General features: G+C 67.2%; 73 protein-coding genes, 1 tRNA gene and 2 pseudogenes. 39 read left to right on the forward strand and 37 right to left on the reverse strand.

All coding sequences use genetic code 11. The annotated features are described in order from the left end of the window. Window positions 1-124: 124 nt before the first annotated feature. A complete protein-coding gene (locus ABWO17_RS11025) occupies window positions 125-2,800 on the reverse strand; it encodes a bifunctional acetate--CoA ligase family protein/GNAT family N-acetyltransferase (RefSeq protein WP_353118620.1) in 2,676 nt (891 codons plus the stop codon). Between the two features lie 440 nt (window positions 2,801-3,240). Here ABWO17_RS11025 and acs point away from each other — a divergent pair, with 440 nt between their 5' ends. After that, window positions 3,241-5,244, forward strand: a complete 2,004-nt coding sequence (acs, locus tag ABWO17_RS11030; protein ID WP_353118486.1) for an acetate--CoA ligase — start codon at window positions 3,241-3,243, stop codon at window positions 5,242-5,244. 390 nt (window positions 5,245-5,634) lie between these two features. Here the strand turns inward: acs and ABWO17_RS11035 are convergent, their stop codons facing one another. The 11 genes from ABWO17_RS11035 to ABWO17_RS11085 form a co-directional block, all read right to left on the reverse strand. After that, entirely contained in the window at window positions 5,635-7,317 is a 1,683-nt protein-coding gene (locus ABWO17_RS11035) for a patatin-like phospholipase family protein (protein ID WP_353118488.1), read from the reverse strand. Between the two features lie 382 nt (window positions 7,318-7,699). Further along, window positions 7,700-8,935: a sensor histidine kinase gene (locus ABWO17_RS11040; RefSeq protein ID WP_353118490.1), complete on the reverse strand. Its 1,236-nt coding sequence runs from the start codon at window positions 8,933-8,935 to the stop codon at window positions 7,700-7,702. 79 nt (window positions 8,936-9,014) lie between these two features. After that, window positions 9,015-9,470, reverse strand: coding sequence for a response regulator (locus ABWO17_RS11045; RefSeq protein ID WP_309540157.1), 456 nt, complete (start codon window positions 9,468-9,470; stop codon window positions 9,015-9,017). An 89-nt stretch (window positions 9,471-9,559) separates the two neighbouring features. After that, window positions 9,560-9,850 (reverse strand): hypothetical protein, encoded by a 291-nt coding sequence (locus tag ABWO17_RS11050; protein ID WP_353118492.1) that lies wholly within the window; start codon window positions 9,848-9,850, stop codon window positions 9,560-9,562. A 124-nt stretch (window positions 9,851-9,974) separates the two neighbouring features. After that, window positions 9,975-10,709, reverse strand: coding sequence for a sensor histidine kinase (locus tag ABWO17_RS11055; RefSeq protein ID WP_353118494.1), 735 nt, complete (start codon window positions 10,707-10,709; stop codon window positions 9,975-9,977). A gap of 48 nt (window positions 10,710-10,757) precedes the next feature. Beyond that, the gene (locus ABWO17_RS11060) at window positions 10,758-11,156 is read right to left on the reverse strand and encodes a response regulator (protein WP_353118496.1); all 399 of its coding nucleotides are present in this window, start codon (window positions 11,154-11,156) and stop codon (window positions 10,758-10,760) included. 2 nt (window positions 11,157-11,158) lie between these two features. Next, window positions 11,159-12,889 carry a sensor histidine kinase gene (locus ABWO17_RS11065; RefSeq protein ID WP_353118497.1) on the reverse strand — a complete coding sequence of 577 codons (1,731 nt, stop codon included), beginning with the start codon at window positions 12,887-12,889 and terminating at the stop codon, window positions 11,159-11,161. Then, window positions 12,886-13,233 carry a NifB/NifX family molybdenum-iron cluster-binding protein gene (locus ABWO17_RS11070; RefSeq protein WP_353118499.1) on the reverse strand — a complete coding sequence of 116 codons (348 nt, stop codon included), beginning with the start codon at window positions 13,231-13,233 and terminating at the stop codon, window positions 12,886-12,888. Before ABWO17_RS11070 ends, ABWO17_RS11065 begins: the two co-directional genes overlap by 4 nt. Before the next feature lies 1 nt (window position 13,234). Next, complete coding sequence (locus tag ABWO17_RS11075; protein ID WP_353118501.1) at window positions 13,235-14,845, reverse strand: sigma-54 interaction domain-containing protein; 1,611 nt, start codon at window positions 14,843-14,845, stop codon at window positions 13,235-13,237. Window positions 14,846-15,031: 186 nt separating this feature from the next. Further along, the gene (locus ABWO17_RS11080; protein WP_353118503.1) at window positions 15,032-15,451 is read right to left on the reverse strand and encodes a DUF1634 domain-containing protein; all 420 of its coding nucleotides are present in this window, start codon (window positions 15,449-15,451) and stop codon (window positions 15,032-15,034) included. 27 nt (window positions 15,452-15,478) lie between these two features. Further along, on the reverse strand, window positions 15,479-16,456 hold the full coding sequence (locus ABWO17_RS11085; protein WP_353118505.1) for a sulfite exporter TauE/SafE family protein: 978 nt from the start codon (window positions 16,454-16,456) through the stop codon (window positions 15,479-15,481). Between the two features lie 248 nt (window positions 16,457-16,704). On the opposite strand from ABWO17_RS11085, the gene ABWO17_RS11090 reads away from it, so the two are divergent. Beyond that, window positions 16,705-17,835 (forward strand): sigma-54 interaction domain-containing protein, encoded by a 1,131-nt coding sequence (locus ABWO17_RS11090; protein ID WP_353118507.1) that lies wholly within the window; start codon window positions 16,705-16,707, stop codon window positions 17,833-17,835. A 141-nt stretch (window positions 17,836-17,976) separates the two neighbouring features. Continuing rightward, complete coding sequence (locus ABWO17_RS11095) at window positions 17,977-18,561, forward strand: HNH endonuclease (RefSeq protein WP_353118509.1); 585 nt, start codon at window positions 17,977-17,979, stop codon at window positions 18,559-18,561. Between the two features lie 141 nt (window positions 18,562-18,702). Here the strand turns inward: ABWO17_RS11095 and ABWO17_RS11100 are convergent. Then, window positions 18,703-18,789: transfer RNA gene (locus tag ABWO17_RS11100), tRNA-Leu, on the reverse strand. Between the two features lie 551 nt (window positions 18,790-19,340). Between ABWO17_RS11100 and ABWO17_RS11105 the strand changes: the two genes are divergently transcribed. After that, window positions 19,341-20,285, forward strand: coding sequence for a bifunctional riboflavin kinase/FAD synthetase (locus tag ABWO17_RS11105; protein ID WP_353118511.1), 945 nt, complete (start codon window positions 19,341-19,343; stop codon window positions 20,283-20,285). Window positions 20,286-20,611: 326 nt separating this feature from the next. Continuing rightward, window positions 20,612-22,429, forward strand: a complete 1,818-nt coding sequence (locus ABWO17_RS11110) for a chloride channel protein (protein WP_353118512.1) — start codon at window positions 20,612-20,614, stop codon at window positions 22,427-22,429. Between the two features lie 34 nt (window positions 22,430-22,463). On the opposite strand, the gene ABWO17_RS11115 is transcribed toward ABWO17_RS11110, so the two are convergent. Further along, the gene (locus ABWO17_RS11115) at window positions 22,464-23,600 is read right to left on the reverse strand and encodes a tRNA1(Val) (adenine(37)-N6)-methyltransferase (protein ID WP_353118513.1); all 1,137 of its coding nucleotides are present in this window, start codon (window positions 23,598-23,600) and stop codon (window positions 22,464-22,466) included. A gap of 250 nt (window positions 23,601-23,850) precedes the next feature. Between ABWO17_RS11115 and ABWO17_RS11120 the strand changes: the two genes are divergently transcribed. Then, entirely contained in the window at window positions 23,851-27,501 is a 3,651-nt protein-coding gene (locus ABWO17_RS11120) for a UvrD-helicase domain-containing protein (RefSeq protein ID WP_353118515.1), read from the forward strand. A gap of 284 nt (window positions 27,502-27,785) precedes the next feature. On the opposite strand, the gene ABWO17_RS11125 is transcribed toward ABWO17_RS11120, so the two are convergent. After that, window positions 27,786-28,001 (reverse strand): hypothetical protein, encoded by a 216-nt coding sequence (locus tag ABWO17_RS11125; protein ID WP_353118624.1) that lies wholly within the window; start codon window positions 27,999-28,001, stop codon window positions 27,786-27,788. A 158-nt stretch (window positions 28,002-28,159) separates the two neighbouring features. On the opposite strand from ABWO17_RS11125, the gene cbiR reads away from it, so the two are divergent. Then, on the forward strand, window positions 28,160-28,975 hold the full coding sequence (gene cbiR, locus ABWO17_RS11130) for a cobamide remodeling phosphodiesterase CbiR (protein ID WP_353118517.1): 816 nt from the start codon (window positions 28,160-28,162) through the stop codon (window positions 28,973-28,975). A gap of 174 nt (window positions 28,976-29,149) precedes the next feature. Next, window positions 29,150-30,154, forward strand: a pseudogene (locus ABWO17_RS11135) (DHH family phosphoesterase); the annotation flags it as partial. 526 nt (window positions 30,155-30,680) lie between these two features. On the opposite strand, the gene ABWO17_RS11140 reads toward ABWO17_RS11135, so the two are convergent. Both ABWO17_RS11140 and ABWO17_RS11145 read right to left on the reverse strand, forming a co-directional pair. After that, window positions 30,681-32,090 (reverse strand): EAL domain-containing protein, encoded by a 1,410-nt coding sequence (locus ABWO17_RS11140; protein ID WP_353118519.1) that lies wholly within the window; start codon window positions 32,088-32,090, stop codon window positions 30,681-30,683. Between the two features lie 139 nt (window positions 32,091-32,229). Then, window positions 32,230-32,853 carry a hypothetical protein gene (locus ABWO17_RS11145; protein WP_353118521.1) on the reverse strand — a complete coding sequence of 208 codons (624 nt, stop codon included), beginning with the start codon at window positions 32,851-32,853 and terminating at the stop codon, window positions 32,230-32,232. A 793-nt stretch (window positions 32,854-33,646) separates the two neighbouring features. On the opposite strand from ABWO17_RS11145, the gene ABWO17_RS11150 reads away from it, so the two are divergent. The 20 genes and pseudogenes from ABWO17_RS11150 to rfaD all read left to right on the forward strand — a co-directional run bounded on the left by ABWO17_RS11150 (window position 33,647) and on the right by rfaD (window position 56,014). Next, complete coding sequence (locus tag ABWO17_RS11150) at window positions 33,647-34,444, forward strand: 2-amino-3,7-dideoxy-D-threo-hept-6-ulosonate synthase (protein ID WP_353118523.1); 798 nt, start codon at window positions 33,647-33,649, stop codon at window positions 34,442-34,444. 326 nt (window positions 34,445-34,770) lie between these two features. Next, on the forward strand, window positions 34,771-35,742 hold the full coding sequence (locus ABWO17_RS11155; RefSeq protein WP_353118524.1) for a 3-dehydroquinate synthase II family protein: 972 nt from the start codon (window positions 34,771-34,773) through the stop codon (window positions 35,740-35,742). A 34-nt stretch (window positions 35,743-35,776) separates the two neighbouring features. After that, window positions 35,777-36,997: a prephenate dehydratase gene (pheA, locus tag ABWO17_RS11160; RefSeq protein WP_353118526.1), complete on the forward strand. Its 1,221-nt coding sequence runs from the start codon at window positions 35,777-35,779 to the stop codon at window positions 36,995-36,997. Window positions 36,998-37,272: 275 nt separating this feature from the next. Further along, window positions 37,273-38,625: a 3-phosphoshikimate 1-carboxyvinyltransferase gene (locus ABWO17_RS11165; RefSeq protein WP_353118528.1), complete on the forward strand. Its 1,353-nt coding sequence runs from the start codon at window positions 37,273-37,275 to the stop codon at window positions 38,623-38,625. Continuing rightward, on the forward strand, window positions 38,622-39,413 hold the full coding sequence (locus ABWO17_RS11170) for a prephenate dehydrogenase/arogenate dehydrogenase family protein (RefSeq protein WP_353118530.1): 792 nt from the start codon (window positions 38,622-38,624) through the stop codon (window positions 39,411-39,413). The genes ABWO17_RS11165 and ABWO17_RS11170 overlap by 4 nt, the downstream gene beginning before the upstream one ends. A 120-nt stretch (window positions 39,414-39,533) precedes the next feature. Then, the gene (locus tag ABWO17_RS11175; protein ID WP_353118531.1) at window positions 39,534-41,102 is read left to right on the forward strand and encodes an anthranilate synthase component I family protein; all 1,569 of its coding nucleotides are present in this window, start codon (window positions 39,534-39,536) and stop codon (window positions 41,100-41,102) included. Further along, window positions 41,083-41,661: an anthranilate synthase component II gene (locus tag ABWO17_RS11180; RefSeq protein ID WP_353118533.1), complete on the forward strand. Its 579-nt coding sequence runs from the start codon at window positions 41,083-41,085 to the stop codon at window positions 41,659-41,661. The genes ABWO17_RS11175 and ABWO17_RS11180 overlap by 20 nt, the downstream gene beginning before the upstream one ends. A 113-nt stretch (window positions 41,662-41,774) precedes the next feature. Continuing rightward, complete coding sequence (trpD, locus tag ABWO17_RS11185; RefSeq protein ID WP_353118535.1) at window positions 41,775-42,791, forward strand: anthranilate phosphoribosyltransferase; 1,017 nt, start codon at window positions 41,775-41,777, stop codon at window positions 42,789-42,791. Continuing rightward, window positions 42,784-43,578, forward strand: a pseudogene (locus tag ABWO17_RS11190) (indole-3-glycerol-phosphate synthase); the annotation flags it as partial. The gene trpD and the pseudogene ABWO17_RS11190, both read left to right, overlap by 8 nt. Window positions 43,579-43,733: 155 nt before the next feature. Further along, complete coding sequence (locus ABWO17_RS11195) at window positions 43,734-44,438, forward strand: phosphoribosylanthranilate isomerase (RefSeq protein ID WP_353118539.1); 705 nt, start codon at window positions 43,734-43,736, stop codon at window positions 44,436-44,438. Window positions 44,439-44,477: 39 nt separating this feature from the next. After that, window positions 44,478-45,662 carry a tryptophan synthase subunit beta gene (trpB, locus tag ABWO17_RS11200; RefSeq protein ID WP_353118541.1) on the forward strand — a complete coding sequence of 395 codons (1,185 nt, stop codon included), beginning with the start codon at window positions 44,478-44,480 and terminating at the stop codon, window positions 45,660-45,662. Window positions 45,663-45,691: 29 nt separating this feature from the next. Continuing rightward, entirely contained in the window at window positions 45,692-46,471 is a 780-nt protein-coding gene (trpA, locus tag ABWO17_RS11205; protein ID WP_353118622.1) for a tryptophan synthase subunit alpha, read from the forward strand. A 369-nt stretch (window positions 46,472-46,840) separates the two neighbouring features. Then, window positions 46,841-47,989, forward strand: a complete 1,149-nt coding sequence (gene icd / locus ABWO17_RS11210) for an NADP-dependent isocitrate dehydrogenase (RefSeq protein ID WP_353118543.1) — start codon at window positions 46,841-46,843, stop codon at window positions 47,987-47,989. A 353-nt stretch (window positions 47,990-48,342) separates the two neighbouring features. Next, entirely contained in the window at window positions 48,343-49,104 is a 762-nt protein-coding gene (locus ABWO17_RS11215) for a dCTP deaminase domain-containing protein (RefSeq protein ID WP_353118545.1), read from the forward strand. Beyond that, on the forward strand, window positions 49,088-49,960 hold the full coding sequence (locus ABWO17_RS11220) for a thymidylate synthase (RefSeq protein ID WP_353118547.1): 873 nt from the start codon (window positions 49,088-49,090) through the stop codon (window positions 49,958-49,960). The genes ABWO17_RS11215 and ABWO17_RS11220 overlap by 17 nt, the downstream gene beginning before the upstream one ends. A 129-nt stretch (window positions 49,961-50,089) precedes the next feature. After that, entirely contained in the window at window positions 50,090-50,689 is a 600-nt protein-coding gene (locus ABWO17_RS11225; protein WP_353118549.1) for a tetratricopeptide repeat protein, read from the forward strand. Between the two features lie 115 nt (window positions 50,690-50,804). Further along, window positions 50,805-51,533: a metallophosphoesterase family protein gene (locus ABWO17_RS11230; RefSeq protein WP_353118551.1), complete on the forward strand. Its 729-nt coding sequence runs from the start codon at window positions 50,805-50,807 to the stop codon at window positions 51,531-51,533. A 224-nt stretch (window positions 51,534-51,757) separates the two neighbouring features. After that, window positions 51,758-53,527, forward strand: coding sequence for a protein kinase domain-containing protein (locus tag ABWO17_RS11235; protein WP_353118553.1), 1,770 nt, complete (start codon window positions 51,758-51,760; stop codon window positions 53,525-53,527). A 213-nt stretch (window positions 53,528-53,740) separates the two neighbouring features. Next, entirely contained in the window at window positions 53,741-54,688 is a 948-nt protein-coding gene (locus ABWO17_RS11240; protein WP_353118554.1) for a YkgJ family cysteine cluster protein, read from the forward strand. A gap of 342 nt (window positions 54,689-55,030) precedes the next feature. Further along, window positions 55,031-56,014: an ADP-glyceromanno-heptose 6-epimerase gene (gene rfaD / locus ABWO17_RS11245; RefSeq protein ID WP_353118556.1), complete on the forward strand. Its 984-nt coding sequence runs from the start codon at window positions 55,031-55,033 to the stop codon at window positions 56,012-56,014. A gap of 212 nt (window positions 56,015-56,226) precedes the next feature. Here rfaD and ABWO17_RS11250 read toward each other — a convergent pair whose 3' ends face one another. The 5 genes from ABWO17_RS11250 to mutL form a co-directional block, all read right to left on the reverse strand. After that, window positions 56,227-57,876 carry a nickel-dependent hydrogenase large subunit gene (locus ABWO17_RS11250; RefSeq protein WP_353118557.1) on the reverse strand — a complete coding sequence of 550 codons (1,650 nt, stop codon included), beginning with the start codon at window positions 57,874-57,876 and terminating at the stop codon, window positions 56,227-56,229. 11 nt (window positions 57,877-57,887) lie between these two features. Continuing rightward, window positions 57,888-58,856, reverse strand: a complete 969-nt coding sequence (locus tag ABWO17_RS11255) for a hydrogenase small subunit (protein WP_353118559.1) — start codon at window positions 58,854-58,856, stop codon at window positions 57,888-57,890. After that, window positions 58,853-59,257 carry a cytochrome c3 family protein gene (locus ABWO17_RS11260; protein ID WP_190244735.1) on the reverse strand — a complete coding sequence of 135 codons (405 nt, stop codon included), beginning with the start codon at window positions 59,255-59,257 and terminating at the stop codon, window positions 58,853-58,855. Before ABWO17_RS11260 ends, ABWO17_RS11255 begins: the two co-directional genes overlap by 4 nt. 342 nt (window positions 59,258-59,599) lie before the next feature. Beyond that, window positions 59,600-61,159: a response regulator gene (locus tag ABWO17_RS11265; RefSeq protein WP_353118561.1), complete on the reverse strand. Its 1,560-nt coding sequence runs from the start codon at window positions 61,157-61,159 to the stop codon at window positions 59,600-59,602. Window positions 61,160-61,403: 244 nt separating this feature from the next. Next, window positions 61,404-63,695, reverse strand: a complete 2,292-nt coding sequence (mutL, locus tag ABWO17_RS11270; protein ID WP_353118563.1) for a DNA mismatch repair endonuclease MutL — start codon at window positions 63,693-63,695, stop codon at window positions 61,404-61,406. Between the two features lie 160 nt (window positions 63,696-63,855). Here mutL and ABWO17_RS11275 point away from each other — a divergent pair, with 160 nt between their 5' ends. The 3 genes from ABWO17_RS11275 to ABWO17_RS11285 all read left to right on the forward strand — a co-directional run bounded on the left by ABWO17_RS11275 (window position 63,856) and on the right by ABWO17_RS11285 (window position 65,989). Further along, entirely contained in the window at window positions 63,856-64,719 is an 864-nt protein-coding gene (locus tag ABWO17_RS11275) for an ABC transporter ATP-binding protein (RefSeq protein WP_353118565.1), read from the forward strand. After that, complete coding sequence (locus ABWO17_RS11280) at window positions 64,716-65,513, forward strand: ABC transporter permease (protein WP_353118567.1); 798 nt, start codon at window positions 64,716-64,718, stop codon at window positions 65,511-65,513. The genes ABWO17_RS11275 and ABWO17_RS11280 overlap by 4 nt, the downstream gene beginning before the upstream one ends. A gap of 152 nt (window positions 65,514-65,665) precedes the next feature. Then, window positions 65,666-65,989, forward strand: coding sequence for a hypothetical protein (locus tag ABWO17_RS11285; RefSeq protein ID WP_353118569.1), 324 nt, complete (start codon window positions 65,666-65,668; stop codon window positions 65,987-65,989). A 403-nt stretch (window positions 65,990-66,392) separates the two neighbouring features. On the opposite strand, the gene ABWO17_RS11290 is transcribed toward ABWO17_RS11285, so the two are convergent. From ABWO17_RS11290 to purD, 4 genes are all read right to left on the reverse strand, one after another. Next, a complete protein-coding gene (locus tag ABWO17_RS11290) occupies window positions 66,393-66,800 on the reverse strand; it encodes a type II toxin-antitoxin system HicB family antitoxin (RefSeq protein WP_353118571.1) in 408 nt (135 codons plus the stop codon). 5 nt (window positions 66,801-66,805) lie between these two features. After that, a complete protein-coding gene (locus ABWO17_RS11295) occupies window positions 66,806-67,012 on the reverse strand; it encodes a type II toxin-antitoxin system HicA family toxin (protein ID WP_353118573.1) in 207 nt (68 codons plus the stop codon). 110 nt (window positions 67,013-67,122) lie between these two features. Further along, window positions 67,123-67,641 (reverse strand): 5-(carboxyamino)imidazole ribonucleotide mutase, encoded by a 519-nt coding sequence (gene purE, locus ABWO17_RS11300; protein ID WP_353118575.1) that lies wholly within the window; start codon window positions 67,639-67,641, stop codon window positions 67,123-67,125. Window positions 67,642-67,939: 298 nt separating this feature from the next. Next, window positions 67,940-69,217, reverse strand: a complete 1,278-nt coding sequence (gene purD, locus ABWO17_RS11305; RefSeq protein ID WP_353118577.1) for a phosphoribosylamine--glycine ligase — start codon at window positions 69,215-69,217, stop codon at window positions 67,940-67,942. Window positions 69,218-69,782: 565 nt separating this feature from the next. Between purD and ABWO17_RS11310 the strand changes: the two genes are divergently transcribed. Continuing rightward, the gene (locus ABWO17_RS11310) at window positions 69,783-71,078 is read left to right on the forward strand and encodes a phenylacetate--CoA ligase (protein WP_353118579.1); all 1,296 of its coding nucleotides are present in this window, start codon (window positions 69,783-69,785) and stop codon (window positions 71,076-71,078) included. 162 nt (window positions 71,079-71,240) lie between these two features. On the opposite strand, the gene ABWO17_RS11315 is transcribed toward ABWO17_RS11310, so the two are convergent. Beyond that, window positions 71,241-72,479: an EAL and HDOD domain-containing protein gene (locus ABWO17_RS11315; RefSeq protein WP_353118580.1), complete on the reverse strand. Its 1,239-nt coding sequence runs from the start codon at window positions 72,477-72,479 to the stop codon at window positions 71,241-71,243. A 470-nt stretch (window positions 72,480-72,949) separates the two neighbouring features. Between ABWO17_RS11315 and ABWO17_RS11320 the strand changes: the two genes are divergently transcribed. Further along, window positions 72,950-74,158 (forward strand): HD-GYP domain-containing protein, encoded by a 1,209-nt coding sequence (locus ABWO17_RS11320; protein WP_353118582.1) that lies wholly within the window; start codon window positions 72,950-72,952, stop codon window positions 74,156-74,158. 237 nt (window positions 74,159-74,395) lie between these two features. Here ABWO17_RS11320 and ABWO17_RS11325 read toward each other — a convergent pair whose 3' ends face one another. The 7 genes from ABWO17_RS11325 to ABWO17_RS11355 form a co-directional block, all read right to left on the reverse strand. Beyond that, window positions 74,396-76,387, reverse strand: a complete 1,992-nt coding sequence (locus ABWO17_RS11325; protein ID WP_353118584.1) for a methyl-accepting chemotaxis protein — start codon at window positions 76,385-76,387, stop codon at window positions 74,396-74,398. A gap of 284 nt (window positions 76,388-76,671) precedes the next feature. Further along, the gene (argC, locus tag ABWO17_RS11330; protein ID WP_353118586.1) at window positions 76,672-77,724 is read right to left on the reverse strand and encodes an N-acetyl-gamma-glutamyl-phosphate reductase; all 1,053 of its coding nucleotides are present in this window, start codon (window positions 77,722-77,724) and stop codon (window positions 76,672-76,674) included. Between the two features lie 85 nt (window positions 77,725-77,809). Continuing rightward, a complete protein-coding gene (locus ABWO17_RS11335) occupies window positions 77,810-78,145 on the reverse strand; it encodes a DUF1844 domain-containing protein (RefSeq protein ID WP_309540110.1) in 336 nt (111 codons plus the stop codon). Window positions 78,146-78,318: 173 nt separating this feature from the next. Continuing rightward, a complete protein-coding gene (locus ABWO17_RS11340; protein ID WP_353118588.1) occupies window positions 78,319-79,488 on the reverse strand; it encodes a pyridoxal-phosphate-dependent aminotransferase family protein in 1,170 nt (389 codons plus the stop codon). A gap of 17 nt (window positions 79,489-79,505) precedes the next feature. Then, window positions 79,506-80,711: a class I SAM-dependent rRNA methyltransferase gene (locus tag ABWO17_RS11345; protein ID WP_353118590.1), complete on the reverse strand. Its 1,206-nt coding sequence runs from the start codon at window positions 80,709-80,711 to the stop codon at window positions 79,506-79,508. A 232-nt stretch (window positions 80,712-80,943) separates the two neighbouring features. Further along, window positions 80,944-83,562 (reverse strand): DNA polymerase I, encoded by a 2,619-nt coding sequence (gene polA, locus ABWO17_RS11350; RefSeq protein WP_353118592.1) that lies wholly within the window; start codon window positions 83,560-83,562, stop codon window positions 80,944-80,946. 267 nt (window positions 83,563-83,829) lie between these two features. Continuing rightward, window positions 83,830-84,087 (reverse strand): hypothetical protein, encoded by a 258-nt coding sequence (locus ABWO17_RS11355; RefSeq protein WP_353118594.1) that lies wholly within the window; start codon window positions 84,085-84,087, stop codon window positions 83,830-83,832. 422 nt (window positions 84,088-84,509) lie between these two features. Between ABWO17_RS11355 and ABWO17_RS11360 the strand changes: the two genes are divergently transcribed. From ABWO17_RS11360 to ABWO17_RS11380, 5 genes are all read left to right on the forward strand, one after another. Further along, window positions 84,510-85,574: a sulfite exporter TauE/SafE family protein gene (locus ABWO17_RS11360; RefSeq protein WP_353118596.1), complete on the forward strand. Its 1,065-nt coding sequence runs from the start codon at window positions 84,510-84,512 to the stop codon at window positions 85,572-85,574. A 452-nt stretch (window positions 85,575-86,026) separates the two neighbouring features. Continuing rightward, on the forward strand, window positions 86,027-87,811 hold the full coding sequence (locus ABWO17_RS11365; RefSeq protein WP_353118598.1) for an FAD-binding protein: 1,785 nt from the start codon (window positions 86,027-86,029) through the stop codon (window positions 87,809-87,811). A gap of 27 nt (window positions 87,812-87,838) precedes the next feature. Beyond that, window positions 87,839-88,195 (forward strand): 4Fe-4S dicluster domain-containing protein, encoded by a 357-nt coding sequence (locus ABWO17_RS11370; RefSeq protein ID WP_353118600.1) that lies wholly within the window; start codon window positions 87,839-87,841, stop codon window positions 88,193-88,195. Between the two features lie 104 nt (window positions 88,196-88,299). Then, entirely contained in the window at window positions 88,300-88,989 is a 690-nt protein-coding gene (locus ABWO17_RS11375; RefSeq protein ID WP_353118602.1) for a Crp/Fnr family transcriptional regulator, read from the forward strand. 471 nt (window positions 88,990-89,460) lie between these two features. Then, window positions 89,461-90,663, forward strand: a complete 1,203-nt coding sequence (locus ABWO17_RS11380; protein ID WP_353118604.1) for an AI-2E family transporter — start codon at window positions 89,461-89,463, stop codon at window positions 90,661-90,663. A gap of 130 nt (window positions 90,664-90,793) precedes the next feature. Here ABWO17_RS11380 and ABWO17_RS11385 read toward each other — a convergent pair whose 3' ends face one another. Beyond that, a complete protein-coding gene (locus ABWO17_RS11385) occupies window positions 90,794-91,537 on the reverse strand; it encodes an LrgB family protein (protein WP_353118606.1) in 744 nt (247 codons plus the stop codon). 8 nt (window positions 91,538-91,545) lie between these two features. Continuing rightward, the gene (locus ABWO17_RS11390) at window positions 91,546-92,013 is read right to left on the reverse strand and encodes a CidA/LrgA family protein (protein WP_353118608.1); all 468 of its coding nucleotides are present in this window, start codon (window positions 92,011-92,013) and stop codon (window positions 91,546-91,548) included. Window positions 92,014-92,118: 105 nt separating this feature from the next. Here ABWO17_RS11390 and ABWO17_RS11395 point away from each other — a divergent pair, with 105 nt between their 5' ends. Then, the gene (locus ABWO17_RS11395; protein ID WP_353118610.1) at window positions 92,119-93,024 is read left to right on the forward strand and encodes a LysR family transcriptional regulator; all 906 of its coding nucleotides are present in this window, start codon (window positions 92,119-92,121) and stop codon (window positions 93,022-93,024) included. A gap of 98 nt (window positions 93,025-93,122) precedes the next feature. On the opposite strand, the gene ABWO17_RS11400 is transcribed toward ABWO17_RS11395, so the two are convergent. Further along, window positions 93,123-93,534: methyl-accepting chemotaxis protein (locus ABWO17_RS11400; RefSeq protein ID WP_353118612.1), on the reverse strand; the 412-nt coding region annotated here is incomplete at its 5' end.

Consider the following 93,534-nt stretch of genomic DNA (forward strand, 5'->3'; position numbering starts at 1 on the left):
CATTTTTTAGTGCTTTAAATTTATAGTGGCGGGAGTCGATGGATTGGGCTGTGATTCGATGGAGTTGCTAAGAAATGGTAATTTTGTTTGTTGTCCTGTGGGTTGAACTCGTGCGTCTTCATGCTTAACTCCCTTCCCCCTTCCCATCCTCCAACGGCAAGTCCAGCTGCCAGATATCCTCGTCGTAGTCCTTGCTGACGATGAAGCCGACCGACCGTGCCAGTTCGGCCATGGACTTGTTGTCGCCAAGGGCCGCGCCCACAATGCGCTTGGTGCCGCGCGCCTTGCAGTAGCGGATGATCTTCTGCATCAGCAGCTTGCCCAGGCCCTGCCGCTTCAGGTCGGACCGCACGGCCACGGCGAATTCCGCCTCGCTGTTGTCGGTGGTCACCATGGCCCGCACCACGCCCAGCGTGCGCACCACCCCTTCGTTGTCCGGCCCCTTGGCGATAAAGGCCATTTCGCGGTCGTAGTCGATCTGGGTCAGCTTCACCATTTCGGCGCGGGGCAGCTTGGCCACGTTGCCAAAAAAGCGGAACCGCTTGTCCTCCGCCGACAGACTTTCCACAAATTCCCAGTGCTCCGGCTCGTCTTCCGGGCGGATGGGCAAAAGGTCCACGTGCCGCCCGTCGCGCAGGGTCACGCATTCCTCCAGCTCGCGCGGGTAGGGGCGGATGGCCAACTGGTCCGTGCCGGTGGTGGTGGACCAGGCAATGCGCATGTGCGCATCCAGCGCCACCACGCCGTCGCCGTCCACGAACAGCGGGTCTATCTCCAGCTCGAATATTTCGGGTATGTCGATGATCAGCTGCGACACCTTGCACAGCAGCAGGCGCACCGCGTCCAGATTCACGCGGTCCTTGTGGCCGCTGCCGCGCAGCAGGCGGTACACCCGCGTGCGCGATACCAGTTCCTGCGCAAGGCCCATGTTCAGCGGCGGCAGGCCGGTCTGGCGGTCGGCCAGCACCTCTGCCATGGACCCGCCCTGCCCAAAACGGATGATGGGGCCGAACACCGGGTCGGTGGCGGTTTCCACGGCCAGTTCGTGCGCCCCGGCCAGGCGGCACATGCGCTGCACGGCATAGCCTTCCATGCGCGCGCCGGGCACCTGGTCGCACACGTTGTTGGCGGTGGACAGGGCGGCGTCCATCACTTCTTCGTCGCTGGAAAGATTCAGCGCAACGCCGCCCGCCAGCGACGTGCGCGGCACGTCGGGCGATTCCACCTTCAGCGCCACCGGGTAGCCGATCTGTGCGGCTGCGGCCACGGCCTCGCGCGGGGTCTTTACGTGGCGCGTCTCGGCCACGGGTATGCCATAGGCGGTAAGCACGGCGTGGGCCTCTGCCGGGGTCAGCAGCATGCGCTTGGCCTCCAGCGCGTCGTTCACCACCATGCGTGCCGCCGTCACGTCGGGGTCAAAGGCCTCCGGCAGCGAGGGCGGCGTTTCCATCAGGGTGTCCTGGTTGCGCCGGTACTCCACCATGTTCAGGAAGGCCCGCACCGCGTTGTCGGGCGTGAAGTGGCTGGGCACCCCGGCGGCGGCAAACTTGCGGCGCGCCCCGGCGGCGTCGTCTATGCCCAGCCAGCTTGTCAGCACCGGCTTGCGGCTGCGCCGGGCCACCTCTATGACCGCGCCCGCCACGTCGTCGCTGGGTATGGAAAAGGTGGGCACGTGCATCACCAGCACGGCGTCCACGCCCCGGTCGTCCAGCAGTATTTGCAACGCCTTGGCGTACATGGCCCCATCGGCAGAACTGCGCACGATCAGCGGGTTCCAGTACGACCAGTCGCGCCCAAGCTGGTTGTCCAGCGCCTGGCAGGTTTCGTCGGAAAGTTCGGCCAGCTTGCTGCGCCCCTGCAACAGGGCGTCGGTGGCCAGAAAGCCGGGGCTGCCGCCGTTGGTCAGGATGGCCAGCCGGTCGCCCTTCAGCGGCCTGGCAAGGGCCAGCGTTTCCACCGTGTCGAACATGGCGTCGATGTCGGCCACCCGCAGCATGCCCGCCCGGCGAAAGGCGGCGTCGTACACCTCGTCCGCGCCCAGCAGCATGCCGGAATGCGCGGCAGCCGCCGTGGCCGCCGCTTCCGACCGGCCCGCCTTGATGACCAGTACCGGCTTGTTGCGGGCCAGCGCGCGCGCGGCAGACATGAACCGCCGGGCGCTGTCGATGGTCTCTATGTACAGCAGCACGGCGCGGGTGTTCACGTCGCTGTTCAGGTAGTCCAGTACGTCGTGAAAGTGCACGTCGTAGCGGTCGCCCAGCGCGATGAAGTGCGAAAAGCCGATGCCCTTGGACGTGGCCCAGTCCAGCACGGACGTGAACAGCGAATCGGACTGCGAAAGAAAGGCCACCTTGCCGGGCAGCGCCTCTCGCGGGGCCAGGCTGGCGTTCACCCCCACCGATGGCGTGATGAACCCCAGGCAGTTCGGCCCCAGCACCCGCACGCCCCAGCGCTGCGCGGCCTGCAACAGGGCGGCCTTTTGCACCTCGCGCCGTTCGCGGTCGAACCGAAAGAACCCCCGGCTCATGATCACGGCGGCGCGGGTGCCGCGCTTGCCCAGCTCTTCGATGTAGCCGGGAATGGTTTCCGGCGGGGAACAGATGATGGCAAGGTCCGGCGTCAGCGGCAGGGTGTCGATGGCGGTGTGGCCGGGCATGCCCGCCACGGCCTCGCCCGTTTCGTTCACCGGCAGCACGGGACCCAGAAAGGTGCCGGACATCAGGTTTTCCATGATGACGCAGCCCGGCTCGCCCGGCGTTGCCGTGGCGCCAATGACGGCCACGGAATTGGGCTTGAACATCTGTTCCAGGGTCGAATGCGTGGACACCGTGCGAACCCCCTTCCGTCGTGCCGCCGCGTGCGGGCAGGTGCGGGCGCGCCGGGCGGTTGCCCGGCGTCGTGCGGTGCGCGGTTGCGGCGTCCACGGCGGTGTCGGGCGGTCGGGGCATGGCGCGGGCGGGGCGCATGCTGCTGCCCCGGCGTGCCGTCCACGTCCGGTGACGGGCCGTCTTGCGCCGTTCATGGGGCGCACCATTCAGGGCATTCTTTCCGTCCACCGGCAAAAAGTCAATTTCACCGGCGCGGGATGACCGTTCACCGAAAAGAGGGTGGCGCGCCCTTTCGCATGGTCACTGCACGGGGCTAGACAAGGGCTGTGGGCCACGCCCCGCCGCACGGGGCAGGGCCGCCACGCAAGGGCCGGAACACCGGCGTACCGCCAAACGAACGGGAGGCAACGGCATGAGCCAGAACAAGTCCGACAAGATCGAAAGCATGATGGACGAAAAGCGCCACTTCGCGCCGCCCGCCGCGCCTTCCGGAGACCGCCGCCGCCCGCACGTGAACGGCATGGACGAGTACCTCGCCCACCGCGACCGCGCCGACAAGGACCCCGAAGGCTTCTGGGGCGACCGGGCAAGGCAGCTGCTGGACTGGTTCACCCCGTGGGACAAGGTGCTGGACGCCGACATGCACGAGCCGCGCATCGAATGGTTCAAGGGCGCCACGCTGAACGTGGCGTACAACTGCCTGGACCGCCACCTGACCAATGGCCGCCGCAACAAGGCCGCCATCATCTGGCAGGGCGAGCCGGAAGACGACGTGCGCGTGCTGACCTACCAGATGCTCTACGACGAGGTGTGCCGGTTCGCCTCCGTGTTGCAGGGCCTGGGCGTGCAGAAGGGCGACCGCGTTGCGCTGTACATGCCCATGATTCCCGAACTGGCCGTGGCCATGCTGGCCTGCGCGCGCATCGGGGCGGTGCATTCCATAGTTTTTGCCGGGTTCTCGGCGGTCAGCCTGCAGAACCGCATTCAGGACTGCGAGGCCAAGGTGGTGGTCACGGCAGACGCCGTGCTGCGCGCCGGGCGGTCCATTCCGCTCAAGGTCAACGTGGACGAGGCCCTGAAGGATTGCCCCAGCGTGGAAAAGGTGGTGGTGGTCGATCGCGCGCACTCGGGCTGTGCCATGCGCGAAGGGCGCGACATGTGGTGGCACGAGGCCATGGCCGACCGTACCCTTGATTCCACCTGCCCCTGCGCCAAGATGGACAGCGAGGACATGCTGTTCATCCTGTACACCAGCGGTTCCACCGGCAAGCCCAAGGGCGTGGTGCATACCACCGGCGGCTACCTTACCTACGCGGCCCACACCACCCAGTGGGTGTTCGACCTGCATGACGACGACGTGTACTGGTGCACCGCCGATATCGGCTGGATTACCGGGCACAGCTACATCGTGTACGGCCCGCTGGCCCTTGGCGGCACCACGCTGATGTTCGAGGGCGTGCCCTCCTGGCCGGGGCCGGACCGGTTCTGGCACATCGTGGAAAAGTTCCGGGTTAACATCTTCTACACCGCGCCCACGGTCATCCGCGCCCTGATGCGCGAAGGCGCGCACTGGACGCAGAAGCACGACCTGTCGTCGCTGCGCATTCTGGGGTCGGTGGGCGAACCCATCAACCCCGAAGCGTGGATGTGGTACCACGAGCACATCGGCCACAGTCGCCTGCCCATCGTGGACACCTGGTGGCAGACCGAGACCGGCGGCATCATGATTTCCGCGCTGCCCTATGCCACCACGCTGAAGCCCGGTTCCGCCACCATGCCCCTGCCCGGCGTGGACGCGGCGGTGGTGAAGCCCGACGGCACCCCCTGCGGCCCCAACGATGGCGGGCACCTGGTCATCCGCAAGCCGTGGCCCGGCATGCTGCGCGGGGTGTTCGGTTCGCCCGAGCGGTACAAGTCCACCTACTTCGAACGCTTTCCCGGCATGTACGAATCGGGCGACGGCGCCCGCACCGACGAGGACGGCTACACCTGGGTCATGGGGCGGCTGGACGACGTGATCAACGTTTCCGGGCACCGCATGGGCACAGCGGAAGTGGAATCTGCCCTGGTGTCGCACCCCTCGGTGGCCGAGGCCGCCGTGGTGGGCATGCCCCACGCCATCAAGGGCGAGGCCATCTACGCCTACGTCACCCTGTCGGCGGGCACCGAAGAAACCGAAGAACTGCGCGCGGCCCTGCGCACCTGGGTGCGCAAGGAAATCGGTCCCATCGCCACGCCGGAAGTCATCCAGTTTGCCGAAGGGCTGCCCAAGACCCGCAGCGGCAAGATCATGCGGCGCATCCTGCGCAAGATCGCCTCTGGCGCGGGTTCCGACTTTGGCGATACCTCCACCCTGGCCGATCCGGGGGTGGTGCAGGATCTTATCGAAGGGCGGGTGCAGCTCACCGGTCATTAAGCACGAGCGTGCCTTTTGCCCGCTGGCTGCGTCAAACTTAGCCTGTCATATCGGCCGAATACGAGAAGAGTATACTCCCTCATGACGGGCTTGTTTTCCTTGCCAGCGAACAAAAACCACACTCGTGGAACATGGTGACACGAATGCATTGCCATTCATCATAGCAAGGTGGGGCGCCCCGTTTGGCGGCGGGACGCTCCATCCGCCGGCAACCACACCCGCGCCGGACGTGCGGCGATGTCCGGCGCGGGTGGCCGGCCACAATGGGGAGGCGCGGCATTCGCCGCGCCCCCTGAATGTTCTCTCCCCCCTTCCCGCAAAGGAGGCGGACCGGTACTACCGGTCCGCCTCCGATGTTTTTTTGGGTGTCTGGGGACGGGCCGCTCGCCGTCACATCTGGCCGCGTTGCCGCATTGCCCCGCTGATGTATTCCTGCACCTTCTTTCGCGCCTTGCGGCGCAGGTACACCGTCCACGCGGTGGCCAGCAGGGCATGCGCCGGGCAGCAGGCCTTGCGGCCCAGACGCTGTACCAGGGTGTTCATGCGCGGGACCATGGCCTCGACGATGCGTTCGATGTTGCCCTCGGTGGTTTTCGGCCACGGCGGGCGCGTGACGTCCTGTTGCATCGGTTCCATCAGCGGAATGATGGGGGCGTGGTCCTGCTTGTCCTGGTCGGTGCACTTTTCCCGCAGGTAATGCAGATCCCCACCGGGGGCGTACCGGGCTCGGTCCCTTGCGAACAGGCCGTTGGTCAGCGGCAGGGCGAAGTGGCAGCGCAGGAATTGTTGCGCGTTGCGCCTGCCAAGCTGGTAGTCGTGCTCGCGAAAGGCTTGGGCGAGAAAACCGGCAAAGGCCCCCAGCCCGCCCCCTGCCAGTGCGTCGTCACCGTCGAGGTTGCCGTTTTGTCCGCCCCCTGCCGGGGCCACGAGAAAGCGCGAGTATGTATCCGCATCGCTGGCCAGTTCCAGTTCGGCGGGCTTGAAGCGGCACTGCTGCTTCATGGCCACCAGCAGCGGCGGGATCATGTCGAAAATGTCGGCGCGCAGATGTCGCAGTGGCAGGTGGTCGTCTTCGCGGTAGGGTGACGGGAAGGGGTCGATGAGCACCACGGCGCCCTGGGCTTTGTGGCCTTCCCGGTCAAGGTGCTGGCAGACGTCATCCAGCAGCACCTGACGGGCCAGTTCGAAGGGTTCGTTGTTGACCATGCCGCCATCCACGGCAGGAAACTGCAATTGCTCACCCTGTCGCAGTGCCGTTTCGGGGTTGAATTCTTTGCATCCTTTAGGGCCATATCCGGGCCATTCGCGCGCGGCATACACCGGCTCGCCGGAGTGCAGGCAGCGGGGGGCCAGCCCCACGGGAAAGGCGGAACTGGCCAGCACCCAGTTCTGCAACACTGGCCAGCCCAGGGGGCCGTGCGGGTCCACGGGCGTCACTCCGGGTACCGTCGATGCAGGCACGTCGGCGAAAAGGAAGTCGCCGTAATCGCCGTGCAGGAACATGTCGTGCCCGTACTGCCGGACGGTGCCGCGCATGGGAATGTGGTACGGCACGCCGGGCAGGTTGGTGACACAGACCCGGATGCGCAATTCGCGCGACAGCCACGGCGGGTACACGAAATTCTTGTCCCATGGAGAGCTGAAAGCGGTTTGGGCGATGGCGTCCAGCCGCTGTGCATTGAGCAGCGAGGGGATGGCGTCGCCGTCGTCCTGCATGTCCGAGGTGCCGAGAAAACCTTGCGAATTGGCGTTGCCTTGCAGCAGGTCCAGGCTGTTCACCCAGACTTCCCAGAGCAGCGGGGGGATGCGCCCGCCCGATGGATTGCGGCTGCGAATCACCGCCGCCGGAAACAGCCCGGCGGCCACCGCCCCGGCAGAGGTGCCGGACACGGCGTCGATGCGTACGTCGTGCGAGGGAATGCCCGTGCGCTGTTCTTCCGGCGTTGGGGGCTTGGCCGCGTACCAGGCGTCCAGCGCCTCGATGATGAAGTCGATGACCCCGGCGGAATATGGCCCGCCGGAAACGGCCCCAGCCGATGTGAGCGCGATGCGGAACGGCGTTGCCTCTGCCATGTGGACCCCCATGGATTCGGAACACCGGGTGACCGACCCGGCGCGGTGCGGCGGCATGGTCTGTCAGCGAAGGCGAAGGCGGCGAAGGAGGTAAAAGCTGCGGATGGGGAGGATGGGGTGGAGGGAGGCGGAGGTGGAGGAACCGTGAAGTGGCGTGGCTGCACGGGTGGCGTGGGGCAGGGGCAGGCCGTCGGGGAGGGGGAGGTGCCGGTGGAGGGGGTAGGTGTTGGTGGAGGGGGCAGGTGTTGGTGGAGGAGAGAGGATGGACGTATCCTATCTCGTGTATCCGGGGGCTGGTATTAGAAAGAACACGGAGTAGGAAGGGCAGGGCCCAGCGGACGCTGGGCCGCCAGGGCGGGGGAGCGGGGCGGGAGAGGGGGCGCTAGCCCTGGCAGGCGGGCGCGGGGGCGTCCTTGGGCGTTTCCCCGGACGTTTCCGGCAGGGGCAGGCGCAAGGTCACCGTGGTTTCGCCGGGGCGGCTGTCGATGTCGATGAACCCGCCAAGCGAGGTGATGACACCCACGGCCACGGACAGGCCAAGGCCCATGCCGCGCCCCACGGGCCGGGTGGAAAAGAAGGGTTCGAACACGTGGGGCAGCACTTCGGACGCGATGCCGTGCCCCGTGTCGTGAAAGGCGATGCACATCTCGCCGCCGGATGCGGAGGACGGCGCGGGTGAGGCGGCATCTTCAGGGAGAGGGGGCTCCCCGGCGGCCCCGCCGGACTGAGCAAGAGGGCGCTCCACCCGCACGGTAACGGCCAGCTCGCGCCGTTCCGCCGGGGGATGGGCGTATTCCACTGCGTCCAGCGCGTTTTCCGCCACGTGCACGAACACCTGGCGCAGTTCCACGGGCGGGGCCACCAGCAGGGGCGTGTCCGGCGGCGCATTCAGCCGCACCGCCACGCCAAGGTCGGCGGCCCGGTCGGCCAGCAGGCGCAGGGCTTCGCCCAGCAGGTCGGCCACGCGCACCGGGCCGGGGCGCGGGTCCAACCCCTTGCCGAAGAACAGCAGCTTGCGGGTTATCTCGCGCACGCGGCGGCTCTGGGCCTTGATCTTGACCACGGAACGGCGCATTTCCGCCGCGTGCGGGCTGGATGCAAGGTCCGGCTCGTCCAGCAGGTCCTCTATCCAGCCCGCCGCGTTGGTCATGATGTTCACGGGGTTGTTGATCTCGTGCGCAACGCCCTCGGCCAGCCGCCCGATGGAGGCCAGCTTGCCCGCCTCGATCATGCGGGCGTTTTCCTCTTGGCGCAGCTTGCGCTCGTGGGCGGCGCGCAGTTCGCGCACCAGATCGTCGATGTCCGCGGGTTTGAGCAGGTAGTTGAACGCCCCGTGGCGCATGCCCTCCACGGCGCTGCGCACGTCGGATGAACCGGTCAGCATCAGCGCCTCGACCAGCGGCAGGCGCGCCTTCATGCGCCGCAACAGGTCTATGCCGCTGGCACCGGGCAGGCACACGTCCAGCACGGCCACGTCGAATTCCTCTCCGGCGTCTAGCAGCGCCAGGGCGGATTCGGCGTCATAGGCGGTGCGCACGGCAATGCCGCGCGCACGCAACCGTTCGGCCAGCAGTTCGGCGAAAGCCGTCTCGTCATCAACGAGCAGGGCGCGCATCATGCTTCCCTCGGGCTTCCCCGGGGCTGCCTGGGGCAGCCCCCCGGATACCTCTCGGACATCTTTGGGGCGGGCCCGCCCGCTATTTCTTGTCTTCGTCCAGGATCTCGCGGGCGTTGTCGAAGTCGCCAGCCTGCGCGAAAGTGGCGGCCACCATGGCGTCCTCGATCTTTTCGCGGAAGGCGCGGCGGATGTCGCGCACCAGGATGTCGATGTCCACGGGCTTCTTGTGGTACTCGAAGGCGCCCAGGCGGCGGGCTTCTTCCTCGTCCTTTTCGGTGCCGTGGCCGGTCAGCACGATGACCTGCACCTGCGGGTAGGCCTTCTTGACGCGGCGCAGCACTTCCATGCCGTCGATGCCGGGCATGCGCAGGTCAAGGACCATGACGTCGGGCACCTCGCCGGCGGACACCATCTGCAGGGCTTCTTCACCGTTCAGGGCAACGGTGGCCCCGGCATCGCGCATGGACATGCGTTCGGCCAGCGTGCGGACGAAATTCTCCTCGTCGTCCACCAGCAATACCTTGATACCCTTCATGACTGCTCTCCTTCGGGTTCGGGTGAAACTCGGTCCGCAAACCCGCGCGGCGGTGGCGAAGCCGCCGCGCGGTGCATCGTAACTGTGCTCTAAATGGGGACGACGCCGTAGCACACGGCCACGTCGCCAAGGCCCACGTTGTCCAGGAAGCTGTTGTGGATGACCCGGCGCGCGGGGCGCACGCATCCCATCATCTCCAGGGCCACATCGCGGCAGTCGGCCTCTGCGAAGGCCACGGCCGCGAAGACATCTTCAAGCCGCCCGGCGCATGCGGCAGCGGGGATGACACCCGCCATGCGCATGGCCTCGTCGTGGTCCGCCGCATCGGCGAAGGCCACGGCCGCGAAGCAGCGTTCCAGCGTTTCACGAAGTGTTGCCATACGTTCCTCCGTTGTGCCGTGGCGGCAGAATGTTGCCGCCGCGTGAGACAAGTGTTTCAGGAGAGCAGTTGGCTATATCGTAGCTGAAACCGTTGCGACACGAAAGCGAAAATATGGAACACCATCAGGCGGTACAGTTGGGGCAGGGCAGAAAGAACCGCAAGTGCGCGGCTTCCGCCTGCCATACCTCTGCCCCGCACGCCTGCATGCATCGTGCTATGTCGGCACTGGTCGTGGAAAGCTCCGTGGCGCCGGAATCGGCACGTGCGCCGGGCGGAATGAAGTCCAGTTCCACGCCCGGCACTTCCTGATGCAGGACCGCGCGCAGCACCAGTGCTCCGCCGGTGGCGGGCCTGCTGCCCTGGCCCCCCCCGTCGGCCAGTCCTTCGCCCAGACAACAGCGCACGGCGCGCAACAGGCTGGCGCGCAGGGGCAGGCCGGGCGCGCTCACGCGCACCGCCGGGCCATTCCCTTGCGAAAGTTCCACCCCGCGCATGGCGCAGCCGCGCCGGGCCAGGGCCACGAATTCCTCCAGCACCGCGCCAAGGTCGCGGGCGGACTCGCCGTCCTCTTCCCAGGCGTGGGCCAGGCGGTTCAGGTTCCACGCAAGGTCGCCCCCGCGCGCCACCTGTTCCTGGATCAGCGACAGCATGGTGCACAGCCGGTCGCGGTGGGGCAGCCCTTCGCCGCACAGGGAAACAAGGTCCTGCATCAGCCCGGCCGATTCGCGGATCACCGCCAGGGCGTTCTGCAATTCGTGCGTGGCCGATGCGGCAAGGCAGCCCACGCATTCGTGGGCGGCGTCATCCCCTGCGGTTGCGGCGGGGGCGGCCATGTGGATGGTGTCGTCGTGTGCCATGCCGTGTTTCCTGTGCGGTACGTTGTGCCGACTCGTCCATGCCAGGGGCTAGGTGTTGCCGCCGTTGCCCTGGGCAGCCTGCGCCAGCCTGCCCGCCTCGTGCAGCTTTTCCAGCAGGTCTTCCAGCCGCAGGGGCTTCATCAGATAGTCGAACGCACCCAGTTTCATGCCCTCGATGCCGTCGCGCGCGCTGCCGTGCCCGGTCAGCAGGATGACCTGCACGGTGGGGTGCCCGGCCTTGATGCGGCGCAGGGCCTCGGTACCCTTGATGCCGGGCATCATCAGGTCCAGCACCACCACGTGGGGTGGGTCCGCCTCCACGGCGCGCAGGGCCTGCTCGCCGTCGGTGGCGATGCGCGTGACCATGCCGCGCAGCGACAGCCGTTCGGCCAGGGTCGTGACGAACTCCTCCTCGTCATCCACGAGCAGAACCTTCAGTTCCTGCATGCTTAGCTCCCAAGGGTGGCCGTTGGCGCGGCCTTCACGGGCAGGAAGACGGTCACGGTGGTACCCGCGCCCTCTTTGCTCTGCACCGCGATGTCGCCGCCAAGGCGCCTGATGATGCCGTAGGTTATGAACATGCCAAGGCCGGTTCCCGAGGTCTTCTTGGTGGTGAAGAACGGCTCGAAGATGTGGCGAAGCACCTCGTCGGACATGCCTTTGCCGTTGTCCTTGATGGACACGCCCACCGTGTCCGGGTCGCGCAGCCAGGTGGCCAGCGTCACGGACCCGCCGTCCGGCACGGCGGCGAAGGCGTTGTTCAGGATGTTCAGGAACACCTGCTGCAACTGGCCCCGGTCCGACGCGATGCGCGGCATGGCCTGGTCCAGGCTGGTCGAGGTGGTGATGGACCGGTGCAGGGCCTCCTGTTCCAGGAAGCTCATGGTTTCCTTGAGTACGTCGTTGACGTCCAGTTGCTCGATGTTCACGTCCATGCGGCGCGAAAAGCCCAGCAACCGGTGGGTGATGGAGCGGCAGCGTTCCACCGAGCGCAGGATGGCGTCCACCAGCCCGCGAAAGCGGTCACGCTCCGGAAAGTCCTTGGCCAGTTCCATGAGGTCGGCGGCCAGGCCCGCCTTTTCGTTGATGATGGCCAGCGGGTTGTTGATCTCGTGGGCAACCCCGGCAGCCAGCCGCCCGATGGAGGACAGCTTCTGGGTGTGCTCCATCTGCACGAAGGCGGCGATGCGCCGCTCGTCGCTGGCGCGCATGCGCCGCACCAGCAGGTCGGTCAGGCCGAAGGCCACGGACAGGATCAGCGCCACGCTGGTGACGAACAGCAATATCAGGTCGCTGCGCAGGGTGGTCCACGGCTTGAAGATGTCGGCGCGGGGCTTCACCGCCATCAGCACGAAGTCGGCGTGCTGGAAGTAGGTGTAGGTGATGAACACGTCGCGCCCGGCCGGGTCGGTGGTTTCCAGCGTGGCCGTTTCATAGGTCATGGGCGGCATGGGCAGGGGCAACTGGTCCAGCACCGCGCCGTAGAAGCGCGAGGCGGTCTGGAGCACCCCGGCGGTGTTCACCAGAAAGGCGTCGCTTTCCGGTTCCAGCCCCATGGAGGCGATGAGCCGGTCGAACTGCCCGGTGTCGATGGTGGCGCGCAGCACCCACGAGTGGCCGTCGTCGGTCATGCGCTGCACGGCGATGACGATGTGCGGAAAGCGCCGGAAGCCCATGAACACGTCGCTGACGTACACGCCCTTGACCCGGGTCTGCTGGTACCAGTCCGCCGTGGAGTAGTCCTTGCCCTTCAGGTTGTACGGCCCCACGTAGCTGGCGTGCACGCCGTTCTCGTCGATGAGCCCGAGGTCGATGAAACCGGGAAATTCGCCCTTCACCGCGCGGAAGATGCGGTTCAGGTTGCGTTCGTCGGCCAGTTCCGCCGGGCTGTACACCTGCGAGATGAGGCTGACGGTGGAGGCGCGTTCGGCCAGGAACAGTTCGAACGAATGGCGGGTCTTGTTCACCAGCCCGCGCACCGGGGTGACGATTTCGCGCGTCAGGGTGGCGCGGTACTGATGGTAGTTGATGACCGACAGGATGAGCAGCGGCACCACGGCGGCGGTGGTCAGCAGCAGGGTGATCTTGCGGCGCAGGGCCTGGTAGCGTTCCGGCGCGATTTCCTCCGGCACGTCCAGCGCGGTGCGGAACAGGCTGCGGAAGCGTTCCAGGCGGCTCATGCGTTGCTCCTGTGGAACAGGATGTCGCCGGGGCGCAGCACGTCGGCGCGGAACCGGGCAATGGCCTCGTCCGCCGGGCCCATGACGTTGTCGATGACCTCAATGCGCTTCCAGCGCAGGTACTGCCAGAATTCGTCGTCGATGCCGTTGCAGATCACCGCGCGGACCTTTTCTTCCAGCGCGATGCGGCACAATTCTTCCGACGAGGCGTGGGCCAGCAGCACGCTGGAACGGGAAAGCTCGGCGCCGTCGGCGTCCAGATGCACCAGCAGGGCTTCGCCCGCCAGGTCGAAGCGGGGCGCGACCTCGTCACGGTACAGGGGTATGAGCAGGGTGGCGGGCATATCAGCACATCCCGTACTGTTTCATCTTGCGCCACAGGGTGGAACGGCCCCAGCCCAGCAGTTCGGCTGCCTCGCCCCGGCGGTTGCCGGTGCGTTGCAGGGCGTCGGCAATGAGGCGGCGCTCCAGGTCGCTGACGCTGGTGCGGGCCAGGTGTTCGCCTCCGTCGCCGGAAGTACCCTGCGCGGCGGGTTGCGCCTCGCCAGTCGCGCCAGTCGCGCCAGTCGCGCCAGTCGCGTCGAAAGCCCCCGGCATGCCGCGCCCTGCCCGGCGTTCGCGCTCGGCGCGGCGGGCCTCGGCCTTGGCCTGAAAGAGGTACGCGGGCAGGTGCGCGGGCATCACCGTTTCACCGTGGCACAAGGTGACGGCGTATTCGGCGATGTTGCGCAACTCGCGCACGTTGCCCGGGAAGGGGTAGTCCAGCAGGGTGCGCAGGGCCTTGCCCGAGCAGCCGCGCACGGTTTTTTTCATCCGCGCGGCAAAGTGCCCCATGAAATGGTTGAGCAGAAATTCGATGTCCTCGCCCCGTTCGCGCAGCGGGGGCAGATGCAGGCGCACGGCGGACAGGCGGCGGAACAGGTCTTCGCGCAGGCGGCCTTCGGTCACCAGTTGTTCCGGGTCGCGGTTGGTGGCCACCACCAAGCGCACGTCGCACGCCACCGGGTCGGTGGCGCCCACGGGGTAGATGACCCCCTCGTCCAGGAAGGCCAGCAGGCGGCCCTGGATGGACAGGGGCAAATCGCCGACCTCGGTGAGGTACAGCGTGCCACCCTGGGCCAGGCGGAACCGTCCCGGCTTGTTTTCGTCCGCGCCGGGGAAGGCGCCCTTGCGGTGGCCGAACAGTTCCGATTCGGCCAGAAATTCGGGCAGGGACGACAGGCTGGCCTTCACGAACGGCTCGCGGGCGCGGGACGATGCCTTGTGCACGGCCTCGGCCAGGGTGTCCTTGCCGGTGCCCGTCTCGCCGGTGACCAGCAGGGGGCCGTCGTTCTGGGCCACGGCGGGCAGGGCCTGGAACACCCGTTCCATGGCCACGCTGCGGCCCACCAGCGGGCCGAAGGCCTCGCCCTTGGCGGTCTTTTCCTCCAGTTCGCGCACCAGCGTCAGGTCTTCCACGGCGTGCAGCCAGCCCACCACGCGGCCATCGGCGTCGCGCAGGGGGGACATGCTCATGCGCACCGGAATGCGGCGGCGGTGGCGGTTCAGGATGTCGCCTTCCTGCGCGGGGGGCAGGTTGCCGTCGTCGGCCATGTCGTAGTGTGCGCCCGAGGCCGTGGCCACGGTGACCCCGGATGCGGTGGTCAGCGGGCGGCGCAGCGGGCAGCGGTGCAGGCAGATGCTGGCGCGCAGGGCGTGGCGGCAGGGTATGCCGCGCACTTCCGCCGTGGTGAACCCGGTCAGGGTTTCCAGCGCGCGGTTCATCAGGCGGATGGTACAGTCGGTATCCAGCAGGGCCACGCCCACGGGCAGGGCGTCCAGCATGGCGGCCAGGTCCACCGGCAGGGGCGAGATGCCCGACACGTGCGGCAGCGGCGGCGCGCCGTGCCGTGCGGGTGACCCGGCGCGGGGCCGGATGCCATGCGGGGCTGCTGGGGCTGTCTGCTGCGTGGGCACGAAACACCTGCTCCGTCGTTGCGCGTTGTTCCGGGCGCGGGGGGAGGGACACGGGGCGTCCGGTAACCGCAGTCCGGGGGAGGCGGTCCGGGGCACCGCGTCGCGCCCCGGACCGTTGCCCATGGCAGTTCCATGGGCGGCACATTTTTGCAAGCGGTTGTGCCAGCCGTGTTTCAGATCGGAATGCTAGTGACCGCCAGCGCCGAAAATGCCCGACGCCGCCACGGTAAGCACGATGACCTCAAGTATGGCGATGCCTGCCATCAGCGGTTCCTTCTTCTTGAGGAAGGCGGGGATCAGCGTCAGGTAGCAGACGATGGTCATGCCCGCGAGCAGCACGATGCCGATGAAGTTCAGGAAGTCCCCCTGGCCAAGCAGCACAACCCAGCCCCAGCCGGTGGGCACGTTGCCCTGCGCGAGGTACACGCCCACGCGCTGGCTCCACAACTGGGTGATGGTGTCCAGCGGGATGTGGGGCGGCAGGATGCCCAGCACGTAGATGAGGTAGGTGACGATCATGATGGCCAGCGAACCCCAGCAGCCGTAATAGAGCAGGTTGGCGTAGACCACCTGTTCCGGAGACGCCTTGACGGACTGATTGGACATGTCTGTTTCCTCCGTATGTGCCCCGGGCTAGATGCCGAGGCCCTTGAGCAGCGCCTTGCCGCCAGAGAACAGCAGCACGCCGATGACCATGTAGCGGATGAACTTGGGCTTGGCCACGGCCAGCAGGCGCACGCCCACGAACGAGCCCAGCATCAGGCCGATGATGGAGGGGATGGCCATCAGCGGGATGACGCAGCCCTGGTTCAGGTACACCCACGCGGCCGAGGTGTCGGTGATGGACAGCAGGAACTTGGAGGTGCCCACGGCCACCTTCAGCGGCACGCCCATGAGCAGGTTGAGCACCGGCACGTTGGCCCACCCGGCGCCCAGGCCGAACATGCCCGCCATGAGGCCGATGATGATGAACAGCAAGAGGCCCGGCAGGGTGCGGTGGGTCTTCCAGTCGATGACCTCGCCGGTGGAGGGTTCGATGAACACGCCGTCCATGCCCAGGGCAACGCTGATGGCGTCCTGCTTCTTCACCTCTGGCCGCACGGTGTTCTTGGACACCAGCAGCAGCACGGCGATGAACAGGATGGTGCCGCCAAGGCAGATCTGCACCACGTTGGTGGGCAGGGCCAGGCCGACCATGGCGCCCACGATGGAGCAGGCCGAGGCGATGAGCGCCACCGGCAGGGCCAGGCGCAGGCTGGCCAGGTTGCGCTTCAAGAGGCCGGGGCCGGCCGCCAGCGCGCCCGCCAGGGCCACCAGCAGGCCCGCGCCGCGCACGAAATCGAGGTGGAACGGAAAGAACCCGCTGACCAGCGGCACGAACAGCACGCCGCCGCCCACGCCCGCGAGCACGGCGATGATGCCGAGGATGAAACAGAAGAACAGCAGCGCCGTGGGCCAGAACCACCACGGGTGGCCGTCTGCCGGCATGGCTGCGGCGGCAGCGGAGGCGACGTCGCCCCCCGACGCCAGCACGGGAAGGGCCCAGCACAGCACGAGCAGGACCGCGAGGACCGCCGGGCCCCAGAACCTGACTTTGGTAGCGGTGTTCATGTCGGTAATGTCCCCTTTTGAAACATTGAAACATTAATGAAACAACAACTCGCCATCGCGGTCCGCAATCCGGGGGGATGTTTGGCTATCCTGCCCGGCACTGCGGCGCGCGTTGCGTCCAGTTTGCCAGCAACGCACCGGAAATAGGGGCGATGGTCTGGCGGTGCCTGAGTTTGTGATAGCTGTAACAAGTTTCGTGCCATCAATGAGCGCTTGCCAAACATAGGGAAAAGGCCTAGTCCACGCACATGGACGGCAGAAATTTTCCGCATACCGGCAACAAATTGCCGGGTGATGGCCAGGATGGTCCTCATTTCGAAACGTTGCAGAACGGAACAGGGTTTCTCCTGTTGTCCGGGGATATGCTGCGTCTGAAACAGTTGGCGGTGCAGGTGGCCTCGTCGGACGCGCCCATCCTGATCCACGGCGAAACGGGCACCGGCAAGGAGCTGTTCGCGCGGCTCATCCACGACATGAGCGTGCGGGCGCGCAAGCCGTTCGTGGCCGTGAACTGCGGTGTGCACGAGGGCGAACTGTTCGCGGACAAGTTCTTCGGGCACGAGCAGGGGGCCTTTACCGGCGCGCACCGCACCAGCCAGGGGTGTTTCGAGCTTGCCGGAGACGGCACGCTGTTCCTGGACGAGGTGGGCGAGATTCCGCCCGCCAACCAGGCGGACTTTCTGCGGGTGCTGGAGGAGCGCAAGTACCGGCGCATCGGCGGGCAGCGGGACATTCCGTTCCAGGCGCGCATCATTGCCGCATCCAACCGTGAACTGCCGGACATGGTGCGCGAGGGGCGGTTTCGGGCGGACCTGTTCTTCCGCCTGAACGTGATCCCCGTGTCGCTGCCGCCGCTGCGGGCGCGTCGCGAGGAAATAGTGCCGCTGGCCAGGCATTTTCTTGCCCACTACGCAGAGAAGTATCATCGGCACGGCATGCGCTTTCGTCCGGAGACCGAGGCGGGGCTGAGCGGCTACCCGTGGCCGGGCAACGTGCGCGAACTGAAGAATCTGGTGGAACGGCTGGCCCTGCTGGCCCCGGATGGAGACATCGGGCCGGAACATCTGCCGCTGGAACTGCGGTCGGCCGTGGCCCTGGGGGCAGCGGGCCTGCCGGACGGCGCGGGCGGCGGCACCAGCCGCTACGCGGGGGGCGGCGCAACCGGCGGGAACGGAACGGGCGAGGGTGGCAATGCCATGCTCTACCCCGGCGGGGGTGATGACCTGAGCCTTGACGTGGCCCGGCGCGAGGCGGAAGTGCGCGTCATCCTGAAGGCCATGCGCGCCAGCGGTGGCAACAAGGGCGAGGCCGCGCGCCTCTTGGGCGTCAGCCCGCGCACCCTGCGCTACAAGTTCAGCGAGTACGGACTGCGATTCTAGCGGGGAACGGGGCGGAGCGGATAGGCGCGTTGATTAGGAAGTGTAATTATTTCATCTTGATACTGTTGTATTTTTGTTCGAATTCTTTGTGGGGAGCAAGAGTTTAGGGCGTAATTTTTAGCTTGATACGTGGTGGAAATTATGCGCCAAAATTTTGAAGCGGTTCGCGGTTATCGTGATGCGTTAATGAGTGCTATTAAGAGGGAATGTTCTGTAGGGTGGATTTTTAGATTGTGGAGCCGATTTATAAAATCAAGAGATAGCCATCGTTGTGTTTGTTGCGAATCAACGCATAGAATTCAAGCACATCATATTGTAAGAAAAGTCCTATATCCTTGGGGTGCATTTGAAACTGGAAATGGAATAACTTTGTGTTCAAATTGTCACAAGAGTATCCATGCTCAGTTTAATCGCCGCCCAGATGTGTCGTTGCCACTTGGGGCTGAGAATGGTGATGATCAAGATGAATGGGCATTTCTTTTTGGTCTGTTGAGAGATGATGCTGTACTCAGAGGTATTGATGAAGACGAGTTTTACTTTATTGGTGACAATATGCTTAGATTTTTTGTGAGTGTACAAGGGTATAAAGAATTGTATGAAATGGTGCAGGATAAAAAAATTAGCAGAATTTGTTGCGCCCATGAAATGTGGAGAGTGATGCCTGAATGCTTTTATAAAAATTTAGCAGATAACATTTTTAGTTTAAACAAGCTAAATTATAAGTAGTGTGCGTTACATCATGGGCGATTTAAATGTGTGCCAGTTTTTATGTCAAGAGCATGGCAGCGATTTATTCGTTGTCGAGTGAATAGATTGGATGAATAAAGAGAAAGGGTTCCAGTTGTTCACTGGAACCCTTTATTCTCGTGGTGCCGAAGGGGAGAGTCGAACTCCCACTCCCTTGCGGGAACTAGACCCTGAACCTAGCGTGTCTACCAATTCCACCACTTCGGCGCGGAGGAGTCGTATAGCCATAGGAGGGGGGGCTTGGCAAGCGGTTTTTTGGCCCGGCGCGAAAAAAAGTCGATAGATATGGATGTCAGGTAGCTGGTCCGGCATCTGATCCGGCAGTTGGTCGGCAGTTTGCCAGGCGGCGGGCATGAGCCGGGACTGGCAACGGCTGGCAACGGACTGGTACGGGCAAGCCCAGCCGTTGTGGTGCCCTCCGTCCTTGCTGCCTTCCCTGTCCGCCCGCTTATTGCCGCCGTTCCATCCTTGCCCCCTTGCCCCCTCGCGCCCTCACCCCCCCCCGCGATGGACACCGCCTGCCCATCCTGGCCGTTCCGTTCCGCTCTGCCTTCCGTCCGACGGCATCACCGTCCCTTTCGCCAGGCCGCCCCATCCCCCGCCCTTGAACCCGCGCGCCGTTTGGGGTAGCACGAGACGGCGCGGTGCCGGAATGTCGGCCCCGCGCCGCCAGCCGTTCACGCGGCCCCGCGCTGCATGCCCCTCGCCGCCCGATCCGCCGACATGCGCCGCGCACCATTCCGCCGTCACGAGTATTCATGGAAATCGCACGCGAATTACAGGAAATCAGCCTCGACCTCTCGCGGGGCAGCTGCGTCACCGTCGGCAACTTCGACGGCGTGCACAACGGCCACCGCAAGCTTATCGGGCGGGTCATGGCCAAGGCCGCCGCGCTGGGCGTGCCTTCGGTGGTGGTCACCTTCTGCCCGCACCCCCTGCGGGTGCTGGTGGGCCCGCACACCCCCCCGCTGATCACCGACTACGACAAGAAGCTGGACCTGTTCGAGGCGCTGGGGGTGGACCTTACCCTCATGCTGCGCTTCACCCGCGAGATGGCCGCGCAGGAGCCGGAAGAGTTCGTGCGCCGCGTGCTGGTGGATGCCCTGCACACGCGCGAACTGGTCATCGGCTACGATTTTTCGCTGGGCAAGGGGCGCAAGGGCAACTTCGACCTGCTCCAGCGGCTGGGCAAACAGTACGGCTTCGCCACCGAGCGGCTGGACCCGGTGATCATCAACGACGCCGTGGTCAGTTCCACCCGCATCCGCGACCTGATCCGCGCGGGCGAGGTGTGGGACGTGCGCCCGCTCATGGACCGCTTTTATGCCATTCGTGGCAAGGTGGTGCACGGCATGGACCGGGGCGGCAAGCTGCTGGGCTTTCCCACCGCCAACATGGAGCCGCGCGACGAACTGATGCCGAGGCCCGGCGTGTACGCCACCTGGGTGCAGCTCGACGGGCAGGTGTATCAGGGCGTGACCAACGTGGGCTTCAACCCCACCTTCGACAACGCCCGGCTCAGCGTGGAAACGCACATTCTCGACTTCGACCGCGACATCTACGGCTGGGATATCCGCGTTTCGTTCGTGCACCGCCTGCGTGACGAGCGCAAGTTTTCCGGTCTGGACGAACTGGTGACCCAGATTCGCCGCGACGTGGACCTGGCGCGGCAGATATTGTCCGCGCCCGACGCGCGCCTGTAGCTTTCCGGCGGGATGCGTCCCGCCGCTGGGCCGGATTCGTCGGCCTGTCGGATTTTTCGTACCGCCGCGCGCCCGGTCATGCACCGCGCCGCGCGGCCCGAACGCCGCCGTAACGCACAGCGCCCCTGTGCGTTGACGGCGTGCCCGCGTTACCGCCAGCCCCGAAACAGCGGCACCGGAAGCGTCATGTCAGGAGTGCCTCCCGTCAGGAGTACATCCCGTCAGGAGTACATCCGGTCAGGAGTACATCCGGTCAGGAGTGCATCCGGTCTGGGGCGCACCCCGCAGGACGCATCCGGTCAGGACGCGCTCACCAAGGAAACGCCATGCTGCGCATGCTCAAAAAACCCGTGCACCAATTCCTGCGCCTGTACCGCACCGTGGCCTACGTGCGCCTTGGGGTACTGGGCATGGGGCTGGGGCTGCTTTCCGGCTGCGCGGCCATCCTGTTCTTTCTGGGCATTGAGGCGGGCAAGCACTACATCCAGGTGGTCTGGGCCGGGCTGTCCTTGCCCGCCCCGGTCGGGGAAACGCTGTTCGGCCATGCCGAGGCCGCCGCGCGGACATACCGGCCATGGGTCATCGTGGCGGCGCTGGGCGGTACCGGGCTGGTCACGGGCTGGCTGGTGCAGCGTTTTCTGCCCAACAGCCTGGACGGCATGACCGACGGTACCGACGCCATGATCCGCGCCTTTCACGCGGAAAAGGGCATCATCCGCAGGCGTGCCCCGCTGCTGAAGGGGCTTACCTCCATCTGCACCATTGCCTCGGGTGGCAGTGCCGGGCGCGAGGGGCCGGTGTCGCAGATCGGCGCGGGCATCGGCTCGTGGCTGTCCATGCGGTTGGGGCTTTCCCCGCGCGAACGGCGCATCCTGATGCTGGCGGGCGCGGCAGGCGGGCTGGGCGCTGTGTTCCGCGCCCCGCTGGGCGGCGCGCTGACCGCCATCGAGGTGCTGTACCGCGAGGACTTCGAGTCCGAAGCGCTGCTGCCCGCCGTGCTTTCATCGGTGGTGTCGTATTCGCTGTTCACCTTCGTGTTCGGCACCGCGCCCATCTTCGGCATTCCGCGCTTCAGCTTCACCTCGGTGCTGGAGCTGCCGTGGTACCTGCTGCTGTCACTGGCCTGCGCGGCCACGGGTTGGGCCTACGTGCGCACTTTCCGGGTGCTCAAGTATTCGGTGTTCGGCAAGCTGCGGACGCGGGTGGGCATCATGTGGACCACGGCCCTTGGCGGGGTGCTCATGGGGCTGTTCGGCATCCTGTATCCGCCGGTGCTTTCGGACGGCTACGGTTGGATCGAACAGGCCATTCTGGGGCAGTTGCCGGTGGTCACCATGGTGACGATACTGCTCGGCAAGACGCTGGCCACCGCCGTCACCTTGGGTTCCGGCATGAGCGGCGGCATGTTCGCCCCGGCGCTGTTCGTGGGCGGCATGACCGGCGGGGTGGTGGGGTTTGCCGCGCAAGAGATCCAGCCGGACGTGGTCACCCAGCCCGGCGGCTACGTGCTGGTGGGCATGGCCGCGTTCTTCGCGGGCATCGCGCACGCGCCCATCGGCCCGTTGGTGATGGTCTGCGAGCTCACCCAGGGCTACGGGCTGCTGGCCCCGCTGATGCTGTCGTCGGCGGTGTGCATCCTGCTGGGGCGGCGCACCGCGCTGTACGAGAACCAGGTGGAAAACAAGTTCGAATCGCCCGCCCACCTGCAAGACGCCACGGTGAACCTGCTGGCCACCATGCGCGTGCGCGACTGCTACACGCGCGGACGGGTGGCGGTGGTGGAAGAGAACGTGACCCTGAAGGCCCTCACGGACATCATCGCGGGCACGCAGGCGTTCACCTTTCCGGTGCGGGGCATGCACGGCAGGCTGAACGGCCTGCTGGCCGTGCAGGACGTGCGCGGCATCTTGTACGAGGCGGACCTGTTCGACCTGGTGCTGGCGGGCGACCTGGCCCGCCCCCTGACCGCCCTGACCGAGGACGACGACCTGTACACCGCCCTGCTGGCCTTCGTGGAAACCGACCTTTCGCAACTGCCCGTGGTCTCCAAGGACAACGAGGAAGACGTGCTGGGCCTGCTGGAACGCTCCGACCTGTTCCGGGCGTACAGCGCATCGCTGAAGGCGTTGCGGGAAGACCAGTAGGGAACCGCGCCTGCCGACGGCGTGGTGCCCGCGCCTATTTGCCCCGCCCCCCGGTGTTGCAGGTCAGCAGGGGGCAGAAGGCCAGCGCTTCGTCGGTGAGGGCCGTTGCCGCGCCTTCACCCGTGTGGAGAATGAGCGGCGGTTCCACCACAAGGCCGGGTTTGCCCGCGCGGCGGGCCTCCACCAGTACCAGCGTGGCCGGGCCGTGGGCGCGGGCATGCACGCAGCGCAGACGCCTGGGTTCCTGCCCCGTGCCGCGCAGCGCCAGCAGCAGGTCGGGCAGGCGGTCCGGTCCGTAGACCCAGCAACTGCGGCCCCCCGCGCGCAGCAGGCGCGCCGCCGCCTGGGTGAAGGCGGGCAGGGTGCCGGGCGCCTCGAACAGGGCGCGGCTGCGCTGGCCACTGGGCGACAGGCGGCCCGAGCCGTGTCGACGGTAGGGCGGGTTGGCCACCACCAGGCCCATGGACCCGGCTGGGGGCAGGGCATCGAAGGCGGGCATGTCCATGAGGGGGGCGATGCCGGGCGTGTCGCCGGGCGGGATTCCGTCACCGGAAAATCCCTGTGTTGCGGGCGTGCCGGATGTGTTCGTTCCCTCCTTGCCGGTACCCGCGTCAGCGGCGGCAAGGTCGGCCCGCAGCACCCGGAAGCGGCCCGTCAGCCCCAGCCGCGCCCCGTTCTGGCGCGCGGTCTCCGCCAGTTCCCCGTCGATGTCGATGCCCGTGCCCGTCAGGTGCGGGTGGGCCAGCAGCAGGGCCAGCCCCACCACGCCGCAGCCGGTGCCAAGGTCGGCGAAGGCCAGCGGGGTGCCGGGTGAGGTGTCCTGCGACGTGTCATGTTCCGCCGCAATGGGGGGCGCAACGGCCTGTGCGCCGGGTGACGTCCTGCGTCCGGCGCGGACAGTATCCGCCCTTGCCGCCAGCGTCTTTCCCGCGAAGGCCGCCAGCGTTTTTCCCGCGAAGGCCGCCAGCGTCTCCCCCGCGAAGGCTGCCAGCAGCAGGGCGTCCACGGAAAAGCGGAAGCCGTCCACCGGCTGGGCAAGACCCCGCGGGAACAGGGCGCGGGCCTGAATGATCGCATCGGGCGTGGCGCCGGGCGTGGCGTCCGGCATGCCGGGCGCGGGGCTGTCGTGGGGCATCGGGGGGGCCGGGGCCTTGGGGGCATGGCGGTGCATGGGGGCAGGCTATCCGGGAGCCAACGGGTTGGCAACGGGCATCGGTGACCCGTTTGTCCACCATCCTGTTTGTCCTCCATCCCGTTTGTCACGGCGAACCCATTTGCCATCGCTGATGATTTTGATAGACAAGGATGAAGGGCGGCAGACCCGCGTGTCGCCATTGTCGCGTATTTTCGGGCCTCTTGTTTTCCGCTCCGCGCCCGCATTCCGCCCCGGCCACGTCACCATCCCCACAGGAGCACGCCCGATGCAACAGTTCCGGGCCGACCTGCACATCCACTCCCGCTTTTCGCGCGCCACCAGCGGGCGGCTCAACGCCCGCCATCTGGCCGCGTGGGCGCGGGTGAAGGGGCTGGACGTGCTCGGCACCGGCGACTTCACGCATCCCAAGTGGCGGGCGGAACTGGCGGAGCAGCTGGTGCTGGACGAGCCCAGCGGGCTGTACCGCCTGCGCGACCCGCGCGGGCTGGACGCCGAACTGCCCGACTACGCGGGCAAGCCGCTGGCAGGGCGCACCCTGTTCATGCTCCAGGCGGAAATCAGCAGCATCTACAAGCGCGGCGGCAAGGTGCGCAAGGTGCACAACCTTGTCTACGTGCCCGACATGGACGCCGCAGACCGCCTGTCACGCCGCCTGGCGGAGGTCGGCAACATCGAATCCGACGGGCGGCCCATCCTGGGCCTTGATTCCCGCAATTTGCTGGAAATGGTGCTGGAAACGCATCCCCAGGCCTTTCTGGTGCCCGCGCACATCTGGACGCCGTGGTTTGCCCTGTTCGGCTCGAAGTCGGGCTTCGATTCGGTGGCGGAATGCTTCGGCGACCTGTCGTCCGAAATCTTCGCCATGGAAACGGGCCTCTCGTCCGACCCGGAGATGAACTGGCTGTGGAGCGAACTGGACCGCTTCGCGCTCATCTCCAATTCCGACGCCCATTCCGGCGAGAACCTGGGGCGAGAGGCCAACCTGTTCTCCGGCGAAATCGGCTACGAAAGCATTCTGCGCAGCCTGAAGGGGCAGGGCATCGGCGGGCGCTTTCTGGGCACGCTGGAATTCTTTCCGGAAGAAGGCAAATACCACCTGGACGGCCACCGCAAGTGCGGCGTGGTCATGGAGCCGCGCGAAACCCGCGCCCGTGGCGGGCTGTGCCCGGTGTGCGGCAAGCCGGTGACCGTGGGCGTGCTGCACCGGGTGGTGGAACTGGCCGACCGCGAAACGCCCATCCAGTCGCCGGGGCAGCAGGGCTACCTTTCGCTCATTCCGCTGCCGGAAATCCTGGGCGAACTGCTGGGCGTGGGCGCCAAGAGCCGCAAGGTGGCCGAGCAGCACGCCCGGTGCATTGCCCGGTTCGGCTCGGAACTGAACATCCTGCAGGACGTGCCCGAGGCCGAGCTTTCCCGGTTCTGGGAACCGCTGGGCGAAGGCATTGCCCGCATGCGGCGGCGCGAGGTGCTGCGCCAGTCCGGCTACGACGGCGAGTACGGCGTGGTGCGCGTGTTCACGGACAAGGAACGCGCCTCCATCCAGCGCCGTTCGGTGGTGGGCGGCCTGCCGCTGCTGGAAGGCATGGGCGTTTCCGCCGCCCCGCGCGCTACCGGCAAGGGTAAAAAGGGCAAGGGCGCGGACCGCCCCTCGCTGCTGGAGGGACTGGGCGGGGCTGGCAAGGCGGCGCAACCGGCCCCCGCGTCCGAGCCGGACTTCGAATTTTCGCCGGAACCTGCAACGCCCGGCGCGGCTGCGGCCCCCGGCGTATCCGGTACTCCCGATCTTTCAGACGTTTCCCCCCGTTCCGATGGCGACGACGGCCCCACCCCGCCCGCCTTTGCCGCGTTCAGCGCGCCCCGCCCGCCGGAAGGCGCGGCCATGCGCTTCAACCCCGCCCAGCGCCGCGCGCTGACCGCCGGTCCGCAGCCGGTGCTGGTGCTGGCCGGTCCCGGCACGGGCAAAACCCGCACCCTGGTGGGCCGGGTGCTGCACCTGGTGGAAACGGGCATCGACGCCCGGCGCATTCTGGCCGTCACCTTCACCCGCCGCGCGGCGGCGGAAATGGACGAGCGGCTGGCCACGGCCCTTGGCGAGGGCGCGCCCCTGCCGCGCACCGACACCCTGCATGCCCTGGCCTTCGAATACTGGCACCGGGCCACGCCCACCCCCCCGGTGCTGCTTTCGGAAGAGGCGGCCCGCCGCGTGTTTGCCGAGGCCAACCCCGACGAGCCCGCCCAGCGCCTGCGCGAGGCATGGGAAGCCATCGGGGTGTGCCGCGAAAAGATGCGCTCGTGCCTTGCGGAGCACGCCCCGCTGCTGGCCCGCTACACCGACCAGAAGGCGGCCTGGAATCTGGCCGATTACACCGATCTGCTGGAATTCTGGCTGGATCAGGTGCAGAACAGCATTTACGCCAGCCCGTGGCGACACGTGCTGGTGGACGAAATCCAGGACCTTTCGCCGCTGCAACTGACGCTGGTGCGGGCGCTGGCCCCGCGCGGCGGGGCGGGCTTTTTCGGCATCGGCGACCCGGATCAGTCCATCTACGGCTTCCGGGGGGCGCACGGCGACGTGGCCGCCTTCCTGCGCGAGGCATGGCCCGACCTTTCCGTGGTGGCGTTGGAGGAAAACTACCGCTCCTCGGCACGCATCCTCGACTTCGCGGGGGGGCTGATGCAGGGGCGCTCGGCCTGCGGCCCGTTGCGCGCCGCGCGCGACCTGCCCGGAGAACTGCATCTGTTCGAGGCCCCCACGGCGGAAGGCGAGGCGGCCTGGATCGGCGAGCAGATTCGCGGCCTTATCGGGGCCACCAGCCATTCGCTGCTGGATGCCGGGCATGGCCGTTCGCGCCGGGGCACGGTGCTGGACGAGGGCGGGTTCAGCCCCGGCGACATCGCCGTGCTGGTCCGCGTCAAATCGTTGATCCCCCAGTTGCAGCGCACCCTGACCCGCTTCGGCGTGCCCTGCGCCGTGCCCGAGGCCGAGGCCTTCTGGGCCGACCAGCGGGTGGCGCTCATCCTGGGGGCTGCCGGGCGCATGCTGGGCATCGGGTCCACGTCGTCCCCGTCCGGCCCCGCGTTGCCCGCCGGGCTCAGCCACCGCCGTCTGGTGGCGGAAGGGGTGCACCCCTCGCTGGCTGACCGGCTGGGGCTGGATGCGTCGCCGTTTGCCGTGCACCGGGACGGAGAGGCACCTGCCGATTCACCCGATGCCGTCGCTGCCGACGGCCCGCGCGGCGACGGCGACGAAGCCTCCGGCTCCACCGCCACCACCGCTGCGGACGGTGGCGATACCCCCCTGCATCCCGATGCGGAAATTCCCACGCGCGGCATGCCGCATGAGGTGGACTGCCCGCCCAAGGTGCTGTCCAGGGGGCCGCTGGGCGTGGCCGCCTACCTGCGCGAAACCCCGCCCTTCGACGACCTGTTCTGGCAGTCCTCGGCCTTCCGGGCGTTGTCCCGCGCCTACGACACCCACGGCGGCTGGGCCGGGCTGATGAACTGGATCAGCCTGCAAAGCGAGCTGGAACTGGTGCGGCGCGGCAGCGAAAAGGTACAGATCATGAGCCTGCACGCGGCCAAGGGGCTGGAATTTCGCGCGGTGTTCCTGCCCGCGCTGGAGGACGGCATCATGCCCTTTGCCGGGGCGGGCACCCTGACCGGCAAGCCCGACCGCGACGGCGCAAGCCCCGACACCCGTACCGACATGGATGAAGAACGCCGGCTGCTCTACGTGGGCATGACCCGCGCGGCCGAGGGGCTGTTCCTGAGTTGCGCCGCGCGCCGCCTACTGTATGGCCGCGAGCTGCGCCTGAAGCCCTCGCGCTTTCTGGATGACGTGCCGCTGGAAGGGCTGCGCCGCTCCATGCTGGTGCAGCACCAGAAGCGCAAGGAACGTCAGCTGTCGCTGATGTGACACGTGCCGGTTTTCCGCCGTCGACGTCGATACGGAATGCGGCGGCAGGCGTGCGTGGATGTTCCGGCGCGGTATGTTGTCCGGCTCGTGGGTGTCCGCTGCTGTCCCGCAGCCAACCTTCCGTTCCCCCATCCAATGCAAACGGCCCGGTCATGCCGGGCCGTGGTGTTTTGCGGGGGTAGGGGAAGGCCGTCGCGGACGGTGCGCCCCGGCGCGAGCCGCCCCTCGCGGGGGCCGTTCGTCGTGCGGGCCGCCTTCCCGTGCGGGAAGACGGTGGCGGGCGGCTACTGGGGGCAGCACACCCGGTACACGTAGCGTTCGTACAGGCCGGACACCCTGCCCGCCGTGCGGGGGCTGAGGCCCACGTCGCGCAGGCGACAGTAGACGTGCAGGGGGTTGAAACGGTGCTGCAGAAAATGCTTCACGTGGCGCATCAAGGTCTCCTGTTCCTCGCCGTACCCCATGGTGGAATTGACGGGGGAACGACGTATGCGATGCATGCCCCATGCCGGTGCGGTCCGTGGTCCATGGTGGCGGCCCCTTGCGAGGGGGGGGCGCCGTGGGGGCGGACGGAAAACCGGCAGCCAGGCCCTGCGGACGGCACGTTTCTGCCGGGCAGCGCTTGCCGGTCAGGCGGAAAGCCCGTAACCGGGACGGCATGCACGCTCCGCAGGCCCTTACCGCATCGCCTCGGCTTCTGTCCAGAACCGTAGCGGCCCCTTCGTGGATCATTGCGGGCAACGTCCATGATAATTGCGCATTTCTTTCAGGCCGGGTGCACGAGGTGGGGCTGTGCCTGTTCGAGGCCGACGCCTGCCTTGCCTACACCGATGCTGACCTGCCCCCGGCGCTGGCCGGGCTGCCCCTGACCTGGCACGCCCATCTGCCGGTGGACCTTGCCTGGGGGGCGGGGCCGTACGGCGCGCCCGGCGTGGGTGCGGCGCACGTGTGCGGGCTGCTGCTGGACCGGGTGGCCTTTCTGGGGGCGCGGCGCGCTGTGCTGCACCCGCCCACGCCGGATCAGGCCGAGGCGGCGGGCCTTGCCGGTCCGGAAGGCCCGGCCCGGTTGCTGGCGGCCTTCCTGTCCGAATGGACGCGCCAGGGCCGCGACCCGGCCAGCCTGCTGCTGGAAAACATCGCCGGGCAGGACCTGGCGGACCTGCTGCCGGTCATCGGCGACGGAAACTGCACGGTGTGTCTGGACATGGGTCATGTCCTGACCTACGGTCAACATAGGCTGCCCGCATCCGCCGGACTGCTGGAACGGGTGCGCATGGTGCACGTGCATGCCCCCGGCGGCATGGACCGTCACCGCCCCCTTACCGAACTGACGACCCACGAGGCCGCCTGGGCCGCGCGGGTGCTGCCCGCCCTGCCGCCGGACGCGGTGCTGATGGTGGAGGTGTTCGCCTGGGATGGCGTGCTGGCCTCGCTGCCGGTGCTGGACCGTCTGCTGGACGGGGTGTCGGCCTGAAACCGTAGGGCTGGCACTGTCGGGCGCTTCCGTAGGGTTGGCACTGTCGGGCGCTTCTCTGAACCGGGGGTGCCGCGCGCCCGGCATCGCTGGTATCGCGGGCATCACTGGCATCACTGACATCACGAGCATACGCGCATCGGGCATCACGCGATTCGGGGCCGAGAGGAGATCATGAGTTACTTCCGGAAGCTGGAGACCAGGCTCACCCACCTGCAAGAGCTGTTCGACCGCGCCGAGCGCTGGCTCATCGTGATCAACGCCGACCCCGACGCCATGGCCTCTGCCCTGGCGCTGAAGCGCATCATGATCCACCGCGTGGACGATGTGGTCATCGCCCGCGTCAACGAGATCACCCGGCCCGACAACCTGGCCATGGCCCGCTACCTGCGCATCCCCATGGTCAAGCTTACCCCCACGCTGGCCGCCCAGTTCGACCGTTTTGCGGTGGTGGATTCGCAGCCGCACCATCATCCCTCGTTCAAGGACCTGTCCTTCTCGCTGGTCATCGACCACCATCCGCTCGTCGAGGAGCACCCGGTGGTGGCCGACTTCAAGGAAATCCGCAACGAGTACGGCGCCACCTCCACCATCATGACCGAGTACCTGTACAACCTCGGCATCCGGCCCGGAAAGCTGCTGGCCACGGCGTTGCAGTTCGGCATCAAGACCGACACCGCCAGCTTCGAACGCGCCTTCCACGACGTGGACATGCGCGCCTACCGCTACCTGACCAAATTCGCGGACCACAACCTGCTTTCGCGCATCGTGCGCAGCGAATTCCGGCTGCACTGGCTGGACTACTTCTCGCGGGCGTTCATCAGCATGCACAAGCTGGGCACCGGCCAGTACGTGTACGTGGGCGAGGTGGAAAACCCGGACATCCTGGTGGTCATTGCCGACTTCTTCATGCGGGTGCACGAAATCCGCTGGGCGGCGGTGTGTGGTGTGTACGGCGACACCATCGTGGTCATCCTGCGCGGCGACGGCATGGGGCGCGACCTTGGCCGCCACGCCAGCCTGCAATTCGGCGACGTGGGGTCCGCCGGGGGGCACCGGGCCATGGCCCGGGCCGAGATTCCCCTGGCCGCCGCCGATGGCCGCAACGTGGAATTCTTCATCTACAAGCGGTTGCTGGCCCCCCGCAAGAAAATGCGGGCCAAGGTGGAAGCGAAGCCGGAGCAGAAGCCCGACGCGAGACAGGACGCCAGGCCCGCTGCCGGGGCGGAACCCGCGCCCGGACAGAAGGCCGCCCCAAAGGTTGCCCCGCAAGGTGACCGCAAGCCCGATCAGAAGGCCCCGGCCCCGCTGCCCGCCGGGCCATCCGGTGCGGCATCCGCTGCGCCGGATGGCGGAGCGCCCGTGGCGGCGAGCGGTGTTGTCGCAATCCCCGCTCCGGTGTCTGCGGACGGCAAGTAGCGCGCCGTCGGGCCACCCCCCTCATTGGTAGCCGTTTCAACTGCGTGCGTGCTTCGGCCCGCGCGCCGATGCGTTGTGCGGCGTGCCGACGGGGCGTGCCAACGGGGCGCGGATGCGCGCAGCCAGTCCGTGCTTACCAGCGTCACGGCGTTCCCATGGAACCGTACCTGAAAATGGCAAGGCCGCCCTCCGGGGTTCCGGGGGGCGGCCTTGCGTGCGGAGGGAAGGGATAGGGAGTCAGCCGGGCGCCGACATGGCAGCGCTGGCCTGGTGCCCGGTTCTGTGGCTACGCGCCGCGCCGCCTGCGGTCGGGGCGGCCCGCGTCGGCGCACAGCACATGGGGCGCGCCCATGGCATCGGTGAAGCGTACCGCCAGGGTCACGCACAGGTTGCCCGAAGCCCGCGAGATGTACGGGGCGGTCAGGCATTCCTCTATGCCGCTGCGCATGGGCAGGAAATATTCCTTCAGCGAATGGTCGGTGCCGCGCCGCGCGGGCTGGTAGATGAACCGCCTGCTGGCGGAAAGCCGGTAGGGGTTGCACACCGTGTCCGATATCTGGCGGCCCGCGCCGTCCAGTACGTACAGGCACTCCAGCTCCGATTCCGCGTTCAGGTAGCGGGCCAGCAGCTTGTCGAAGTCGCCGGGGCAGGCGTGGTGCAAGTCCTCGCGCAGGCGGTGCACGGCGTTGCGCAGCGTGGCCACGCGGCGTTCCTCTTCCTCCACTTGGGCCAGGGTAAGCGCGGCGTAGGCGCGGGCCACGTTGTGCATGGCCGTGCCGCCCTCGGCCACCGCCCCTTCCGGCGAGGGGTGCGCGAACAGGAAGCCCTGCATCACGTCGGCACCCAGGTCCATCAGCAGGGCGGCCTCGCGCTCGTGCTCCACGCCTTCGGCCACGGTCATGGCCCCGATGCGCCGGGCAAGGCCCACCAGCGCCCGCACCACCTCCTGGCGGTGGAACGAATCGGGCAGTCCGGATACCAGCGAACGGTCCAGCTTCAGCACGTCGGGCTTCAGGGCGGCGATGCGCTCCAGGTTGGAATGCCCGGCGCCCACGTCGTCCAGCGCCACCAGAAAGCCCAGCCTGCGGTGGCGCGCGGCGAATTCCATCAGGGCGTCGGTGTCGTCCACCTGCGATTCCACGATCTCCAGCACCACGTTGTTGGGGCTGATTCCCGTGGCTTCGGCCAGCCGCTGGATGTGCCCGGAACCCACCACGCCGCGTCGCAGCACGGCGGTGTCGATGTTCACGAACAGCAGCAGTTCCGGCCTGCGCCGCACCTGCGGGGCAAAGGCGGCAAAGGCCCGCTCGCGGCACAGGCGGTCCAGTTCCAAGGCGCTGCCACTGGCTGCTGCGGTGGAAAACATGAGGTCGGGCGGCATCACCGCGCCGCCGGGCACGCGGCCCCGGCTCAGGGCCTCCATGCCCACCACGGCGCGGCGGCGCACGGAAACCAGCGGCTGGAACAGGGTGAACACGTCGGCTATGGCCACGCCCGGCACGGGGGTGGCGTGGGCGTGCGCAGGGGGGCCGCAGGTTTCCCCGGCATGGGACGCGCTGGCACGGGTACCCCCGTCTGGGGCTGTTTCCTCAGGGGGCGCGCCAGCGTGTGCCGCGCCGCGCGCGGCGGAGGTGGCGTGGGTATGCGGTTTGGCGGGCGAGGGGCTGCCTTCGCGCGCCGTGGTCGTGGCGATCATGTGGTCGTCTCGTGGGCGCGGCAGCGCGCTGGCAAAAAAGGGCCGGACCGGGGCGGCGGGCGGGGGAAGGGTGCCCCGGTCCGGCGGAGGGTGCGGGCGGCGGGGGTTGCTGGGGTGTCGCCGCCCGTTCACGCCGTTGTCAGTTCCTTCGCCAAGGCGAGGAACCGTGCGTGATTCCGTCGGGTTGCAGGTGGAGCGGCAGGGTGCTCCTCCCGGCGGAACGCTGCACGGAAGGAACCGCGAAGCCGGGCGCAGAACCTGCGCCGGGGGCTTCCGGCGGAAAGCCACCACCCGTTGCGCCGGTGTGTTCCCCGTAGCGGGAAGTTCCGTGCGCACGGGCTGACAATGGTGTCGCGTTGTCGAAAAGGCCTTCGCCAGCGTTCGGGCTGGCGTGCGGGGGCAGGTACAGCAGGCTGCGCAGCGAGGCGGCGACCACATGCATGGTGAACACCAGCCAAGCGCAGACCAGGGCCGCGCAGGCGATGCGGGCCGGGTCGCCGGGCAGGGCGGCGGCAATCACGCCCAGCCCGGCCGCCAGAAGGCACGAGAGCCCCGGCGCAAGGCCGCGCGAGGTGTGGCCGGGCGTGTCGCAGGCACGTCCGGCGCCCGCGGGCGGCGCTGGAATGGTGGAGCCTTCGGTCGCACCGTGGTACGTGAACGGCAGCACGTCCGCGTGGGCACCGGCAACCATGACCATGGCGCGCCCCGCGCCGTGGCGGCGGAGTGCATGGCTGGCTGGCGTGTGGCGTGGCGCGGCGTGCATGGCAGTGTCCCGTATCCGGGCGGCAGGGGCCCGCAAGATTCTGTTTCTGTCGATGCCCCTTCCGGCGGCAGCCGGTGCGGGGCGGCACGGCGGCACCATGCCGTCCGTGCTGAAAGGATAGCAAAACAGGGGCCAACGGCGGCAACCCGGCGAATTTCAAGGCGTCGCGGGTGGCGAGGCAGGCGTACGAGAGTCTGCGGCGTGTGTTATAATGACAAATTTGAACATGAAGCGCGTGCTTGCAGGAACAAAAACGTAAACTGAAGAGTGTTTTGCAGGGCGAAAAAGTGGGCGTTTTCCCGAACATTCCGCTTGACAGCCTTTGCGGGGCGGGCGTAGGTATCGCGAAACACCTGAAACGGATAACGTCAGGACACCACGACAATGCATTCCACCTCCGCCACCTTCACCACTGCCTATCGTACCAACTATTACTTTTGGTACTTTTTTAGCTATGGAGAAGCCCGTGGCCGCATGGAGCGTGCGTAAGCATCTGACGAGGGTGTAAACACACGAAGACTCAAGGGGCCGCGGGCGAAAAGCCGGCGGCCCCTTTCTGTTTTTTTCGGCGGTGCGTTACGCGCGGCGCACCCCGAAAACGTGTGATCCGGAAGACCGGGCGCCCCGCAAGGCCGCCCGAGGTCCGACGCCTGACGCTGCCGCATCAGCAGTACCCGGTACGCGGGGGGATTGCCCCCCGGCGCCCGCGACCCGACGGTCCGGGCGCAAGGCAAGGAAACACCACCACGGCCAGTTGCGCCGCAACCTTTCCGAAAGATCAGGGGAACATACGATGCAAATCGGCAAAAGAATCAGGATGGAGCGCATTTTCAATCGAAAAACCGGGCGCGCCGTCATCGTGCCGCTGGACCACGGCGTGAGCGTGGGGCCCATCTACGGCCTTGTGGACATGCGTGAGACCGTGAACCAGGTGGCCGAGGGCGGCGCGGATGCCGTGCTCATGCACAAGGGCCTGGTGCGCTGTGGCCACCGCGAGGGTGGCCGTGACGTGGGCCTCATCATCCACCTTTCCGCATCCACCTCCCTTTCCCCCCGCCCCAATGCCAAGACCCTGGTCGCCACCGTGGAAGACGCCATCAAGCACGGCGCCGACGGCGTGTCCGTCCACGTGAACCTTGGCGACGAGACCGAACGCGACATGCTGGCCGACCTTGGCCGCGTGGCCACCGTGGCCAACGACTGGGGCATGCCGCTTCTGGCCATGATGTACGCCCGCGGCCCCCGCATCAAGAACGAGTTCGATCCCGAAGTGGTGGCCCATGCCGCCCGCGTGGGTGTGGAGCTGGGCGCCGACGTGGTCAAGGTGGCCTACACCGGCGACATGGACAGCTTCGCCCACGTGGTGGCCTCGTGCTGCGTGCCCGTGGTCATCGCGGGCGGTCCCAAGCTGGATTCCACCCGCTCGTTCCTGCAGATGGTCCACGACGCGGTGCGCGCTGGCGCTGCCGGTCTTTCCGTGGGCCGCAACATCTTTCAGCATGAACGCACCCCTGCCCTCGTCAAGGCCCTGCGCGGCCTGGTGCACGAGGATTGGGATGTGGAGCAGGCGATGGCTCTCGTCGGCGAATAGCTTCCCGCGGCGTATCGGCGCGCGGGCGGTGTCGGACGGCGGCTTCCGGTCGGTCACGTACCAAAGAGTACGCTCCCTCCCGGAATCCTTGTCCTCCTTGCCGGCGCACCGATACGCGCGCGGGAAGCGGTCGGGTTCGAGCGGTTGCCATCTCCTTGCCAGAGAACGAAATTGCTCTGAATCCCGACACGCCCGAAGAGGCCCGAGCTCCTCGCCTGATGAACTGGAATGTCCTTGTTCCTTCAGAATGGGCGGCCCCTGCTGTGGCCGCACTCTGGGTGGGTTGAAAGAGCGGTTCGCCGCCATGACAAAAATGTGAGGGGTTGATGCGGACCATTCTTTTCAAGAGCGTGCCTTTCGACAAGGGTCTGGTGACCCTGGCCCTGGAGTCGGGCGTGGACGGCATCATCGTGCCGCGCGCCCAGGTGGATTCGGTGGCGGCGCTGGCCAGGTGCCGGGTGCTGGCCGACGAGGACGTGGCGACCATAGCGCTGGCGGCCAAGGCCGACGAAGAGGACGCCGCCGCGCGTCTGGCGCGGGGCGAAACCGTGGTGCTGGCGCGCGGGTGGGAGATCATTCCGGTGGAGAATCTGTTGGCCCAGTCCGACGATGTGGCCGTGGAAGTGGCCGACCTTTCCGAGGCGCGCCTTGCGGCGGGCATTCTGGAGCGGGGCGTGTCCACCGTGGTGGTGCTGCCCGAGGGCGCAGGCGAACTGAAGTCCATCGTGGCCGACCTCAAGCTGTCGCAGGGCTGCATGGACCTGGTCCCCGGCGTGGTCACGGCGGTGGAGAACGTGGGCCTTGGCCACCGGGTGTGCGTGGACACCATGTCCATGCTGCGCCGGGGGCAGGGCATGCTGGTGGGCAATTCCAGCGCGTTCACCTTCCTGGTGCACGCCGAGACGGAACACAACGAATACGTGGCCGCGCGGCCGTTCCGCATCAATGCCGGTGCCGTGCACGCCTATGCCCAGATGCCCGGCGACAGGACCACCTATCTTGAGGAACTGCGCGCAGGCGACGAGGTGCTCATCGTCAGTGCCGACGGTTCCACCACCGTGGCCACCGTGGGCAGGCTGAAGGTGGAGGCGCGCCCCATGCTGCTGGTGCGCGCGAAAGTGGGCGACGTGGAGGGCGCGGTGTTCCTGCAGAACGCGGAAACCATCCGCTTGACCCGCCCGGACGGCACCCCGGTGAGCGTGGTGAGCCTGAAGGAAGGCGACCAGATCCTGTGCCGCACCGATTGCGCGGGCCGTCACTTCGGCATGCGCATCAAGGAGGACATCAAGGAATGCTGATGCGCACCACGATGCAACGCCGGGGGAAGCGGCCATGAGCCTCACCGACGACAAGGACCCCCATTGGCGCGGGGATGACGTAGCCGCCAGCGCCGCCCACTCCCCCAACGGCACGGACGACGGCGCAACCCCGGCCTCGCCGTCTGCCGATCCGGAAGCCGCCCTGGCCGGGCGTTTGGGGCAGATCCGCCACGAGATCGACGGGCTGGACGGCGACCTGCTGCACCTGTTGAACCGCCGCGCCTCGCTGAGCCTGGAGGTGGGCCGCATCAAGGCCGACGACGCGGGCATCGTGTTCAAGCCCTTTCGCGAGCGCGAGGTGCTGGAAAATCTCATGGCCGCCAACGTCGGGCCGCTGCCCAACGAGCACCTGCGCTCCATCTGGCGCGAGATTCTTTCCTCCTCGCGCAGCCTGCAACGGCCCCAGAAGGTGGCCTACCTTGGGCCGGAGGGCACCTTTTCGTACTTTGCGGGCGTGGAATTTCTCGGCAAGGCCGTGGAATACATGCCGCACAAGGATCTGGACGGGGTGTTCCGCGCCGTGCACGACCGGCAGTGCGAGCTTGGCGTGGTGCCGCTGGAAAATTCGCTGCACGGCACCGTGGGGCAGAGTCTGGACCTGTTCCTGTCGCACGAGGTATTCATCCAGTCCGAGCTGTTCTGCCGCATCAGCCATTGCCTGCTGACCACGGAAACCAGCCTGGCCGACGTGACCACGGTGTACTCGCACCCGCAGCCGCTGGCCCAGTGCGGCGGCTGGCTGCGCCAGGCCCTGCCGGGGGCGCGGATCATCCCGGCGGATTCCACCGCATCGGCGGCGCGCCGGGTGGTGGGCGAGAAGGGCGCGGCGGCCATCGGACACCGCAGCCTGGCCACACTGCTGGGGCTGAACATTCTGGCGCGTGGCATAGAGGATCAGCCGGACAACTGGACGCGCTTCGTGGTCATCGGCCCCGCTCCGGCGGGCCAGCCCGGCACGGACAAGACCTCCATGCTGTTCTCCGTGCCGGACAGGCCCGGTGCGCTGGCCGAGGTGCTGAACCTGCTGGCCCGCGAAGGCATCAACATGAAGAAGCTGGAATCGCGGCCCCTGCGTGGCGAAAAATGGAAATACGTGTTCTTCGTGGACGTGGAATGCGACCTTGGCAACGAGGACTACGGCCGGGTAGTGCATGAACTGCGCAGGCTGTGTCATACCCTCAGGATTTTGGGGAGCTACCCCGCCGGGCCGCAGCTTGATATGAGTGGTGACTAGCGCGGCGCGACCTTTTGTCCTCTGGCATCGTCAGGCATCGCCTTTCCTTACCGCGCGTGCCGTCGATGACGGTGGCAGGCACGGCAGGGTGAATCAAGGTTCTCCAACCCCCAAATAAAAAGTTTGGGGGGAGCGGCAGCCGTTAGGCGAGCGCGCAGCGCGAGCCTTACGGATGGCGACAGCAAAGCTGGGGTCCGGGGGAAGGAGACCCTTTCCCAAAGGGTCCCTTCCCCCGGTGGCTCTTCTTCCCATACGGATTGCCAAAAGGATTCATGATGGAAAGCAAACGTGAAACCGTGATCGTGGCGGCGCCGCCGTCCAAGTCGGTGTCGCACCGCATGTTGATCGGGGCGGCACTGGCGGCGGGTGATTCGGTGGTGGAGCACGTGCTGGAAAGCCGCGACATCGAGCGCACGGCGGACATCTTGCGGGCTGCGGGCGCGCGCATAGAGCGGCAGGGCGACGGCAGGTTCGCGGTGTCGGGCGTGGCGGGCACGCCTGCGGGCGGATTCGACGCGCCGGCATCGTGCGACGTGCACGAATCGGGCACCACTTGCCGCCTGCTGACGGCGGTACTTGCGGCGGGCAAGGGCCAGTTCCGCATCCACGGTGCGCCGCGCATGCACGAACGGCCCATCGGCGAACTGGTGGACGTGCTGCGCGGGCGCGGGGTGCGCGTGACCTATGAAGGCCGCGAAGGCTGCCCGCCCCTGCTCATCGATTCCGACGGCATGTCCGGCGGGGCGACCGCCATCGGCCTTGGCGAATCCAGCCAGTACCTGTCGGGGCTGTTGCTGGCCGCGCCGCTTACCAGCGGGCTGACCATCGAGGTTTCCGGCGACAAGGTGGTGTCGTGGCCGTACGTGGCCCTGACCCTGCAAGCGCTGGAAGACTTCGGCATCGGCTTTCGCGTGGAAACGCGCGAAACCCCGCGCGGCAAGTGGCAGGCCGACGACTGGAGAATGTTGCGTGAAGTTCGGCCCGGCCTGGTACGCTTCGTGGTGTCGCCGGGGGTGTACCGCGCGGGCAACTACCGCGTGGAGGGCGACTGGTCCAATGCCTCGTACTTCCTGGCGGCGGGGGCCGTGGGGCCGCGCCCGGTGCGCGTGGCGGGCCTGCGGGTGGATTCGTTGCAGGGCGACAGGGCCATGCTGGACATCCTTGGCCGCATGGGCGCGCGCTTCGAGCGGGCCGACAACGGCGTGGTGGTGGCGCCTTCCAGCCTGACCGGGGTGGAAGTGGACATGGGCCACTGCCCGGACCTGGTGCCCACGGTGGCGGCCACGGCGGCCTTTGCGCAGGGCGTGACCACCATCCGCAACGTGGCGCACCTGCGCATCAAGGAATGCGACCGGCTGTCCGCCCCGGCGGCGGAATTGCGCAAGGCCGGGGTGCGGGTGGAGGAACTGGACGACGGCCTCGTGGTGCACGGTTCGCTGCGTAGCGGCGGTCCGGCCCCGGTTGTTGACGAAAAAGTGATGCCATTTTTGTCATACGGCGATCATCGCATGGCCATGAGTCTTGCGCTTCTGGGGTTTGCCGGGGTACAGGTGGCTTTGGACGACCCGGCCTGCGTGGCCAAGTCGTTCCCGCATTTCTGGAACGAGTGGGAAAAGGTACGCGCATGAACGCAGTGAAAATCGCGCTGGTCGGCGCGGGGGGCCGCATGGGCCGCCTGTTCGCCGACAGGCTCTCCGCCGCAGGATACGCGGTGGGGGGCGTGGACCGTCCGCTGACGCAGGATGTCTTGCGTCATGCCGTGGACGGTGCCGCCGCAGTGCTGTTGTGCGTGCCCGTGGAGGCCATGGATGAGGTGCTGCGCCAGCTGGCCCCGCTGCTGAACGGCATGCAGGTGCTGGCGGACATCACGTCCGTCAAGGCGCGCCCCATGCAGGTCATGGAGCGCCACTACGCGGGCCCCGTGGTGGGCACCCACCCCCTGTTCGGGCCGGTGCCGCCTGCGGGTGATCCTGCGGAAAACCTGCGCGTGGCCATCACCCCCGGCGATGCGGCCCACGAAACGGACGTAGCGCTCATCGAGCGCGTGTTCGCCGACATGGGCTGCGTGCCCTTCCGCACCACCGCCGACGAGCATGACGAGGCCGCCGCCTGCATCCAGGGCCTCAACTTCATCACCAGCGTCGCCTATCTTGCCACGCTGGCCCACCGCGACGAGCTGACCCCCTTCATCACCCCCTCGTTCCGCCGCCGCCTCGACGCGGCGCGCAAGATGCTCACCGAGGACGCATCCCTCTTCGAAGGCATGTTCGAAGCCAATCCCCACAGCCAGACCGCTGTCCGCAGCTACCTGTCGTTCCTCAACTTCGCCGCCGCCGGCGATGTGGACGTGCTGGTAGACCGCGCCCAGTGGTGGTGGCGTTCGCACACCGAAAGGGGAGGAGTGCGTCCGTCATAGCTGCACGCGAGTAGTAGAGTAACGGACAAGGCAATTGCAGGCCGCGCTCCCTCCCCGGGAGCGCGGCTTTTTGTTTTCAATGCACCACTCACGGCACGCCGAACTTGAAGGAGAACCCAGATGGAAATGCCCGAAATGCCCAACACGCCTGATCAGACTGGTACGCCCGAGCAGGCGGAAACCCCGGAACCCGCCACGATCACCATGGCCGCACCCACTCCCGCCAACGGCTGCGCCCCCACGGGTGCGGCGGATGACATTCCCCCGCTGCCCGAAGGCGGCGAGATCGTGCTGCGCCAGACGGGCCGCTGGCTGGAGGCCGACGTGGACACCCCCATCAGCGTCTTCCTCGGCATGGTGGGGTCCGGGCAGGGCATCCTGCTGGAAAGCGCCGAAGTGGATGGCCGCTGGGGCCGGTACAGCGTCATTGCCTTCAACTTCCTGCTGCGGCTTGGCTGCCGCGACGGCAAGCTGGAAGTGGCCGTGCGCGATCCGCGCCTTGCCCCGTTGCGCAGGTTTGACGGCATGGACTTCATCGAGGGCACCCGCGCGGTGATGCGCGCCCTGCGCATCGAACCGGACGCGGCCTTCGCCGACCAGCCTCCCATCACCCGCGCCCTGTACGGCTACTTCGGCTACGGCGTGTCCGGGCTGTTCGAGCCCAAGCTGGCCAAGGTGCTGCCGACCTCGTCGGCGGAAGCCTGCCTGGCCCTGCCCGGCACCGTGGTGCTGTTCGACCACCTGTACAACCGGCTGTGCCAGCTTTCGCTCACCGACCTGCCGGGGGCCAGGGTGGACCGCAGCCAGGTGGATCGTACCCCCGAACCGCCGGAAGTCGGCCCCGTCGCCAACGTGCCGGAAGAGGCCGTGTACACCCGCGCCGTGGCCCGGGTGAAGGAGATGATCCGCCAGGGCGAGGCCATTCAGGTGGTGCTGTCCACCCGCTTCCAGGCCTCGTTCAGCGGCGATCCGTTCACCCTGTACCGCCGTCTGCGCCGCATCAACCCTTCGCCGTACATGTTCTTCATGCGGCTGCCCGGCGTCTCGCTGCTGGGTTCCTCGCCGGAGGTCATGGTGCGCTGCCGGGCGGACAAGTTGCAGGTCAGCCCCATTGCGGGCACCCGCCCGCGCGGCACGGACGATGCCCACGACGCCGCCCTTGCCCAGGAACTGCTGGAAGACCCCAAGGAACGCGCCGAGCACGTCATGCTGGTGGACCTGGGCCGCAACGATCTTGGCCGCATTGCCGCGCCGGGCACCGTGCAGGTGGAGCGGTTCATGGACGTGGAAAAGTTTTCGCACGTCATGCACCTGACCTCGCGCGTCACCGCGCAGATCGAACCGGGGCGCGATGCGCTGGACGTGCTGGCCGCCACCTTCCCGGCGGGCACCGTCAGCGGCGCCCCCAAGGTGCGGGCCATGGAAATCATCTCCGAGGCGGAAGGCCTGGCGCGCGGCCCCTACGCCGGGGCCATTGGCTGGCTGGGACTGGACCGGGACAGCGTGAACCTGGACACCGGCATCACCATCCGCTCCCTGTGGGTGCGCGACGGCCAGGTGCACTGGCAGGCGGGCGCGGGCATCGTGTTCGATTCCGTGCCCGAGATGGAATGGAAGGAATGCAACAACAAGGCCGCCGTCATCCGCGCCGCCGTTACCGGAGGGGAATATGTTCCTGTTAATCGATAACTACGACTCGTTCACCTTCAATCTGGTGCAGGCGTTCTACGGCCTTGGGCTGAAGCCGGTTGTCGTCCGCAACGACGACCCCGCCGTGCCCGCCATGGCCGAAGACCCGGCGCTGGAAATGGTGTGCATCTCGCCCGGCCCCAGCCACCCGCGCAACGCGGGCTTCTGCCTTGATTTCCTGTCCCGCCTGCCGCACCGCGTACCCGTGCTGGGCGTGTGCCTGGGCCATCAGGTGCTGGGCCTGTTCGCCGGGGCCACCGTGGATGTGGGCCCGCGCATCATGCACGGCAAGACCTCGGACATCACCCACGACGGGCAGGGCCTGTTCCACGGCGTGCCCAGCCCCATGCAGGTGGGCCGCTACCATTCGCTCATCGTGCATGCCGAGGAACGCCCCGACCTGCTGGCCGTCACCGCCCGCGCCCCCGAAGGCGAGGTGATGGCCCTGCGCTACACCGACCGCCCGTGGGTGGGCGTGCAGTTCCACCCCGAATCCGTGCTGACCCCCGACGGCGTGCGCATGCTCGCCAACTTTCCCGCCCAGGTGGCGGGGAAGTGAGAGCGGGGCGACGAAGAGGTTTTTTGTTCGCCTCCGGCGGGCAGGGGGCAGGCCCCCTGCACCCCCTTTAGGTGGGCTGCCCGTCAACAAGGAACTCCTGAAGGAGACAGCAAATGCAGACTGCAACGTCCACCATACTGGAAACACTGGCCACGGGCATGGACCTTGCCCCGGAAATGGCCGAGGCCGGGTTCTCGCGCCTGATGGATGGCGAGATGACCTGTGCGCAGGCGGGTTCGTTCCTGATGGGCCTGCGCATGAAGGGCGAGACCCCGCAGGAACTCACCGAGGCGGTGCGCGCCGCGCTGGCCCGCGCCGTGCGGGTGACCGGCATTGACGGTCCCACCATTGACATCGTGGGCACCGGCGGCGATGGCCGCTCGTCGTTCAACTGCTCCACGGCAACGGCGCTGACCCTTGCGGGCATGGGCCACCGGGTGGTCAAGCACGGCAACCGCGCGGTGTCATCCTCGTGCGGGGCGGCGGACGCGGTGGAGGGCCTGGGCCTGCCGCTGGAACTGGACCCGGAGGACGTGCGCAACCTGGTGGCGCAGCGCAACTTCGCCTTCCTGTTCGCACCGCGCTTCCACCCGGCGTTCCGCAACGTCATGCCCATCCGGCGCGAAATGGGCGTGCGCACCCTGTTCAACCTGCTGGGGCCGCTGCTCAACCCGGCCCGGCCCACCCACATGCTGCTGGGCGTGGCCCGCGCCGAACTGCTGCCCCTGATGGCCCAGACCCTGCTGCTGACCGGCGTGCGCCGGGCGGCGGTGGTGCATGGCGCGGGCGGCTACGACGAACTGACGCCCATGGGCCCCGCGCACATCATGCTGTTGGAGGGCGACGGCGAAGGCCACGGCACGCTTACGGAAATCAGCATGGACCCGTCGGACTACGGCATTTCGCCGTGCACCCCGGAGGAACTGGCCGTGCCCGACCGCGACACCGCCGTGCGCGTGCTGCGCGAACTGCTGTCCGGCGGCGGCCCCGCCCCCATGCGCGACATGCTGGTGCTGAACGTGGGCATGGCCCTGCACCTGCTGGAACCGGGCCTGGCCCTGCCCGATGCCATGGCCGCCGCGCGGCTGGGGCTGGCCGCCGGGGCAGGGGGGAAGGTGCTGCATGCTTGATCGTTTCCGCATCGCCAAGCAGCCGGAACTGGACCGGTTGCGCAAGCTGGCCGAGGCTGGCGGGCTGCCCGCGCCGCTGGCTGTAGGCACCCCGCGTCCCGACTTCCTGCGGGCACTGCTGGACCGCTCGGGGTACCGGGGGGCGCCGGTGGCGGTCATCGCCGAATACAAGCGCGCCTCGCCCTCGCGCGGGGTCATCGAGACGGGTGTGTCGCCCGAGGACGCGGCCACGGCCTACGCCACCGCCGGGGCCACGGCCATCTCGGTGCTGACCGAGGAGGCGTACTTCGGCGGTGACCTGGCCTATCTGGGGCGCATGGCGGGCGTCGATCCGTCCATTCCCCTGTTGCGCAAGGACTTCATCATGGACCCGTTGCAGGTGACGGCCACGGCGGCCACCCCGGCGGCGGCGCTGCTGCTCATCGTGCGGTTGACGCCCGATGCGCGCACCCTGCGCGACCTGCGCGAGCAGGCCGAAGCGCACGGCATGCACGCCGTGGTGGAGATCTTCGACGAGGCGGATCTGGCGCTGGCCCGCGAATCCGGCGCGCGGATCATCCAGGTGAACAACCGCGACCTGGAAACCCTGGCCGTGGACCGCACCGCCTGCCTGCGCCTGGGGCCGCTGAGCCAACCCGACGAAGTGTGGATAGCGGCCAGCGGCATCAGCGAGAACCGTCACTTGGCGAAAGCCGCCGATGCCGGGTATGACGCGGCATTGGTGGGCACCGCGCTCATGGACGGCGGAGACCTTGAAGGTTCGCTGCTGCGTCTTCTGGGGCGCGAGGGCACTCCGTCCTTTCGCCCTCCGGCGTCGTCAGGCTGCGCCGCCTGCTCCGGTCACGTACGGTCAGAGTACGCTCCCTGCGCGTCGGGCTCGCCTTCCTTGCCGGAGAACGAAAATCCTGTCGTGCCAGATTGCGGCGGGAGTGAAGGTGCCCAATGAGTGCGTCAAAACCAGCCGCCCTGTTCGATAGTCCCTCCCGCCTGCTGGTGAAGGTCTGCGGCCTGACCCGGCAGCAGGACGCGGACGCCTGCGCAGAGGCCGGGGTGGACCTGTGCGGGTTCATCTTTCACCCGGCCAGCCCGCGCGCGGTAACGCCCGCCGTGGCCGCCGGGCTGCACAGCCACGGCATGGCGCGGGTGGGGGTGTTCGTGAAGCAGTCCGCCGACGAGGTGCTGGCCATCATGGACGCGGCCCGGCTGGACTTTGCCCAGTTGCACGGCGGGCAGGATGCCGCCTTCTGCGACCGGGTGGGGGCGGAGCGGGTCATCCGCGTGGCATGGCCGCAGCGCCATGTGGATGCATCGGGCCTGAACGCAGGGGCGGGCCTCGCTTCGCTGCACGCCGAACTGGCCGGGCTTGCCCCGCACGTGCGCTGCTTTCTGCTGGATGCGGGCACCAGCGGCGGCGGGCACGGCGCCACCATGGACTGGGCCGCGCTGCGCGGGCTGGCCCCCGGTGCCCCATGGCTGCTGGCAGGCGGGCTGACCCCGGACAACGTGGCCAGCGCCGTTGCCGCCTGCGGCGGCCATGACCCTGCCATGCTGATCGGCGTCGATCTCAATTCGGGGGTGGAAAGCGCCCCCGGCCGGAAGGATGCACCCCGCGTGGCCGCCGCCCTTGCGGCGCTGCGCACGGCGTAGTCGATACCAACTGGCGCCCCGGCGCCAAAGGATACCACCATGAAAAAAGGCTATTTCGGCGAGTTCGGCGGGCAGTTCGTGCCCGAGCTGCTCATGCCGCCGCTGCGGGAACTGGAAGCCGCCATGCGCGACATCCTGCCCTCGGACAAGTTCCGGGCGGAACTGGACGACCTGTTGCGCAACTTCGCGGGGCGCGAAACCCCGCTCACGGCCTGCCCCACGCTGTCGGCGGAACTGGGCGTGCACCTGTGGCTGAAGCGCGAAGACCTGCTGCACACCGGCGCGCACAAGGTCAACAACACCCTTGGGCAGGCGCTGCTGGCCAAATACATGGGCAAGACCGCGCTGGTGGCGGAAACGGGCGCGGGCCAGCACGGCGTGGCCACGGCGGCGGCTGCGGCCCGGCTGGGGCTGGAATGCGTGGTGTACATGGGCGCGACGGACGTGGTGCGCCAGGCCCCCAACGTCATGCGCATGAAGCTGCTGGGGGCCAAGGTGGTGCCTGTGCAGAGCGGCACCAAGACCCTGAAGGACGCCATCAACGAGGCCCTGCGCTACTGGATAGCCCAGCAGGATTGCACCCACTACTGCTTCGGCACGGCGGCGGGCCCGCACCCCTTCCCCACGCTGGTGCGCGACCTGCAATGCGTCATCGGGCGTGAAACCCGCGCCCAGATGCTGGAACGCGTGGGCCGACTGCCCGACATGGTGGTGGCCTGCGTGGGCGGCGGCTCCAACGCCATCGGCATGTTCCACCCGTTCGTGGATGACGCCTCGGTGCGCATCGTGGGGGTGGAGGCGGCAGGCACCGGCGAGCCGGGCTGCTACAACTCCGCGCCCATCAACCTGGGCCGCCCCGGCGTGCTGCACGGCCAGATGACCATGCTGCTGCAGGACGGGGACGGGCAGATCGAGCCGTCGCACTCCGTGTCCGCCGGGCTGGACTACCCCGGCGTGGGGCCGGAGCACGCGCATCTGGGGGCCACTGGCCGGGCGATGTACGGCATGGCCACCGACAGTCAGGCGCTGGAAGCCTTCCAGGCCCTGACCCGGCGCGAGGGCATCATCCCCGCGCTGGAATCGTCGCACGCGCTGGCGTGGGTGCTGAACAACCGGGACAAGCTGCCTGCCGGGGGCCACGTGGTGGTCAACCTTTCGGGTCGGGGCGACAAGGACATGGAAATCGTGCGGGAAGTGCTGTTCCGCGAAGGAGAGCTGGCATGAGCGCGGCCATTCATACCGACATGAACGACATGCTGCCCGATGCCCCGGTGTCGCGGCTGGAAGCCCGCGTGGCCGCCGCCAACGCGGCGGGGCGGCCCGCGCTGGTGCCCTTTCTGACGGCGGGCTTTCCCACCCTGGACCGCTTCTGGGAGGAAATGGACGGCCTTGATCGCGGCGGCGCGGACGTCATCGAAATCGGCGTGCCGTTCTCCGACCCGGTGGCCGACGGCCCGGTAGTGGAGGCGGCATCCCTGCGGGCGCTGGAAAACGGCGTCACCCTGCGCTGGATACTGGACGGCCTGAAGGCCCGCGCGGGCCGCTACGACGCCGAGCTGGTGCTGATGGGCTACTACAACCCGTTCCTGCAATACGGGCTGGAAAACCTGGCGGTGGACGCGGCGGCGGCGGGGGTGGCGGGCTTCATCGTGCCCGACCTGCCGCTGGAGGAAGACGGCGAGATGCGCGCACTGTTGGCCGCGCGGGGCATAGACCTCATTGCCCTTGTCGGCCCCAACACCAGCGAGGAACGCATGGCCGAATATGCCGCCGTGGCCTCCGGCTACGTGTACGTGGTGTCGGTGCTGGGCATCACCGGCGTGCGCGAAGGCCTGCCGCCGGAAGTGCCGCAGACGCTGGCCCGCGCCCGCAAGGCCTTCCGCCTGCCGCTGGCGCTGGGCTTCGGCATCAAGGAGCCGAAGCAGCTGGAAGGCTTTCCCGACAGGCCCGACGCCGTGGTGTTCGGCTCTGCCCTGTTGCGCCACATCGACGCGGGCAACAGCGCGGAATCGTTCCTGGCCGCGTGGAAGTAGCGGGGCGGGACAGACGAGCGGGGCCGGGCCGGGTAGAGTAGGAGAGGATTGGACAGGATTGGGCCTTGCCCGCCGCGCCGCTGCGGCGCAACAGTATTCGCAATCATCGGGACCGTCCTGTCCTGCGCGGGGGGCGGTCCCGTTTTCATGCCCGAGGAGGGGGGGGACAGGGTGATTCCCTGCGCGGCCCCGTTTTGACAAAATCCGCCAAACCGGCTACCGGAACTGACCCCCAAGGGTACACCGGATCCCACCGGAAGCACGTGATACAAGGCCGGGCGGTACGCCGTCCGGCCGCTTTTCGGCAGCACGACATCAGCACGACAGTACGGCCCCGCCCCGGCGGGGCCAGCGCAAAGGAGCGCCTCCATGCGGAAGACGGTCTACTGGATTGAAGGCGACGGCATCGGCCCCGACGTATGGAAGGCCGCCCGTCCCGTCATCGATGCGGCGGTGGCGAAAACCTACGGCGACGCGCGCTCCATCGAATGGAAGGAACTGCTGGCCGGTGAAAAGGCCTACGCCGCCACCGGCGAATACCTGCCAGAGGCCACCATGCAGGCCCTGCGCGGCGCGGAACTGGCCATCAAGGGGCCGCTGGGCACCCCGGTGGGCAAGGGCTTTCGCAGCCTTAACGTCACCCTGCGCCAGACGCTGGACCTGTACGCCTGCATCCGGCCCATCCGCTACTTCGAGGGCATCATGTCGCCCGTGAAAAGGCCGGACCTGGTGGACATGGTGGTGTTTCGCGAAAACACGGAAGACGTGTACGCGGGCATCGAATACAAGGCGGGCACGCCGGAAGCCAAGCGGCTCATCGACTTTCTGCGCAACGAACTGGGCGCCAACGTGGACCCGGAAAGCGCCGTGGGCATCAAGCCCATGACCGCGCGCGGCTCCAAGCGGCTGGTGCGCCGCGCCATGGACTTTGCCGTGGCCCAGAAGCGGTCCAGCCTTACGCTGGTGCACAAGGGCAACATCATGAAGTTCACGGAAGGCGGCTTTCGCGAATGGGGCTATGAAGTGGTGCGCGACGAATTCACCGACGCCGCCGTGCTGGAAGCCGACGCCGGGGGCGCGGCAGGCAAGGTGGTGGTGAAGGACCGCATTGCCGACGCCATGTTCCAGGAAGTGCTGATCCGCCCCGACCAGTACAGCGTGATCGCCACGTCCAACCTGAACGGCGACTACCTGTCCGATGCGCTGGCCGCGCAGGTGGGCGGGCTTGGCCTTGCGCCGGGCGTGAACATGTCCGACTCGCTGGCCTTCTTCGAAGCCACCCACGGCACCGCGCCCACCATTGCCGGGCAGGACAAGGCCAACCCCGGCAGCCTCATTTTGTGCGGCGCGCTGATGCTGGAGCACATGGGCTGGAACGATGCGGCCACCCGCATCTACAACGCCATCAACACCACCATCGGCAACCGCACCGTTACCGTGGACCTTGCCTCGCAGATGGCCAGCGCCACCACCGTGGGCACCGTGGCGTTTGGCGAGATGGTGGAAAAGGCCCTGTAGAGAACGAGAAGAATTGGGTAGATACGACAGATTGGTGAAAGATGACGCCCCCGGAAGCGGTGAGCTTTCGGGGGCGTTTGTGCGCAGTTTACATGTAGCGAATTTGGCGTGAAAAATTCATCCGTGTTCCTTTCTGCTGTAGGGATGGCATGGTTTATGGCGTGTTAGTAGTAGTTTCAGTAGATAAGGCGTTGAAATTAAACAGTGTTCATTTTAATACCGGAAGTTATCGATGGCTGGCATCTGTTTTGTTGTTTACCTTGTGCGTCATTTTTGTGAAAAGTTTGATTGTGTGGTGTGTTAATTAGAAGCCGTGCTAGATATGAGGCAATTCGATAAGGAGTTTTTTGGGTATGGCTATATCACCGCGGAATGTTATTAATAATGGTTTTGTCATTGATGGGACTGCATCTAATCTTAGGAGTGGATCTTATGACGTCATTGTTGATGCGATAGTTTGTGATGGTAATGTTGTAGAATCTGGAGAGTATACTCTTGAACCGCAGCAGATGGTCGTTGTTGTTTCTAAGGAGAGAATATGTTTGGACGATAGCCATATTGCTTTTGCGCATCCTAAAACGTCGCTTTGTAGAAGTGGAATATTGGCGTTAAATACTGGTATTATTGATCCTGGATATGATGGGCATATTTCAACTGTTATTATTAATTTTAGAAAGAGGGCGTATACTATTAAAAAAGGAGAAAGTTTTTTAAGGATAGTCTTTCATAAATTTTGTGAAGATAATGCGATTATGTTTGGGAGAAGGGGTAGCGGTAGATCTAAATATATAAAAAGTGTTATTGAGGACACAAAGGTTTATCCTTCAACATTTCTTGATGTAGAGGGTGTTGCTGATGGAGTCGTGAAACGTGTACATGAAGAAGTTTTTGGGAAATTTATAACAAAGATAGTGAGTTATACGTCTCTATTTGTTGCTGTGGTTACAGCGTTTGGGTTTTATGTCGCGTGGATGCAGTATAATATGCAGAATAGAGCGCTGGACTTCGTACAGGTTGAAGCTCGTGATGATATAAAAAGCATGAACGTCGAGATTTCACGGCTTAAGGAGCGTTTATCTGTGGTTGAAGGGGGCGGAGATGTACATAGAAAGTGAATCTATTTCTGAATCGTTAGTTGCATTATCCCGCCTGCTGATTTCTGAAGGTTTTCCAGCGTCACCGAGAGATATTCCTACACTTGAGTTGCGAGGAGTGCTTATTCGTATAAAGGACCCGAGAAACCGTATCGTGTGTGTGCCTGAGAGAAGGTGGAGCGCATCGTATGCTGTCGGAGAATTTTGTTGGCACATGTCTGCTGATAATAGTCTTGAATTTATAAAATACTATTCTGAAGCCTGGAGAGCATTTTCGGATAATGGGGTGGAGATTAGTGGAAGTTGCTATGGAAGGCATATTTTTTCTGGTGGAAATGCATCACAATGGAGCACTGTTAAGAATCTCTTGCGCTCCGATGTGAACTCCAGGCGTGCGGTGTTGTACTTTGCAGATCCTGGGTATGATCTGGAGTCAGCAAAGGACGTTCCATGCATTTCTAATATGCAATTTATGGTAAGAAATAGAAAAATTGATTGTTTTGTTAGCATGCGTAGTAATGATCTTATATTAGGCTACTGCTATGATGTGTATTTCATGACCATGCTGCAAGAAATGATGGCGGTGGAATTGGGGCTTGATATTGGAGAGTATACGCATTTTGTGGCGTCTATGCATGCGTATTGCGATAAGCTTGATGTTGTTCGCAACGTATCGAGCAGTGCAATGTCTATATGTGAGCCAATGAGTCCAATGTGCTGTGTTGATGAAATAAGCACTGTATTAGAAGTTGAGAGAATGTTGCGGTCTGGTGATGCTAATGGGTTGAATTTGATAGGTAATCTTAGCGAGTACTGGAAAGATTTTTGTAGCCCGTTGATAAATAAGTTTTATAAGAAGCATGGTTGTTCCATGTGATATTTATTTTTATACGCCTGCACCAGTGTTCTTTCTGATAAATCGACTTAGCTTGGCTGGGTGGGGCCGGGGCCGTACTGTGCTGCCCGTTCCGAGGCCGTCATGCACCCCGGCAGGCAGGAGAATACCATGAACACCAGCCTTCGCACGCTCACCCTCGCCGCCGTGCTGGCGGCGTTTGCCGTTACGGGGTGCGCCACCACCAGCATGCACGCCTCGTCGCAGATGGAGGAAGGGCAGTTCCGTCAGGCGGCGGAAACCTACGCCGCCGCCCAGCGTGAAAATCCGGATGACTGGCAGTCCGGCGTGCGGCGCGGCTATGCGCTGTACCGCGCCGGAGACTATCAGGCCGCTCAGGACGTTCTGAAGCCCCTGTGGACCAACCGTCGCGCCGCCGAATACGCCCGGTTCTGGGCGGGCATTGCCGCCATTGCCGCCCGCGATGAAGCCGCCGCCCGCACCGCGTGGTCGGAATGGACCGCCAGCCGCTTCGAGATCGTACGGGCCATCCGGCCCCGCGTGGAACAGCTGATGTCCGGCGAACTGCCCCTCGGCCCGCAGGCCGCCAGCGGCTATGTTGCCGAGGCCGCCACGGCCAACGGGCGCGAGGCCCATGCCGATGCCCGCTACGGCTGGCGGCCCCTGTCGCCGGGCTACTCGCGGTCCTACGAGCGCGACGCCTTTTCCGACACCATGCTGCCGGTGACGCCCCAGCCGTATCTGCCGTAGAAAAAGTCACCCCGAAGCCCCAGCGCGTGAAACATCCGCCGGGGCTTTCGCATTCCCCGGTTGCGCATCCTCTCCCACCCTTCCCAACCAACCCCGCGCCTGCTATCCGTAAGCCATGAAGCTGGCGGTCATTTCCGACATTCACGGCAACCTCGGTGCGTTCAAGGCGGTGCTGGCCGACATGGACGCGCAGGGGGCCACTTGCGCCGTGTCTCTGGGCGACAACGTGGGCTACGGGCCGGATCCTGGCCCGGTGCTGCGCCTTGTGGCCAGTCGGCACATCCCTTCGGTGGCGGGCAATCACGAGATGGCCGTGGCCGACCCCCGCTGGCTGCGCGAGTTCAACAGCCAGTCGCGCGATGCCGTGCGCATGACCATGGACTGGCTGGACGACGAAGAGGTGGAACTGGCCCGCGCCATGCCCCGCGTGCTGGTGCGCGAAGGCTGCCGCTTCGTGCATGGCATGCCGCCCGATTCGCCCTTCACCTACCTGTACGAATTTCACGGCAAGCGGCTGGCGTCGGTGTTCGACCTGTTCCCGGAGCCCATCTGCTTCGTGGGGCACACCCATGACCTTGAGCTGGTCCGGCGCGATGCCGACGGCGTGGTGGCCCGCGAACCGCTGACAGAGGGCGCGCGCGTGCCGCCCGCGGGGGGGCGTTACCTGATCAGCGCGGGCAGCGTGGGCCAGCCGCGCGACGGCGACAACCGCGCCAAGTACCTGTTGTGGGAACCCGCCCAGCGCCGCCTGACGGTGCGCTTCGTCCCCTACGACGTGCAGGACGCCGCCCGGCGCTTCCGCGAGGCGGGGGTGAATGAGCGGTATGTGCTGCGATTGTTGTAAGGGGTGCCCGACGCCATGTTGCAGAGAACCCCGTCCCGCCACGTCATGCGCCGACCCATCATGATCCCCCCCGCCACGATGCGTCCGGCCATGCCCTGCAACGTCCTGTCCCGCTCCCTGCCGCAGGGGGGCCGCCACTCCGGGGACATTCCGGCGGGCGCGCCCGCTCTTTTGCCACTTCTCTCCCCGCGCGCCCCGCGCATCCCGTCCCGAGGATTTTCCCCATGCGCATAGGTCGTTACGAGGTGTGCGGACTGCTGGGCCGGGGCGGCATGGGCGCGGTGTACAAGGTGCGCCAGCCGGTCACCGGGCGCATCGCCGCGCTGAAGCTGCTGCGCCCCGCCGACGCGTTGGCCGACCTTTCAGATATGGACGATCTGCGCCGCCGCTTCCTGCACGAGGCGCAGGTAATGGCCGCGCTGGACCACCCCCACGTGGCGGCGGTGTGGGACGTGGACGTGGCCCCGGCGGGCACGTTGCGCCTGCCCTCCGGCGACGATTTCTGTCCGCCGCCCGCTGCATGGGGCGGGGGCGCGGGGACTCCGGTTGTGGGAGACGCAGGGGATTCCGGGAGTGTGGGAGACACGGATTCCGCCCCCCCGGAGGACTGCTACCCGGAGCGCGACCGCGCTGCCCGCGTGGCCCGCTTCGGCGATCTGCCCTTCTTCGTCATGGAATACTACTGCCTGAACCTGGGCCTGCTGATCGGCGAAAGCTACCGGGTAGAGGCCCCCACCCGCCGCCTGCCGCTGGAGCGCGCCTGCCGCTACGCCGCGCAGACGCTGGACGCGCTGGCCCGCATGCATCACGCCGGGGTGATCCACCGCGACGTGAAGCCCTTCAACATCATGGTCACCGCCGAAGACGACGTGAAGCTCATCGACTTCGGCCTGTCGCGGTTGCGGGGCGAAACGGGCGTTCTGTCGGGCCTGCGCGGCGATGTCCGGCCCCTGCCGCGCGGGGTCAAGGTGGGGTCGCCGTACTACGCCGCGCCGGAGCAGGAGCGCGACCCGGACGCGGCGGATGGCCGGGCCGACCTGTATGCCGTGGGGGTGATGCTGTTCCGCATGCTGACCGGCGTGCTGCCCACGGACGAATCCTTTGGCGGGCGCATCCCCCGCGCCAGCAAGCGCCATGCGGATATGGACACGGCGTGGGACGACTTTTTCGCGCGGGCCATGGCCCGCGACCCGGCACAGCGCTTTGCGGACGCCCGGACCATGGCGGCGGAACTGGACGCATTGGTGGCCGCGTGGCGCCAGCGGGTGGACGCGGTGTGCCTGCTGCCGGAAGGGGACGGCGCGCCGGGGGCTGGTGGCGGGGATGAATCCGCATCGGCGGGCGGCGATGTTTCGGATACGGCTGGCCGTGCGGCGGCGGACTCCATCTTGTCCGGACAGGTTCGCCCGGTCAGGACCACCCCGGTTCGGTCAGCCCCGGTAAAGGTCGTGCCGCACCATGCCCGCGCCCTGTTCTGGCTGGACGAACTGTGGCGGCCCGCCGGGGTGTTTGCGCCGCTGGCGGATGGCCGCACCGGCGGCCCCCCCTGCGGGGTGCTGCCGGGGCTGCCCGTGCCGGACGCACACGCCGCCGGTGTGCAGGCCCCGCCGATTGATCTTGCCGCGCTGGTGGCGTACCAACCGGCCACGGGGCTGCTGTGGCAGCGTGGCGGCAGCGAGTGGGGCCTGACCCTGGCCGAGGCCCGCGAACACGTGGCCGACATGAACGCGGCGCGGTTTGCCGGGTACGACGACTGGCGGCTGCCCACCGTGGACGAGCTGTGCACCCTGCTGGCCCCGCCGCCGGAAGGGGGCGGCCACTGCGTGCCCCCCGCGCTGGACCCGGCCCCCGACCCGCTGTGGACGGCGGATCGCAAGTCGTTCACGGCGGGGTGGTTCGTCAGCACGTCCATGGGCTTCGTGGGCTGGCAGGACGACACCTGTCGTTTCCATGTGCGTGTGGTCCGGAATATGCTTAGCGACATTCCGGCGTGAATTCGGGCTCGGGTTGCACGGGGCCACGAGCATGGCGTCGCCAACCCGACGCCGCGCAGGCTGCTCCCGCCTCGCCCGCGCTCCGGCCTCCATTCCGCCGCCCGACCGCAGCATTGCGAACGCTGCGCTCGACCTACCCGCACTGGCCCGCGCTCGATTTGACCGCGCACAACTGGCCTGCTCTCAACGCTTTTCATCCCTCACGGAATCCGGATGCACAACGAACACGACATGCCCGCCCTGGCCCCGCAAGCCGACGACACCGACATCGACTGCCGGGGCTGCGGCACCTGCTGTCGCAAGGGCGGACCGGCCCTGCACACGCAGGATCTGGAGCTGTTTCGGGCCGGGCACCTGGCTCCGGAACATTGCCTGACGCTGCGCGCGGGGGAACTGGCCCGCGAGTTGAGCGGCGACCTGCGCCCGCTGGAGCGGGAACTGGTGAAACTGCGCCCGCGCCAAATTTTGGGACAATCGGCCCGCAATGGCGACTGGTCCTGCCTGTTCCTGAATCAGTCCGACAGCCGGTGCGGCGTCTACGCACACCGGCCCGCCGAATGCCGCGCCCTGCTGTGCCGTGATACCTGGGCCATCAAGACCCTGCACGCCGTGGACCGGGTGACCCGGCTGGACGTGCTGGCGGCCTGGGCGGAAGGCGCGGCAGAGCGCGCCAGCCGGACCTGTCAGACAGAACCCGCAAGCCGGGCGGATTCGGCAAGCCAGACATATTCGGCAAGCCAGGCCGATTCCACGGGTCAGGTTCTCGCTGGCTGCGTCGACCCCGGTGTGCCGTGGGCAGACATTCTGGCCGCGCACGAGGAACGTTGCGGCTACGCGGTACTCGCCCCCGTGGGCGCTACCCTGCAACGCGCGGCGGACCAGTTGCGCGCCCGCAACCCCGGCATGGCGGACCCGATCCCCCTGCCGGAATATCCGGACGATACGGTGGCACCGGACGAGGTCGCCCACGCCGTGGATGCGTTTCTGGAAGCCGTGCGCTTCGATTTCGCCTTCCGGTCCATCGTGCGCGAGCGGGCCGGGGCGGCCATGGAAGAACTGGACTTTCTGCTGGGGCGCACCGTTGCGGCCACGGCGGCCATGTATGGGGTGGCCGTGCGCATGGGGGCCGATGGCCCGGAAGTGGTGGTCTTCCCCACCTAGGCCCGCCTCCACTGCGGCCTTTTTGCCCTCTGCCGTCGTCAGAATGGTTTTTTATTCCGGTCGAATACCACAAAAGTACGCTCTGCGGTCCTCATCCGTAAGGTTCGCTCCGCTCGCCCAACGGCTGAGGCACTCCCTTCACAAAAAACGATTCTTCCTAGGCAGAGAACAAAAATTCTCGCAGTGGAAACGGGCCTGAGAAGTCGCTTTCATGGTTGCAAGGCACGCTGGTGCCGGTAGTGCGGCCATCCACGCGCCGCCCCCTTGCCCTGCGGGCCGCATCGCGGCATCATGCCGCACGCCCGGCGCGCCTGCCGGGCAGCCTTCGCAAAGGAGCCTGAAATGTACATCGTCACCGGCGGCGCGGGGTTCATCGGAAGCGCCATGGTCTGGAAGCTGAACCGCATGGGCATCGACGACATCATCATCGTCGACAACCTGGCCACCACGGAAAAGTGGAAGAACCTCGTCAACCTGCGCTACGCAGACTACATCCACCGCGACGGGTTCATGGACATGGTCCTGCACGGCGACCTGCCGTGGGAAGTGGACGCCATCGTGCACATGGGGGCGTGCTCGTCCACCACGGAACGCGACGCCGACTTCCTGATGGAAAACAATTTCCGCTACAGCCGCATGCTGTGCACGCTGGCCATGCAGTCCGGCGCGCGCTTCGTCAACGCCAGCAGCGCCGCCACCTACGGCGATGGCACGCTGGGCTTTTCCGACGACGACGCGCTGATGCCCCGCCTGAAGCCCCTGAACATGTACGGCTACTCCAAGCAGCTGTTCGACCTGTGGGCGCGGCGCGAAGGCCTGCTGGATTCCATAGCCAGCCTGAAGTTCTTCAACGTGTACGGCCCTAACGAATACCACAAGGACGACATGCGCAGCGTCATCTGCAAGTCGTTCCACAACGTGAACAACGCGGGCCGCATCACCCTGTTCCGCTCCAACCACCCGGACTACGCCGACGGCGGCCAGATGCGCGACTTCGTGTACGTGAAGGACTGCGTGGAAGTGATGTGGTGGCTGCTGGAACACCCCGACGTGGGCGGCGTGTTCAACGTGGGCACCGGCACCTCGCGCACGTGGAACGACCTGGCCCGCGCCGTGTTCGCCGCCATGGACCGCCAGCCGGTCATCGAATACATGGACATGCCCGCGCACCTCGCGGGCAAGTACCAGAACTACACCCAGGCCAGCATGGACAAGCTGCGCCGGGCCGGGTGCGACGTGGGCTTCCGGTCGCTGGAAGAGGGCGTTGACGACTACGTGCGCGGCTACCTGGCCACCGATGATCCGTACCTGAGCCCGGAAGCGTAAGGGCGGGAGACCTCTCCCCCCCAAAAAAAGAAGACAGCAAAACGGGGCGGACTGCGCGATGTGCGCGGTCCGCCCCGTTGTTCATTTGTGGTGTCTTTTGAGGGCGGGGTACCGCAGGTCTGTCAGACAGCGGCGAACTGTCAGTCCGCCGGATTGCCTGCCGGATTGCCCGCTGGTCAGGCCGCCGCCCTGATCGTTCGTCGCGTCAAGTGCTACAGAATGCGGAACGACCGCTTGCCCCCCGCGTGCAGCACATGCACGGAGCAGGCAATGCACGGGTCGAACGAATGCACCGTGCGCAAGAGTTCCACCGGGCGGTCGGGGTCCAGCACGGGGTTGCCCATCAGCGACTGTTCCACGGCGGAAGGTTTGCCCTTGTCGCAGCGCGGGCCAAGGTTCCAGGTGCTGGGCACCACCATCTGGTAGTTGGCGGTCTTGCCCTTTTCTATGCGTATCCAGTGCGAAAGCCCTCCACGCGTCACCGCGCAGAAGCCCACGCCCCTGGCTTCGTCGGGCATGGTCCATTCCTTGTAGATTTCCACGGGACCGGCCTTGGCACGGTCTTCCAGGTCGTTCAGCCAGCCCTGCACGCGGTTCATCAGGATGACGCTTTCCACCATGCGCGCGGCGGTGCGGCCCATGGTGGAGAACAGGTTCTCCTGCTTCAGCTTGCAGGCGGCAAGCCAGGCGTCCATGCGGGTGACGGTTTCCTTTTCCCCGCGGGAATAGGCGATAAGGCGGCGGGCCAGCGCCCCGGTTTCCACGGCCTCGCCCTTGTAGCGCGGGGCCTTGGACCAGGAGTAGTGGCCGTCGGGGTCGTAGCCGGTGTAGTCCGGGTCGGTCACGCCGTCATAGGGATGGGCGGGCGGACCCGGCTTGTACCAGCCGCGCGACAGGTGTTCCTGAATCTGCGCGGGGTCCAGGTCCTCGGCCTTGCCGATGGCGTGGCCCCACAGCACCCCGCCCCGGAAGAACGGGTCCTTGCCGGTTTCCGGGTCGTGGAAGTCGGAAAAGTCCATGTAGTTGGTGGTACGTCCGTAAGATGCCACCTCCGGGTAGCGGCGCCCGATGATGGTCAGGTCGCCCAGGTAGTTGTGGTTGATGAAGGTGCGGCACTCCTCGTACAGGGCGCGGAATTCCGCCAGCCGTTCGGGGCGCAGGGCCTCGTAGCAGGTCACCCCGCCCACGCGCATGGTCTGCGAATGGGGGTTCTTGCCCGCGAAGATGGCCATGGCCTTGGCGATCTTCATCTGCACGCGCAAGGCTTCGATGTAGTTGGCGGCCAGCACCAGATTCTCTTCCGGCGACAGGCGGTAGGCCGGGTGCCCGCCCAGGAAGTAGGCGTTGTCCAGCCAGCCCAGCTGCCCGGCATCCACGAACTTCTTCAGTCTGCCCTGCACCACGAACAGGTCGCCGGGGGGCACATCGCGCCCGGAAACCTGGGACGCCAGCTTTGCCGCCGCCACGGGGTCGGCCTTCAGGGCGTTGGCCACGTCGCAGAAATCCAGCGAATGCAGGTGGTAGAAGTGCACCAGGTGGTCGTGCACGATGAGCGTGGCAAGGATAAGGTGGCGCACCAGTTCCGCCGCCGGGGGGGCCTTGAAGCCCATGGCGTTTTCCACGGCGCGGATGCTGGTGAGCGAGTGGGTGGTGGTGCACACGCCGCAGGCGCGCTGCACGTAGTTGTGCACGTCTTCGGGCGGGCGCCCCTTGACGATGATCTCCAGCCCCCGGAACAGCTGGGTGCTGGACCATGCGTTGTCCACCACCCCGTTCTTGACCGAGACGTCGATCTTCAGGTGTCCCTCGATGCGGGTGACCGGGTCCACCACGATGCGGCCGGTATAGGCTTTGTCAGCCATGAAATGCCTCCTCAGGCGTCATCGCCCTTTTCGCGCACGTCGCGGTTGAAGGGGGCAAGCTGGTCCCAGAATCCGGGTTCGCTGCATCCGATGCAGGGCGCGCCCGAGCGCACCGGCCAGGTGGTCTGGTTGAACAGCGCGGTTGGACAGTTGTTGTACGTCCACGGGCCACGGCACCCCAGCTTGTGCAGGCACCAGCCGTCGCGCGCCTGCTGCGATGAGAACGTGGGAGCGAATTCGCCCTTGTCGAAGTGGGGCCGCCGTTCGCACAGGTCGTGCACGGTCTTGCCGTAGAACAGCTTGGGGCGGCCCGAGGTGTCGAGGGCGGGCAGGCCCTTGGTCAGCAGGTGCACCACCGTGCCCACGAAGTTCACGGGGTTGGGCGGGCAGCCGGGCAGGTTGATGGGCGCGATGCCCAGCGGCTTCAGCGCGGCGCCAACACCGATGGCCTTGGACGGATTGGGCGCGGCGGCCTGGATGCCCCCGTAGCTGGCGCAGCTGCCCATGGCGATGACGCCCTTGGCCTTGCCCGCCACCTCGGTGAACAGCGAGAGCATGGTCTGTCCGCCCACCTGGCCGTACACTCCGCCGTCGCGCGTGGGTATGGCCCCCTCGATGACGCAGAAGTAGCCGTCCGGATTCTTCATGGCCTTTTGCAGCGCCGCGTGGGCGGCATGCCCGGCGGCGGCCATGACCGTCTCGCAGTAGTCCAGCGAGACAACCTCCATGATCAGCACGTCGAAGTACGGGTCCACCAGGCGCAGCAGCGCTTCCGTGCAGCCGGTGCATTCCGCGCCGTGCATGTAGATGACCGAAGGCTTCTTCTTGCCTTCCAGCGCGCGGGCGATCTGCGCGCCCATGGAGGCCTCCAGCCCCATGGCCACGGCCACCATGCCGCAGAATTTCAGAAAGTCGCGCCGCGAGACGCCGCGTTCTTCGGCCTCTGCACGGCGCGCCACGAATTGGGCGAGAGCGTTCATTGGGCCTCCGTCTTCTTGTGGCAGCCACGGGTGCACGAGAGGGGCGGCATCTTTCCGGCCTCGCGCATCTTGCGGTGGCAACCGAGGCAACTGTGGGTGCTGTCGTTGTGCCAGGCCATGTAGAACGACGAGGTTTCCGTGACCGTGGGCTTGTTGTGGCACTGGGTGCAGGGCAGGAACTGGCCGAGGGTCCTGTCCGACTCTTCGTGGTGGCACGAATCGCAGGAATTCAGCACGGCATGCTTGCCATGAGGAAAGGTGACCGCCTTCACCCATGCGGCCATGGGCTGGTTCTTTTCCGGCCGCTTGATGATGATCTCCTTGGGCACCTCGTACGCCAGCAGCGCCGTGGGCAGCAGGAGCAGGAGGAAAGCCGCCGCAAGACATCGGATACGGTGCATCGGGTTCGCCTCCCTGATGGGGGTTGTGGATGTTCGACCGTAGGTGGGGCGGCAAGGGCGGCGAATGATAATCATCGGGCGGCACGAACGGGGCAAGCGTGCCACCGGAGGTGGCAGGGGGATGGGGGCGGGAATGATGCCGGGAGGGGGCGGGGACGGCGGGCAGGGAGGCGGCATGGAGGGGGTTGGACGGGCGCGGGCACGCCCGAACAGATGCGCCCGAACAGATGCGCCAGACAGGTCGCATCGGGCAAAGGAAAGGCCCGGCGCACTGAAGAGCCGGGCCTTGGGGGGGCAGGATGCAGGGAAAGGGGCGGAAAGGGGCCGAAGGACGTTGCGGCGCTATTCTTCGGCCAGCAGGTCGGCCACGTCGCCGGGGTCCACGGGTACGGCCAGCATCAGCAGCAGGCCGTCCGGTTCGCGCCGCACGTGCAGCAGACAGCTCAGGTCACGGGCCAGCTTGTAGCTGACGGCCAGCGGCTGCGGTCCCTGCTGGTCGCCGAAGGGCATCAGCGACAGTTCCGCGTCGTGGGCCAGGGGCGATTCGGTGCGCAGCAGCACCTCCACCAGTTGACCACGGCCCACGTCGCGGCAGCGCAGCACGGTTTCGCTGCCGGGCGCGCCGTGCTCCACGGCCAGCCCCGCCATGCCCACCACGATCTGGGCCAGCAGGTCCGGGTCCGACTGCACGGACGGCAGATCAGCGGCAGCCTCCACCCGCAGTCCCACCCCCTTGCGCTGCAAGGGGGCGTGCAGCAGGTCCGCCGCAAAATCCAGCACGGCGGCCAGGCTGCACGGGCGGGACGCGATGTCCACGGGGGCCAGGTACCGCTGCACCCGGTTGATCAGGGCTTCCAGCCGGGTGGCTTCCTCCAGCACGACCTCCGCCTCGTGGGCGTCGGGAAACTTGCGGTGCAGGGTGCGGGCAAAACCCGCCAGGGCAAAGACCGGGTTGCGGAATTCGTGGGCGATTTCGTCCACCAGCGCGCCCAGGGTGTTCAGCTTTTCGCGCTGTACCAGCAGCCGTTCCAGAAACACCCGGCGCGAAAGGTCGATCAGTACCCCCTCGATGCGCCCCGGCATGCCGCGCGCAAGGTCGGGCGAGGCCACGGCGGTGGAGCGGGCCTGCACGAACAGGGGCACCCCGCGCGGGTTTATCATGCGAAATTCCAGCGAAAAGGGCGTGCTGGCGGCAAACGCGCCGGAAAACGCGGCGCGCACCCGCTCGCGGTCTTCGGGGAACACGTTGTCCATGAACCAGCCGGGTTCCAGCAGGGCCTGTTCCGGCGTCCAGCCCAGCACGGTGCGGCAGGCCTCGTTGACGAAGGTGAGCTCCAGCGTGTCGTCGAGGCTGAAGACCACCACCGGCAAGCCCTGCACCAGCCCGGAGTAGCGCGACTCCATGGCGGAGAGCCGCTCGCGCAGGCGGCGGCGTTCCATACAGTTGCGCACCGTGAGCGCCAGCATGTTCATGTTCAGGATGGGCTTGGTGATGTAGTCCCACGCGCCCAGCTTGAAGGCGTTGATGGCGTCGCCGATCTCCGCCCGGCCGGATACCACCACCACCGGCACTTCGGGCGATTCCTGGGCCATGCGTTCCAGCACCGCATCGCCGGAAATGCCGGGAATGCCCAGGTCCAGCAGCACCACGTCGGGCCGTTGTTCGCGTACCACCCGCAACGCCGAGATGCCGTCCTCTGCCTCGATGACCTGATAGCCTTCATCGGAAAGCCACGCGGCGATGGATTGGCGGATGACCGGATCGTCCTCCACCGACAGCACGCAGGCGGGGCGGCCATGCGGGTGAGGGGCGCCGGGAGCGCGGGGTGGAGGGAACGGCGGGGACTGGGGTGACTGGGGTGACTGGGGCGATTGGGGCGGCTGCGAGGACTGTGGGCACATGGGGGCCGGGCTCCTTGCGGCCGCGCGGCACGGGCGCGCGGGCAGGCGTTGCGGACACGGGCGGTGTCCGGCGGCAAAGGGCTCAAGGCGTGGACAGGGCCGGAACGGCGAGGCTCCGGCACCTGCGCGAGGGTATCCCGTGCAGAGTACCCCGGCGGTGGCGCCGGGTAAAGGGGCTGAGTGGAATTGGCGCGAAAGGGCGGGCGCGGAGGGCAGGGGGAAAACGACAACCTGGAACCAGCCCCTAGGCTTTCCGCTTGAACATCCGCTCCATCTCGCCGGGAGTGAAGGTAAGCACCGCCGGGCGGCCATGCGGGCAGAAGTCGCGCCCCGGCGTGGCCAGCCACTGGGCCACCAGTCCGGCGGCCTCGTCGGAGGTCAGGCGCTGCCCGGCCTTGATGGCGCCCTTGCAGGCCATCATGGCCCACAGTGCATCCAGGCTGTTGGTGCGTCCGGCCACCGCCTCGCGCAGGAAGGCGGCGGCTTCGGAACGGTCCAGCAGGGCGGGCACGGCGCGGGCGCGCACCGTGGTGCCGGTGGTTTCCAGCGCAAAGCCCAGGGCTTCCAGGTCGGCGCGCAGTTCGTGCAGCCGTTCCGCCTCCGCCGGGTGCAGGGGCAGTTCCACGGGCAGGGCCAGGAACTGGCCGCCGCCCGCCGTGCCGCGCCGTTTGATGCGCTCGTGCAGCACGCATTCGTGGGCGGCGTGCTGGTCCACCAGCAGCAGGGTGTCGCGGCCCCGGCGCAGCACCAGATAGGTGTCCGCGATCTGGCCGAGGTAGGTGTACTCGCCGATGCGTACGCCGCCCTCGCGGGTGTCCTCAGGGATGAAGTCCGCTGGATATGGCTGCGCGGCGGGGGCGTCCGCATCGGTAAAGGGGCGGCTGCCGTCCGAAAGCAGGCCGGGGGACGCGGCAAGGCCCGCTTCTTCGGCCACCAGCAGGGCGGGTGCGGGGCCGTCGCGCCGCGCGCCGGGCAGGCCGGGGCGGAAGTCGATGCGCGGGTCTGCGGAGTCCGAAAGATGGGCGGGGTCTGCACCAGTCGCAACACCGGAGCCGGATGGTCCGAACGGGTCGAGCGGAGCGGGGGCGGCGTGGCCGCCAGCGCCGTCGGGGCCAGCGGCGTCATTGCCGACAGGGGCCGCGTAAGGATCGTCCTCGCGCTGGCGCTTGTCGATGATCACGTCGCGGGCGTCGGCCTGCCCCCAGAAGCCCAGCGGGCGCGCCTCGCGCCGGGGGGCGTCCGGATCGGAAAGAGTGTGGCCGACGGCGCCAGCCTGCGGGGGCTGCCCGTGATTCCCGGCCCGCCAGTCGTTCGGCTGTTGCCCCATGCCCGCGAACGGGTTCTGCCCCGGCTGCGCCCCCGACGCTTCATCGCCAGCGCCCATGGCAGGCATGCGGTCCAGCGACTCGCCCAGCGCGCGCAGCACGGCCACGAACACGGCGCGCTCGTCGCGAAAGCGCACCTCGCTCTTGGCCGGGTGCACGTTCACGTCCACCTCTTCCGGGTCGATGTCCAGGAACAGCGCCAGTTGCGGATATTCGCGGGCCAGCAGGCGGCCCTTGTACGCCTCGCGCACGGCTTTGAGCAGCAGGCGGTCGTTGACGGCGCGGCCATTGACGTACAGCAGCATGCGGTCGGGCCGGGGCTGGGCGCCGCGCGGGTCCGCCGCCAGGCCGTGCACGCGGATGCCGTCGGTCATGCGGTCGAAGGGGTGCAGGGTGTCCACCACCGCCGGGGGCCACAGCACCGCCAGCCGTCGGGCCAGGGTCTGCCCGGCGGGAAAGCGCAGCACCTCGCGCCCGCCTGCGGTCAGGGTGAAGGCCACGTCGGGCCGGGTCAGGGCCAGCCGCGCGAAGAGTTCCTGGGCGCGCTTCAGTTCGGTGGCCTGGGTCTTCAGGAATTTCAGGCGCGCGGGCACGTTGGCGAACAGGTCGCGCACCTCGACGATGGTGCCCCGGTGCAGCGCCGCCGGACCGGCGGAGACCACGTGGCCGTGCGCCACCTCTATGTAGGTGGCCTCGCCGGGGGTGCCGTCTGGAGCAACCGGGGCGGAGGTCATGCGGAACCGCGACACCGAGGCAATGGAGGGCAGCGCCTCGCCCCGAAAGCCGAAGCTGCCGATGCGGGCCAGTTCGGCGAGGTTGGCCACCTTGCTGGTGGCGTGGCGGGTGACGGCCAGCTCCAGTTCTTCCGCCGGGATGCCGGTGCCGTCGTCGCGCACCATGATCAGCGACTGGCCGCCGTTGTCCAGGGCCACTTCCACGGTGGTGGCCCCGGCGTCCAGGCTGTTTTCCACCAGTTCCTTGACCACGCTGGCCGGGCGTTCCACCACTTCGCCTGCGGCAATCTGGTTGCGCAGGTCGGCGGGCAGCACCTGGATGCGGCGGCGCGGGCCGCGCGGCCCGCTATTGCCGGACGTGCCGGATGAGGCGGATGTGGCGGATGAGGAGGACGTGCCGGACGTGGCATCCGGGGCGGAGGCTGCGGCGTTGCCGGAAACGGGGGCTGGTGCGGTGTCGTGGTCGTGCGTGTGCATGGTTCATCTGTAGCCACTCGGGCGGGCAAGGTAAAGCGGCGGCGGGGAAGCCCGCAGGGCAGTCGGCACGGTATCGGCGGGCAACCATGCGGCTGCGCGCGCCCATCGGCCCGGATGATAGTTGATGACACCCCCGCGCGCCCGGCGGTAGATTGGGGGCATGCAGCCACTTCTTCAGTTCGATGACGTGTCGTTCGCGTATGCGTCCGGCACGACGGGGAATGGTGCGGCCAAGCCGTCCGCGCAGCCCATGGCGTCCGCCGTGCCATCCGTGGGCACGTCCGCCGTGCCATCCGTGGTCACGTCCGCCGTCGCGCCCTCCGCTCCTGCCTTGCAGGCAGGGCCCCCCGGCCTTGCCCACGTGAACCTTGCGGTGCACCCCGGCGATTTCGTCATGCTCACCGGGCCTTCGGGCGCGGGCAAATCCACCCTGCTGCGGCTTGCCGTGCGGCTGGAAGAGGCAGACGCAGGGGTGGTCCGATGTGGGGGCCGACCGGTGGCGGACATTCCACCGGCGGAACTGCGTCGCGCCCTTGGCTTCGTGCAGCAGACCCCCACGGTGGGCGCAGGCACGGTGCGCGACAACCTGCTGCTGCCGTTCACCTTTGCCGCCAACAAGGGACTGACCCCGCCCGACGACGCGGAACTGGCCGGGTGGCTGGCCCGTTTCCGGCTGGCCGGGGTGGGGCTGGACGCTGTTGCGGCGTCGCTGAGCGTGGGGCAGCGCCAGCGGGTGTGCATCATCCGCACGATGCTGCTGCGCCCGGCAGCCCTGCTGATGGACGAACCCACCAGCGCGCTGGACCAGGAAAGCAGCGCGGTGGTGGAAGCCCTGACCGAGGAACTGAACGAGGACGGGGTGACCGTGCTCATGGTCACCCACGGGGCCTACCGCCCGGTGCGCCGCCCCTGGCGCAACGTGCGCGTGCAGGACGGCGGGGTGCAGGAAGCGGCGGTGGCGGCTTCCGATGTTGCCGGTGCCGCCGCAGTGGCCGCCGCAATGGCCGCCGGAGACGCCGCATGAACGATCCGCTGGGCATGGCCTACATCCAGATCGGCCCGTGGCAGATGGCCGTGGCCGTGGTGTTCGTGCTGCTGGCGGGCGCGCTGTCGCTGGTGCACCACCTGAAGCTGGAACGCGACCTGGCCATCGGCACGCTGCGCACCTTTGTCCAGTTGTTCGCCATGGGCTACCTGCTGCGCATCCTGTTCGGCCTGCAATCGGCGCTGCTGGTGGTGGGTATGTACATGGTGATGACATGGTTCGCCGCGCGCATCGTCAAGGGGCGGGTGCGCGAGAAAAGCGTGGACTACTTCATGCCCACCCTGCTGGCGGTGCAGGTGACCTTCTTTCTGGTCACCTTCGTGGTCACGGGGCTGATCATCGGGGCCAAACCGTGGTGGGAGCCGCAGTACTTCATCCCCATCGGGGGCATGGTGGCGGGCAATTCCATGAACGCGCTGGCCGTGGCGCTGGACCGGCTGTTTGCCGACCTGCGCGCCCACCGGGCAGAGGTGGAAATGCGCCTGTGCCTTGGCGCGGACAGGGACGAGGCCAGCGCCGACATCTTTCGCGAAGCACTGCGCGCGGGCATGATTCCCGCCATAAATTCCATGATGGGCGTGGGCCTGGTGTCCATACCCGGCATGATGACCGGCCAGATCATGGCCGGGGCGGACCCGGCGGACGCCGTGCGCTACCAGATAGTGGTCATGCTGATGATAGTGGCCTCCACGGCGCTGGCCACATTTATCGTGTTGCACCTGGTGCGCAGGCGTTGCTTCGGACGCGCGCATAACTTACTGTTAAAGGCATAGCGCGTGGAACAGGTGGACGGCCCGGTTTACGGACGGTGCCGAACGCCTGCCATGGAGCGCTGCACGGGAACAATCGGGAGGACGAACGACCAACAATTCCGCGACCATCAAAAGGTTCGGCACGAGCCGGGCACAAGCCAGGGAGGAACGCCATGCGCCAGATTGACCGCATTGATCGCGTTGTTGAGCGGCAGCCCCACGTGCCATCGCAGCCGAAAGGCTATGACCCTGAATTGATGTTTGTGGAATGCGCCCGTTGCGGCAGGCCGGTGATGTGGGAACATGGCCGCGCAACCGTGGTACTGCATGGCGTGGGCGTACGCGCCGCCGATCTTGACGAGCATTGCATGATCGTCACCGACGGCTGCGCGCACTGCCACCCGGAAGAAGACGAGTATCGGCTGAAGGTCATCCGTATCAGCGAGATTGTGTACCGCGACCTGCTGCGCGACGGTGAGCCCGTGGGCAACGCCTGAGCGTACGCACCGGATTGACGGAGTGCCTGCCCAGAATGTGCCGCCATCAGGATAGCCGAGTGGAGAGGCACGGGGCCAGGACGGAGCATCGAGCGATTGCATCGCCCCCCCCCAACAGGCGTCCGGTCAGGCCAAAGGGCCACGGCCTGCGGGGGCAGACAGCGAGAGGACCAGACACGAGGACTCCAGACACGAGAGGCCCGGACACGAGAGGCCCGGACACGAGAGGCCCGGACACGAAAAGTCGGGCAGCCACGTGTCGGCCACCAGAGGTTTTGACGGGTTCGCAACCCCTCCCGGTTGCCCCACGGCAAAGGGTCGATTCCTTTCCGAAACGGATATAACGCATGACGGCCGCGTCCCGATGGGATGCGGCCGTCATTGCGTTGAGGGGGGGGGCGGGCTACGCGCCTGCGGCCTTGCCCGGCCCGGCGGCACGCAGTGCGCTTTCCACCATGAACGCTGATCGGCTCATGCCGCGCGCCTTGGCAGCGCGGTCGATGGTGTTGCGAATGTGCACGGGCATGGTGATGTTCACCGGCACCGATGTCGTATCCAGAAAGGACAGGTCGATATTCGCCAGCAGCACGGCGCCGTCGCGGGCATCCTCGCTGCCGAGCACCGCATCGATGGGGGAAGGGGGAGGGGCCACGGCGTCGCGTTCCCCCTCGAAATACAGTTCCACGGCCTCCTGCGCGTTGGTGAGGGCTTCTTCCAGAGTATCCCCCGCCGTGAAGCAGCCGGGAAAGTCGGGCAGGATCACGCTACAGGCGCTGCCCGCATCCTTGTGGATGATGACCGGGTAGAGCATGGTATTCACCTCTTGTTGTCCGTTGCGGCACGCAGTTGTACGCCGGACTGCCGTTCGATGCTGCGCAGGGTGCCCAGGGGCAGATCCTTTTTGGGCTCGGGGATGATGACCGTGCGCCCGTCCGGGTGGCGCAGCTTGAGGTGGCTGCCCCGCTTCCCCATCTCTTCGAACCCTGCGGCGCGAAGGCACCGGATGACGTCCCTGCTGTGCATGTACGTATGATGCGCATGGTGCGCAGAATGGTCAAGAAAAAAGGATGCGCATGGTGCGCATCCCTTCAGGTGCAAGGCTGACCCCACACGCGGGGAGCGGCGAAAGCAGGCTACTTCCGGTACCGCGCTTCCAGTTCTTCCCCGGCTTTTTCGGCGTCGGCCTTCATCTTGGCGCGGGCGGCGGCAAGGCGCTGCGACAGGGCCGGATCGGCCAGGGCCAGGATTTGCGCGGCCAGCCAGGCGGCGTTGCGCGCGCCTGCCTTGTCCAGCGCCACCGTGGCCACCGGGAAGCCGGGGGGCATCTGCACCGTGGCCAGCAGGGCGTCCATGCCGCCAAGGGCGGACGCCGCCACGGGAATGCCGATGACCGGCTTCTGGGTGCGCGCGGCCACGGCCCCGGCCAGATGGGCGGCCATGCCCGCCGCGCAGATGAACACCTGGCAGCCTTCGGCTTCCAGCCTGGTCACCAGCGCCTCGGTGCGTTCCGGGGTGCGGTGGGCGGAGCTGACGGTGAACAGATAGGAAATGCCCAGGCTGTCGAGCACTTCGGTGCAGGGCTTCACGGTGGGTTCGTCCGAGGCGGAGCCCATGAAAACGGCAACCTGGGCCGGGGTGGTCATGGAGGTCATGGCTGGTCTCCTGGTGTCGATAAGGGTTCGGTAACCTGGCGTTCCATGCCGTCGTGTGCCGGTTCAGGGCTGACAGGCATGTTGGACGGCGTGGCGAAACGCGCGGCAATGCCGGTAACGTCGTGTGCGGCTTGTGCTGAATCGGTCGGGTTCGGTCGTGCCCGCTTGGCCCCGGCTGCTTCGGGCGAAGCCAGCGGGACCTGGCCGGACTGGCCCGATCGGTCTGACCTGATCGGTCGGGGCCGGGTGGCGGCTCGCCGCTCCCGGCCTTTCCCCGCAGATTTACCCGCGCGCGGGGCTATCCCCCGCGCTTCAGCCCCTTGGCGCCGATGTCGCTGCGGTAGTGGGCATTGTCCATGCGCACTTTCGCCACGGCCTTGTACGCCAGCGCCTGCGCGTCGGCCAGGGTGTCGCCAAGGGCGGTGACGCACAGCACGCGCCCGCCGCGCGACACGGCAACGCCGTCGCGCTGCTCGGTGCCCGCCTGGAATACCTTGACCGGGCCCAGCGCCTCGGCATCATCGATGCCGGAAATGGTCATGCCCTTGGCGTAGCTGCCGGGGTAGCCCTTGGCCGCCACGACCACGCCCAGCGCGGTTTCGCGCTTCAGGGGCAGGGTGGTTTCGTGCAGGCGGCCCTGCGCACCCGCCACCATGATGGCGGCAAGGTCGCCGTCAAGGCGCATCAGCAGCGGCTGGCATTCCGGGTCGCCGAAGCGGGTGTTGAATTCCAGCACCATGGGGCCATCGGCGGTCATCATCAGGCCCGCGTACAGCACCCCGGTGAAGGGGTGGCCGCGCTTGATCAGTTCGCGCAGCACGGGGCGGATCACGAGGTCGATCATTTCCTCGTAGCGCGATTCGGGCAGCACCGGCGCGGGGCTGTAGGCACCCATGCCGCCGGTGTTGGGGCCTTGGTCGTTGTCGAACACGGCCTTGTGGTCCTGCGCCGAGGGCAGGGGGATGACCGTTTCGCCGTCGCACAGGCACAGGAAGGATGCTTCCTCGCCCGCCAGCGCGCTTTCCACCACCACGCGGTCGCCTGCGTCGCCAAAGGCGCGCTTGACCATCATGTCGTCCACGGCGTCCAGCGCCTCGTCCACGGTGCGGGCCACCACCACGCCCTTGCCTGCGGCCAGGCCGTCGGCCTTGACCACCACGGGCGCGCCGTTCTGGCGGATGTACGCGCGGGCCGCATCGGCATCGTCGAACACGCCGAAGGCGGCGGTGGGCACGCCCGCCGCGCGCATGATTTCCTTGGCGAAGGCCTTGCTGCCTTCCAGTTGGGCGCCGTAGGCGTCGGGGCCGAAGCAGGGCACGCCCGCCGCGACCATGGCGTCCTTGATGCCCAGCACCAGCGGCAGTTCCGGACCGGGCACCACGAGGTCGATCTTTTCGTCCAGCGCAAAGCGCACCAGCGCGGGCAGGTCGCCATCGGAAATGGGCACGTTGGTGCCTTCAAGGGCGGTGCCGCCGTTGCCGGGCGCGATGTAGATGTCCTTGACGAGGGGGCTCTGGCGCAGCTTCCAGGCCAGGGCGTGTTCGCGCCCGCCGGATCCGACGATGAGTATCCGCACTGTGGGCCTCCTGATGCGGCAAGGGGTGATGGTGCGGGGGCCGCGCGGCGGCTGGCCGGGGTTTTCCCCCGCGAGGATTCGTGGTAGCTCTCTGGAGCGCCCCGGATTGTATACAATATGCGGGCGCCGCGCGACGGCGCAATCCGGTGTCATGCTGACTGGTTGTGGCAGCCGGTTGTCGTGCCGGTTTCCACGGGCCGCCTGCCCCGTCGGGGTGCAGCCTGCGGCAAATCACCGGAGGCTTGCCGGTGGGTTGCCGGTGTCCCCGCGCAAAGGGGGGGGCTGGCCGGTGCGTCGCGTGGGCCTCAGATACAGGCTTTTGCGCCGCCGCACAAGCCGCGCCGCCTGCATGGAATACCGTTCGGAACGCAGTCCGGAACACCGTGTGGAGCCCTGTTCGGCCTCGCTCGGCCAGCCCGGCTCCGCCGGATTCCTCCCATTTTCGCCCAGTTTCGTCCGGTCCGCCCGGTCCGCCCGGTCCGTTGCTAACGCTCGATCGCACGCAGTTGCCGCGCAGCTGCCGCGCCGCGCCCACATAGTCCGCCGTCCCCAGGAGTCCGCTTCCATGTCGCAGCATCGCTTCCTGCCCCATCTCGACCCGGAAACCCTGCACCGCGTGCAGACCGAGGGCCTGCGCTGGACCGTGCGCCACGCCTACGCCAACTGCCCGGCCTACAAGGCCAAGTTTGACGCGGCGGGCGTGCACCCCGACGACATCCGCACCCTGGACGATATCGTGCGCCTGCCCACCGCCAGCGTGGAAGACCTGCGCGAGGGCTATCCCCTGCCGTTGCTGTCCGTGCCGGAGAGCGACGTGGTGCGCATCCACGCCTCGTCGGGCACCACGGGCAAGCGCAAGATACTGGCCTACACCCAGAACGACGTGGACACCTTTGCCCTGCAAATGGCCCGTTGCTACGAACTGGCTGGCCTTACCCGCGAAGACCGCGTGCAGATCGCCGTGGGTTACGGCCTGTGGACGGCGGGGGCCGGGTTCCAGCTGGGGTCCGAGAAGTTCGGCGCGCTCACCGTGCCGGTGGGGCCGGGCAATCTGGAGATGCAGTTGCAATTGCTGGTCGACATGGGCGTGACCTGCCTGGGGTCCACGGCCTCCATGGCCCTGCTGATGGCAGAGGAAGTGGAGCGCAACGGCCTGCTGGACAAGGTGAAGCTGCGCAAGGTGATCTTTGGCGCCGAAACGCACAGCCCGCGCATGCGCGCCGCCTTCGAGCAGAAGCTGGGCCTGACGGGCAGCTACGACATCGCGGGCATGACCGAAATGTACGGCCCCGGCACCGGGCTGGAATGCGATGCGCGCGAGGGCCTGCACTACTGGGCCGACCTGTTCGTCATCGAAATCCTGGACCCGGCCACCCTGCAACCGGTGGCCCCCGGCGAGGTGGGCGAAATGGTGGTCACCTCGCTGCGCAAGGAAGCCTCGCCGCTGGTGCGCTACCGCACCCGCGACCTGACGCGCATGCTGCCCGGCCAGTGTTCGTGCGGGCGGTGCATTCCCCGGCACGATCATATCCTTGGCCGTTCGGACGACATGATCATCTTCCGGGGGGTGAACATCTACCCCGGCCAGATCGCCGACGTGCTGCACGAGTTTCCGGTGCTGGGGTCCGAGTACCACATCCAGCTCACCCGCACCGATGGCCGGGACGCCATGCTGTTGCAGGTGGAACGGCAGGAAGGCGCAACGGCGGATGCCGACGCGGGCCTCACGCGCGAGGTGGGCGACCGCCTGCACAAGAAGCTGATGGCCCGCGTGGCCGTGCAGGTGGTGGACCCCGGCGTGCTGCCGCGTTCGTTCGGCAAGTCCAAGCGGGTGACCGACCAGCGTATGACTGATGGGTAGGTACTCTGCATAGGGTACCCAAACCCTTTTGGAGTGGCTGGTGCTAACGCACCGTCTTCCATAGGTATTGAATGCAAAAGGGGCACACCGATGGTGTGCCCTTTTTGCGTTCCCGAACGCCCCCCCCCGTGCCGGAAGCCGAGGGATGTTTGCCGTGCCCCGCTAACTCAGTATCCGGCTGGCCCACACTTGCGCCTCGATGCTGCTGCGGGCCACGTCCACCGGTGAAAATTCCAGCTTGGCCATCAGCGGCAGGGCCTCGTCCCAGGCACCGCGTTCCAGCAGCACGGCCAGGTGCAGTTCGTCGTGCATGGGTGAAGGCTCGCCGGAAAGGGCGGCGCGAAAGTCCGCGTCCAGCGGCAGGTGGGCCAGCAGGACGGGCATGGGGATGCCCAGCAGCGCGTCCAGTTGCGACAGCAGCCCGAGCAGGAACATGGATTCCGGCGCGTGGGAGCAGGTGCGCACCAGGCCGCACAGCAGTTCCAGGAAGCGTGCGCGGGTCACGGCCAGCCGCATGACCTCCGCCGGGGCGGCGCTGCCCGCCGTGTCGGCCAGGGTAATCACCAGCAGCCACTTGCGCAGCGTCTCGAAGCCCAGCAGCGATGCCGCGTGCTGGATGGATGTCACTTCCTTCAGCAGGGCGAACCATGCGGAGTTGATGTACCGCAGCAGACGATAGGTCAGGCCGGGGTCCACGGTCACGGCGCGTACCAGCTTGTGCGGGTCGGCCTCTCCGGTCAGCGATTGCATCAGGTGCAGGCGCGAGGCCTGGGCCGACGACAGGGTGCGCCCCGGCACGATGACCGGCCGCGCGAAGTGGTAGCCCTGGAACAGGGTGTAGCCCAGCATGCGGCACTGGCCGAACATTGCCGCGCTTTCCACCTTTTCCGCCAGCAGCAGGGCGTGGTGGCGCTTGCGCAGTCCCGTGGTGAGCGCGGGCAGTTCCGCCGGGGGCACACCCAGCACGTCCACCTTGATGATGTCCGCCAGCCCCAGCAGCGGCAGGGCCTGGTCCTGCCCCACGAAGTCGTCCACGGCCAGCCGGTAGCCCGCACGTTTCAGGGTGCGCAACGCCTCCACCAGTTCGGGCGTGGGGTGCACCGTTTCGAGGATTTCGGGGATGCACCGGTCCGGCGGCAGCACTTCCGCCGCGCCGGACAGCAGCAGGCCTTCGGGAAAGTTGATCAGGAAGGGGGTGGTGCCGGGTATGGTCTCGCTGGCGATGGCGTAGCCGTCGGCGATGACGGAGGCCGTGGCCGCGTCCGGGTCGTCGATGCGCGCGGGGCCGCTGGGGCTGTCGCGGAACAGCAGTTCGTGCCCCCACAGCGCCCCCGATGCGTCGAAGATGGGCTGCCGGGCGATGAAGATGGTGGGCTGCTGCGTGGGATTCTGGGCCTGCATGGGGGTGCGGGCTCCGCCCCGCGTGCGCGTTGAGCAAGGACGGTGGCGCACCTGCGGCCCGTCCGGTGATCCATGACGGTGGCGCGCCTGCGGTCCGTCCCGTTGATCTGTGGACGGTGGCGCACCCTCGGCCCGTCCTGTGGTCTGTGGACGGCGGCGTCTTCGGCGGCCCGTCCGGTGATCCATGACGGTGGCGCGCCTGCGGCCCGTCCATGTGGTCTGGAGCTGGTATTTCAGTATGGCAGGTGCCGCGGTCTCGGGCAAGGTGGTGATACCCCCAGAGCCGCAGGAAGGGAGTACCGTCACATGGGGGGGAGCCTGCATTGCACCAAAGGGTGTTGCGGTGGCACTTCATTCGTACGCCCTTCCGAAGCCGAAACGCCATGCGAGTAGTTGTTTTTTGCTGGGAATATACGTAGATGCAAAGGGTCGCCGCACCGGCGGCAGCAGGGGGAGAGAAGGAGGGACCGGTGCTCAAGAAGATCTCCACGCGGGATCTCAAACCCGGCATGTACGTGGTGGACATGGGCCTGTCGTGGCTCGAGAACCCGTACTTGTACAGCCAGGTGGGGGTCGTCGGTTCCGAGGGCGACGTGCTGCGCATCCAGCGCGAAGGCTTCATGGAGGTCTTCGTGGATACGCGCCGTTCGCTGGGGGGCGACGGCACCGACGGCCTGAGCGACGAAGAAGCCATTTCCGCCGAACTGGCGCGCGACCTTGGCGACGAGGACCCGCTGGCGCCCACCGTGGCCCTGGCCGAGGAAATGCCCCAGGCCCGCGCGCTGTACGACGATTCCGTGGGCTTCGCGCGCAAGGCCATGGACGTCATGCGCAAGGACGGCTTTGTGGACGTGCAGGCCGCCCAGCCCATGGTCGAGGGCATCCTCACCAGCGTCACCCGCAACGCCAGCGCGCTGCTGGGCCTTTCCAAGCTGCGCTCGGTGGACGAATACACCTACACCCATTGCATCAACGTGGCCGTGCTGGCTGTGGTCTTCGGGCGACACCTGGGCTTTGGCGACATCACCCTGAGCCGGGTGGGCCTGGCCGGTCTGTTCCACGACCTCGGCAAGGCCCGCGTGCCCGATGCCATCCTGAACAGCCCGCGCCGCCTGACGCCCGACGAATTCAGTGTCATGAAGCGCCACCCCGAACTGGGGTGGGAGCAGGTGCGTGACAATCCCATGGTGTACGACGAGGTGCTGGCGGGCATGCTGGAGCACCACGAGAAGTACAACGGCCTCGGCTACCCGCGCGGCCTCAAGGGCGAGGAAATCAGCATCATCGCCCGCATCCTGGCCGTGGTGGACGTGTACGACGCCCTTACCAGCCGCCGGGTGTACAAGGCGGCCATGCTGCCGCACAAGGCGCTGGGGCTGATGTACGGCATGCGCGGGCAGGATTTTCACCCCGGCTTCGTGGAACGGTTCATCCGGTGCCTGGGCATCTACCCCGTGGGCAGCGTGGTGGAACTGAACACCGGGCAGCGCGGCGTGGTCAGCAAGGCCAACGCGCGCGAACCGCTGCTGCCGGAAGTGATCGTGGTGCGCGACCCCAAGGGCCGCCCGGCCCAGCAGCGCAGGCTGGACCTTTCCGGCCAGACCGCCGTGAAGGTGGTGGCCTGCCTGGACCCGCGCGAGGCAGGCATCGACCCCGGCCAGGTGCTGGGCGTTTCCTGACCGCCGGGCCGCTGACGCGGCGTCACCCGGCCTTTGGTCCACGGCATCCCGGACCTTCCGTCTTTCGTCATTGCACGTCATGTCGCGAACAGAACCGGGGCGCTCCAGTGGGGCGCCCCGGTTCGTTGGTGTTGGTCTCTTTTGCGGCCAGTTTCGTTCGCGGCGGGTTTCGTGCGTGGTCTGGCGTGGGGGGGCCGATGGACGCGTGCCGATGGACGAGTGCCGCGCCAAGCGCGGTCAGGCGGTTATCTGCACGATGAGCGCCTGCAACCGGTCGGCCTGCTGGCGCAGCCCGTCCACGGCGCTGGCCGCCTCGTGCATGCCCTGGGCCATGCCCTCGGCCACCTCGCGGATGACGTCGATGGCCATGGCCGCCCGGGCCGCCTGGTCGGCCTGAAAGCCTGCCCCGTCGGCAATGGAGCCCACCTCGTCGGTGGTGGCCCCCACCAGATGCACGATGCGCTCCAGCGCCTCGCTGGATTCACCGGCCAATTGCGCGGTTTCGTCGATGGCCCCGCCCGATGCGTCCACCCGGTTCATGCTTTCGCGCACCCCGTGCTGAATGGCGGTGATGGCCGCGTGCACCTCGCTGGTGGCCTGCATGGTCTTTTCGGCCAGCTTGCGCACCTCGTCCGCCACCACGGCAAAGCCGCGCCCGGCGTCACCGGCCCGTGCCGCCTCGATGGCGGCGTTCAGCGCCAGCAGGTTGGTCTGGTCGGCGATGTCGGCGATGACGGCCATCACCCGGCCAATGGATTCCGCCTGTCCGCCCAGTTCGCGCATGCCGCCGCGCAATTCTTCCGACCGCTCCACCACGCCGCGCATGGCCTCGCGCATGCGGCGCACCTTGTCCGACCCGGCCCGTGCCTCGTCCACGGCCTTTTCCGCCGCGTCGGCGGCGCGCCCGGCCAGCCGGGTGGCGTCCACGGCGGCGGCGCTGACGTCCTGCATGACCGTGGCGGTCTCGTCCACCCGGTCGCGCTGGGTTTGCGCGCCCAGGGCCGCGTCGCGCACCCGTTCGGCCAGCGATTCGGAGCCGTCCACCACTTGGCGCGAAATGCCGTCCGCCTCGCGGGCGGCCTGGGCCAGCCGCTCGTTGCGGCCCTGGGCGTCCGCTTCCGCCCGGCGCAGTTCGGAGATGTCGGAATACAGGCAGATGGCCCCGATAAGGGAACCGTCGAGGGTGTTGCGCAACTGTGAGGCGGCAACGTTGACCTTGCGCACGCTGCCGCGCCGGGCGTGCAGGTCTACCTCCTGCAATACCGACTTGCCGTCGCGCAGCACCTGTCCCACCACGGTCTGGCGACCGGGTTCGCCATAGAAGAATTCCGAAACGCCAATCCCTTGAAATTGCGCGGGGTCACCGTTGTGCTCCAGCAACTGGAGCAGGGCAGCGTTGCATCGCACGACCCGTTCTTCGGTATCAACCACGAGGTAGGGTGTCTCTATGCTGAGCAGAATGCCTTCGGCAAAGCCCAGCGCCTTGGTGAGGTTGGCGGTCATGGCACACAGGGCGTCGGCCACCTCGCGCAGTTCGCGGTGGAAGTTGCCCGCAAGGTCCATGCAGCGGGCGCCCTGGGCCTGCTCCCGCGCGAAGTCGCGGATGTCGTGCAATGGCCGGATGACCTGGCGGTGCAGCACCAGCACCGCCGCCGTGCCCAGCAGCAGGGCCAGGCACAACCCGGCGAGTTGGCTGACCAGCAGTGTGGACACCCGGCTTTCCGATTCGCCCTGCATCAGGGTGACGGCCTTGTTCATGGCGTCCAGCACGCCGTCGCTGGCGGCCAGCAGGGCGGGTGCCGTTTCAGGTGCCGGAGCCGCCCCTTCGGGAAGGGCGGCCTCCACCAGGCCGCGCAGGCGCAGCCATTCGCCGCGCACGGTCAGCAATTGGCCGCGTACCACGGCGCTGGGCGGGGGCAACTGGCCCGTGGGGCCGTCTGCCTTCAGGGTGAGCGGGGCCTGCCCGCCGTCGATGAAGGCCGTCAGCGTGAGGTCGAACACGCGGATCTGGTTGGCGATGGATTGGCGTAGCGTGGCCGGGCCGCCATGCAGCAGGGCCAGCGCCTCTTTAGTCATCTTCTGGCTGAGCATGCGCTGCCGCCCGGCCAGGTTGACCGCCATGCCATCGGTGGCCTGGCGGTTGGAAATGACGATGACCGCCGTGCAAAGAGCCATGGCCAGTAGCGCCTGTCCGAGGACGGCGAGCAGGATGCGCAGCCGGATACTCATATACGCTCCCCCCTATGGTTCCGTGTATGGCAGGGCGGGGGATGGTGGCCCATGATTATCATGCGCGCGGGCGGCGTCGGGAAGAGGGGACCACGCACGGCGGATGGTGAGAGCGCGCCAGGGTGGTGCCTGGTGAGCGGACTGACGGGAGGCTGCCCGACAGGCAGGCAGACAGGCAGGCTGCCGGGCGCATCCGCGCGGATGCTACCCGTCGCGCGGGCGCAAAAAGGGGCGCCCCGTACCGGAGCGCCCCCTTGCATGAACGATGGTTGCCGCGCCGCGCGTTACGGCATCAGCGGGGCCAGCATCAGCCCGGTTTCCACGGGCAGGCCGAACATCAGGTTGGCGTTGGCCACGGCCTGGCCGGAAGCGCCCCGGCACAGGTTGTCGATGGCGGACAGGATGACCAGGCGATTCGTGCGCTGGTCCGTCACCACGCCCACGTCGCAGAACATGGTGCCGCGCACGTGGCGGGTTTCCGGCAGTTGCCCGGCGGGCAGCACGCGCACCCAGCGCGACCCCTGCCAGGTCTGCTCGAAGGCGGCCTGCACGTCCTGCGGGCTGACGGATTTTGCCAGCTTCGCATAGATGGTGGTCAGGATGCCCCGGTTGATGGGCAAGAGATGCGGGTTGAACGACACCACCATGGACGTGCCCGCGATGGCCGACAGTTCCTGCTCGATTTCCGGGGTGTGGCGGTGCTTGCCGATGTTGTACGCCCGGAAGGTGTCGGACACCTCGCAGAACAGGGTACCCACGGCGGCCTTGCGCCCCGCGCCGGTGGCGCCGGACTTGGCGTCCACCACGATGTCGCCGGTTTCCACCAGCCCGTGTTTCAGCGCCGCGTACAGGCCGAGGATGGTGGCCGTGGGGTAGCAGCCCGGGTTGGCCACCAGCCCCGCCTTCTTCACCTGCTCGCCGTACAGTTCCGGCAGGCCGTACACCGCCTGGGGCAGTTCGGCCCGGCGGGTGTGGGGCACCTTGTACCAGGCCTCGTACACGTCGGGGTCGCGCAGGCGGAAGTCCGCCGAAAGGTCCACCACGCGCAGGCCGCGTTCGCGCAGCGTCGCGCCCATTTCCATGGCCGCCCCGTGGGGCACGGCCAGAAAGGCCACGTCACAGTTGGCGGCCAGGTCGTCCGGGTCGGGCGTGGTCATGACCACGTCGCCGCCGGGCAGCCCGCGCAAAAAGGGATAGATGTCGGACAGGGGGCGGCCCGCCTCGGTGCGCGAGGTGGCGCGCACAAGGCGCATGTTCGGGTGGCCCGCCAGCAGGCGGGTAAGTTCCATGCCCGTGTAGCCGGTAACGCCCACGAGGCCGGCGCGGATGCTCGTCATGCCGTGGTCCTTGCGCTGTTTGATCTGTTGGGTTCGTGCGGTCCGTGGGATCTGTGTGATCTGGGGAACCTGTGGAATACGGCGGTTACTTCCGGTGCACCACGTACTTCATGCGCAGTTCGTACAGCACGCCTTCCAGCAGGCGCGCCTCGTCCGCGTCGGCGCAGCCGCGCGTCTTCTCTTGCAGCATGGTGAGCACGTCGATGGTGTGCTTGGCCATCAGCAGGTTCTCGCTGGTGCGCCCGGTGTCGGGGTCGGGCACTTCGCCCAGTTGCACCAGCGCCGACGAGGCCAGCGACAGGATGAAGGTGGAAAAGGTCACCTGCGGCATTTGGGGCGCGCCGTCCTGCGCGCCGCCCTTGCCGCTGTCCTTGTCCCCGCCAGCCGCGCAGCCGCAGCCGGTGCGTTCGTTGTCGGTCATGGTCACATCCTCGCGTTTGGGGGCCGGGCAGGCTTTTGGGTGCCCCCGGCGGGCAAGGGGCACGCCCCCTGCACCCCAGTCAAAAGATGATGGCAGCCCCAACTCTCAAAAAGTTTGGGGGGGAGGGGTTCGGGGAGGGAGACCCTTTCCAAAGGGTCCCCTCCCCGTATTTCCTAAATCTCCGTGCCTGGCGTAACCGCCAGTCCGGCCTGGTACGCGGCCAGGGCCTGTTCCAGCACGTCGCGCGTGCCGATGTACCCGCCGCAGGCCCGGAAGCCCTCGGCCAGGGCATGCAGTCCGGCGGCCAGGTCCGCCCAGTCCAGCCAGCCCATGTGGCCGATGCGGATGATGCGTTCCTTCAGGTGGTCCTGCCCGGCGGCCATGATGACCCCGTAGCGTTCCGCCGCCACGCGCAGCACGCCGGTGGCGGGTACGCCCTCGGGCAGCAGCACGCTGGTCAGGCCCCATGTGTAGCCTTCCTTCACCAGCGGCTCAAGGCCCATGGCCGCCACCCCGCGCCGGGCCATCTGCGTCAGCGCCCACTGCTTGCGGTACACGGTGTCCAGCCCCACCTCGCGGAACATGTCCAGGCTTTCGTTCAGCCCTATGATAAGGCTGACCGGCGTGGTGAACAGGGTCTGCTGCTTTTCCTGGTTGGCCAGTTCGCCCCGGAAGTTGAAATAGAAGCACGAGGGCGGCACGGTGTCCGCCTTGCGCCAGGCCCGCTCGGACAGCGCGATGAGCGCCAGGCCCGGCGGCAGCATCAGCCCCTTTTGCGAGCCGGTGAGCAGGCAGTCGATGCCCCATTCGTCCATGGGGCAGGGCGAGATGCTGACGGCGGAGATGCCGTCCACCACCAGCAGGGTGTCGCGCCCGGCGGTGAGCCTGGCGATTTCGCGCACCGGGTGCAGGGTGCCGGTGGACGTTTCCGACGCCTGCACCAGCACGCCAGCGGCGTCCGGGTGTTCGTCGAGGGCGGCTTCCACTTCCGCCGGGGTGACCGGGCGGCCCCAGTCCACCACCACGGAAACCACGGAGAGGCCGCGCACGGCGGCGATTTCGCGCCAGCGCTGGCCGAACTTGCCGCCTTCGACCACGATGACCTTCTCGCCCGGCTTGAACAGGCCATGCACGGCGGCGGTCATGACGCCCGAGCCGGAACAGGCCATGGGCAGCACCGGCTGGGCCGTGCCGAACAGATCGCGCAGCTTGGGCTGCACCGCCGCCATGATGGCCTTGAAGGCGGGCTTGCGGTGGTGGATCATGTCATGGGCCATGGCCAGCCGCACCCGTTCGGGCGTGGGTGTGGGGCCGGGGGTGAGCAGGCGGGGCTTGTCGAGCATGCCGCAATGTCTCCGGTTCAGGCGCGGAATATCCGCGCGGTGAAGGATTTCAGGTAGTCGGTCTCGGCCATGGCCGGGTGTACCGGATGGTCCGCGCCCTGATGCCCCTGTGCGATGATCTGGGCCTGCATCTTCCGTTTTGCGGCGGCATGGGTAAGCACGCGGCGCAATTCTTCCCTGTCGAGGTGCTGCGAGCAGGAACAGGTGACGAATACACCCCCATCGGCCACCAGGTCGAGTGCCAGTTCGTTGGCCCGCTGGTAGGCCGTCAGACCCTGCTTGGCGTCCTTCTTGCGCTTGATGAACGCGGGCGGGTCCAGGCAGACTAGGCCGAACTTGCGGCCCTCGCGCCGCAGTTCCGTCATGGCCTCGAAGGCGTCGCCTTCCAGTCCGTCGGCGTCGTCCACACCACCCGGCCCGTACGCGCGACCATTGGCTTTCACGTTTTCCACCGCCAGTTCGACGGCAGGCAGGGAGGCATCCACCAGCGTTACCGAGGCCGCGCCCGCGCGCGCCGCCGTGGCGCCAAAGCTGCCCACGTAGCAGAACACGTCCAGCACGTCCTGCCCCTTGGCGAAGCGGGCGGCAAAGGCACGGTTGTCGCGCTGGTCGTAGAACCACCCGGTCTTCTGTCCGGCGGTGAGCGGCACGGTGAAGGTGCAGCCGTTCTCGGAAATTTCCACCGTGTCGGGCACGGAGCCGTACGCCACGCGCACCTCGCGGGTCAGCCCTTCCAACTCGCGCGAGGCCGTGTCGTTGCGCAGCAGCACCCCGGTGGCCCCGGTGGCCTCCACCAGCGCGGCAACCACCGCGTCGGTCTGCACGTCCATGCCCGCCGTGGTGATCTGGGCCACCAGCGTATCGCCGTAGCGGTCCACCACCAAGCCGGGCAGCATGTCGCCCTCGCCGAAGCACAGCCGGTAGTGCGGCGTGTCGAACAGCGCCTGCCGCAAGGCCAGCGCGCGGTCAATGCGCGTTCTGAGCATGTCCGCGTTGAGCGGCTCGTTCTCGCGGCGGCTCACCATGCGGGCGCAGATCAGCGAGGCCGGGTTCACGTAGGCCGTGCCCAGGCAGCGGCCCCCGTCGTCCATGACCAGGGCGGCCTCGCCCGGCGCAAAGTCCTTGAGCGGCGTGCGCTGCACGTCCACTTCATTGCTGAACACCCACAGGTGCCCCACGCGCAGTCGGCGCTCTTCCCCGCGTGTCAGGATCAGTGTCTTCATGCGGTCCTTTGATGAAATAAGGAAAGCGTTGCGGGGGAAGGGACCCTTTGGAAAGGGTCTCCTTCCCCCGTACCCCCATCCCCCCAAACTTTTTAATGGTGAGGGCAAACGCCGTGGCGTCAGCCCCATTTGAAAAGTTTGGAAGGGTGGAGAGGGGGTGTGGGGGAGAGGCGGGAAACTTTTTCAAAAGTTTCCCGCCTCTCCCCCACGTGATGTCTTCCAACAGATTACGTCAATGTGCAACGCCCCAGTTCTCGCCCTGCCCCCAATCGACGGCAAGGGGCACATCCAGCGCAACACCGCCGGGGCGCACGCCGGACATGAGCGCGGCTAGGCGCTCGCCGGCGGCGGGGGCGTTGTCGGCGGGCACTTCCAGCAGCAGTTCGTCGTGTACCTGCAGGATGAGCCGGGCGTTCAGCGCGCGCAGGTCCGGGTCGGCGTGGGCGGCCAGCATGGCCAATTTGATGATGTCGGCGGCGCTGCCCTGGATCAGGGTATTGATGGCCTGGCGGCGGGCCTGTGACTTCAACTGGGTGTTTTCGGAATGGATTTCCGGCAGCAGGCGGCGGCGGCCCGCCATGGTGGTCACGTAGCCCAGTTCGCGGGCGGTGGTTTCCGCCTCGTCGTAGAATTCGCGCAGCTTTTGCAGCTTGCTGAAGTACCGCTCGATGAACGCCTTGGCCTCGGTGAGCGGGATGCGCAGTTCCTGCGCCAGCTTCTGCGGCCCCATGCCGTAGATGAGCCCGAAGTTGATGGTCTTGGCGTTGCGGCGCTGGTCGATGGAAACCTGATCCTGCGCCACGTCGTACAACAGGCTGGCGGTGCGGCTGTGGATGTCCGCCCCCTCGCGGAAGGCGGCCAGCAGCGTGGGGTCTTGCGACATGTGGGCCAGCACGCGCAGTTCCACCTGCGAATAGTCGGCGGACACCAGGCGCAGGCCCGGCGCGGCGGTGAAGCAGGTGCGCATGCGGCGGCCAAGGTCGCCCCGCACGGGAATGTTCTGCAGGTTCGGGTTGCTGGACGACAGCCGCCCGGTGGCCGTGGCCAGCTGGTTGAAGGTGGTGTGGATGCGCCCGGCGCCGTCCACAAGGCGGGGCAGCGGTTCCAGATAGGTGGAGCGCAGCTTCTCCAGCTTGCGGAATTCCAGGATGGCATCCACCACCGGATGGCGGCCGGACAGCTTTTCCAGCACGTCCTGCGCGGTGGAGGTCTGGCCGCCCTTGGTCTTGCCGCCCGTGGGCAGGCCCAGCGTGCCGAACAGCAGTTCGGCCAACTGCTGCGAGGAGCGGATGTTGAATTCGCCCCCGGCGGCCTTGTAGACGTCGCGCGTCAGGCGGTCCAGTTCGCCCTGCACCTCGCGCAGAAAGGCGGCAAAGGCGTCCAGGTCCACGGCGATGCCTGCGGCCTCCATGTCGGCCAGCACGGGGATCAGCGGCATTTCCAGCGTGCGCATCAGGCGCGAAAGTTGCGCCCCGGCCAGACGGCCCGACAGGGCGCCCGCCATTTCCAGCGCCAGCAGACCGGGGTTGCCGGACGAACGTTCCAGTTCGTCGCCCCAGCGGGCGGCCAGACGCGGCCAGCCGTAGTCGCGCTCTTCCGGGTTCAGTAGATAGGCGGCCAGCCCCAGGTCGAACCAGCGGGCCGGGTCCACGCCGCCCCACGCCGGGTCGGTGCGCAAGAGGTGCTTCACGTCGGGCGCGGCCACCTGCGCGGCCTTGGAAAGGTGGCGGGCAAGGGCCTCCACCGGGCCGGAGTAGCGGCTTTCGCAGTCACCGGCGGCCACGGCGTAGGCGATGACGGCCCCGTTGTCGAACAGTGGCACCACGGCGGCGGCCACGCCTTCGCAGTCGGGCAGCTTGCCGGGGTCCTGGCAGGTGTTCACCGGGTCGGCCCGGCGGCCCTCGTCGCCGAACAGGCTGGCCTGCACCTGGCTGGTGGAGCGCGGGGCGGACGTGACGCTGCCGTTCTCGATCATGCCGGACAGTTCGCGGGTCAACTGGCGCAGCTCGAATTCGCGCAGCATGGCCCCGGCCTCCGCCGGATCCAGCGGGCGCACGGCCAGATCGGGCAGGGTCACTTCCGGGCAGGCGTCGGTGGTCAGGGTGGTCAGCTGGCGGTACAGGAACATGGTTTCAAGATGCGGCTCGAACTTGGCGCGCAGCTTTTCGGGCAGTTCGCCCACGTGGTCGCGGATGTCTTCCAGCGATCCGAAGTCCTTGAATATCTTTTCCGCCGTCTTGGGGCCCACGCCGGGGATGCCGGGAATGTTGTCCGACGAATCGCCGATGACCGCCTGAAAGTCGGGCCAGCGGGCGGGCGCAAGGCCCGTTTCCGCCGTGAAGTCCTTGAGCGTGACCAGCTTTTCTTCCTTGGCCGCCGGGTCCCACAGCACCACGTTGTCGTGCAGGCACTGCTTGAGGTCCTTGTCCGTGCCCACGATGACCACGGGCCGCTCGCTGCGGTGGCGCGCCGCCAGCGAGGCGATGCAGTCGTCGGCCTCGCACCCGTCGGACACGACCAGCGGGAGGCCCAGCGCCCTTACCATGCGCTTGATGGGGTCCAACTGCTGCACCAGCGGTTCCGGCGTCACGGCGCGCTGCATCTTGTACGGCGGGAACAGCTCGTGCCGGAAGGTCGGTCCCTTGCCGTCCAGCACGAAGCAGAAATTCGTGGGGCGTTCCTCGCGCAGGAGGCGCAGCAGGATGCGGGTGACGATGAACAGCGCGTTGGTGGGAAACCCGTCCGAACGCTGCATGCTCTGGTAGGCGTAGAAGCCCCGGAAGATGAAGGCCGAGCCGTCCATGAGCCACAGGGGCTCGCCGCGAAGGCCGAGGCGTTGGGTGAGCGACATGCTGGTTCCGGTTGGCGGTTGGGTGTGAGGGGATGGCGCGACTGGGTGCGAAGTGGCGCGAAGGGGGTGCGCACGAGCTGGCACCGGCTGCGCGCCTGGGTCGGGGCAACCTGCGCAAAGGGTATACGTCACGCCGCGCCCGAAGCAAAGCCGTTCGAGAGGGCGTGTACTGGCCCGGGCTGGTGGAGACTGGCCGGGAACGATGACGAATCGGGGGGGGGGCTGGGTCGCGTGCCGAACCCCGCACCGGAAGGGGCGGGGCCACCGTCACAACGGCCTCACCCGCTCCCGCACATCCTTGCGCCAGCGGTTCAGCGGGCGGCGGCAGCCTTCCCCCACCTGCAACACGGCGGCGGCCTGCGCATCGGTCATCACCAGGCGGCAGCGGTAGCGCGCCCCGTCCCAGAACAGGCCGGGGCAGCGGCGGCGGTCGCCGTAGGCCTCGCGGCCCGGCGGGCACTGGGCCTTGGCGCAGCAGAAGCCGCAGCCCACGCAGGGGCGTTGCAGAAACAGCAGGGCGAACACGGCGCACCTTCCTTCCCCGTGCGGCGCCGCATTCCGTGGTGGATGCCCGGTGTGATCCGTGCGTGTGCTCTCCAAGCGCGGGGCGGGCGGCAGGGACGGGGATGCTTTTCCCATATCCCGGTGCGCGCGGGTTGTCAGCAGGAGGGCAGGGCGCGTGTGGTCCGTCCCGTTCTTCTCCATCGGTGCATAACACACTGCCGGTGCATGCTTTTACGTTTCGTCCCGCCCCCCTGTCGCCTTTTTTCACCCCCGTTTCGTCATGTTTCCTCCGTTTATCGTCCCCGCGATAGAACCCTTCCCCCCTCCGCGCTACTCCCATGGCTCACGATGCATGGTCCGCGTCCGGCTGCCCGATTTCGGAAGCCCCGGCGAGGCGGACACACTCACCAACACAAGCACTTCAACCAGCAAGGGAGGCGGGAATGGCGGATACGAACAACACGGGCGCAGCGGCGGGCGCGGCCCCGGCAAACGGAGCGGCGGACGCCGACGTCACCTGTTCCCCGTTTCTCACGGGCATCCGGGCGGTGCTGGGCGAACGCACCCCCGGCAACATGGCCCTGTGGGCGCTGACCGCCGTGCTGCTGCTGGCGCTGATCAAGGAATCGGTTGCGCCCTCGTGGACCGTGGCCTGGAGCCACCCCAACTGGGGCACCGTCAACGTGGTGCCGGTGCTGGGCATCGGCGTGGGCATGGTGGCCGGGTTCCTGGGCGGCATGGTGGGGGCGTTCATCAGCCTGTTCTCCGTGCCCCTGTACACCCTGTGGCTGGGCCTGCCGGTCAAGGTGGCCCTGGGCACCAACAGCCTTGCCTCTGCCGTCATCGGCCTGATGGCCGCCATGGTGCACCTGTCCAAGAAGACCCCCAACATGAAGGTGGCCTTTCCCATGATGGCCACCGGCTTTCTGGGCGCGGGCGCGGGCGCGTATCTTTCTCTGGGCATGACCCCGGAACAGCTGAAGATGTACTTCTCCGTGCTGGTCTTTGGCGCGGCGTTCTGGATGCTGTGGCGCGCCTTCCGCCCCGGCACGGGCAAGGGCGCAGGCTTCGTGGCCACCGAAAAGCAGGGCCCGCTGTACGCTGGCGGCGAATGGAACGGCGTGCCCTACCGCACCAACATCCTGTACCCGGCCTTCGGCAACTTCTTCATCGCCGCCGTTACCGGCATCATCGGCGTGGGCGGCGGCTTCCTGTTCACCCCCATGCTGCACGCGGCCTTCGGCCTGCCCATGATGGTGGCCGTGGGCACCGGCAACTTCGTCAAGGTGGCCAACATCAGTTCGCAGTTCATTGTGCGCGGCGTGGCCGACACCGTCATCTACCAACTGGCCGTGTTCGCCATGATGGGCGGCTACTGCGGGGCCAACTTCGGGCGGCGTCTGGGCTGCGTGGTGGACACCCGCTACCTGCGCCTCTTGTTCGGCATCCTGCTGATCTTCGTGGGGTTGCAGTATATGGGCATTAAGCTGGGCCTTGGCAGCGCCTAATGTATCGCGACTTGTCTTTTTGTCCGCTGGCAGACCGATCCGAAGGGCGCGAAGCGTGGCCGTTAGGCGAGCTTGCGAGCCTTACGGACATCGAGAGCAACGCGTTGAACTTCGCCTGTCATGTCGGTCAAATACCAAAGAGTATATTCCCTCATGACAGGCTTGTTCTCCTTGCCAGCGAACAAAAATCCTGCGTCGCGAAAAGATAGCCCGAATCAGACCAAAGAAGACTCCTGCGTTCCTGCGCCGCAGGGTGGCGGTGGCGCGGGACTTCAAACCAGAGAAGATTCATTGAGATCCTGCGCCGCAGCAAGGCGGCGCGCGTCAGCCCAAAGAACATTCATGAGCCCCTGCGCCGCAACGGGCTAGGGCGCGTGAAAGACGAAAAGAATGATGCGGTGGCCCCTGCGGCGCATCTGTAACGTATCCAAATCAACGTCGGGAGAAACGACATGGCGAACAGAAAGGCCAGCAGGGCCGTGGACATCGCGCCGCGCAGCCTTGCAGAGGTGCGCACGGAAACGGTGGAGTGCGATCTGTTGATCATCGGCGGCGGCAACGCCGGGTGTTTCGTGGCCACCGAGGCCAAGCGGCTTGATCCGTCGCTGCGCGTGGTGATCATGGAAAAGGCCGAGATCATGCGTTCCGGCGCGTGTTCGGCGGGCATGGACGCCCTGAACACCTACATCCCCGAAGGCAAGACCCCCGAAGACCTGGTGCGCTGGAGCCGCGCCCAGGTGGGCGGCGGTCCCCTGCGCGAAGACCTGGCCCTCAGCAACGCCGAGGAACTCAACGAGGCCATCGACGACCTAGAACGTTGGGGCCTGCCCATCCTGCGCGACGCGGACGGCAAGATCCGCTATCGCGGCAAGTGGGACATCTCCATCCACGGCGAACAGCTGAAGCCCATCATGGCCGAAAAGGCCATCGAGGCCGGGGCCGAAGTGTACAACCGCGTGGCGGGCACCGGCCTGCTGATGGACGGCGGGCGCTGCGTGGGCGCCACGGGCCTTGGCGTGCGCGACGGCGCGTTCTACGTGTTCCGCGCCAAATCCGTGGTGGTTTCCACCGGCGGGGCGGGCACCCTGTACAAGTCGTACACCGCCGATTCCACCGACAGCGGCGCGCAGATCTGGATGTGCCCCTACTGCGTGGGGTCCGGCTACGCCATGGGCTTCCGCCAGGGCGCGGAACTGTCGTCGCTGGAACAGCGCTGGGTGGCCACCCGCACCAAGGATTTCTGCGGTCCCGTGGACACCATTTCGGTGGGCTACAAGGCCCCCATCATCAACTGCAAGGACGAGCGGGTCATGAGCCGCTACGCCCACCTCGGCGGCGACGCAGCCCCGCGCTTCATCCGGGCCAACGCCCCCATGGAGGAGTGGCTGGCCGGGCGCGGCCCCTGCTACTGCGACACCCGCAACATGGCCCCCGAACTGGTGCAGGCCATGATGACCGACTACCTCAACGAGCGTCCGTCGTTCGTGCTGTTCCTGGCCAGCCGGGGGCAGGACGTGACCAAGGAACCCATCGAGATATACGGGTCCGACCCGTACATCATGGGCGGCCACACCATGGGCGGCTTCTGGGTGGACATGCAGCGCATGACCACCGTGCCCGGCCTGTTCGCGGCGGGTGAAACGGCAGGCGGCAACCCCAACAAGTTCGTGGGCGGCTGTGCGGCGGAAGGCAAGCTGGCCGCGCGCGGGGCCATGGCCTACATGGCGGCGGGCCTTGCTGCCCCCGACGAAGCCGCCGTCAACGCGCAGGTGGCGTCCGAAAAGGCCCGCGTGTACGCGCCGCTGCTGCGCGGCAAGGATTATGACGGCGTGACCCCCACCGAAATGAAGGAACGCCTCCAGCGTCTGATGGACGAGTACGCGGGCGGCAGCTCGCAGTTCTACCGCACCAACGAGGAGCGCCTGGACTACGCCCTGCGCCACATCAAGATGCTGCAATCGCAGTTTGCCTACCTGAAGGCCGCCGACCTGCACGACCTGATGCAGGCCAACGAGACCATGGACCGCGTGGACGTGGCCGAGGCCGTGGTGCACCACCTGAAGGCCCGCCGCGAAACCCGCTGGGCCGGGTGGCAGACCCGCAGCGACTACCCCGGCCGCGACGACGCCAACTTCGACTGCTTCGTGGAAACCCGGCGCGATCCGGCCACCGGCGAGGTGACCGCCTTCACCCGGCCCTACGAGCAGTTGGTCCCCGGCGACCGGTTCAAGGTCTAACCGCACTTCATCCGGACGGAGGAACACATGCCGCCAAGAATACTGACCGAAAAATGCAACGGCTGCGAAGGGCTGCCCGAATCGCGCTGCGAAGAAGCCTGCCCCGGCAACCTGATGGTGGTGGACGCAGCCACGGGCAAGGCCCGCTGCCGCTGCACGCGCGACTGCTGGGACTGCATGTCCTGCACCAAGGCCTGTCCCCGCGCCGCCATAGAGACGCGCATCCCCTACCAGTTGGGGTACCACAAGGCGTCCCTGCGGCCCATCATGGGCAAGGACCACATCACCTGGAAATGCGTGGACATCCACGGCGTGGAAACCATGTACAAATACCGCAACCGTCTGGCCGCTGCCCAGGCCATCCGGACTGACAAGGACGCGTAATCACACGCCGGGGGGCGGGGGCGGCACGGACATCCGGTGTCCGATACCGCCTTTGCCCCTTGCCATATGCCGCAGGAGCACTACGCTCTCCGTCAGGGGGGCCCATGGAACGCAACTGGCATCTCTGGACCGAGGATTTTTTCGCCGACCTGCCGGACGAGCGGGCGGCGTTTCTGGCGTTGTCGCGCCGGAGGGACTTTGCGAAGAACGACATGGTGTTCTTCGAGGAGGACTCCGGCGATTCGTGCTTCTACGTGGAGCAGGGCATCGTGCGCATCTTCCGTATCGCGCCGTCCGGCAAGGAACCCATCTTCTTCCTGCGCAGGCGGGGCGAGATGTTCGGCCTGGCAGAGGTGCTGGATTCGGTGCCGCGCAAGGCCAATGCCCAGGCCCTTACCCCTTGCGTGCTGCGCGAGGCGGGACGGGACGAGTTCGAGAAGTTCCTGTCCGGCCATTTCGGCGCGGCGCGCAAGGTCATTGCCACGCTGGGCGGGCGGGTGCGCTATCTGGGCGAGCAGGTGGGCAACCTGATGACCTGCGACGTGGGCACCCGGCTGGCCAAGCTGCTGGTGTACATGGCCTACGAGGTGCTGGGCGACGAGGCGGCCTGGCTTGAACCGGCGGTGATCCCCGTGCGCCTGACCCAGGAGCAGATGGCCGCCATGACCGGCTCGTGCCAGCAGACCGTCAGCGATTTTCTGCGCGAGATGCAGGACGAGGGACTGGTGCGGGTGACCCGCCGCGAGGTGGTTGTGGTGCATCCGTTGAAGCTGCTGGAGCGCGCGGAATTGTAGGGGGACCGGCCCTTTTCCGGCCTTTGCCGCCCGCCGTGCCCAAAGACGCAGCAACGTCGCGGAGCCGCTGTTGCTTCGGTGCCCACCGCATGCTAGCACCGCGACATGAGTACTCCTGCCCGTTCATCGCGCCGCCCCCTCCATCACTCTGCCCGACCGGTGCTGCGCCGTGCCGCATCGCGTATTGCCTCTCCCTGCGGCGGCTGCCCCGGTGCCGCAGGCACACCGTGCGAGGCTGATGGCTCCGGCTTACCCAATCCCGTCGATCCCTTCGCTCCAACGCCTTGCGCGGGGTGTCCCTCCGCCCGTGCCGAATTCATGCACGATGGCCCCGCTGCACAGGCAGAGGGGACGAACCCTGTCGCATATTCGGCGGCGGGAGTTCCGTCCGTAGCGTCGGGTTCATCCGAATCATCCGGCCTGTCCGGCTCATCTGGATCATCCGGCCCGTCCGGTCCATTCGGGCCGCCAATGCCGCCGACACCATCCGGGGACGGCCATGCCGCGCCCACGCGGGTCTGGCTGGCCCTGCTGGCCGTGGTGGCCGTGGGCATCGGCTGGCTGCTGGCCCGTCCGTTCATCCACACGTTGGCCGTGGCCATCGTGGTGGCGGCGCTGGCCGCGCCCCTGCAGGAACGCATCGCCCGCCGGGTGCGCCAGCCCGACCTTGCCGCGGCGTCCACCATTCTCACCCTGTTGCTGGGCGTGGCCGCGCCGCTGGCCGTGTTCGTGGCTGCGCTGATTCCCCAGGCCCGCGCCCTGGCCCGCGCGGCCATGGCCTTTTACGCCGCGTCCGGGAACGGTGCGGGTGAGGCGACCGCAGGCGCTGCCGCGGGTGTTGCGTCCGGTGCCGCCACTGCGGCAGGTTCCCTGCCTGCGCCAGTGGAACTGGGGCTGGCCCGGCTGCACGAGCTTTCGGTGTGGTTCACCCAGACCCTGGCCGATTTCGGCATCGACGCCGCGGACATCGCCGACTTCGACCCCGCAAGCCTGCGCGGCACCCTGCTGGGCGCGGCCCGTCAGGCGGGCGAGGTGGTGCTGCACTCCATTACCGCCGGGGTGGGCAATGCCGTGTACCTGTTCGGCCACTTTCTGCTGATGCTGTTCATCCTGTACTTTCTGCTGCGCGACGGGCGGCAGATGATGGCCTTTGTCAAGCGCGTCTCGCCGCTGGCCCACACGCAGGAGGATCGCCTGCTGTCCGCCCTGCGCGGCGTGGCCCGCTCGGTGTTCATGGGCGGGGTGCTGGTGGCCGTGTTCCAGGGCGTCATCGGCGCAGTGGGTTTTGCCTTGGTGGGCCTGCCCGCGTTGTTCTGGGGCTTCGCCATGTCCTTCGCGGCCATGATCCCCGTGGTGGGCACCGCGCTGATCTGGGCGCCCGCCACGGCCTACCTGTACCTGTCGGGCGAGACGTGGCGGGCGGTGTTCCTGCTGGGGTGGTGCGCGGTGCTGGTCTCCAGTTCCGACGGCCTGCTGCGCGCGTGGTTCATGAGGGAGGGCGCGGGCATTCCCATGCTTTACCTGTTCCTGGCCATCCTGGGTGGGCTGAACATGTTCGGCATCCTGGGGTTGCTGTACGGGCCGCTGCTGCTCACCTTCGCCATGGTGGCCCTGACCATGTACGCCGAGGTGGCGGCGGAGATGGCCCCCAAGGATGCCGGGGCAGTGCGCTAGGCCGACCACGCGTTTTACCCCCCCAAAAAAAACGAAAGGCCCCCGCCGCACGGGGGCCTTTTTCGTTCAGGGGGAAGATGCCGGGCGGGTGCACACCCATTTCTTCCCGTGCGGGAATGGCCCGCGAAATTCAGTGCAGCGACGGGCTTATGGACGAGCCCAGCGCCGGGTTCAGCAACAGGCCCAGCAACGGGGCGGCCAGCACGTTGACCAGCCCCGCCAGGATCATCACCAGACTGGCGATGGCGCCTTCCTCGTCGCCTACGCGGCGGGCCTGTGCTACGCCCGCGCCGTGCGCGCCCATGCCCAGCAGCGCCCCGCGCGCAAGGCTGGTGCGCAAGGGCAGCCGCGCCAGCAGCAGTTGGCCCAGCGCCGCGCCGAATACGCCCGTAAGCACCACGAATACCGCCGTCATGTCCGGCACACCTCCAAGGCTGCCCGAAACGGTCATGGCGAAGGGCGTGCTGATGGAGCGCGGCAGCAGGCTTTGCCGCATGGCACCCGAAACACCGAGCAGGGTGGCCAGACCCCAGGCCGAGAGCATGGCCAGGCTGCTGCCCGTGGCGACTCCCGCCAGCAGCACCGGCCAGTGGCGGCGGATCAGCGCGCGCTGCTCGAAGATGGGCAGGGCGAAGGCCACGGTCACCGGGCCCAGCATGACCATCAGCCAGTGGGTGGAGCGGATGTAGTCGCTGTAGGTGGCATGCAGGGCGATGGCCAGCGCCAGCAGCAGCAACGGCGCAAGGCACAGGGGTGATGTCCACCAGCGGCCCATGCGGGCGTGGACCCATCGGGCCACGAGGTACAGGGCGATGGTGGATGCCGACCAGAACAGGCCGGAAAGCAGGGGCAGGGCGGCAGGGTAAAGGTTCATGGCATTGCTCACGAAGGGTGCCGGGCCGAACCGGACAGGGTTGCGCAGGTATGGGCCAGACCGGCAGAAGCGTGACCGGCGCCACGGAATTGCAACCGGCAGCAGGCGTCCACCACCAGCGCCGTGCCGCCCATGACCGTCAGCGTGCCCAGCAGCACCACGGCCAGCAGCTTGAGCCCCAGCAGACTCAGGAATTCCCGGTGATCCAGCACCGCCAGCACGGCGGGCACGAAGAACAGCAGCATTTCGGCCATCAGCCACCGGGCGCCGCGTTGCAGGTCCACCACGTTCACCCTGCCAGAGGCCAGCAGCAGCAACACCAGCACAAGGCCCACCACCCCGCCGGGCACGGGCAGATGGGCGTATCGGGCCACGGCTTCGCCCGCCAGCCACAGGGCGGCGAGGAACAGACACTGGATCAGGCGGCTGCGGCGGGCGGCCAGCCGCAGGGAAAGGGAAAGCTTGCGAACGGACATGTGATGCTCCTTGGCGCTGCTTGGCGTCGATATCTACGTATGCCCGGCGCATGTGGTCGTAAAATGAATTGACAGCATGGATGGTATCTCTGTTAGGAATAGATTATGGAGTTCAGAACGTTGCAGGCTTTTGTGGAAGTGGTGCGCCACGGCGGATTTTCCGCCGCGGCAAGAGCGCTGTTCACCACCCAGTCCAACGTGAGCAAGGCCGTGCGCCAGTTGGAGAGCGAACTGGGCGTGGTGCTGCTGGACCGCATGGGCAGCAGAAGCCAGCTTACGGATGCTGGCGAGGTGGTGTTTCGCCGGGCGCGGGGCATTCTGGCCGCCACGGAGGACATCCAGGGGGAACTGGACGACCTGCGGGGGCTGCGGCGCGGAACGCTGCGGCTGGGCGTGCCGCTGTTCGGCAGCCGCGTCCTGTTTGCGCCGGTGTTTGCGTTGTTCCGCACCCGCTACCCAGGCGTGGACGTGGGACTTGTGGAGGACGGCAGCAGGCGGCTGGGTGAATTGCTGCACGCGGGCGAGGTGGATCTTGCGGCATCGCTGACGCCCATATCCGGGGAATTCGAGTGGCAGCATGTGCGCGCGGAGCCGCTGGTGGCGCTGCTGCCTCCGGGTCATGCCCTGTCCGGCAGGTGCGGCCTGCGCCTGCGCGAGCTTGCGGGTGAGCCGTTCATCCTGTTCGGCGAGGCGTTTCAGTTGAATCAGATCATTCTCGACGGGTGCGAGCGCAACGGCTTTCGTCCGAAAGTGGCGGCGCGCAGCGGTCAGATGGATTTCATCATCGGGCTGGTGGAGGCGGGCCTGGGGGTGGCGCTGCTGCCCCGGCTGATGGTGGCGGACCATACCACCACGGCGGCGCGGGTTCTGCTGGACGAACCGGACATGTGGTGGCGCATGGCGCTCATCTGGCGGCGCGGCGGCTACCTGTCGCATGCGGCGCGTGCCTGGCTGGACCTTGCGCGCGAGGTACACGGCACTGTGGATGATGCCCCGGCCAGCCCCGAATGACCGGCTGCGCATGGCTGAAAAAACGAACGTCCCCGCCACAATCGTGACGGGGACGCACTGTTTTCCCGCACCGCGTGGGCGCGCGCAGCCTCGCTGGGCTAAACCCGCTTCAACTCCTCGACCAGGCCGCGCAGTTCGCCCGCCATGCGGGCAAGCTCTGCCACGGCGGCGGCGGACTGGTTCATGGCGTCGGCGGTTTCCACCGCGATGCGGTTCACTTCTTCCGTGCCCCTGTTGATCTGCTCGCTGGCGGCGGACTGTTCCTCCGAGGCGGTGGCGATGGAGCGCACCTGGTCGGCGGTGGTCTGCACGATGGTCACGATGTCGCCCAGCGAACGCCCGGCAACGGTGGCCAGTTCGGTGCTGCGGCCCACCGCGCCCGAGGCTTCTTCCATGCCCCGGATGTTCTCGCGGGTGCCGGTCTGGATGGCGCGTACGGCCTCGTCCACCTCTCGGGTGGCGTTCATGGTCTTTTCGGCCAGCTTGCGCACCTCGTCGGCCACCACGGCA

Origin of the sequence: Nitratidesulfovibrio sp. (genome assembly GCF_040373385.1) — a bacterium.
In the GTDB taxonomy this organism is placed as follows: domain Bacteria; phylum Desulfobacterota; class Desulfovibrionia; order Desulfovibrionales; family Desulfovibrionaceae; genus Cupidesulfovibrio.

Bases quoted from the DNA above. Each gene is read 5' to 3' on its own strand.
- ABWO17_RS11310 (WP_353118579.1), top strand. From the start codon at position 69,783: ATGTCGCAGCATCGCTTCCTGCCCCATCTCGACCCGGAAACCCTGCAC.
- ABWO17_RS11095 (WP_353118509.1), top strand. From the start codon at position 17,977: ATGCGCCAAAATTTTGAAGCGGTTCGCGGTTATCGTGATGCGTTAATG.
- ABWO17_RS11125 (WP_353118624.1), bottom strand. From the start codon at position 28,001: ATGCATCGCATACGTCGTTCCCCCGTCAATTCCACCATGGGGTACGGC.
- ABWO17_RS11290 (WP_353118571.1), bottom strand. From the start codon at position 66,800: ATGCTCTACCCGGTCATCATCCACAAGGATGCGGGCAGCGCCTGTAGC.
- ABWO17_RS11345 (WP_353118590.1), bottom strand. From the start codon at position 80,711: ATGAAGACACTGATCCTGACACGCGGGGAAGAGCGCCGACTGCGCGTG.
- ABWO17_RS11375 (WP_353118602.1), top strand. From the start codon at position 88,300: ATGGAACGCAACTGGCATCTCTGGACCGAGGATTTTTTCGCCGACCTG.
- ABWO17_RS11065 (WP_353118497.1), bottom strand. From the start codon at position 12,889: ATGAGCCGCCTGGAACGCTTCCGCAGCCTGTTCCGCACCGCGCTGGAC.
- ABWO17_RS11150 (WP_353118523.1), top strand. From the start codon at position 33,647: ATGCAAATCGGCAAAAGAATCAGGATGGAGCGCATTTTCAATCGAAAA.
- ABWO17_RS11250 (WP_353118557.1), bottom strand. From the start codon at position 57,876: ATGGCTGACAAAGCCTATACCGGCCGCATCGTGGTGGACCCGGTCACC.
- ABWO17_RS11340 (WP_353118588.1), bottom strand. From the start codon at position 79,488: ATGCTCGACAAGCCCCGCCTGCTCACCCCCGGCCCCACACCCACGCCC.
- cbiR (WP_353118517.1), top strand. From the start codon at position 28,160: ATGCACGCTCCGCAGGCCCTTACCGCATCGCCTCGGCTTCTGTCCAGA.
- ABWO17_RS11140 (WP_353118519.1), bottom strand. From the start codon at position 32,090: ATGATCGCCACGACCACGGCGCGCGAAGGCAGCCCCTCGCCCGCCAAA.
- icd (WP_353118543.1), top strand. From the start codon at position 46,841: ATGCGGAAGACGGTCTACTGGATTGAAGGCGACGGCATCGGCCCCGAC.
- ABWO17_RS11070 (WP_353118499.1), bottom strand. From the start codon at position 13,233: ATGCCCGCCACCCTGCTCATACCCCTGTACCGTGACGAGGTCGCGCCC.
- argC (WP_353118586.1), bottom strand. From the start codon at position 77,724: ATGACGAGCATCCGCGCCGGCCTCGTGGGCGTTACCGGCTACACGGGC.
- ABWO17_RS11315 (WP_353118580.1), bottom strand. From the start codon at position 72,479: ATGCAGGCCCAGAATCCCACGCAGCAGCCCACCATCTTCATCGCCCGG.
- ABWO17_RS11280 (WP_353118567.1), top strand. From the start codon at position 64,716: ATGAACGATCCGCTGGGCATGGCCTACATCCAGATCGGCCCGTGGCAG.
- acs (WP_353118486.1), top strand. From the start codon at position 3,241: ATGAGCCAGAACAAGTCCGACAAGATCGAAAGCATGATGGACGAAAAG.
- ABWO17_RS11325 (WP_353118584.1), bottom strand. From the start codon at position 76,387: ATGAGTATCCGGCTGCGCATCCTGCTCGCCGTCCTCGGACAGGCGCTA.
- pheA (WP_353118526.1), top strand. From the start codon at position 35,777: ATGAGCCTCACCGACGACAAGGACCCCCATTGGCGCGGGGATGACGTA.
- ABWO17_RS11395 (WP_353118610.1), top strand. From the start codon at position 92,119: ATGGAGTTCAGAACGTTGCAGGCTTTTGTGGAAGTGGTGCGCCACGGC.
- ABWO17_RS11155 (WP_353118524.1), top strand. From the start codon at position 34,771: ATGCGGACCATTCTTTTCAAGAGCGTGCCTTTCGACAAGGGTCTGGTG.
- ABWO17_RS11265 (WP_353118561.1), bottom strand. From the start codon at position 61,159: ATGTGCCCACAGTCCTCGCAGCCGCCCCAATCGCCCCAGTCACCCCAG.
- purE (WP_353118575.1), bottom strand. From the start codon at position 67,641: ATGACCTCCATGACCACCCCGGCCCAGGTTGCCGTTTTCATGGGCTCC.
- ABWO17_RS11235 (WP_353118553.1), top strand. From the start codon at position 51,758: ATGCGCATAGGTCGTTACGAGGTGTGCGGACTGCTGGGCCGGGGCGGC.
- ABWO17_RS11285 (WP_353118569.1), top strand. From the start codon at position 65,666: ATGCGCCAGATTGACCGCATTGATCGCGTTGTTGAGCGGCAGCCCCAC.
- ABWO17_RS11255 (WP_353118559.1), bottom strand. From the start codon at position 58,856: ATGAACGCTCTCGCCCAATTCGTGGCGCGCCGTGCAGAGGCCGAAGAA.
- ABWO17_RS11275 (WP_353118565.1), top strand. From the start codon at position 63,856: ATGCAGCCACTTCTTCAGTTCGATGACGTGTCGTTCGCGTATGCGTCC.
- ABWO17_RS11220 (WP_353118547.1), top strand. From the start codon at position 49,088: ATGTACATAGAAAGTGAATCTATTTCTGAATCGTTAGTTGCATTATCC.
- mutL (WP_353118563.1), bottom strand. From the start codon at position 63,695: ATGCACACGCACGACCACGACACCGCACCAGCCCCCGTTTCCGGCAAC.
- ABWO17_RS11090 (WP_353118507.1), top strand. From the start codon at position 16,705: ATGGACGGCAGAAATTTTCCGCATACCGGCAACAAATTGCCGGGTGAT.
- ABWO17_RS11335 (WP_309540110.1), bottom strand. From the start codon at position 78,145: ATGACCGACAACGAACGCACCGGCTGCGGCTGCGCGGCTGGCGGGGAC.
- ABWO17_RS11195 (WP_353118539.1), top strand. From the start codon at position 43,734: ATGAGTGCGTCAAAACCAGCCGCCCTGTTCGATAGTCCCTCCCGCCTG.
- ABWO17_RS11145 (WP_353118521.1), bottom strand. From the start codon at position 32,853: ATGCACGCCGCGCCACGCCACACGCCAGCCAGCCATGCACTCCGCCGC.
- ABWO17_RS11360 (WP_353118596.1), top strand. From the start codon at position 84,510: ATGGCGGATACGAACAACACGGGCGCAGCGGCGGGCGCGGCCCCGGCA.
- ABWO17_RS11165 (WP_353118528.1), top strand. From the start codon at position 37,273: ATGGAAAGCAAACGTGAAACCGTGATCGTGGCGGCGCCGCCGTCCAAG.
- ABWO17_RS11365 (WP_353118598.1), top strand. From the start codon at position 86,027: ATGGCGAACAGAAAGGCCAGCAGGGCCGTGGACATCGCGCCGCGCAGC.
- ABWO17_RS11105 (WP_353118511.1), top strand. From the start codon at position 19,341: ATGGAAATCGCACGCGAATTACAGGAAATCAGCCTCGACCTCTCGCGG.
- ABWO17_RS11215 (WP_353118545.1), top strand. From the start codon at position 48,343: ATGGCTATATCACCGCGGAATGTTATTAATAATGGTTTTGTCATTGAT.
- ABWO17_RS11385 (WP_353118606.1), bottom strand. From the start codon at position 91,537: ATGAACCTTTACCCTGCCGCCCTGCCCCTGCTTTCCGGCCTGTTCTGG.
- trpA (WP_353118622.1), top strand. From the start codon at position 45,692: ATGCTGCCCGATGCCCCGGTGTCGCGGCTGGAAGCCCGCGTGGCCGCC.
- ABWO17_RS11370 (WP_353118600.1), top strand. From the start codon at position 87,839: ATGCCGCCAAGAATACTGACCGAAAAATGCAACGGCTGCGAAGGGCTG.
- ABWO17_RS11040 (WP_353118490.1), bottom strand. From the start codon at position 8,935: ATGATGCGCGCCCTGCTCGTTGATGACGAGACGGCTTTCGCCGAACTG.
- polA (WP_353118592.1), bottom strand. From the start codon at position 83,562: ATGTCGCTCACCCAACGCCTCGGCCTTCGCGGCGAGCCCCTGTGGCTC.
- ABWO17_RS11295 (WP_353118573.1), bottom strand. From the start codon at position 67,012: ATGCACAGCAGGGACGTCATCCGGTGCCTTCGCGCCGCAGGGTTCGAA.
- ABWO17_RS11120 (WP_353118515.1), top strand. From the start codon at position 23,851: ATGCAACAGTTCCGGGCCGACCTGCACATCCACTCCCGCTTTTCGCGC.
- ABWO17_RS11390 (WP_353118608.1), bottom strand. From the start codon at position 92,013: ATGTCCGTTCGCAAGCTTTCCCTTTCCCTGCGGCTGGCCGCCCGCCGC.
- trpB (WP_353118541.1), top strand. From the start codon at position 44,478: ATGAAAAAAGGCTATTTCGGCGAGTTCGGCGGGCAGTTCGTGCCCGAG.
- ABWO17_RS11225 (WP_353118549.1), top strand. From the start codon at position 50,090: ATGAACACCAGCCTTCGCACGCTCACCCTCGCCGCCGTGCTGGCGGCG.
- ABWO17_RS11110 (WP_353118512.1), top strand. From the start codon at position 20,612: ATGCTGCGCATGCTCAAAAAACCCGTGCACCAATTCCTGCGCCTGTAC.
- ABWO17_RS11050 (WP_353118492.1), bottom strand. From the start codon at position 9,850: ATGGCAACACTTCGTGAAACGCTGGAACGCTGCTTCGCGGCCGTGGCC.
- ABWO17_RS11380 (WP_353118604.1), top strand. From the start codon at position 89,461: ATGCCGCCGACACCATCCGGGGACGGCCATGCCGCGCCCACGCGGGTC.
- ABWO17_RS11230 (WP_353118551.1), top strand. From the start codon at position 50,805: ATGAAGCTGGCGGTCATTTCCGACATTCACGGCAACCTCGGTGCGTTC.
- ABWO17_RS11055 (WP_353118494.1), bottom strand. From the start codon at position 10,709: ATGGCACACGACGACACCATCCACATGGCCGCCCCCGCCGCAACCGCA.
- ABWO17_RS11180 (WP_353118533.1), top strand. From the start codon at position 41,083: ATGTTCCTGTTAATCGATAACTACGACTCGTTCACCTTCAATCTGGTG.
- ABWO17_RS11115 (WP_353118513.1), bottom strand. From the start codon at position 23,600: ATGCACCGCCATGCCCCCAAGGCCCCGGCCCCCCCGATGCCCCACGAC.
- trpD (WP_353118535.1), top strand. From the start codon at position 41,775: ATGCAGACTGCAACGTCCACCATACTGGAAACACTGGCCACGGGCATG.
- ABWO17_RS11170 (WP_353118530.1), top strand. From the start codon at position 38,622: ATGAACGCAGTGAAAATCGCGCTGGTCGGCGCGGGGGGCCGCATGGGC.
- ABWO17_RS11175 (WP_353118531.1), top strand. From the start codon at position 39,534: ATGGAAATGCCCGAAATGCCCAACACGCCTGATCAGACTGGTACGCCC.
- ABWO17_RS11035 (WP_353118488.1), bottom strand. From the start codon at position 7,317: ATGGCAGAGGCAACGCCGTTCCGCATCGCGCTCACATCGGCTGGGGCC.
- ABWO17_RS11080 (WP_353118503.1), bottom strand. From the start codon at position 15,451: ATGTCCAATCAGTCCGTCAAGGCGTCTCCGGAACAGGTGGTCTACGCC.
- ABWO17_RS11060 (WP_353118496.1), bottom strand. From the start codon at position 11,156: ATGCAGGAACTGAAGGTTCTGCTCGTGGATGACGAGGAGGAGTTCGTC.
- ABWO17_RS11260 (WP_190244735.1), bottom strand. From the start codon at position 59,257: ATGCACCGTATCCGATGTCTTGCGGCGGCTTTCCTCCTGCTCCTGCTG.
- ABWO17_RS11085 (WP_353118505.1), bottom strand. From the start codon at position 16,456: ATGAACACCGCTACCAAAGTCAGGTTCTGGGGCCCGGCGGTCCTCGCG.
- ABWO17_RS11045 (WP_309540157.1), bottom strand. From the start codon at position 9,470: ATGAAGGGTATCAAGGTATTGCTGGTGGACGACGAGGAGAATTTCGTC.
- ABWO17_RS11025 (WP_353118620.1), bottom strand. From the start codon at position 2,800: ATGTTCAAGCCCAATTCCGTGGCCGTCATTGGCGCCACGGCAACGCCG.
- rfaD (WP_353118556.1), top strand. From the start codon at position 55,031: ATGTACATCGTCACCGGCGGCGCGGGGTTCATCGGAAGCGCCATGGTC.
- ABWO17_RS11240 (WP_353118554.1), top strand. From the start codon at position 53,741: ATGCACAACGAACACGACATGCCCGCCCTGGCCCCGCAAGCCGACGAC.